This is a genomic window from Streptomyces sp. NPDC006430 (assembly GCF_040612395.1).
Lineage (GTDB): Bacteria > Actinomycetota > Actinomycetes > Streptomycetales > Streptomycetaceae > Streptomyces.
The window spans coordinates 1-110,417 of sequence record NZ_JBEXQA010000006.1; the positions used below are offsets into that span (position 1 = coordinate 1).

Annotated in this window: 106 protein-coding genes, 1 other RNA gene and 7 pseudogenes (1 of these 114 running past the window's edge); 57 read left to right on the plus strand and 57 right to left on the minus strand. The window is 70.3% G+C overall.

The genetic code is table 11. From position 1 onward, the window contains the following. The first annotated feature begins 146 nt into the window (after positions 1-146). On the plus strand, positions 147-833 hold the full coding sequence (locus tag ABZZ20_RS11290; RefSeq protein ID WP_356869155.1) for an HAD-IA family hydrolase: 687 nt from the start codon (positions 147-149) through the stop codon (positions 831-833). Between the two features lie 7 nt (positions 834-840). Next, positions 841-1,520: pseudogene (locus ABZZ20_RS11295) on the plus strand (transposase); the annotation flags it as partial. A gap of 79 nt (positions 1,521-1,599) precedes the next feature. Here the strand turns inward: ABZZ20_RS11295 and ABZZ20_RS11300 are convergent. Continuing rightward, positions 1,600-2,025 (minus strand): hypothetical protein, encoded by a 426-nt coding sequence (locus ABZZ20_RS11300; protein WP_356869156.1) that lies wholly within the window; start codon positions 2,023-2,025, stop codon positions 1,600-1,602. A gap of 107 nt (positions 2,026-2,132) precedes the next feature. On the opposite strand from ABZZ20_RS11300, the gene ABZZ20_RS11305 reads away from it, so the two are divergent. Further along, on the plus strand, positions 2,133-2,591 hold the full coding sequence (locus ABZZ20_RS11305; RefSeq protein ID WP_356869428.1) for an SRPBCC domain-containing protein: 459 nt from the start codon (positions 2,133-2,135) through the stop codon (positions 2,589-2,591). A 178-nt stretch (positions 2,592-2,769) separates the two neighbouring features. Here the strand turns inward: ABZZ20_RS11305 and ABZZ20_RS11310 are convergent, their stop codons facing one another. Beyond that, the gene (locus tag ABZZ20_RS11310; RefSeq protein ID WP_356869157.1) at positions 2,770-3,669 is read right to left on the minus strand and encodes a GNAT family N-acetyltransferase; all 900 of its coding nucleotides are present in this window, start codon (positions 3,667-3,669) and stop codon (positions 2,770-2,772) included. Positions 3,670-4,119: 450 nt separating this feature from the next. Beyond that, positions 4,120-5,049, minus strand: a complete 930-nt coding sequence (locus tag ABZZ20_RS11315) for a phosphatidylinositol-specific phospholipase C (RefSeq protein ID WP_356869158.1) — start codon at positions 5,047-5,049, stop codon at positions 4,120-4,122. Positions 5,050-5,328: 279 nt separating this feature from the next. On the opposite strand from ABZZ20_RS11315, the gene ABZZ20_RS11320 reads away from it, so the two are divergent. Further along, a complete protein-coding gene (locus ABZZ20_RS11320) occupies positions 5,329-7,683 on the plus strand; it encodes a helix-turn-helix domain-containing protein (protein ID WP_356869159.1) in 2,355 nt (784 codons plus the stop codon). Between the two features lie 111 nt (positions 7,684-7,794). On the opposite strand, the gene ABZZ20_RS11325 is transcribed toward ABZZ20_RS11320, so the two are convergent. After that, complete coding sequence (locus ABZZ20_RS11325) at positions 7,795-8,802, minus strand: polyprenyl synthetase family protein (protein ID WP_356869160.1); 1,008 nt, start codon at positions 8,800-8,802, stop codon at positions 7,795-7,797. A gap of 405 nt (positions 8,803-9,207) precedes the next feature. On the opposite strand from ABZZ20_RS11325, the gene ABZZ20_RS11330 reads away from it, so the two are divergent. The 4 genes from ABZZ20_RS11330 (at position 9,208) to ABZZ20_RS11345 (ending at position 16,020) form a co-directional block, all read left to right on the plus strand. Beyond that, positions 9,208-10,782 carry a serine/threonine-protein kinase gene (locus ABZZ20_RS11330; protein ID WP_356869161.1) on the plus strand — a complete coding sequence of 525 codons (1,575 nt, stop codon included), beginning with the start codon at positions 9,208-9,210 and terminating at the stop codon, positions 10,780-10,782. Between the two features lie 37 nt (positions 10,783-10,819). Next, positions 10,820-12,463: a serine/threonine-protein kinase gene (locus ABZZ20_RS11335; RefSeq protein WP_356869162.1), complete on the plus strand. Its 1,644-nt coding sequence runs from the start codon at positions 10,820-10,822 to the stop codon at positions 12,461-12,463. A 221-nt stretch (positions 12,464-12,684) separates the two neighbouring features. Then, positions 12,685-14,817 carry an acyl-CoA dehydrogenase family protein gene (locus ABZZ20_RS11340; RefSeq protein ID WP_356869163.1) on the plus strand — a complete coding sequence of 711 codons (2,133 nt, stop codon included), beginning with the start codon at positions 12,685-12,687 and terminating at the stop codon, positions 14,815-14,817. A 15-nt stretch (positions 14,818-14,832) separates the two neighbouring features. After that, complete coding sequence (locus ABZZ20_RS11345) at positions 14,833-16,020, plus strand: lipid-transfer protein (RefSeq protein WP_356869164.1); 1,188 nt, start codon at positions 14,833-14,835, stop codon at positions 16,018-16,020. A 215-nt stretch (positions 16,021-16,235) separates the two neighbouring features. Here ABZZ20_RS11345 and ABZZ20_RS11350 read toward each other — a convergent pair whose 3' ends face one another. Beyond that, entirely contained in the window at positions 16,236-16,595 is a 360-nt protein-coding gene (locus ABZZ20_RS11350) for a DNA-binding response regulator (RefSeq protein WP_356869429.1), read from the minus strand. Between the two features lie 416 nt (positions 16,596-17,011). Here ABZZ20_RS11350 and ABZZ20_RS11355 point away from each other — a divergent pair, with 416 nt between their 5' ends. The 3 genes from ABZZ20_RS11355 to ABZZ20_RS11365 are packed head-to-tail and all read left to right on the plus strand — an operon-like array spanning position 17,012 to position 19,933. Then, positions 17,012-17,866, plus strand: coding sequence for a MaoC/PaaZ C-terminal domain-containing protein (locus ABZZ20_RS11355; RefSeq protein WP_356869165.1), 855 nt, complete (start codon positions 17,012-17,014; stop codon positions 17,864-17,866). A 31-nt stretch (positions 17,867-17,897) separates the two neighbouring features. Further along, on the plus strand, positions 17,898-18,977 hold the full coding sequence (locus tag ABZZ20_RS11360) for a Zn-dependent alcohol dehydrogenase (protein ID WP_356869166.1): 1,080 nt from the start codon (positions 17,898-17,900) through the stop codon (positions 18,975-18,977). A 14-nt stretch (positions 18,978-18,991) separates the two neighbouring features. Further along, a complete protein-coding gene (locus ABZZ20_RS11365; RefSeq protein WP_356869167.1) occupies positions 18,992-19,933 on the plus strand; it encodes a 3-oxoacyl-ACP reductase in 942 nt (313 codons plus the stop codon). Positions 19,934-20,031: 98 nt separating this feature from the next. Here the strand turns inward: ABZZ20_RS11365 and ABZZ20_RS11370 are convergent, their stop codons facing one another. Beyond that, positions 20,032-22,137, minus strand: a complete 2,106-nt coding sequence (locus tag ABZZ20_RS11370; protein WP_356869168.1) for an MMPL family transporter — start codon at positions 22,135-22,137, stop codon at positions 20,032-20,034. 101 nt (positions 22,138-22,238) lie between these two features. On the opposite strand from ABZZ20_RS11370, the gene ABZZ20_RS11375 reads away from it, so the two are divergent. Then, positions 22,239-22,742 carry a MarR family transcriptional regulator gene (locus ABZZ20_RS11375; RefSeq protein WP_356869169.1) on the plus strand — a complete coding sequence of 168 codons (504 nt, stop codon included), beginning with the start codon at positions 22,239-22,241 and terminating at the stop codon, positions 22,740-22,742. A 56-nt stretch (positions 22,743-22,798) separates the two neighbouring features. On the opposite strand, the gene ABZZ20_RS11380 is transcribed toward ABZZ20_RS11375, so the two are convergent. Continuing rightward, positions 22,799-23,290, minus strand: coding sequence for a DUF427 domain-containing protein (locus ABZZ20_RS11380; protein WP_356869170.1), 492 nt, complete (start codon positions 23,288-23,290; stop codon positions 22,799-22,801). Positions 23,291-23,614: 324 nt separating this feature from the next. On the opposite strand from ABZZ20_RS11380, the gene ABZZ20_RS11385 reads away from it, so the two are divergent. After that, the gene (locus tag ABZZ20_RS11385; protein WP_356869171.1) at positions 23,615-24,787 is read left to right on the plus strand and encodes an ROK family transcriptional regulator; all 1,173 of its coding nucleotides are present in this window, start codon (positions 23,615-23,617) and stop codon (positions 24,785-24,787) included. Positions 24,788-24,790: 3 nt separating this feature from the next. Here ABZZ20_RS11385 and ABZZ20_RS11390 read toward each other — a convergent pair whose 3' ends face one another. After that, positions 24,791-25,879 (minus strand): hypothetical protein, encoded by a 1,089-nt coding sequence (locus ABZZ20_RS11390; protein ID WP_356869172.1) that lies wholly within the window; start codon positions 25,877-25,879, stop codon positions 24,791-24,793. A 243-nt stretch (positions 25,880-26,122) separates the two neighbouring features. Between ABZZ20_RS11390 and ABZZ20_RS11395 the strand changes: the two genes are divergently transcribed. The 3 genes from ABZZ20_RS11395 to ABZZ20_RS11405 are packed head-to-tail and all read left to right on the plus strand — an operon-like array spanning position 26,123 to position 29,135. Further along, positions 26,123-26,980 carry a Nif3-like dinuclear metal center hexameric protein gene (locus ABZZ20_RS11395; protein WP_356869173.1) on the plus strand — a complete coding sequence of 286 codons (858 nt, stop codon included), beginning with the start codon at positions 26,123-26,125 and terminating at the stop codon, positions 26,978-26,980. Next, entirely contained in the window at positions 26,977-27,720 is a 744-nt protein-coding gene (locus ABZZ20_RS11400; RefSeq protein ID WP_356869430.1) for a C4-type zinc ribbon domain-containing protein, read from the plus strand. Before ABZZ20_RS11395 ends, ABZZ20_RS11400 begins: the two co-directional genes overlap by 4 nt. After that, the gene (locus ABZZ20_RS11405) at positions 27,720-29,135 is read left to right on the plus strand and encodes a bifunctional RNase H/acid phosphatase (protein ID WP_356869174.1); all 1,416 of its coding nucleotides are present in this window, start codon (positions 27,720-27,722) and stop codon (positions 29,133-29,135) included. Before ABZZ20_RS11400 ends, ABZZ20_RS11405 begins: the two co-directional genes overlap by 1 nt. An 83-nt stretch (positions 29,136-29,218) precedes the next feature. On the opposite strand, the gene rnpB is transcribed toward ABZZ20_RS11405, so the two are convergent. Next, positions 29,219-29,627, minus strand: an RNA gene (gene rnpB / locus ABZZ20_RS11410) — RNase P RNA component class A. A 78-nt stretch (positions 29,628-29,705) separates the two neighbouring features. On the opposite strand from rnpB, the pseudogene ABZZ20_RS11415 reads away from it, so the two are divergent. After that, positions 29,706-30,044: pseudogene (locus ABZZ20_RS11415) on the plus strand (MerR family transcriptional regulator); the annotation flags it as partial. 29 nt (positions 30,045-30,073) lie between these two features. Here ABZZ20_RS11415 and ABZZ20_RS11420 read toward each other — a convergent pair. Then, entirely contained in the window at positions 30,074-31,516 is a 1,443-nt protein-coding gene (locus ABZZ20_RS11420; RefSeq protein WP_356869175.1) for an RNB domain-containing ribonuclease, read from the minus strand. Between the two features lie 102 nt (positions 31,517-31,618). Here ABZZ20_RS11420 and yaaA point away from each other — a divergent pair, with 102 nt between their 5' ends. Continuing rightward, positions 31,619-32,419 carry a peroxide stress protein YaaA gene (gene yaaA, locus ABZZ20_RS11425; RefSeq protein ID WP_356869176.1) on the plus strand — a complete coding sequence of 267 codons (801 nt, stop codon included), beginning with the start codon at positions 31,619-31,621 and terminating at the stop codon, positions 32,417-32,419. A 149-nt stretch (positions 32,420-32,568) separates the two neighbouring features. On the opposite strand, the gene ABZZ20_RS11430 is transcribed toward yaaA, so the two are convergent. From ABZZ20_RS11430 to ABZZ20_RS11440, 3 genes are all read right to left on the minus strand, one after another. Continuing rightward, entirely contained in the window at positions 32,569-33,318 is a 750-nt protein-coding gene (locus ABZZ20_RS11430; RefSeq protein ID WP_356869177.1) for a bifunctional DNA primase/polymerase, read from the minus strand. Positions 33,319-33,503: 185 nt separating this feature from the next. Beyond that, the gene (locus ABZZ20_RS11435) at positions 33,504-33,632 is read right to left on the minus strand and encodes a hypothetical protein (protein ID WP_356869178.1); all 129 of its coding nucleotides are present in this window, start codon (positions 33,630-33,632) and stop codon (positions 33,504-33,506) included. Next, a complete protein-coding gene (locus ABZZ20_RS11440; RefSeq protein ID WP_356869179.1) occupies positions 33,629-33,778 on the minus strand; it encodes a hypothetical protein in 150 nt (49 codons plus the stop codon). Before ABZZ20_RS11440 ends, ABZZ20_RS11435 begins: the two co-directional genes overlap by 4 nt. Before the next feature lie 132 nt (positions 33,779-33,910). On the opposite strand from ABZZ20_RS11440, the gene ddaH reads away from it, so the two are divergent. Continuing rightward, the gene (ddaH, locus tag ABZZ20_RS11445) at positions 33,911-34,720 is read left to right on the plus strand and encodes a dimethylargininase (protein ID WP_356869180.1); all 810 of its coding nucleotides are present in this window, start codon (positions 33,911-33,913) and stop codon (positions 34,718-34,720) included. 4 nt (positions 34,721-34,724) lie between these two features. On the opposite strand, the gene ABZZ20_RS11450 is transcribed toward ddaH, so the two are convergent. Both ABZZ20_RS11450 and ABZZ20_RS11455 read right to left on the minus strand, forming a co-directional pair. Then, positions 34,725-35,738: a small ribosomal subunit Rsm22 family protein gene (locus ABZZ20_RS11450; RefSeq protein WP_356869181.1), complete on the minus strand. Its 1,014-nt coding sequence runs from the start codon at positions 35,736-35,738 to the stop codon at positions 34,725-34,727. A gap of 166 nt (positions 35,739-35,904) precedes the next feature. Beyond that, on the minus strand, positions 35,905-37,206 hold the full coding sequence (locus ABZZ20_RS11455) for a Bcr/CflA family multidrug efflux MFS transporter (RefSeq protein ID WP_356869182.1): 1,302 nt from the start codon (positions 37,204-37,206) through the stop codon (positions 35,905-35,907). Between the two features lie 108 nt (positions 37,207-37,314). On the opposite strand from ABZZ20_RS11455, the gene ABZZ20_RS11460 reads away from it, so the two are divergent. The 3 genes from ABZZ20_RS11460 to ABZZ20_RS11470 all read left to right on the plus strand — a co-directional run bounded on the left by ABZZ20_RS11460 (position 37,315) and on the right by ABZZ20_RS11470 (position 39,644). Beyond that, the gene (locus tag ABZZ20_RS11460) at positions 37,315-38,076 is read left to right on the plus strand and encodes an SDR family oxidoreductase (protein ID WP_356869183.1); all 762 of its coding nucleotides are present in this window, start codon (positions 37,315-37,317) and stop codon (positions 38,074-38,076) included. Positions 38,077-38,140: 64 nt separating this feature from the next. Continuing rightward, on the plus strand, positions 38,141-39,001 hold the full coding sequence (locus tag ABZZ20_RS11465; protein WP_356869184.1) for a PhzF family phenazine biosynthesis isomerase: 861 nt from the start codon (positions 38,141-38,143) through the stop codon (positions 38,999-39,001). Positions 39,002-39,083: 82 nt separating this feature from the next. After that, positions 39,084-39,644: a GNAT family N-acetyltransferase gene (locus ABZZ20_RS11470; RefSeq protein ID WP_356869185.1), complete on the plus strand. Its 561-nt coding sequence runs from the start codon at positions 39,084-39,086 to the stop codon at positions 39,642-39,644. A gap of 77 nt (positions 39,645-39,721) precedes the next feature. Here the strand turns inward: ABZZ20_RS11470 and efeU are convergent, their stop codons facing one another. The 3 genes from efeU to efeO are packed head-to-tail and all read right to left on the minus strand — an operon-like array spanning position 39,722 to position 43,114. After that, a complete protein-coding gene (efeU, locus tag ABZZ20_RS11475; RefSeq protein ID WP_356869186.1) occupies positions 39,722-40,594 on the minus strand; it encodes an iron uptake transporter permease EfeU in 873 nt (290 codons plus the stop codon). A 27-nt stretch (positions 40,595-40,621) separates the two neighbouring features. Beyond that, a complete protein-coding gene (gene efeB / locus ABZZ20_RS11480) occupies positions 40,622-41,944 on the minus strand; it encodes an iron uptake transporter deferrochelatase/peroxidase subunit (RefSeq protein ID WP_356869187.1) in 1,323 nt (440 codons plus the stop codon). Between the two features lie 21 nt (positions 41,945-41,965). Further along, complete coding sequence (efeO, locus tag ABZZ20_RS11485; RefSeq protein WP_356869188.1) at positions 41,966-43,114, minus strand: iron uptake system protein EfeO; 1,149 nt, start codon at positions 43,112-43,114, stop codon at positions 41,966-41,968. Positions 43,115-43,546: 432 nt separating this feature from the next. Here efeO and ABZZ20_RS11490 point away from each other — a divergent pair, with 432 nt between their 5' ends. Beyond that, positions 43,547-44,218, plus strand: a complete 672-nt coding sequence (locus ABZZ20_RS11490) for a PhzF family phenazine biosynthesis protein (RefSeq protein WP_356869189.1) — start codon at positions 43,547-43,549, stop codon at positions 44,216-44,218. A gap of 18 nt (positions 44,219-44,236) precedes the next feature. Here the strand turns inward: ABZZ20_RS11490 and ABZZ20_RS11495 are convergent, their stop codons facing one another. Beyond that, positions 44,237-44,884, minus strand: a complete 648-nt coding sequence (locus tag ABZZ20_RS11495) for a biliverdin-producing heme oxygenase (protein WP_356869190.1) — start codon at positions 44,882-44,884, stop codon at positions 44,237-44,239. A gap of 141 nt (positions 44,885-45,025) precedes the next feature. After that, complete coding sequence (map, locus tag ABZZ20_RS11500) at positions 45,026-45,883, minus strand: type I methionyl aminopeptidase (RefSeq protein ID WP_356869191.1); 858 nt, start codon at positions 45,881-45,883, stop codon at positions 45,026-45,028. Between the two features lie 72 nt (positions 45,884-45,955). On the opposite strand from map, the gene ABZZ20_RS11505 reads away from it, so the two are divergent. Further along, positions 45,956-46,195, plus strand: a complete 240-nt coding sequence (locus tag ABZZ20_RS11505) for a hypothetical protein (RefSeq protein ID WP_356869192.1) — start codon at positions 45,956-45,958, stop codon at positions 46,193-46,195. Positions 46,196-46,201: 6 nt separating this feature from the next. Here ABZZ20_RS11505 and ABZZ20_RS11510 read toward each other — a convergent pair whose 3' ends face one another. Then, positions 46,202-46,807, minus strand: a complete 606-nt coding sequence (locus ABZZ20_RS11510; RefSeq protein ID WP_356869193.1) for a hypothetical protein — start codon at positions 46,805-46,807, stop codon at positions 46,202-46,204. A gap of 166 nt (positions 46,808-46,973) precedes the next feature. Between ABZZ20_RS11510 and npdG the strand changes: the two genes are divergently transcribed. After that, a complete protein-coding gene (gene npdG, locus ABZZ20_RS11515) occupies positions 46,974-47,678 on the plus strand; it encodes an NADPH-dependent F420 reductase (RefSeq protein WP_356869194.1) in 705 nt (234 codons plus the stop codon). A 54-nt stretch (positions 47,679-47,732) separates the two neighbouring features. Here npdG and ABZZ20_RS11520 read toward each other — a convergent pair whose 3' ends face one another. Continuing rightward, the gene (locus ABZZ20_RS11520) at positions 47,733-49,805 is read right to left on the minus strand and encodes a TerD family protein (protein ID WP_356869195.1); all 2,073 of its coding nucleotides are present in this window, start codon (positions 49,803-49,805) and stop codon (positions 47,733-47,735) included. 250 nt (positions 49,806-50,055) lie between these two features. On the opposite strand from ABZZ20_RS11520, the gene ABZZ20_RS11525 reads away from it, so the two are divergent. Beyond that, complete coding sequence (locus ABZZ20_RS11525; RefSeq protein ID WP_356869196.1) at positions 50,056-50,241, plus strand: hypothetical protein; 186 nt, start codon at positions 50,056-50,058, stop codon at positions 50,239-50,241. Positions 50,242-50,255: 14 nt separating this feature from the next. Here ABZZ20_RS11525 and ABZZ20_RS11530 read toward each other — a convergent pair whose 3' ends face one another. Further along, positions 50,256-51,056, minus strand: coding sequence for a site-2 protease family protein (locus ABZZ20_RS11530; RefSeq protein WP_356869197.1), 801 nt, complete (start codon positions 51,054-51,056; stop codon positions 50,256-50,258). A 47-nt stretch (positions 51,057-51,103) separates the two neighbouring features. Between ABZZ20_RS11530 and ABZZ20_RS11535 the strand changes: the two genes are divergently transcribed. After that, positions 51,104-54,595, plus strand: coding sequence for a BTAD domain-containing putative transcriptional regulator (locus ABZZ20_RS11535; protein WP_356869198.1), 3,492 nt, complete (start codon positions 51,104-51,106; stop codon positions 54,593-54,595). A gap of 62 nt (positions 54,596-54,657) precedes the next feature. On the opposite strand, the gene ABZZ20_RS11540 is transcribed toward ABZZ20_RS11535, so the two are convergent. The 3 genes from ABZZ20_RS11540 to panB form a co-directional block, all read right to left on the minus strand. Further along, complete coding sequence (locus tag ABZZ20_RS11540) at positions 54,658-55,521, minus strand: ABC transporter permease (RefSeq protein WP_356869199.1); 864 nt, start codon at positions 55,519-55,521, stop codon at positions 54,658-54,660. After that, the gene (locus ABZZ20_RS11545; protein ID WP_356869200.1) at positions 55,518-56,558 is read right to left on the minus strand and encodes an ATP-binding cassette domain-containing protein; all 1,041 of its coding nucleotides are present in this window, start codon (positions 56,556-56,558) and stop codon (positions 55,518-55,520) included. Before ABZZ20_RS11545 ends, ABZZ20_RS11540 begins: the two co-directional genes overlap by 4 nt. A 141-nt stretch (positions 56,559-56,699) precedes the next feature. Continuing rightward, entirely contained in the window at positions 56,700-57,560 is an 861-nt protein-coding gene (gene panB / locus ABZZ20_RS11550; protein ID WP_356869201.1) for a 3-methyl-2-oxobutanoate hydroxymethyltransferase, read from the minus strand. A 350-nt stretch (positions 57,561-57,910) separates the two neighbouring features. Here panB and ABZZ20_RS11555 point away from each other — a divergent pair, with 350 nt between their 5' ends. Further along, positions 57,911-58,933 carry an endonuclease/exonuclease/phosphatase family protein gene (locus ABZZ20_RS11555; RefSeq protein ID WP_356869202.1) on the plus strand — a complete coding sequence of 341 codons (1,023 nt, stop codon included), beginning with the start codon at positions 57,911-57,913 and terminating at the stop codon, positions 58,931-58,933. 84 nt (positions 58,934-59,017) lie between these two features. Here ABZZ20_RS11555 and ABZZ20_RS11560 read toward each other — a convergent pair whose 3' ends face one another. The 5 genes from ABZZ20_RS11560 to ABZZ20_RS11580 form a co-directional block, all read right to left on the minus strand. Next, positions 59,018-60,772, minus strand: coding sequence for an NAD+ synthase (locus ABZZ20_RS11560; RefSeq protein ID WP_356869203.1), 1,755 nt, complete (start codon positions 60,770-60,772; stop codon positions 59,018-59,020). A gap of 86 nt (positions 60,773-60,858) precedes the next feature. Next, positions 60,859-62,103 carry a DUF4190 domain-containing protein gene (locus ABZZ20_RS11565; protein ID WP_356869204.1) on the minus strand — a complete coding sequence of 415 codons (1,245 nt, stop codon included), beginning with the start codon at positions 62,101-62,103 and terminating at the stop codon, positions 60,859-60,861. A gap of 175 nt (positions 62,104-62,278) precedes the next feature. Beyond that, the gene (locus ABZZ20_RS11570; protein WP_356869205.1) at positions 62,279-62,827 is read right to left on the minus strand and encodes a hypothetical protein; all 549 of its coding nucleotides are present in this window, start codon (positions 62,825-62,827) and stop codon (positions 62,279-62,281) included. A 61-nt stretch (positions 62,828-62,888) separates the two neighbouring features. Further along, a complete protein-coding gene (locus ABZZ20_RS11575; protein WP_356869206.1) occupies positions 62,889-63,008 on the minus strand; it encodes a helix-turn-helix domain-containing protein in 120 nt (39 codons plus the stop codon). A 168-nt stretch (positions 63,009-63,176) separates the two neighbouring features. After that, on the minus strand, positions 63,177-63,710 hold the full coding sequence (locus ABZZ20_RS11580) for a hypothetical protein (RefSeq protein ID WP_356869207.1): 534 nt from the start codon (positions 63,708-63,710) through the stop codon (positions 63,177-63,179). Positions 63,711-63,761: 51 nt separating this feature from the next. On the opposite strand from ABZZ20_RS11580, the gene ABZZ20_RS11585 reads away from it, so the two are divergent. Then, positions 63,762-63,950 carry a hypothetical protein gene (locus tag ABZZ20_RS11585; RefSeq protein WP_356869208.1) on the plus strand — a complete coding sequence of 63 codons (189 nt, stop codon included), beginning with the start codon at positions 63,762-63,764 and terminating at the stop codon, positions 63,948-63,950. 46 nt (positions 63,951-63,996) lie between these two features. Here ABZZ20_RS11585 and ABZZ20_RS11590 read toward each other — a convergent pair whose 3' ends face one another. The 4 genes from ABZZ20_RS11590 to ABZZ20_RS11605 all read right to left on the minus strand — a co-directional run bounded on the left by ABZZ20_RS11590 (position 63,997) and on the right by ABZZ20_RS11605 (position 66,359). Further along, the gene (locus ABZZ20_RS11590; RefSeq protein ID WP_356869209.1) at positions 63,997-64,416 is read right to left on the minus strand and encodes a CBS domain-containing protein; all 420 of its coding nucleotides are present in this window, start codon (positions 64,414-64,416) and stop codon (positions 63,997-63,999) included. 124 nt (positions 64,417-64,540) lie between these two features. After that, the gene (locus ABZZ20_RS11595) at positions 64,541-65,209 is read right to left on the minus strand and encodes a DUF305 domain-containing protein (protein ID WP_356869210.1); all 669 of its coding nucleotides are present in this window, start codon (positions 65,207-65,209) and stop codon (positions 64,541-64,543) included. Further along, a complete protein-coding gene (locus tag ABZZ20_RS11600) occupies positions 65,206-65,859 on the minus strand; it encodes a DUF3105 domain-containing protein (protein WP_356869211.1) in 654 nt (217 codons plus the stop codon). Before ABZZ20_RS11600 ends, ABZZ20_RS11595 begins: the two co-directional genes overlap by 4 nt. Positions 65,860-65,930: 71 nt before the next feature. Further along, a complete protein-coding gene (locus ABZZ20_RS11605) occupies positions 65,931-66,359 on the minus strand; it encodes a hypothetical protein (RefSeq protein ID WP_356869212.1) in 429 nt (142 codons plus the stop codon). Between the two features lie 174 nt (positions 66,360-66,533). Between ABZZ20_RS11605 and ABZZ20_RS11610 the strand changes: the two genes are divergently transcribed. After that, complete coding sequence (locus ABZZ20_RS11610) at positions 66,534-67,895, plus strand: glutamine synthetase family protein (RefSeq protein WP_356869213.1); 1,362 nt, start codon at positions 66,534-66,536, stop codon at positions 67,893-67,895. A 69-nt stretch (positions 67,896-67,964) separates the two neighbouring features. On the opposite strand, the gene ABZZ20_RS11615 is transcribed toward ABZZ20_RS11610, so the two are convergent. Then, a complete protein-coding gene (locus ABZZ20_RS11615) occupies positions 67,965-68,513 on the minus strand; it encodes a hypothetical protein (RefSeq protein ID WP_356869214.1) in 549 nt (182 codons plus the stop codon). 123 nt (positions 68,514-68,636) lie between these two features. Here ABZZ20_RS11615 and ABZZ20_RS11620 point away from each other — a divergent pair, with 123 nt between their 5' ends. The 3 genes from ABZZ20_RS11620 to ABZZ20_RS11630 all read left to right on the plus strand — a co-directional run bounded on the left by ABZZ20_RS11620 (position 68,637) and on the right by ABZZ20_RS11630 (position 71,173). Beyond that, positions 68,637-69,671, plus strand: coding sequence for an IS3 family transposase (locus ABZZ20_RS11620; protein ID WP_356869215.1), 1,035 nt, complete (start codon positions 68,637-68,639; stop codon positions 69,669-69,671). A gap of 199 nt (positions 69,672-69,870) precedes the next feature. Beyond that, the gene (locus ABZZ20_RS11625) at positions 69,871-70,941 is read left to right on the plus strand and encodes an IS110 family transposase (protein ID WP_356869216.1); all 1,071 of its coding nucleotides are present in this window, start codon (positions 69,871-69,873) and stop codon (positions 70,939-70,941) included. Between the two features lie 22 nt (positions 70,942-70,963). Beyond that, positions 70,964-71,173 carry an integrase core domain-containing protein gene (locus ABZZ20_RS11630; protein ID WP_266390321.1) on the plus strand — a complete coding sequence of 70 codons (210 nt, stop codon included), beginning with the start codon at positions 70,964-70,966 and terminating at the stop codon, positions 71,171-71,173. 18 nt (positions 71,174-71,191) lie between these two features. Here the strand turns inward: ABZZ20_RS11630 and ABZZ20_RS11635 are convergent, their stop codons facing one another. From ABZZ20_RS11635 to ABZZ20_RS11645, 3 genes are read right to left on the minus strand one after another with little or no spacing between them, the layout of a single operon-like run. Further along, positions 71,192-71,620: a hypothetical protein gene (locus ABZZ20_RS11635; RefSeq protein ID WP_356869217.1), complete on the minus strand. Its 429-nt coding sequence runs from the start codon at positions 71,618-71,620 to the stop codon at positions 71,192-71,194. A gap of 19 nt (positions 71,621-71,639) precedes the next feature. After that, a complete protein-coding gene (locus tag ABZZ20_RS11640; protein WP_356869218.1) occupies positions 71,640-72,089 on the minus strand; it encodes a hypothetical protein in 450 nt (149 codons plus the stop codon). 8 nt (positions 72,090-72,097) lie between these two features. Beyond that, positions 72,098-72,286: a hypothetical protein gene (locus ABZZ20_RS11645; protein WP_356869219.1), complete on the minus strand. Its 189-nt coding sequence runs from the start codon at positions 72,284-72,286 to the stop codon at positions 72,098-72,100. 104 nt (positions 72,287-72,390) lie between these two features. Between ABZZ20_RS11645 and ABZZ20_RS11650 the strand changes: the two genes are divergently transcribed. Continuing rightward, positions 72,391-73,482, plus strand: coding sequence for an IS630 family transposase (locus ABZZ20_RS11650; protein WP_356869220.1), 1,092 nt, complete (start codon positions 72,391-72,393; stop codon positions 73,480-73,482). Between the two features lie 24 nt (positions 73,483-73,506). On the opposite strand, the gene ABZZ20_RS11655 is transcribed toward ABZZ20_RS11650, so the two are convergent. Beyond that, entirely contained in the window at positions 73,507-74,742 is a 1,236-nt protein-coding gene (locus ABZZ20_RS11655) for an IS701 family transposase (RefSeq protein WP_356869431.1), read from the minus strand. Between the two features lie 161 nt (positions 74,743-74,903). Here ABZZ20_RS11655 and ABZZ20_RS11660 point away from each other — a divergent pair, with 161 nt between their 5' ends. Then, positions 74,904-75,272 carry a hypothetical protein gene (locus ABZZ20_RS11660; protein WP_356869221.1) on the plus strand — a complete coding sequence of 123 codons (369 nt, stop codon included), beginning with the start codon at positions 74,904-74,906 and terminating at the stop codon, positions 75,270-75,272. Positions 75,273-76,065: 793 nt separating this feature from the next. On the opposite strand, the gene ABZZ20_RS11665 is transcribed toward ABZZ20_RS11660, so the two are convergent. From ABZZ20_RS11665 to ABZZ20_RS11675, 3 genes and pseudogenes are all read right to left on the minus strand, one after another. Further along, positions 76,066-76,266: a hypothetical protein gene (locus ABZZ20_RS11665; RefSeq protein WP_356869222.1), complete on the minus strand. Its 201-nt coding sequence runs from the start codon at positions 76,264-76,266 to the stop codon at positions 76,066-76,068. Between the two features lie 29 nt (positions 76,267-76,295). Continuing rightward, positions 76,296-76,546 (minus strand): annotated as a pseudogene (locus tag ABZZ20_RS11670) (hypothetical protein). Positions 76,547-76,682: 136 nt separating this feature from the next. Further along, a pseudogene (locus ABZZ20_RS11675) lies at positions 76,683-77,126 on the minus strand (cell division protein FtsK); the annotation flags it as partial. 197 nt (positions 77,127-77,323) lie between these two features. On the opposite strand from ABZZ20_RS11675, the gene ABZZ20_RS11680 reads away from it, so the two are divergent. The 10 genes from ABZZ20_RS11680 (at position 77,324) to ABZZ20_RS11725 (ending at position 85,284) form a co-directional block, all read left to right on the plus strand. Beyond that, positions 77,324-77,929: an IS3 family transposase gene (locus ABZZ20_RS11680; RefSeq protein ID WP_356869223.1), complete on the plus strand. Its 606-nt coding sequence runs from the start codon at positions 77,324-77,326 to the stop codon at positions 77,927-77,929. 34 nt (positions 77,930-77,963) lie between these two features. Beyond that, positions 77,964-78,212 (plus strand): integrase core domain-containing protein, encoded by a 249-nt coding sequence (locus tag ABZZ20_RS11685; RefSeq protein WP_356869224.1) that lies wholly within the window; start codon positions 77,964-77,966, stop codon positions 78,210-78,212. A gap of 32 nt (positions 78,213-78,244) precedes the next feature. Further along, positions 78,245-78,463 (plus strand): hypothetical protein, encoded by a 219-nt coding sequence (locus ABZZ20_RS11690; protein ID WP_356869225.1) that lies wholly within the window; start codon positions 78,245-78,247, stop codon positions 78,461-78,463. 432 nt (positions 78,464-78,895) lie between these two features. Beyond that, a complete protein-coding gene (locus tag ABZZ20_RS11695; RefSeq protein WP_356869226.1) occupies positions 78,896-79,939 on the plus strand; it encodes a putative dsRNA-binding protein in 1,044 nt (347 codons plus the stop codon). A gap of 31 nt (positions 79,940-79,970) precedes the next feature. After that, a complete protein-coding gene (locus tag ABZZ20_RS11700) occupies positions 79,971-80,510 on the plus strand; it encodes a winged helix-turn-helix domain-containing protein (RefSeq protein WP_356869227.1) in 540 nt (179 codons plus the stop codon). Beyond that, on the plus strand, positions 80,507-81,037 hold the full coding sequence (locus tag ABZZ20_RS11705) for a transposase (protein WP_356869432.1): 531 nt from the start codon (positions 80,507-80,509) through the stop codon (positions 81,035-81,037). The genes ABZZ20_RS11700 and ABZZ20_RS11705 overlap by 4 nt, the downstream gene beginning before the upstream one ends. Positions 81,038-81,134: 97 nt before the next feature. Beyond that, complete coding sequence (locus ABZZ20_RS11710; protein ID WP_356869228.1) at positions 81,135-82,796, plus strand: ATP-binding protein; 1,662 nt, start codon at positions 81,135-81,137, stop codon at positions 82,794-82,796. Continuing rightward, positions 82,793-84,001, plus strand: a complete 1,209-nt coding sequence (locus ABZZ20_RS11715) for a response regulator (protein ID WP_356869229.1) — start codon at positions 82,793-82,795, stop codon at positions 83,999-84,001. Before ABZZ20_RS11710 ends, ABZZ20_RS11715 begins: the two co-directional genes overlap by 4 nt. Positions 84,002-84,179: 178 nt before the next feature. Continuing rightward, positions 84,180-84,296 carry a glutamine synthetase gene (locus ABZZ20_RS11720; protein WP_356869230.1) on the plus strand — a complete coding sequence of 39 codons (117 nt, stop codon included), beginning with the start codon at positions 84,180-84,182 and terminating at the stop codon, positions 84,294-84,296. A 208-nt stretch (positions 84,297-84,504) separates the two neighbouring features. Beyond that, a complete protein-coding gene (locus tag ABZZ20_RS11725) occupies positions 84,505-85,284 on the plus strand; it encodes a class I SAM-dependent methyltransferase (RefSeq protein ID WP_356869231.1) in 780 nt (259 codons plus the stop codon). 115 nt (positions 85,285-85,399) lie between these two features. Here the strand turns inward: ABZZ20_RS11725 and ABZZ20_RS11730 are convergent, their stop codons facing one another. Further along, on the minus strand, positions 85,400-85,597 hold the full coding sequence (locus ABZZ20_RS11730; RefSeq protein ID WP_356869232.1) for a hypothetical protein: 198 nt from the start codon (positions 85,595-85,597) through the stop codon (positions 85,400-85,402). 175 nt (positions 85,598-85,772) lie between these two features. Here ABZZ20_RS11730 and ABZZ20_RS11735 point away from each other — a divergent pair, with 175 nt between their 5' ends. Beyond that, complete coding sequence (locus ABZZ20_RS11735) at positions 85,773-87,152, plus strand: hypothetical protein (protein WP_356869233.1); 1,380 nt, start codon at positions 85,773-85,775, stop codon at positions 87,150-87,152. Between the two features lie 9 nt (positions 87,153-87,161). On the opposite strand, the gene ABZZ20_RS11740 is transcribed toward ABZZ20_RS11735, so the two are convergent. The 4 genes from ABZZ20_RS11740 to ABZZ20_RS11755 all read right to left on the minus strand — a co-directional run bounded on the left by ABZZ20_RS11740 (position 87,162) and on the right by ABZZ20_RS11755 (position 90,093). Then, positions 87,162-87,485: a hypothetical protein gene (locus tag ABZZ20_RS11740; RefSeq protein ID WP_356869234.1), complete on the minus strand. Its 324-nt coding sequence runs from the start codon at positions 87,483-87,485 to the stop codon at positions 87,162-87,164. An 8-nt stretch (positions 87,486-87,493) separates the two neighbouring features. Beyond that, a protein-coding gene (locus ABZZ20_RS11745) for an IS5 family transposase (RefSeq protein ID WP_356869433.1) occupies positions 87,494-88,305 on the minus strand; the annotation gives its coding sequence in 2 pieces (ribosomal slippage) (positions 87,494-87,981 and positions 87,981-88,305; 813 coding nt in all). Positions 88,306-88,573: 268 nt separating this feature from the next. After that, complete coding sequence (gene bla / locus ABZZ20_RS11750; protein ID WP_356869235.1) at positions 88,574-89,497, minus strand: class A beta-lactamase; 924 nt, start codon at positions 89,495-89,497, stop codon at positions 88,574-88,576. Between the two features lie 275 nt (positions 89,498-89,772). After that, positions 89,773-90,093, minus strand: a complete 321-nt coding sequence (locus ABZZ20_RS11755) for a hypothetical protein (RefSeq protein ID WP_356869236.1) — start codon at positions 90,091-90,093, stop codon at positions 89,773-89,775. Here ABZZ20_RS11755 and ABZZ20_RS11760 point away from each other — a divergent pair. Continuing rightward, complete coding sequence (locus ABZZ20_RS11760) at positions 90,092-90,400, plus strand: hypothetical protein (protein ID WP_356869237.1); 309 nt, start codon at positions 90,092-90,094, stop codon at positions 90,398-90,400. The genes ABZZ20_RS11755 and ABZZ20_RS11760 overlap by 2 nt on opposite strands. A gap of 95 nt (positions 90,401-90,495) precedes the next feature. On the opposite strand, the gene ABZZ20_RS11765 is transcribed toward ABZZ20_RS11760, so the two are convergent. Continuing rightward, positions 90,496-91,002, minus strand: a complete 507-nt coding sequence (locus tag ABZZ20_RS11765) for a hypothetical protein (RefSeq protein ID WP_356869238.1) — start codon at positions 91,000-91,002, stop codon at positions 90,496-90,498. Between the two features lie 222 nt (positions 91,003-91,224). On the opposite strand from ABZZ20_RS11765, the gene ABZZ20_RS11770 reads away from it, so the two are divergent. The 3 genes and pseudogenes from ABZZ20_RS11770 to ABZZ20_RS11780 form a co-directional block, all read left to right on the plus strand. Further along, entirely contained in the window at positions 91,225-91,407 is a 183-nt protein-coding gene (locus ABZZ20_RS11770; protein ID WP_356869239.1) for a hypothetical protein, read from the plus strand. Positions 91,408-91,434: 27 nt separating this feature from the next. Next, a pseudogene (locus ABZZ20_RS11775) lies at positions 91,435-91,560 on the plus strand (RNA-binding protein); the annotation flags it as partial. Between the two features lie 30 nt (positions 91,561-91,590). Beyond that, a pseudogene (locus tag ABZZ20_RS11780) lies at positions 91,591-91,965 on the plus strand (DUF6624 domain-containing protein); the annotation flags it as partial. A gap of 100 nt (positions 91,966-92,065) precedes the next feature. Here ABZZ20_RS11780 and ABZZ20_RS11785 read toward each other — a convergent pair. Next, positions 92,066-94,156: a PIG-L family deacetylase gene (locus tag ABZZ20_RS11785; protein WP_356869240.1), complete on the minus strand. Its 2,091-nt coding sequence runs from the start codon at positions 94,154-94,156 to the stop codon at positions 92,066-92,068. A gap of 259 nt (positions 94,157-94,415) precedes the next feature. After that, positions 94,416-96,797 (minus strand): PIG-L family deacetylase, encoded by a 2,382-nt coding sequence (locus ABZZ20_RS11790; RefSeq protein WP_356869241.1) that lies wholly within the window; start codon positions 96,795-96,797, stop codon positions 94,416-94,418. Between the two features lie 555 nt (positions 96,798-97,352). On the opposite strand from ABZZ20_RS11790, the gene ABZZ20_RS11795 reads away from it, so the two are divergent. Continuing rightward, entirely contained in the window at positions 97,353-100,340 is a 2,988-nt protein-coding gene (locus tag ABZZ20_RS11795; RefSeq protein ID WP_356869242.1) for a bifunctional [glutamine synthetase] adenylyltransferase/[glutamine synthetase]-adenylyl-L-tyrosine phosphorylase, read from the plus strand. A 50-nt stretch (positions 100,341-100,390) separates the two neighbouring features. Here the strand turns inward: ABZZ20_RS11795 and ABZZ20_RS11800 are convergent, their stop codons facing one another. Next, a complete protein-coding gene (locus tag ABZZ20_RS11800; RefSeq protein ID WP_356869243.1) occupies positions 100,391-101,131 on the minus strand; it encodes a CAP domain-containing protein in 741 nt (246 codons plus the stop codon). A 529-nt stretch (positions 101,132-101,660) separates the two neighbouring features. Further along, positions 101,661-102,791, minus strand: a complete 1,131-nt coding sequence (locus ABZZ20_RS11805; RefSeq protein ID WP_356869244.1) for a hypothetical protein — start codon at positions 102,789-102,791, stop codon at positions 101,661-101,663. A 107-nt stretch (positions 102,792-102,898) separates the two neighbouring features. Between ABZZ20_RS11805 and ABZZ20_RS11810 the strand changes: the two are divergent. Next, positions 102,899-103,006, plus strand: a pseudogene (locus tag ABZZ20_RS11810) (chloramphenicol phosphotransferase); the annotation flags it as partial. 15 nt (positions 103,007-103,021) lie between these two features. On the opposite strand, the gene ABZZ20_RS11815 reads toward ABZZ20_RS11810, so the two are convergent. Further along, complete coding sequence (locus ABZZ20_RS11815) at positions 103,022-103,891, minus strand: helix-turn-helix domain-containing protein (RefSeq protein WP_356869245.1); 870 nt, start codon at positions 103,889-103,891, stop codon at positions 103,022-103,024. Between the two features lie 370 nt (positions 103,892-104,261). Here ABZZ20_RS11815 and ABZZ20_RS11820 point away from each other — a divergent pair, with 370 nt between their 5' ends. From ABZZ20_RS11820 to ABZZ20_RS11835, 4 genes are all read left to right on the plus strand, one after another. Further along, positions 104,262-105,110: a helix-turn-helix transcriptional regulator gene (locus tag ABZZ20_RS11820; RefSeq protein WP_356869246.1), complete on the plus strand. Its 849-nt coding sequence runs from the start codon at positions 104,262-104,264 to the stop codon at positions 105,108-105,110. Then, complete coding sequence (locus ABZZ20_RS11825; RefSeq protein ID WP_356869247.1) at positions 105,107-105,367, plus strand: DUF397 domain-containing protein; 261 nt, start codon at positions 105,107-105,109, stop codon at positions 105,365-105,367. Before ABZZ20_RS11820 ends, ABZZ20_RS11825 begins: the two co-directional genes overlap by 4 nt. Positions 105,368-105,490: 123 nt before the next feature. After that, on the plus strand, positions 105,491-105,763 hold the full coding sequence (locus ABZZ20_RS11830) for a hypothetical protein (RefSeq protein WP_356869248.1): 273 nt from the start codon (positions 105,491-105,493) through the stop codon (positions 105,761-105,763). Next, positions 105,757-105,960, plus strand: a complete 204-nt coding sequence (locus ABZZ20_RS11835) for a hypothetical protein (RefSeq protein ID WP_356869249.1) — start codon at positions 105,757-105,759, stop codon at positions 105,958-105,960. The genes ABZZ20_RS11830 and ABZZ20_RS11835 overlap by 7 nt, the downstream gene beginning before the upstream one ends. A 12-nt stretch (positions 105,961-105,972) precedes the next feature. Here ABZZ20_RS11835 and ABZZ20_RS11840 read toward each other — a convergent pair whose 3' ends face one another. From ABZZ20_RS11840 to ABZZ20_RS11850, 3 genes are all read right to left on the minus strand, one after another. Then, complete coding sequence (locus ABZZ20_RS11840) at positions 105,973-106,908, minus strand: phosphatase PAP2 family protein (RefSeq protein ID WP_356869434.1); 936 nt, start codon at positions 106,906-106,908, stop codon at positions 105,973-105,975. Positions 106,909-106,981: 73 nt separating this feature from the next. Next, a complete protein-coding gene (locus ABZZ20_RS11845) occupies positions 106,982-108,040 on the minus strand; it encodes a LacI family DNA-binding transcriptional regulator (protein ID WP_356869250.1) in 1,059 nt (352 codons plus the stop codon). A gap of 26 nt (positions 108,041-108,066) precedes the next feature. Further along, entirely contained in the window at positions 108,067-109,872 is a 1,806-nt protein-coding gene (locus tag ABZZ20_RS11850; protein WP_356869251.1) for a glycoside hydrolase family 13 protein, read from the minus strand. A gap of 222 nt (positions 109,873-110,094) precedes the next feature. Between ABZZ20_RS11850 and ABZZ20_RS11855 the strand changes: the two genes are divergently transcribed. Further along, positions 110,095-110,417, plus strand: the 5' end (the start) of a protein-coding gene (locus ABZZ20_RS11855; protein ID WP_356869252.1) for an extracellular solute-binding protein. It continues 952 nt past the right edge of the window; the window shows 323 of its 1,275 coding nt (coding positions 1-323); the start codon lies at positions 110,095-110,097; its stop codon lies off the right edge, out of view.

Sequence of the window (110,417 nt, forward strand, 5' to 3'; positions counted from 1 at the left end):
CACCCGCAGTCCTCTCAATCCTCCATGCCCAGGTCCTCGCCCTGACCGACGAGCCCAACAAGATCAAGACGACATGTTAATGATCTGCAAGCCCTAAGACTTGTCCCGCAAACTGCCTGCTCAGGGCCTGATGGCATGATCGAAGCGTGATCAGTGAACCCGGCCAGTCTGGTGTGATGAGGTATGTCCTGTTTGATGTCGATGGCACGTTGATCGACGCGGTGGACAATCAGCGCCTTGTTTGGCGAACGTGGGCAGAGCGATACGGACTGGACCCCGATGAGGTCTACCGGGTGGCACTGCGGACGAGGCCGATGGAGACCTTTGCGCAGGTTGCTCCGGACCAGGACCCGGGGGAGTGCCTTGCCGCACTGCACGAGCTGGAGGACGAGGACGTCCGCTTCGGCGCTTATGCCGCCTTCGGCGGAGCCTCGGAGCTGCTGAGTGCTCTGCAGCCCGGGTCCTGGGCACTGGTGACTTCGAACTATGAGCACCGGGTGCGGGGACGCTTCGCACGGACGGGCTTGCCAGTCCCCGAGGTCCTCGTGGATGCGGCCGCCGTGGCGGAAGGCAAGCCGTCGCCGGTGCCGTATCTGCAGGCAGCCGCGCGACTTGGTGCCAAACCGGAGGATTGTCTGGTCATCGAAGACGCCCCTTCCGGGGTGGAGTCCGGGCTCCGTGCCGGGATGACGGTGTGGGGTGTCAACGCCCCTGCGGCGGTGGACGGCGTGCATCGTCACTTCGGCAGCCTGCGCGAAGCGGTCCGCGACGTCCTTGCCTTCGCGTCCGGACCCCGCCCTCACGGGCTGGAGGGATCAGCCGCGGTGAAATGATCTCGACGTGGCTGGTGTGATCACGGCGTCAGAGCCGTCTTGGATAGTCCCGTTCTCCGGGCTGAGCCCGCGCCAGTTCATGAAACTGGTGACGGCGCTGCGTCGCGAGGGGGCCGACGCCACCCGCCGGGGCAGGCCGTGGAGCCTGCCGCTGGCAGACAGGACACTGCTGGTCACGGCGTACTGGCGCACAAACTTGACGATGCGCCAGCTCGCCCCGCTGTTCGGCATCTCCAAGTCCGCTGCCGACCGCATCACCGACCACCTCGGTCCGCTCCTGGCGCTTCAGCCTCGGCGCCGCTTCGCGAGAGACGCCGTGCTCATCGTGGACGGCACCCTGGTACCCACCCGCGACCACACGATCGCCGAGCAGTCCAAGAACTACAGGTACTCCACCAACCACCAGGTGGTCATCGACGCCGATACCCGCCGGGTCGTCGTGGTCGGCCGGCCTCTACCGGGCAACGCAACGACTGCAGGGCGTGGGAGCAATCCGGCGCCAAAGCCGCTGTCGGGAAGACGATGACAATCGCCGATGGCGGCTATCCGGGCACCGGGCTCGTCATGCCCCACCGCCGCCGCAAGGGCGAGGAACTCCCCGACTGGAAGCAGGAGCACAACCACTCGCACAAGCAGGTCCGCGCCCGCGTCGAGCACACTTTCGCCCGAATGAAGACCTGGAAGATCCACCTCGCCGGATAAACGAACGGGTTCCACAGCGGCCGACCCATCCAGCTCGATTCGAAGATCTTCTGCGGGACAAGTCTTAGTCCTCGAAAGGGACAAACCTGGCAAGCGAAGCCCAGTCCAGGGGACGCACGATCGTGGCCAGGTGGGCGAAGGGATCCTGCGTAGCCGTTTGGAACCACATCACCGAGAGCTCCGTGTGCCCAAACTCTGCAATGTCCTCGGGCTTCCACCATGACGTCAGTCGAGCATGAACCGCCTCTCGCGGCAGCCACTCCTCGACCCGCCCCTCCGCATCGGCCCGGAGCTTGCCGAGATCGTGCACATACAAATGCGGCGTCGCTGCCATCGCCTTTTCGATGCCCACCAGACGAAGGCGACGGTGTAGGTGCGGCGTCCCTTCGAGCATGCCTTCACGGTCGTCACTTATCGTGAGCGCACGAAGCTCCGCGTGCACTGGTCCCACCTGATAGCTGCGCAACTCGTCATGGCTCATCTGGATCACGGGCCAGAGGGTAGGCGTGTCCGACAAACGGACCAAACGACTTTCGATGCACGCCCTAGGATGGATGCGGTGGTCGATCTCGATGCCTTCGGTTGGAGAGGGTCGTGATGACGCGCGATGGCGGGCTGAGACTGCACATGCGGCGTGTTCTCGACGCGCCGCGCCCGGTTGTGTTCCGAGCCTTGACCGAATCACAGGAACTGGTCAAGTGGTGGGGCCCTGACGGGTTCGCCACCCCGAGTGTGGAAAGCGATCTTCGGCCAGGAGGCGGTTATCGGATCGCGATGCAGCCTCCGGAAGGCGATCTGTTCTACCTGGTGGGGGAATTCCTTGAGGTCGAGCCTCCGGAACGGCTGTCCTACACCTTCCGGTGGGAGGATCCCGACCCCGAGGACCAGGAGACGACGGTGACACTGTCCCTTCGCGATATCGGCGGTACCTCGGCTGATCTGGTCCTAGCCCAGGGCGACTTCGCCACTGAGCGGCGCCGTGCTCTTCACGAGGAAGGCTGGACCCAGAGTCTCAACAAGCTGGAGAAGCTGATGTCGTCGCATGTGTCGGCCTAATACTCCAGCTGTAGATCGTGTGATCTTGCTGGTGGGGCCTGAATGGGAACGGGCGCGGTCATCGTTGATCATCGTCGGTGTGTGGACTGACGACGAGGTCGGCCGGCATGCCGCCGGGCACTGGCAAGCGGTCCGGGCCTGCCCTCGGACCGGACCGCTCACCGCGTGCTACTCCTCGCTAGGCCGCTTGGCCCGCCGGGTGGAAGTTGATGCGTTCACGGATGACGGGGAAACCAGCCTTGGCGAAGTTCGCGGCCATGGGGAAGTTGGCCTGGTCCGTCGCTCCGCTGATGAACTCCGCGCCCAGCTCGACGAGGAGGTGGGTGCACTCCGCGAGGAGGTCGTAGGCGTAGCCACGACCGCGCTGTTCCGGGATGACTCCGATGAAGCCGATGGTCGGGCCGGAGGGGTTGTGGGCCGGGATGTGGATGCCGGCCAGGTTGCCCTCCGGCGTGTGTGCGGTCTGCCACCATTCCCGTGGGGAGGGGCACCAGTGGAAGAAGTCGAGTTCCTCCTGGGCGGCCTGGTCGAGGCCGCCCTCCTCGATGGCCCTGAGCGCGTGGGTGTCCAGGGTGGCGGAGTGGATGCGGCGCAACGCGTCGAAGAACACGGTGTCGTCGGGTTCGGCGCTGAAGCGCAGGCGTCCGGGTCGCTCGGGCAGACCTCGCTCCGGGGTCCAGCGGTACAGGAAGCGTTCCACCAGGAGCTCGTACCCTGCGGCTCGTGCGGCGGCGAAGCGCGCCTCGGCGCTGGCGCGCAGGTCGGTCTCTTCCCGCCAGCCGCTGGGTAGGTTGATCTCGAGTTCGACTTGCCAGGGAGCGGAGCGCAGGAGTTCGGCCCCGGCCTCCTCCTCGCCCTCGGCCACGTCGAACCAGTTGATGTTGACGGGCTCCGAGTCGTCGGGGCCGCCCCACCACGCGCCGCGTGCGACGACCTCGCCGTCGCGCAGGGCGACGCGCTTCCAGTCGGGGCGGAACTGGGTACGCCGATGGCCTTCACGGGCGCCCAGGGGGTCGGGGAGCGCGTCGAAGAGATGGGCGTCGCTCGCGGAGAGCGCGCGGATGACCGGATCGGTCATGGAATCCTCCGGGATACAGGCTGCTTGGAGCGCTCCCGGTCAGAACTGACGAACCACGCCGGGATAGCGGAAGAGGGAGCGCTGGAAAGGTGTGAACTGCACGGCACTCGCCTCCTTCCGTCCGTCTCAGGGCGTGAAGCCACAAAGTACGTGATCTTCTGTGGGTCCGTCCACGGATTTTCGCGCCCCATGAAGGAGGGGTTCGCGGGACGTTGCAGAGCGGCGGTCAGCGATGAGCTGGTCATCGTCGATGACGATCTCCCACCGACCTTCCTGCTGGCTGAGTTCGGCAACGTGTCGCAGACCCGGGGCCCGTGCGGTGAGCTGGTGCAACGAACTCCACCCGGGCCCCCGTCCTGAGCGTGGACAACCCCCGCCTGTTGGAGAACACCGCGCGCAAACTCGCTCACGCCCAGCGCGTCATGGCCCGCTGCTTCGCCAAAGGCGCCTTTAGATGAAGTTCTTTTCTATCAAAAGGCGCACGGCGTCTGGATACAAGTCGGGGAAGTCCATCGGAACGATTCCCAAGTGGGTTCTTTCCTGCTTGCGGTCGTCGAGATACTTTATGACGGCCGGCATAATTGCCTCCGCGTTTCGCTGAGGCACCCTTCCGCCGGAGTAGCTCGTGAAGTTCACGTACATCTTGTCGGATTGCTGATTCCGCCAGGCGTCGTCAAAATGCCTGTATATGAAGCCGGTCTTTTCGGCATGCCAGGCCAAACTCCATTTGTCCTGCGTCTTGAAATACGTGTTCTCGCCGCTGGACCAATCGAGTATGCCCCACGTGTTTTCGAAGTCTGCCGCTACGACAACCTTCCCGCGAACTTGTCCCAATTTTGGCCAGGACGGGGCGGTCCAGAGCATACTCCTGTAGCCCATGTTGTCCAGGTAGTAATTGAACCGACGCTTGAACTCCACAGCGTCGAGCGCCTGCCCGCCTTCGCCTTCATTCTTCACCCGCATGATGACTGTCTCTTTGGGGTACTGCCGGAAGAAGTTTCGGCAGGCGTTCAGGACGTCCTGAAACCGGTGTTTCTGGTACCAGGAGCCGTGGTAGATCCCAAACTCATTGGGAGCTCCCTGTAGTCCATTGCAGCGGATGTCGAGGAATCGGATCCCGCGTTCAAGCTGCTCGGGAACACCCCAATTCTGAGTCTGCGCCCAAATCGTTCCGTTGTTGGGGTCGGTGCACCAAGAGTCATGGGTCCCGGGTATCGTCAGGTGGTTGAGCCACGTGCTGTCGCTGAGCCGGCTCATCCACGACGAAGGGTTGTAAGAGCCGCTCCCCGCATGGGCAGTTGACGGCAGGACGAGAGAGGCTGCGGACGCCGCGCCGACGCCTACTCCCCATTTCAAAACGTCACGGCGGGTGGGGCTCATGCTTGTTCTCCAAACCATTGCGAAACAATGCGGATAAGGGCGGCATCCACCAAGAAAGCCACCGCTTCAGGACTGCACCGGTGTCGAAGGAGACCGACGAGGCGAGGGAGCGCGGGGTCGGAGCGTGTCGGGCGGCTCCGGCCCGGCGTCCGAGGTGCCCAGCCAACCCGGTGGGACAGGGAGCGGACCAGGAAGTGGCACCGGCAGAAGTAGCGTTGGCATACTTCCGCCGGGAGGTCCGCCATCTGGGGGGACCACGCTGGCCAGGGGATTTCAGCCATGCCCAACGGGGGGTTCGCCGCGCGCCTGCACGCTCTGCGGACGGGTGCAGGGCTCAGCCAGGAGGAACTGGCACAGGCCGCAGGGGTGAGCGTGCGGGCCCTGTCGGACATGGAACGCGGACGCTCCCGGGGACCACAGCGCCGCACCGTCCAGGCCCTGGCCACCGCCCTGGGACTGGACACCGCCGGCGCCCGGGAACTGGAACATGCCGCCGCCCTGGGCCGCCCCCGCCCCCGTCCCCGCCCCGCAGCCGGGCCCACCAGCCCGCCGGCCGGCCGCCCAGGGACACCGGCCGCCCCGCACCACACGCTCGGACTGCCACGTGATCTCAGCGACTTCACCGCCCGCGGCCCCGCCCTGGACCGGCTCCGCACCCTGGCCGAACACGTCGATCCCGCCCACCCACTCGTCGCGGTGGTCTGCGGACAGCCCGGCCTGGGCAAGACCGCCTTCGCCGTGCACGCCGCCCACGCCCTCGCCCCCCACTTCCCGCACGGCCAGTACGCAATCGACCTGCGCGGCATGGACTTACGGCCAACCCTGCCGCGCGACGCGCTCGCCCGGCTGCTGCGCGCCCTCGGCGTTGCCGACAGCGCCATCCCCACCACCACCGACGACCGCAGCGGGCTGTTGCGCTCCGTACTGCGCGACCGCCAAGTCCTGCTCCTCCTGGACAATGCCGCAGACGAGGACCAGGTCCGCCCCCTGCTGCCCGGCCACGGCCCCTCGCTCACCCTCGTCACCAGCCGCAGCACCCTGGCCGGCCTCGAATCAGTCCACCGCACCGAACTGGCCCTGCTGCGCCGCGAGGAAGCAGTCGAACTCCTCACCCGCGTCATCGGCCCCGAGCGGGTCCACCGGGAGAGCCAGGCCGCCCGCGACCTCGCGGACCTGTGCGGGCACCTCCCCCTGGCCGTCCGCATTGCCGCACAACGCCTCGCCTCCCGGCCCGGTGAACACCTCACCAAACTCGTCACCCAGCTCGCCGAAAACACGACGCGCCTGGACACCCTGCAAGCCGGCTCACTGCAAGTCCGGGCCGCCTTCGCCCTGTCCTACCGGCAACTGCTCCCGCCAGCCCGCACCCTCTTCCGCCGCGCCTCGCTCGCCGCCGGCCCCGACTTCAGTCCTCAGAGCGTCGCGCTGCTGGCCGGCCTGCCCCTGCGCCAGGCAGTCAGGTGCGCACAGGACCTCACCGACGCCGGACTGCTCCAGCCCCACCCCACCGCCGACCGCTACAGCTTCCACGACCTACTCCGCCTCTTCGCCGCCGAACAACTGGCCGAAGAGGATGAGTCTGCGCACATCGCAGCCGCCCAGAACCGGGCCGACCTGTGGACACTGCGCCGCGCGACCGCCGCCGCACGGCTCTTCGACACCGAACCCCACCCGGGCAGCACCCCCGACGGCGACCCCGACCCCGCCACCGCGCCCGCCGACCACGACCAGGCCCGGACCTGGCTGGAGGCCGAGCGGGCCCAGTGGCTCGCGGCCCTGGGCCGCGCCCAAGCCTGTGGCCTGCACCAGCAGGTCATCGACACCGCCGAAGCGATGCACTGGTTCTCCGACCGCACCCCGCACTGGGAACTGTGGGCGCAGGTCTTCCAGTGGGCCGTCAGCTCCGCACGCGCCCTGGGCAGCAAACGCGACGAGGCCATCCACCTCAACTACCTGGCCTGGGCCTACAGCATGTGCCTCTACGACCACACCGCCGCCCTGACCACCGCACAGGCCGCCCTGGCCGCAGCGCGCGAAAGCGGCGACCAGCTGCAGGTCGGCTGGGCCCTGGGCTACGCGGCCGGAGCACTCCACCGGCTCGGACGAACCGAAGAGTCCATCACCCGACTCCGAGAAGCAGCAGACCACCTCAACAAGCAGACCTGCCCACAAAGCCGCCTCGCCGAACTCACCACCCTCAACACCCTCGGCCAACACCTGCGCCACACCGGCCGCGCGCAAGAAGCCCTGGCCATTCACCGACGCAGCGAAGCCGTCTGCCGCGCTGGTATTCCCGGAAAGCCACCGGAACTGATCGGCCTCTACCTGGCAGTAACCCGCCAGCACATCGGCAACGACCTCGCAGCTCTGTGCCGGTGGAGCGAGGCCGAACACCCCCTGCGCTACGCGCTCACCCACTTCGAGGCAGCACGGATGCCGGCCTGGAGCGAACCAGCACGCCTCGATCTCGGCATCGTCCTGCGCCACCTCACCCGGCACCACGAAGCCCACGCGACCCTGACCACCGCCCACGACGCGCTGGTTCGGCTGAATAGCCCCCGCCAGATCGAAGCCGCCGACGAACTCCGTCAACTCCACTTGGCGTTTGGCGTTGCTGGTCACCCGACCGGCTGAGGGGGGAAGGTCCGTGCCCTGGGGGTACGACCCGTTCCCGTGACGGATCTCCGGCGCAGGATGCGAATGGCACCGGTGATCATCGCGTGTCGTGCGGACGAATGAAGATCATTAGGAAGTGGCCGCCGGGACGAGGTGCGGTTGGAGGAGCATCTGCGCCGCGTGGTCCACGAGGTGCCGCAGCACCGGCAGGTATTGTTCGTCGCCGCCGAGGATCCCGAGCAGGCGGTGGGCCTCGTCCCGGAAGGTGTCGAGGTCGGTGCGGTACTGCCGGAGCACGCCCGGGGCGAGGAGGAGCTCGGTGAGTTCGGAGCGGGCCCGCTCGGAATGCCGTGCTGCGGCGTGCCGTTCCAGGACGTCTTCCCGGCTCTGCACGGTGGGTGCGTCATCGAGGGCACAGGTGAGCAGATAGGTGACCGTCCCGTTGAGGAGGTCTTCGTTGCGGCCGGACAGGATGTCTTCCTGGTCGTTGAATATCTGCCACAGGATGCCGAATACGTAGCCGAACTCCCGCCACAGCTCTACTCTTTCGTCACTCGCGCCCGACAATATCGCCGCCATGGCAGTGATCATTGAGAAGGGTCCGCCGGATTTCCCGCGGTAGGCCGCGATCACCGAGTTTCGGGTGGCGCCGTCGACGTTCGCGTCGATGTCGCACAGCTGGCCCTCGGCGCCCACCACACAGCCGGTCGCGATCTCGGCCGTCAGGTGGACGCGGACCGCCGCCGGCACCGGGAGCGACCGGATGATCTGGATCGGCAGGACCGTGCCGCTGATGAACGAGGCCATCAGTCCTTCGTTCTGGCCGAGGCTGCTGGAGGTGGTCGTGCCGTGTCCGTCGGCCAGGTCGTCGAGGTAGCACGCGGAGGTCCACCACAGCACGTGCACGGCGGACAGTGGGACGGCGGGTCCGAGGTCCCCCGTCTCGGCCGCGTGCACCAACAGCGGCAGTACCGACAGGGGATGCCTCAGTTTCTGATGCCGCAGGAGTTTGCCGACCGCGTTCCTGGCGGCGCTCCCGCCCGAAACGGGGCCGAGGCGCACGAGAGCGGCGTCTATTTCTGCCTCGATCTCCAAGGATACTCTGTGGTGCAGGTCCAGGTACGTCGCGCAATTCACGGGGCATTTCCTTCCTGAAGTGAATTGGGGTCGGCGTTAACGCCCCAGATTGGATCATTTGGTATCGGGGGGAGCTAGAGCGATTTCGGGACGTGGCTGGTTTTGGCCCATGCCGGTTCGGTGCGGGGTCCGCCGCAATTCGAACCGCACCGTCTTTGCGGTGGCCACTTGGCGACCAACTCGCAGCTGAGCGGGCAGCGTTCCGTCGGATACGCTCGCCCGCAAGCCGAGGCGCTCGCCCGGGAGCCGTCGGTGCCGATCGCTCGCGTAACGGAGGAACGTGATGGACGCCATCCAGGACCTGACGGACGCGCGGTGGCGCAAGGCCTCGTACAGCACAGACAGCGGTGGCGACCGCATCACCGCATTCGTGCGCGGTCTCTGAGGCGGGCGGCGGGGGGGGGAATGCGTCATCTCACGGGGGAGAACGCGGAAGCAGCCGGGCCCTACCGGCTGTTCGCCGAGCTCGGGCAGGGCGGTATGGGCCGCGTGCTGCTCGGGTCCGGGCCGGACGGCCGGCTGGTCGCGGTCAAGCAGGTGCACGCCGAGTTCGCCGAGGAGCCCGGCTTCCGGGCCCGGTTCCGGCGGGAGGTGACGGCCTCGCGGACGGTCTCCGGGGCGTGCACCGCGCCGGTCGTGGACGCCGACCCGGAAGCCGAAACGCCTTGGCTGGCCTCCGTGTTCGTGCCGGGACCCACGCTGAGCGGGGCCCTGGACGAGGTCGGGCCGCTGCCCGAGACCGCCGTGCGGCGGCTGGCCGCGGGGCTCGCGACCGCGCTGGCGGACATCCACGGGGCCGGGCTGGTTCACCGCGACCTGAAGCCCTCCAACGTGCTGCTCGCCGAGGACGGCGTACGCGTCATCGACTTCGGTATCGCCCGTGCGGTGGAGGGCGGCACCCGGATCACCCACACCGGGTCGCTCATCGGCTCGCCCTCGTACATGGCGCCCGAGCAGGTGGGCGGGGGCACGGTCACCGCGGCGGCCGACGTGTTCGCCCTCGGGTCCACCCTGGTCACGGCCTGCACCGGGCGACCGCCGTTCGCCGCCGAGTCCGTACCGCGGCTGCTGCACGAGATCGTGCACGCCGAGCCCGACCTGACCGGCGTACCCCCTTCCCTGCGCGGGATCATCGCGCCCTGCCTGGCCAAGGACCCGGCCCTGCGGCCGACCCCGCGGGAGCTGCTGAGCATGGTCGGGGCCCTGGAGCCGACGGCCCGGCCGTGGCCGGGGGCGGTGGCGGCGCGGACCGCGGCCCAGCGGGCCGAGGCCGAGGCCCTGGCGGCGCGGCTGCCGGCCGTCCCGGCGACGGCGGTCACAGAGGTCACGGGGGTCACCGTCGGCAACCCGGCCGCGCGCCGCAGCCGGTGGCGGAGGCCGCTGATCGGGGTGACGGTCGCGGCCGTGCTGGGCACCCTCGGGTTCGCAGTCGGGCGGCCGTACGTCGAGGACGCGTACCGCTCCCTCGGGTGGGGGACCCTATTCCTGTCGCAGGTTGAGGACCGCTACCAGGCGAAGGCGCTGACCTGCGGGGACATCGGGGGCGAGATGCAAGTGCCCGTCGGGTTCGTGGCGCGGGGCGGGGAAGGGATCGCCCAGCGCAACGGGACCTGGGCCGATCTCGGCAACCTCTGCGAGTGGAGCTCCACGAACGGGGGCGAGGGGCTGGTCTCCGTACGCTGGTACGTCTACCCCACCGGGCAGGGCAAGGGCACGGGCGCCGAGCAGGCCCACCGCGCGTACGAGCAGATCGCGACCCGTGCCGGGACGCGGCGCGAGCCCGGGCTGGGCTTCGGGGAGGAGGGCGTCTGGGAGACCCCGGTCGCGGACGCCCCCGCCAACTGCCTGCTGTCAGTGCGGGATGTGAACCTACGGGTGGACGTGACGGTGCAGGGCTCCCGCTATGGGCCGGGGAGCCGCTGCGAGTCCCTGGCGAAGCAGTTCGCCCGGTCCGCCCTGCGGGTGGTCCCGAAGCGATGACGGATGACGGGGGCGATGGCGGGGCGATGGGGGAGAGATGAGAGAGCTCAGAGCGACCGACCCGGTCGCGGTCGGGCCGTACCGGCTGCTGGCGGAGATCGGGCGGGGCGGGATGGGTCGGGTGCTGCTCGGGGCCGGGCCCGACGGGCGGCTGGTGGCGGTCAAACACGTGCACGCCCGATTCGCCGCCGACGAGGAGTTCCGGGCCCGGTTCCGGCGCGAGGTGGCTGCCTCCCGGAAGGTGTCCGGGGCTTTCACCGCGGCCGTGACGGGCGCCGACCCGGAGGCTGAAACACCCTGGTTGGCCTCGGTGTTCGTCTCCGGTCCCGCGCTCGGTGCGGTGGTCGACGCGGCCGGTCCGCTGCCGGAGGAGTCCGTACGCCGCCTGGCGGCGGGGCTGGCCACGGCGCTGGTGGAGATCCACCGGGCCGGGCTGGTGCACCGTGACCTCAAGCCCGACAACGTGCTCCTCGCCGAGGACGGCGTACGGGTCATCGACTTCGGCATCGCGCGGGCGGCGGAGGGCGTGGGCGGGGACGCCGCCGAGCTGACGCAGAGCGGGGTGGTCGTCGGCTCGCCCGCGTTCATGTCGCCCGAACAGGCCGAGGGCAAGGAACTGACCCCGGCCAGCGATGTGTTCTCGCTGGGATCGGTGCTGGTGCTGGCCGCCACCGGGCGCGGCCCGTTCGCGGCGGGGAGCACCCTCCAGACGCTGTACGACTTGGTCCACACCGAGCCCGAGCTGTCGGCCGTACCGGCGGGGCTGCGGACGGTGGTGGCGGCCTGCCTGGCCAAGGACCCGCTCGCCCGGCCGACGCCGGAGGGCATCCTGGAGCTGCTCGGGACGGTGACCCCGGCCGCCGACAACGGGAGCCGGCCGTGGCCGGCGGCCGTGCACGCGATGATCGCGGCCCAGCAGGCCGAGGTGGACCGAGTGCTGGGTGCCCCGGAGCGCACCGTGCTGGACCTGCCCCCGGCCGCTGCGGGAGCCGTCGGATCCGCGGGAGCCCCGGCCTCCGCGGCGACCGCGGGGGCCGGCGGGCACGTGCCGACCGTCCCGACCGCCGTGGCCACCGTCGCGGCCCCTGCCGGTGATCCGCAGCGGCGCAGGAGCCTCCGTGCGCTGGTGGTCGCGGCAGCGGTGGTGGTGGCGGGCCTGGCCGGCGTAGCCGCGTACGCCCTGTTGCCCGACGGAGGCGGGGACGACGGCGCCACGCAGGGGGACAAGTACGCGAACATGGTGACCTGCCCGGAGGCGGCCGACCACCTGCCGCTCCCGGTGCGGGAGCTCCACGAGAAGGACGACCGCCTCACCGAGGGCTCGGACACCTCCTCGACGCTCTGCACCTGGCAAGCGACCGGGGAGCCCACCCATCACGCGCTCGTGTCCTGGACGTTGTACCGCAGTGCCGAGCCGCCCGCGCCCCCGAACGGCGCGGACCTGGCGCACGCGGGCTTCGCCGAATCCGCGAAGAAGACCGACTCGACCCCTGGTCCCGGACCGGCCGACGAGGCGGCCTGGGGGACCGCCTATGACGACGGGTCCGGCTGCCGGCTGGGCGTGCGCGACGGGAACCTGGAGGTGTGGGTGGTGCTCGCCGGGCGCCACCACCCGGCGGACACCTGCAAGACGGAGGCCATGAAGATCGCGCGGGCCGCGCTGGGCATGATGCCCCGCTGACGCCCGCTGACGCCCGCTGACGCCCGCTGACGCCCGCTGACGCCCGCTGACGCCCGCTGACGCCCGCTGACGCCCGCTGACCCCCGCCGATCCGCCGGCTACGGGGCCGGTGGGCCGGCGTGCAGGATCCGCTCCGTGATCGGCGTGATCGGTGTGCGAGTACCGCGCTCGGATCGCATCTGACCTTCCGTCAGAATGAAACGTGTTCTAATCTGCCGCGCATGGGCATCGGAATCACGCACGAACAGCGCGAGTTGGCCGAGGCGGTGCGCGGCTGGGTCGCGCGGGCCGTGCCTCCCGAGGAGGTCCGCAAGCTGCTCGACACCCCGCCGCGGACCGGGGCGCGGCCCGCCTACTGGGACGCCATGGCCGCGCAGGGGCTGCTCCAGCCCCACCTGGAGGGCGGGACCCTGCTCGACCTCGCCGTCGTGGTCGAGGAGGCCGCGCGGGCCGCGCTGCCCGGGGCGTACCTGCCGAGCGCGCTGGCCTCCGTACTGCTGGAGCGGGCCGGTGCCGAGCCGCTCGCGGGCCGCCTCGGCGCGGTCGCGCTCGGGCCGGGGACCCTGACCGCCGTCGCCGTCGAGGGCGGCGGGCACCTGCTCGACGGGACCGCACCCCCCGTGCTCGGCGCCGGTGATGCCGACCTCGTCCTGCTCGCCGCCGAGGCCGCGCACGGGACGTGCTGGTTCGCCGTGGACGCCGCCGCGCTGGACGTCCGTACCTACGAGAGCGCGGACCCGACCCGCCCCACCGCCGAGGTACGGGCCCGCGCGGTCGTCGTACCGGCCGACCGTCTCCTCGCGCTCGACACGGCCCTGGTCCGGGACCTGGCCTGCGCCCTGTTCGCCGCGGACGCCTGCGGCACCGCCGCCTGGGCGCTGCACACCGCCGCCGAGTACGCGAAGGTCCGCGAGCAGTTCGGCCGGCCCGTCGGACAGTTCCAGGGGGTCAAGCACCTGTGCGCCGACATGCTGGTGCGCCTCGAACAGGCCCGGGCCCTGGCCTGGGACGCCGCCCGGGTGATGGACGAGCCCGCACCGGTGCGCTCGCTCGTGACCGCACTCGCCGCCGGGAGCGCGCTCGACGCCGCCTACTCCTGCGCCAAGGACTGCATCCAGGTCCTCGGCGGGATCGGCTTCACCTGGGAGCACGACGCCCACATCTACCTACGGCGCGCGGTCGTCGCCCGGCAACTGCTCGGCGCCGGCGACGGGCACCGGCTACGGGCGGTGCGGCTCGCGGCCGGGGGCGCACGGCGGGAGCTGAGCCTCGAACTCCCGGCGCAGGCCGAGACGTACCGGGCGAAGGCCCGTGCCGCCATCGAGGACGCGCGCGGCCTGGCCCCGGCCGCGGCCCGCCGGATCCTCGCGCCCACGGGGTACGCGGCCCCCCACCTGCCGCCACCGTACGGACTGGGCGCCGGCCCCGTCGAGCAGCTGGTCGTCCAGCAGGAACTGGCGGCGGCCGGGGTCAAGGTCGCCGACCTCGGCATCGCCACCTGGGTCGTGCCCTCGCTGATCGCCTACGGGACCGACGCCCAGCGGGAACGTCACCTACTGGCGACCCTGCGCGGGGACGTCACCTGGTGCCAGCTCTTCTCCGAGCCGGGGGCGGGCTCGGACCTGGCCTCGCTGCGGACCAGGGCGGAGCGGACGGCGGACGGCTCCTGGAAGGTCAACGGGCAGAAGGTGTGGACGAGTTCCGCACACACCGCCGACTTCGGAATCCTGCTGGCCCGCACCGACCCGGCCGCCCCCAAGCACCAGGGCCTCGGGTACTTCCTGGTCGACATGAAGAACAGTCCCGGCATCGACGTCCGTCCACTCAAGGAGATCACCGGCGAGGCCCTCTTCAACGAGGTCTGGTTCGACGACGTCCTCCTGCCGGCGGACGCGCTCGTCGGCGCGGCCGACGGCGGCTGGCAGGTCGCCCGCAACACCCTCGGCAACGAGCGGGTCCACATGGCCGACCAGATGACCTTCACCTCCGGCCTCGAAGCCCTGATCGCCCGCTCGGCCGAACTCGACGGTGCGTACCGGGCGCGGATCGGGGCGCTCGCCGCCGAGGCGCACGCCCTGGCCTGCATCGGGCTGCGCACCACGCTCCAACAGGTGTCGGGGCTGGAGCCGGGCGCCGGCGCCTCCGTGCGCAAGCTCGTCCAGACCCCGCACCAGCAGCGGACCGCCGAGCTCGCGCTCGAACTGCTGGGTCCGGCGGGCGCGGTGCGCGAGGGGGCGGGGGAGCGGGCGGTGCACGGGATGCTCATGTCCCGCTGCCTGACCATCGCCGGGGGCACCACGCAGGTCCAGCTCAACGTCGTCGCCGAGCGGATTCTCGGCCTCCCGAGGGACTGAAGGGACAGCAGGGACATGAAGTCGTACATCGTGGGCGTCGGCATGACGAAGTTCGAGAAGCCGGAGTCGAGGGACTGGCAGTACTGGGACATGGCGAAGGAGGCCGGGACCGAGGCGCTGGCGGACGCGGGCATCGGCTACGAGCTGGTCGAGCAGGTGCCGGTCGGCTACTGCTTCCAGGCCTCCACGGCCGGCCAGCGGGCCGCGTACGAGCTGGGCCTGAGCGGGGTCCCGGTCTACAACGTGAACAACAACTGCGCGACGGGCTCGACGGCGCTGATGATGGCGCGGCAGTTCGTGGAGGGCGGGTCGAGCGACTGCGTGCTGGCCCTGGGCTTCGAGAAGATGAAGAAGGGCGCGCTGGGCGGCGGGGCCGACGGGGGCGACTTCAAGACCTCACCGGTCGCCCGGCACTACGGGATCATGGCCGCCGGGCACGGCTTCGAGATGTCGCCGCCCACCGCGCAGATCTTCGGGAACGCGGCGCGCGAGCACATGGAGCGCTACGGGACCACGGCCGCGCAGCTGGCGGCGGTGGGGGCGAAGAACCACCGGCATTCGGCGAACAATCCGAACGCGCAGTTCCAGGACGTGTACACGGTGGACGAGGTCCTGGCGGCGAAGCCGATCCATGCGCCGCTGACGAAGTTGCAGTGCTCGCCGACGTCCGACGGGGCGGCGGCGGCGGTGGTGGTCTCGGAGCGCTTCGTGGTGCGGCACGGGCTGCACGACAGGGCGGTGGAGATCGTCGCCCAGGCCATGACCACGGACACCGAGGCCTCGTTCTCCTCCGGCTCGTGCATCGACGTGGTCGGCAAGCCGATGACGGCGGCAGCCGCCCACCAGGTCTTCTCCGCGTCCGGGACGAGCATCGAGGACGTGGACGTCATCGAGCTGCACGACTGCTTCTCGATCAACGAACTGCTGACGTACGAGGCGTTGGGGATGTGTGCGGACGGCGCCGCCGGGAAGCTGGTGGAGAGCGGGGCGACGACGTACGGGGGGCGGTGGGTGGTCAACCCCTCGGGAGGCCTGATCTCGAAGGGGCACCCGCTGGGAGCCACCGGGCTCGCGCAGGCGGCGGAGCTGGTCTGGCAGCTCCGCGGTGAGGCCGCCGCGCGGCAGGTGCCGGGAGCCAGGACCGGGCTCGCCCACAACATCGGCCTGGGCGGCGCGGCCGTCGTCACCCTGCTGAGGCGCTGACCGTTCGGGTCTCCGGCTGCGGCGCCGTGGCGCAAGGGCCCCCGGCTGCGCCGGGCCTTCGGAGGCTCCGCCGCCAGCCCCCACGCCCCAAACGCCGGCGGGGCTGGATCGTGGCGCGCGGCGCCGCCCTCGCGGGGTCCGGGGTGCCCCGGGAAACGGAGAAAGGGCGCGGCCGGGAACGGCTCCGCGCAGCGGCGAGGTGCACGCCCGGAGGGCTACGGCGCTCCGAGTGCGGGGTCGATGACCGTTTCGCCCCGGGAGGCGCGGCGGATGGAATCCGCCAGGTCCTCCAGCGGACCGTCCCGCAGGACCAGGCCCGCCGCGCCCGCGGCCAGGGCGGCGTCGCGCAGCCCCGGGTGCGCCGACCCGGTCAGGACCAGCACCCGGCATTCCGGATCGTCCGCCAGCAGTGTCGCCACCGACGCGAGCTCCTCCACCAGCGCCACCGCCGGGCGGGCCAGTGTCGAGGCCACCACCTCGATGTCCGGTTGGAGGCCCAGCCGTAGGGCCAGTGCAGCGTCCGGCGGGAACAGCAGGACCTGCAAGGACCTGGCGGGGCGGTGGTTCACCGACATTTCGTCCACCCCGCCAGCCTAAGGGCTGTCCCCTCATCCCTGGTGGATCAGCGCACGGCGTCAGATGCGGTGCACCGCAAGGTGGAGGGGCACCCCCGTACCGGGCGTATTCGGAGGTTCCGGCAACGCGGCGAGGTGCCGTAGCTGTCGTGGTGCGCCCGCCGGGGATTACGGGACAGCCCTGAGGACGGCGGCCTCCGAGCGGCCGGCAACACGCACCGGCCAAGGTCATCCTGACGCGAAGTCAGGAGTCTTCCCAACTAATGGGACGTGCGTTATACATGCCTCACCGGTTCTAGAACGCGTTCTAGAACCGGTCCCGCATACGACCTCGGTGCGGCCGACGGTGCGGACGGCCGCGCCGAGGTCTTCCACGCAGTGGAACGAGCACGTCGAGAAAAGGAGCAGCATCCTCAATGCCGATCGATGCCGCCAAGGCCCTCGCCGCGGACCCCCGCCAGGCAGACATCGCCTGGGACCACAAGGACATCCAGCTCTACCACCTCGGCCTCGGTGCGGGTGCCCCCGCCACCGATCCCGACGAGCTGCGCTACACCCTGGAGTCCAAGCTCCACGTACTCCCCAGCTTCGCCACCGTCGCCGGTGCCGGCATGGCCATGCTGGGCGGCCTCTCCGCGCCCGGGATCGACGTGAACCTGGCCGCCGTCCTGCACGGCGGTCACTCCATCGAACTGCACCGGCCGATCCCGACCAAGGGCCGCGCCACCTCCAGCTCCAAGGTCGCCGCCGTCTACGACAAGGGCAAGGCGGCCGTCATCGTCCTGCGCTCTGCGGTCGCGGACGCCGACGGGCCGCTGTGGACCAGCGACGCGCAGATCTTCGTACGGGGGGAAGGCGGCTTCGGCGGCGACCGCGGGCCGTCCGCCCGGTCCGAGGCGCCCGGGCGGGAGCCGGATCGCGTCGAGGAGCGGCACATCCGCGAGGAACAGGCGCTCCTGTACCGGCTCTCCGGTGACTGGAACCCCCTGCATGCCGACCCAGAGTTCGCCAAGGCGGCCGGCTTCGACCGGCCGATCCTGCACGGCCTGTGTTCGTACGGGATGACCCTCAAGGCCGTCGTCGACACGGCCCTGGGCGGGGACGTGTCGCGGGTCCGCGCCTACCGCACGCGCTTCGCCGGGATCGTCTTCCCGGGCGAGACCCTGCGGATCCGGATGTGGCAGGAGCCCGGCCGGGTCCAGGTCTCCGTGACCGCCGTCGAACGGGACGACGCGCCGGTCCTCGCCGACACCGTCGTCGAACACGCGTAGTCCACGTAGCCCAGAGCCAAGGAGCCGCACCGTGCGCGCAGCACTGCAGAGCGAGATAGGGCAGGACAAGCTAGAGGTCGTCGAGGACATGGAGACCGTGGGCTTCGGCCCCGGCAAGGTGAGGATCCGCATCAGGGCCACCGGCCTGTGCCACTCGGACCTCTCCGCGATGAGCGGCGTGCTGCCGCAGCCGGCCCCCTTCATCCCCGGACACGAGGGCGCGGGCGAGATCGTCGACGTCGGTGACGGGGTCACCAGCCACCGGATCGGTGACCGGGTCCTCGTCTGCTGGCTCCCGCCGTGCGGGCACTGCCCCGCCTGCAAGCGGGGTCAGGGCCACCTGTGCCTGGAGGCCTTCGGAAACGTGGCCACCCCCAACTTCCGCCGCACGACCGGCGGGGACGTCTTCGGCTTCGCCGGCACCGGCACCTTCGCGGAGGAGATGGTGGTGCCCGCCGCGTGCGCCGTCCCCATCCCCGACGACCTGCCGTACGACATCGCCGCACTGATCGGCTGCGGAGTGACCACCGGGCTCGGCGCGGCCATCAACACCGCTGAGGTGGAGGCCGGGTCCTCGGTCGCGGTCATCGGCTGCGGCGGCGTCGGCATCTCGGTCATCCAGGGCGCGAAGGTGCAGGGCGCGGCGCAGATCGTCGCGGTGGACCCGGTGGGCTCGCGGCGCGAGGCGGCGCTGAGGTTCGGGGCGACCGAGGCGGTCGCGCCGGACGCCTTCGCCGACGCCAAGAACCGGATCACGGCGGGCGAGGGCTTCGACTACGTCTTCGAGGTCGTCGGCAAGTCCGCGACCACGCACACCGCGTACGAGATGACCCGGCGCGGCGGCTCCGTCGTCGTGGTCGGCGCGGGCGCCCTCGACGACAACTACTCGATCAACATGTTCTCGCTGTTCTTCGACGAGAAGAAGATCCTGCCGTCGATGTACGGGGGCGGGGACGTGCTCCGCTCGTACGAGCGCACCATCGCGCTGTGGCGGGCGGGCCGGGTGGACCTGGCGGGCCTGATCACGCACCGGGTGCAGCTCGGCGAGATCAACGACGCCCTCGACCAGATGCGCACGGGCGTGGCCCTGCGCACCTGCATCGAACTCTGAGAGGAATCCGCCAGATGTCACTCCCACTTGAGGGACTGTCCGCCGTCGTCACCGGCGCCGGCCGCGGGCTCGGCCGCGCCGAGGCGATCGAGCTCGCCCGGCTCGGCGCGAGCGTGGTCGTCAACGACTTCGGCCAGAGCGGACGGGACGGCTCCGGAGAGGCCTCGGCCGCTCCCGCGGAGGAGGTGGCCGCAGAGATCCGTGCCGCGGGCGGGCAGGCGGTGGCGCACCTCGGCGACGTGGCCGATTTCGAGCAGGCGCGCGAGCTGGTCGAGCTGGCGGTGAACAGCTTCGGGAAGCTCGACGTCCTGGTCAACAACGCGGGCATCCTGCGCGACCGGATGGTCTTCTCCATGTCGGAGGCGGAGTGGGACTCGGTCATCCGGGTCCACCTCAAGGGTCACTTCAACACCACGCACTTCGCCTCCGTGCACTGGCGCGAGCGGTCGAAGGCAGCGGGCGGCCCGGTCTACGGCCGGATCGTCAACACCTCCTCCGAAGCCTTCCTCGGTGGCTCGGCCGGTCAGCCGAACTACGCGGCGGCCAAGGGCGGCATCGTGGGCCTGACGACCTCGACCGCCCTGGCCCTCGCAAAGTACGGGGTCACGGCCAACGCCATCTGCCCGCGGGCGCGGACCCGGATGACGGAGGACGTCTTCGCGGGCTTCCAGGTGCCGGAGGAGGGCAAGCTCGACCCGCTGGCCCCCGAGCACGTCTCCCCGCTGGTCGGCTACCTCGCCTCGCCGGCCTCGGCGAAGGTCAACGGGCAGCTGTTCGTCGTGCACGGCGGGATCGTGGTCGTGATGGAACGCCCGAAGGTGGCGGCGAAGTTCGACACGAGCAAGGAGGCGTTCTCCTACGAGGAGCTGGACGAACTCCTCACCCCGCACTACGACTCCCGCCCGGCGAACGAGACGTTCGCGGCGGCGGAGGTGCTGGGCCTCAAGCACGCCTGACCCGCGATGTGGCCCTGTCGTCAACGTGGCGTTGCCGCCGGACGGGACGTTGACGACAGGCCCGACGGCACCGGCCCGACGGCACCGGCCCGAAGGCCTCAGGTGACGGGGCGGCTGCGGTCCCGGGGCGCAGCCGCCCCTTGCCGTGCCAGCTTGCTGGGCCACCAGGCGCGCGGCCCGATGTCCAGCACCAGGGCGGGGACGAGCAGGGACCGGACGAGGAGGGTGTCCAGGAGGACGCCGAAGGCGACGATGAAGGCGATCTGCGCGAGGAAGGCGAGCGGGATGACGATCAGCGCGGCGAAGGTCGCGGCCAGTACCACGCCCGCCGAGGTGATCACTCCGCCCGTCGCCGTCAGCCCGCGCAGGACGCCCTCCCGGGGGCCGTGCAGCAAGGACTCCTCGCGCACCCGCGACATGAGGAAGATGTTGTAGTCCACGCCCAGGGCGACGAGGAAGACGAACCCGTACAGCGGCACGGATGCGTCGGTGCCGGTGAATCCGAAGGCGTGCCGGAAGACCAGCGCGGCGACTCCCAGCGTGGCCAGGTAGTTCAACGCCACCGTCGCCACCAGCAGCAGGGGGATGGGGAACGAGCGCAGGAGCAGGACGAGGATGGCCAGGATGATCGCCAGTACGACGGGCACGATCAGGTTCCGGTCCTGCTGTGCGGTCCGCTGGGTGTCGTACTGCTGGGCGGTGTAGCCGCCCACCAGGGCTCCTGCCTCCGGTACCGCGTGCACCGCGGTGCGCAGCCGTCCGACCGTCTCCTTCGCGGCGTCGCTGTCCGCGGCGTCTTCGAGGGTCGCATCGATCCGCACCCGCCCGGTGCCCGGTGCGGCCCCGGGCGCCGGCCCTCCGCGCAGGGTGGCCGAGGTCACCCCCTCCGTCCCTTCCGCAGCGGTCTTCACCGCTTCGGCCGCGGCTGCGTTGGTCACGATGACGGCCGGGTTGCCCGATCCGCCAGGGAAGTGCTCGCTCAGGGTCTGCTGGGCCGTCACGGACCGCGCTTCGTTGACGAAGATCTCGTCCAGCGGTACGCCCTTGGCGGACAGCAGGGACGAGAAGCCGGCCAGGAGGGCGAGCAGCAGGGCTGCGGACACCCACACGCGCCGCGGTGAACGGTCCACGAGGGCGGCGATGCGCCGCCAGATCTCGTGCCCGCCGGAGGCGCCCCGGGTGGGCTTCGGCCGGGCCGGCCAGTAGGCGGACCGGCCGAGCAGGACGAGCACGCCGGGCAGGAACGTCAGCGTGCTGAGCACGGCGCACACGATCCCGATGGCTCCCACCGGCCCCAGGGCGCGGTTGTTCGTCAGATCGCTGGCGAGCAGCGCGAGAAGGGCGAGCGCGACGGTCGCGGCGCTCGCGGTGATCGCGCCGAAGGACCGCCGCAGGGCCGCGCGGGCTGCGGCGAACCTGTCGTCCCGGTCGGCCACCTCCTCGCGGAAGCGGGCGGCGTACAGGAGGGCGTAGTCGGTGGCGGCGCCGATCACCAGGATCGAGAGGATGCCCTGCACCTGTCCGTCGACCCGCACGATGTCGTGCCGGGCCAGGACGTAGACGACGGCGCATGCCAGCGCCAGCGAGAACACGGCGCCGAGAATGATCACGAACGGCAGCAGGACACTGCGGTAGACGGCCAGGAGGATCACGAGTACGGCACCGAGCGCCACCCCCAGCAGGAGGCCGTCGATTCCGCCGAAGGCTTCCTTCAAGTCGGCCTGGGTGGCCGCCGGTCCCGTGAGCTGCGCGGTCGTGCCCGGTACGGAATCGGTCGCGGTGCGGATGCGGTCCAACGTCGTGGCGAGGTCGTCCCCGAGGTCCGGTTCCAGCTGGACGACGCCTTGTAGCGCCCTGCCGTCCCGGGAGGGAAGGGCGGGCGAGGGTGCGCCCACCACCCCCGGCATCCCTTGGAGGCCGGCCAGTGCGCGGGTGGCCGACTCCTGCTGCCCGGGCGTGAGGGGACCCCGGTCTGCGGTCCAGACCGCGATGGCGGGGAGGGCCTGCGACTGGCGCAACGCCTCCTGCTCGGCGGCCACTTCCGTGGCCTCGGCGCTCCGCGGCAGGAACGCCGCCTGGTCGTTCGTGGAGACCTCACCCAACTTCCCCGCGTAGGGGCCGAGCGCGCCGCCGACCGCGAGCCAGACGACGACGAGGACGACGGGCAACAGCCATCGGACGCGTCGGTGTGCGGTGATGCCCATTGCTTCCCCAATTCCGCTCTGTGTCACGGCTACGACCCCGGCTCCGGCATGTCGCTCAACGATAAAGTATCTCAACGATCGAGAGATATTATCCTTGAGGCATGGCCGGCACGAAGGAAGACCCGCACGCAGCTCCGCCCCAGGACCCCACGGACCTCCAGGCCTTCGCCGTGTTGCTGCGCCGGATGAACAACGAGTTCAACCGCATGGCCCACGAGTTCGCCCAGGCGCACGGCCTGCACCCCACGGACGTCCAAGCACTGATCGCCCTCCTGGACAACGGCAGCGACGGCTCCGGCCAGCCGATGACGCCCGGGCGCTTGGGGGAGCAGCTCAACCTCACCTCGGGTGCGGTCACGGCCTGCCTGGACCGCCTCGAACGAGCCGGCCACGTACGCCGGACCCGGGCCCCGGACGACCGGCGCGTGGTGCACTTGCAGTACGCGCCCGCGGGCCGCGAGGTCGCCCGTGACTACTTCATGCCGCTGGCCCGCACCACCGACGCCGTCCGGGCCGAGTTCAGTGCGGGCGAACTGTCCGTCGTCGTCAGGTTCCTGACGTCCATGAACGAGCGGCTCACCCTGCTGCGCAGTGCCCGCGACTGACCGGGCGGCTCCCGGAACCGCCGCAGGGCCCGGCGCGCACGCCCCGTACCCCGCAGTCACCAGCCGCGCGTTCCCGGCGGGCCCTTGAAGGGGCCTTCGATCTCCCCGGTGATCCACCCTCCGTAGAAGTCGCCCGGCTGGGGGACCACGGACTCTCCGTCGACGGAGCACGAGGTGACACGGCTCGGGTAGAAGGCCAGGCACCGCGCGATCGCGGAGTAGGCGGGGGAGGGGCTCTCGTAGCTCCAGCCGATGTCGGCCCGCCGCGCCTGCGGATCGGGCGGACTGAAGTCCCAGTACGTCGCCACGCCCTTCCACTCGCACCACGTGCGCGTGCCCGAGGGGGTGAGCAGGTCGCTGCGCGTGTCGTCCCGCGGGATGTAGAACACCGGGGGATGGCTCGTCTCCAGGACCCGCAGGCACCTGCGCGAATCCGCGACGGGCACGCCGTCGACGAGCACGACGACGTGCCGGTCGTCGCGCTCGACGCGCGGCGGGCGCGGATAGTCCCAGACCGATTCGACGGGACGTCGGCCGGCCGTGTTCACGGCCGTACCGCCCGCACTGTCGGCGCCATGTTCATCACCTTCGTCGTCTTCGCCACCCGGACCACGGAAGCGGCCCGGACACTCCCGCGGGAGAGCTCTCGCCCACTCTTCCGCGCGAAGGCCCTGAACGGATGCTCCTCGCAGGACCTGCCCGGCGCGGGGTCGGCCGGGACGGCGCAGGTCAGCGCAGGTCAGCGCTCGTCAGCGCTCGTCAGTCGTCCTCCAACTCCAGGGCTCGTCACTCTGAATACCACGGCAGACGTCGCCCCCTCCCGGGGCTGCGCGGATCCTCCGCCGTGGTCCCGGTTGCGTGAGAATGGCCTGATGACCAGCAGTGACGAGGGCGCGGAGCAGCCCTGGACCCCCCAGCGGCAGCGGAGTGCCAACGAGCGGCTGCTGTGGGACCGGCTGCGGGCCGGCGGAGCCGCCTCGCGGGCGCAACTCGCCCGGGAGACCGGGCTGTCCAAGCCCACGGTCTCCAGCGCGCTCGCCGCCCTCGAACAGGCCGGCCTGGTACGGAAGGTCGGTACGCACGCGCCCGAGCGGGGCCGGATCGCCGTGCTGTACGCCCCCGATCCGACGGCCGGCTACGCCCTCGGGGTCGACATCGGCCGCAGCTGGCTGCGCGTGGCGCTGGCCGACCTCGACGGTACGGTCGTGGCCCGCTCCGGCGTGCGCAACGGGGCCCGCACCGCGAACAGCATGGCCGATCTCGCCGTGTCCGCCGCCCGCGGGCTCGTCGCCGACTCCGGACTGGACCCGCGCAAGGTCACCCGGGCCGTGGTCGGCACGCCCGGCGTCTACGACGAGGACACGCGCAGGGTGCGGTACGCCCAGCACCTGCCCGGCTGGGGCCGCCCGGGACTGCTCGACCGGATCCGCGACGGGCTCGGGCTGCCGGTCGCCGTGCAGAACGACGCCAATCTCGCCGCGCTCGGCGAGTACACGTACGGCGTCGGCGCAGGCAGCAGGCTCTTCGTCTACCTCATGATCGGGACCGGCCTCGGCATGGGCATTGTCAGCGAGGGCCGGCTGTTCACCGGAGCGCACGGCGGGGCCGGTGAGATCGGCTTCCTGCCGTGGGCGGGCCGCCGCGAGCCCGAGCCCGACAGCATGGAGGACGCCGTCTCGGCGGAAGCGGTGGTCCAGGAGGCCCGCGCCCACGGGATGACCGGCCCGCTCAGCGCCAAGGACGTCTTCGACGCCGCCCGGGCCGGGGACCCGGCCGCAGCCCGGGCCGTCGAGCTGGAGGGCGAACGCCTCGCCCACACCGTCGCGGCGGTCTCCGCCGTCCTCGACCCGGACCTCGTCGTCCTCGGCGGCGGCGTCGGCCACAGCGCCGACCTACTGCTGCGCACCGTCCGGCAGACGTTGCGCACCCTCACGCCGCTGCGGCCGAAGGTGGTGCCCAGCGGCCTGGGGGAGGACGCGGTCCTGCTGGGCGCCGTGGCAACGGCCCTGGATGCGGCCCGCGACCTGGCCTTCGAAGGCCGCTGACCCCTACAGCGGTGCCTGCTGGAGCGGCACCGGGCGGGGCGCGGTCGTCGCCGGGTCCAGCCGGACCGGCGGCGGCGGGGACGCCGGCAGGGTCAGGCTCGCGATCCCGCAGGGGACCTCGGCAGTGGTGTACGGGAGGTGCAGGCGGCCCTGCGGGCTCCACAACCCGGTGCCGAGCCAGCCAGCTGGCGCGCCGAGGCGGAAGACGCGCCGCTCGGCGGGGCGCCACAGGCCGAGGCTCGCCCCGCCCCCACCGGGCGTGCCCCCGGGGTCCTCGAACCGCAGCGCGACCCCGCAGGTCTCCGGCATCAGGGCTTGCCCCGGCTGGACCGCGAACGGGACGGCCGTCACCCCGCGCAGGGACTCCGGGAACCGCACGGGAAGGCAGCTGCCGAGCACCCCCCAGCCCAGACGGTGTTCGCCCGGGGCGTTCGAGCGGATCAGCAGCAGCCCGCTGTCGGGGTCGGCCAGCAGCAGCCGGTCGTCGCTGCCGTCGGCGATCTGGAGCAGCGGGGAGACCTCGCCGCCGCGGCCCAGGTCCACCGCCACGGCCTTGGTCGTGCCGTCCAGTTCGCAGTCCAGGGACAGCATCCGGCCGGCCCGGTCCAGCCAGACGCCGCCCGAGCACCGCCCTGGGACGGTGGCCACCTGCCCGAAGGCGCCCCCGGTCACCTGCCAGACCGTGGTCCCGGCCGCCGAGGCGGCCAGCGCGAACGCGCCGTGTCCGTCCGGGGACGGGGGCAGCAGGGACACCCGTACGTGGTCGCCCCCGGGCGCCAGCGAGCCCAGCGGGAGTTCCCCGGTCCGCGGCCCGGCCACGGCGCCACCCGTCGGGTACAGCAGGGCGAAGGCGTGCCGCTCGGCGACCCGCCGGTGGATCAGTACCCGCCCGTCGGCCAGGGGCAGGACCTCGCTGTCGGCCTCCTCGGGCTGCGCGAGGGGCAGCGGCACCGCGTACGGCTCGGGCCCGGCCAGGGTCCAGCGCTCCGGGTAACGGGCCTCGCCGTCCCCGGCCAGTCGGGCCGCGTACGACCCGTCCGCTGCGATGGTGAGGGGGGCCGTCGTCGTGATCTCGATGGCACAGACAGTCATCCGTGCGTCACCTCCGGTGAGGAAGCTAGTTTTCGCACTTCCAGCCGAACAGCACGACCACCCCCGCTTCACACATACGGGTGTCCGGCCGGCGGTTCTGTTGTGAGGGAGGGGACGATTGTGCTGTCCGTTGCCGGCCGGGTGGGGTGCGTGGAGTCCGGTCGGGGTCACCCCTTTGACCGGGGGGTCGTACCTGATCCCGTACGGACTCTGCCGCTCCCGTACGGACGGTAGCCTTGGCCTGTGCCCCGTCTCTTTGAAGTCATCGCCGCGCTGGACGCTCTCTGGCCCCCCTCGCGGGCCGAGGAGTGGGACGCCGTCGGAACCGTCTGCGGCGATCCCGACGCCGAAGTCTCCCGGGTCCTGTTCGCCGTGGACCCCGTGCAGGAGATCGTCGACGAGGCCGTGAAGCTGGGCGCCGACCTGGTCGTCACCCACCACCCCCTCTACCTGCGCGGCACCACGACCGTCGAGGCCGGCACCTTCAAGGGCCGCGTCGTGCACACGCTGATCAAGAACGACATCGCGCTGCACGTCGCCCACACCAATGCCGACACCGCCGACCCCGGCGTCTCGGACGCCCTCGCCGGAGCCCTTGACCTGCGGATCACCGGCCCGCTGATCCCCGATCCGAGCGACCCCGAGGGCCGCCGCGGTCTCGGTCGCATCTGCGAGCTGGACCGCCCCGAGACCCTGCGCGAGTTCACCGCCCGCGCCGCCGCCCGGCTGCCGCAGACCGCACAGGGCATCCGGGTCGCCGGCGACCCGGAGGCGGTCATCCGTACCGTCGCCGTCAGCGGCGGCTCCGGCGACAGCAACTTCGCGGCGGTCCGCGCCGCCGGCGTGGACGCGTACCTCACCGCCGACCTGCGTCACCACCCGGTGTCCGAGGCCCGCGAGCAGAGCCCGCTCGCCCTTGTCGACGCCGCCCACTGGGCCACCGAGTGGCCCTGGTGCGAGCAGGCCGCCGCGCAGCTCGACGCCCTCTCCGAGCGCCACGGCTGGGGTCTACGCACCCACGTCTCGCGCACGGTCACCGACCCGTGGACGGCGCACGCGCCGTCCGTCACACCCCCTTCTATCTCTGGAGCCCCCAACTGAACGCCGAGCCCGCCGACCAGATCCGACTTCTCGACGTCCAGGCCCTGGACGTCCGGCTGTCTCAGCTCGCCCACAAGCGCAAGTCGCTGCCGGAGCACACCGAGGTCGACTCCCTGACCAAGGACCTGACGCAGCAGCGCGACCTGCTCGTGGCGGCCCAGACGCAGGCGAGCGACGCCGCCCGCGAGCAGACCAAGGCGGAGCAGGACGTCGACCAGGTGCGCCAGCGCGCGGCCCGCGACCAGCAGCGGCTCGACTCCGGCGTGGGCATCTCGGCCCGCGACCTGGCGAACCTGCAGAGCGAGGTCGTCTCCCTCGCCAAGCGCCAGGCCGACCTGGAGGACGTCGTCCTCGAAGTCATGGAGCGCCTGGAGGGCGCCCAGGAGCGCGTCACCGAACTCACCAGGCGGGTCTCGGCCCTCGAAGCCGAGCTGACCGACGCCACCGCCCGCCGCGACGCGGCCACCGGTGAGCTCGACGCCGAGGCGGCGAAGATCGCCAAGGACCGCGAGGTCATCGTCGCGTCCATGCCGGCCGACCTGATGGCCCTGTACGAGAAGATCCGCGTCAAGCAGGGCGGCGTCGGCGCCGCCCGCCTGTACCAGCGCCGCTGTGAGGGCTGCCGCCTGGAGCTCGACATGGCCGAGGTCAACGAGATCAAGGCCGCGGCCCGCGACCAGGTCGTGCGCCACGACAACTGCGGTCGCATCCTGGTCCGTACGGCCGACTCGGGCATCTGATGCAGAGGCATGTCCGGTTCGTCGTAGAGGCGGACGGCGGCTCCCGGGGCAACCCGGGGCCCGCCGGCTACGGCGCGGTCGTCCTCGATCCGGCGACGGGCGAGACGCTGGCCGAGCGAGCGGAGTACATCGGCGTCGCGACGAACAACGTGGCCGAGTACAAAGGCCTCATCGCGGGACTGAAGGCCGCCCGCGCACTGTCCCCGGACGCCGTGGTCCAGGTCCGCATGGACTCCAAGCTGGTCGTCGAGCAGATGTCGGGCCGCTGGAAGATCAAGCACCCGGACATGAAGCCCCTCGCGGCGGAGGCGGCGACGATCCTGCCCCGCTCGCAGGTGACGTACGAATGGATCCCGCGCGAGCGGAACAAGCACGCGGACCGGCTCGCCAACGAGGCGATGGACGCGGGCAAGCGCGGCAAGCAGTGGGAGCCCTCGGCCTCCTCGGCGGCCCTGGACTCCTCGGCGGCACGCGCCCTGGCCACCGCGCCCCCGGCGGGCCCGCCCGGAGACGCCGCGGCCGGAGCCGCGGCCGTCCGCGCCGCCATGGCCGCCGGCGGGGGTACGGGGACCGGCCCGGCCGAGGCCGCGACCAGGCGCTCCGGCTCCGCCGGAGCGGGCGGCGCCGGCACCCTGTTCGGCGAAGCCGTGGCGCTCGCGCCCGGCCGGGCCCCGGTCGCCGCGGGGCGCGTCCCGGCCCCCGCGGCCGACACGGGTTCGGCCCGCAGCCTCGCCGACGGCGCCGCCACGGCCACCGCCCCTGCGGGCGGCACCGGCTGGGGCCCCGACCTGGGGACCCCGGCGACCTTCGTGCTGCTGCGCCACGGCGAGACCGCCCTCACCCCGCAGAAGCGCTTCTCCGGAAGCGGCGGCAGCGACCCCGAACTGTCCCCGGCCGGCCGCCGCCAAGCGTCCGCCGTGGCCGAGGCGCTGGCCGCGCGCGGCACCGTCCAGACGATCGTCAGCTCCCCGCTGCGGCGCTGCCGGGACACCGCCCGGGTGGTCGCGGACCGCCTCGGGTTGGAGGTCATCATCGAACAGGGCCTGCGCGAGGTGGACTTCGGCGCCTGGGAGGGCCTGACCTTCGCCGAGGTGCAGGAACGCTTCCCGGACGACCTCCAGGCCTGGCTGGACTCCCCGAAGGCGGCTCCCACGGGCGGTGGAGAGAGCTTCGCCGCCGCCACCCGCCGGATCTCGGCCACCCGCGACCGGCTGCTGGCCGCGCACGCGGGACGAACGGTGCTGCTGGTCACGCACGTGACCCCGGTCAAGATCCTGGTGCGCCTCGCACTGGGCGCTCCGCCGGAGTCGCTGTTCCGCATGGAGCTCTCCGCGGCCTCGCTCTCCGCGGTGGCCTACTACGCGGACGGCAACGCCTCGGTCCGACTGCTGAACGACACCGCGCACCTGCGCTGACCGGCGCCGCAGCCCCCGTCGGGGGGCCGGCAGCCGGGCCACGAAGAAGAGCGGGCTCCCGAACTGGTCGGGAGCCCGCTCGGCAGACGAGCCGGCCTGTACGCCGGGTTCTGTCGCCCGGCGACCTCGCGGTCGCCGGGGAGACGGCCATCCATCTAGGACCGGCGTTGCCGCCGGCCTCGTGCGGTCTACCCGCGAACTCGGGCGGGCAGCCCTCAAGCGTTCGCGCAGGGCGGCCGTCCGAAGACGACCGACCCCTCTTGACCTTGCTCCAGGTGGGGTTTACCTAGCCGCCTGGGTCACCCCAGGCGCTGGTGGTCTCTTACACCACCGTTTCACCCTTACCGAGGGCCGAAGCCCCCGGCGGTCTGTTTTCTGTGGCACTGTCCCGCGGGTCACCCCGGGTGGGCGTTACCCACCACCCTGCCCTGTGGAGCCCGGACGTTCCTCGGCGGGACCCGAAGGTCCCGACGCGGCCGTCCGGCCGACTCGTCTGCCGTGGCGACCATGTTACCGGCTGTGCCGTCACGGCTTGACCTTGCCGCAGCGGCAGGGTTTCTACTGGCGGGCATGCGCATCGGAGAAATCGCCGCCCTGGTCGGGGTCACCACCCGGGCCGTCCGGCACTACCACCACGTCGGCCTGCTCCCGGAACCGGAGCGGCGCCCCAACGGTTACCGGGCCTACAGCATCCGCGATGCCGTCCTGCTGGCCCGGGTGCGCCGGCTCACCGAGCTCGGGCTCGGCCTGGACGAAGTGCGTGACGTCCTCGCCGACGACGCCGGGCGCGACCTGGCCGACGTACTCGAAGAGCTCGACGCCGACCTGGCCCGCCAGGAGGACTCGATCCGGGAGCGCCGGCAGCGGCTCGCGGCACTGCGGACCGCGCCGCCCGGTGCGGACGGCCCGCGGGTTGGCTCGTGGGGTTCGTGGGTCCTTCACGCCGGGGCGAACCGCACCTTCGCCCGGCCCGGGTCCGCCTCCGTCAGCCGGACCCGGATGCGGTCGCCCAGCGGCAGCGGCCCGGACGGCGACTCGACGCGGCCGACCACCGCCGGTTCCTCTAGGTGGACCGTGCCCACCAGCGGCGCGTGGTCATCGACGTCGATCACGGTGGCGTCGAAGGCCTCGCCGACGTGGTCCTTCATCAGGGCCGCCTCGACGAGGTCCACGCACTCCCGCTCGGCCGCGTTGGCCAGCTTGGTCCCGCCCGCCATCCGCTGCGGGAGCGCGTCCAGCGCGGACAGCGCCCACGGCGGGGGCTCGGCCCCCGCCACCGCCGCCACGCACAGCTCGCCGGCGTACCGGTCCACGAGGCGGCGCAGCGGCGCGGTGCAGTGCGTGTACGGGGCGGCCACCGCGGCGTGCAGGACGGGGTCCGGGACCGTGCCGCCGGTGAACACCGTGTAGCCCGCGCCGCGCAGCAGGGCCGTGCACTCCTGGAGGAACGCGGCGTGGGACGGCAGGTGCGGGTCGAGGGAGCGCACGAGTTCGGCGTACGGCACGTGGTGCGGCCAGTCGATCCGCAGTGCCCCGGCCGTACGCCGGAGCCGGCCGACCGCCCCGTCGGGGGCGTGGGGGAGGGTGCGCAGGATGCCGGCTCCGGCGGCGAGCATCAGTTCGGCGGCGGCCATGCCGGTCATCAGCGAGATCTGGGCGTTCCAGCCGTCCACCGGCAGGGGGGCCCGGTAGGCGAGGGCGTACGAGCCGTCGTGCGCGACGATTTCTTGCTCGGGCACGTTCAACGAGACGCCGCCGCGCTCCTGCTCCAGGGTCTCGCGCAGCCGGCCGATGTCCTTGAGGAGGGCGAGGGACTCCTCGGCGGTCCCGGAGTCGATGGCCTGCTGGGCGCCTTCGTAGTCGAGCTTGGCCCGGCTGCGGACGAGGGCCCGGCGCACCTCGGTGGTCTCCACCCGGCCGGCGGAGTCCAGGTCGAACCGCCACAGCAGGGCCGGGCAGGTCTGCCCGGGCAGCAGGCTGGCCGGCCCTTCGGAGAGCAAGGCCGGATGCAGGGGGACCTTGGCGTCGGGGAAGTAGAGGGTGGCGACCCGGTGGTGGGCCTCGGCGTCGAGGGCCCCGCCCGGGGTGACGAAGGCGGCGACGTCCGCGATGGCGTAGTGCACGCGGTAGCCGCCGCGTGTGCGCCGCGCCAGGTGCAGGGCCTGGTCCAGGTCGCGGGAGGCCGGCGGGTCGATGGTGAACAGGGGGAGGTCGGTGGCGTCGAGGTCCGGGAGCCGTGGTTCCCGGACCGCCCGTTCGGCCTCGGCGAGCACCGCGGCCGGGAACTCCGTGGGCGCGCCCAGCCTCGTCCGCAGGTCACGCAGCGCGGCCCGCAGGTCAGCCCCGTCTGCGCCGGTCATGTGCATAGGACGGCGTGGCATGGATCGAGCGTATGGCGGGCGGCGCCGGGGGGCGCGGCGAGCCGTCTACCCTGGCTCGGGGGCCGCACCCCCTGCGCCGCGTCGTACTGAAGGAGAACCACCGTGCTCGTGCTGCTGCCGCCGTCCGAAGGAAAGGCCGCCGGCGGCTCCGGCGTACCCCTGGAGCCGCGGACGCTGTCGCTGCCGGGACTGGCCGGTGCGCGGGCCGCGGTGCTGGAGGAACTGGTCGAGCTCTGCGCGGCGGACGAGCTGAAGGCCCGCGAGGTGCTGGGCCTGAGCGAGGGGCTGCGGGGCGAGGTGGCGAAGAACGCCGGGCTGCGCTCCGCGGCGGCCCGTCCGGCGGGCGAGGTCTACACCGGCGTGCTGTACGACGCGCTGGGCCTGGCGGACCTTCCGGCGGCGGCCCGGGCCCGGGCGGAGCAGTCGCTCCTGGTGTTCTCCGGCCTGTGGGGCGCGGTGCGGGTGACCGACCGGATCCCCTCGTACCGCTGCTCGATGGGCGTGAAGCTACCGGGGCTGGGGGCACTGGGGACGTACTGGCGGGAGCCGATGGCCGCGGTGATGCCGCAGGCCGCGGGCGACGGGCTGGTGCTGGACCTGCGGTCCTCCGCCTACGCCTCGGCGTGGAAGCCGAAGGACGAGGTGGCCGGACGCACGGCGACGGTGCGGGTGCTGCACGCGCAGACGGTGGACGGCGTGGAGAAGCGGTCGGTGGTGAGCCACTTCAACAAGGCGACGAAGGGGCGACTGGTCCGGGACCTGTTGCTGGCGGGGGCCGTGCCGGGGACCCCGGGAGAACTGGTCACGGCGCTGCGCGAGCTGGGCTACACGGTCGAGGTCGAGGCGCCGACGAAGCCGGCGAAGGCCTGGTCCCTCGACGTGGTGGTCACCCAGATCCGCTGACCCCTCGGCCGTAGGGGGAGCGCCGTAGGGGAGCGGCGGAGGTCCTCCGCGGCGCGGGCGGCCCAGGGACCCCGGTGCCGCCCGCTGCACGGACTTCGCCCCGCCCCCGACTCCGCCCGAGGAGGCGGGACCACGGGGACCGGGGAGGCTCAGCGGCCCAGGGGCCAGGCCACCGTCGCCGGGGTGTCGTGCGAAGCGCCCGCGTACTCGGCGCAGGCGTCCGTCAGGGTTTCCAGGAGCGTGAGCGGGTCGGGGAGCGGGTGTTCCATGCCCCGGACCCAGCTGACCGCCAGATCACCCGGCAGGGCGGCCGGCGGCACCAGGACGTAGCTCCCGCGGCAGTGCCACCGCAGGCCAGGGTGCTCGTCCATCGTCTCCGGGTGGCAGTCCAGCTCGCACGGCCACCACTCGTCCTCGTCCTCGGGAGTGCCCCGGGTCGCCGTGAAGAAGAGCATCCGGGCCTGGTCGCCCGTGCCGCCCGATTCCGCGACCGGGCCGACCTCCACGCCTGCTGCCAGCAGGCGGGCCAGCGCGCTCGCCCCGGCCTCGAACGGGACGTCCAGCACGTCGTGGACCATGCCCGTCGCGGTGATGAAGTTCGCCTGGGGCTGGCTGCGCGTCCAGCGTTCGATCTGCGTGCGGTCGGTCGTCGACTGCGTCTGCCAGGCGAAGGAGAGGGGGTGCCGCGCGGGAGTGGGACAGCCGATCCGGTCGCACGAACACCGGTATCCGGCGGGATGGGCGGCGGGGGCGATCGGGAGGCCGGCTGCGGCGACGGCCAGCACGAGGGCCTCGCGTACGAGGGCTGGGTCTTCGGGGTCGGGTTTCGGCCGCCTGCGCAGCCATTGGGAAATCCTGCTCTGCTCGCCGCGTTTGACGCGGCCGGACTCAGACCCCATCTATCCCCTCACCTCACCGTTGCCCCGGCAGACCCTCACATGGTCCCACCATCCTGCGGTCCGGATGACCGCGCTCCCCTAGCCGGGGGTGGGCCGCGGGAGGGAGCCACGCGGGACGCCGCAGGCCGAAAACCATCACATACCATGCACATTCGGCCAATTGTTCTTGGCTGGCCGGTGTCCGGTCAGTTGCCGGTGACCTTCGCCACCCCGCCCAGTTCCCCGCCCGACACGCCGCCCAGTACCCGATCCACCAGCGCGTCCGTGTACGCGTGCGTCAGCGGTGCCGTCATGAGCAGCCATCGGTACGTCACCGGCCCGAGCGCATCTCCACCACCAGGCGTAGATCCGCGTCCTGCGCGAGCTGTCCGGCCTCCTGCGCCGCCCGCAACCGTGCGCCGGGAGCGGTCGCTGCGGCGGGCGGGGTCGGGGCCTTCCCGCCGGAGGTTGTGCTGTTCATCCTGACGAATTATCGACGCGAGACGTCTCGTCTCCGTGTCTTTCCGTAAACCACCCCATCAGTTCACTGCGCGATCTCCCCCCGAGGAGAGACGATTCTCTCCACATCTCCGTGAGTCGTGAGGAGCCTTCTTTGCGCAGAGACGCCACACCCCGGCGCTACCTGATGTGCCCACCCGCACACTTCAAGGTCACGTACTCCATCAACCCGTGGATGGATCCCACGAAACCGGTGGACCTGCCCCTCGCACACGCCCAGTGGGAGGACCTCCGGGACCGCTACCGCTCCCTCGGCCACACCGTCGAGACGCTCGTACCGGACCCCGAGCTGCCCGACATGGTCTTCGCGGCGAACGGCGCCCTCGTCGTCGACGGCCGGGTCCTCGGAGCCCGGTTCGCCCACCCCGAACGCGCCGCCGAGGCGGAGATCCACCTCAACTGGTTCCGCTCCCGCGGCTTCGAGGACGTCCACGAGCCGTCCCACGTCAACGAGGGCGAGGGCGACTTCGCCGTCACCGACACCTACATCCTGGCCGGCCGGGGCTTCCGCTCCAGCCCGCTCTCGCACGACGAGGCCCAGGAGTTCTTCGGTCGGCCGGTCATCGGCCTCGACCTGGTGGACCCGCGCTACTACCACCTCGACACGGCGCTGTGCGTGCTGGACGGCGACGAGGTCATGTACTACCCGCCGGCCTTCTCGCCCGGCAGCCGGGCCGTGCTGGAGCGGCTGTTCCCGGACGCGCTCATCGCCCAGGCCGAGGACGCGGCGGCCCTGGGTCTGAACGCGGTCTCGGACGGTCGCCACGTCCTGCTCCCGCAGGCCGCGACCGGGCTGCTCGCCCCGCTGCGGGAGCGGGGCTTCGAGCCGATCCCGATGGACCTGGGGGAGCTGCTCAAGGGCGGCGGCAGCGTGAAGTGCTGCACCCAGGAGCTGCGGACGTAGCGGGCTACGGCGAAGTCGGCGGCCACTCCTGGCCCCAGTCGGCGTCCCGCGCCGCCTTGTAGAGGTCACCGTGGCGCTTGGTCACGGTGGCCCGGGTCAGGCCCTCGCCTTCCGGACCGCACAGGTCCAGCAGGACGAGCCCCTTCCGGATCTGCGGCCTCCGTGTGATCCGGGAAGGGGCCGGCTCCGCCGGGAAGCGGGTCGCGGCCACGTAGCTGAACTTCTCGTCCTCGTACGGGAGGGAACCGCCCTTGACCTGCCGGTGCAGGGAGGACCGGCTGACCCGCGCCGAGAAGTGGCACCAGTCCTGTCCGACCTCGATCGGGCAGGTGCCGTCGTGCGGGCAGGGGGCGGCGACCCGCAGCCCTGCCGCGATTAGCTGGTCGCGGGCCTCGCGGATGCGCAGGTACCCCTCGGGCGTGCCCGGCTCGATCAGTACCACGGCCTGCCCGGCGCGGGCCGCCTCGGCGACCACGGCCTGCCGGGCCTGCGGGGTCAGTTCGCCCAGGACGTACGACACGGTCACGAGCTCCGCCTCGGGCAGGACCAGCCCGGCTCCGATGACGGCCCGGCGCCACTCGGCGGCGCGCAGCACCTGCGAGCCGGACGACGCGGCGAGCTCCTTGCCGAGGGCCAACGCCGGCTCCGCCCAGTCCAGGACCGTGGTGTCGCGCGGGCCTTCCCAGATGGCGTCCACCGCCCAGGTCGCCGCACCGGTACCGCCGCCCACGTCCACGTGGGAGCCCGGGGCCCACTGCGGCGCGGCCTCGGCGAGGGCGTACAGCGCGGCCCGTACGGCCTCGAAGGTGGCGGGCATCCGGTAGGCCGCGTACGCCGCCACGTCGGAGCGGTCGCGCAGGACGGGCGCGTCGGTGGGGGTGCGGCCACGGTAATTGGCGATCAGCCGCTCGACGGCGGCCGTGGCCTGCTTCGGCGGGAGCCCGTCGAGCAGCCCGCCCAGCGCGGACCGGAGGGTATCGGCGGTGGTGGGGACGGAGGCGGAAGCGGAGGCGTTCACCTGCGAAGTTTACGGCGCCCGGGGCGACCGGATCGCCCGGGGCGCCGGGCCTCCGCGCCGGGCCTCCGCGCCGGGCCTCCGCGCCGGGCCTCCGCGCCGGCGCCCGCCGTCCGGCTGGTGCGCCATCTGGCTGGTACGCCGTCCGGCTGGTGCGTCGTCGTCCGGCTCAGACGGCGGGCTCCCGGTTCTGCCACGGCCGGCACATGCCGAACAGGCAGCCCACGGCCAGCAGCGAGCACACCAGCTGCACCACCGCCATCGGCACCGCCGTGCCCTCGCCCGCGATCCCGACCAGGGGTGAGGCGACCGCCCCGACCAGGAACGAGGAGGTGCCCAGGAGGGCCGAGGCCGATCCGGCCGCGTGCGGGGTGCGCATCAACGCCAGCGCGTTGGTGTTCGGCAGGACCATGCCCATCGCCGACATCAGTACGAACAGGGCGGCGGCGATCGGGACCAGTCCGATCTCTCCGAGCATCCCGCTCGACAGCAGCAGCAGTGCCACCGACGCCAGGGTGATGACCGCGAGCCCGGCCGCCAGCACCTTGTCAAGGCGGACCCGGCCGACCAGCAGCTTGCCGTTGACCTGCCCCGCGGAGATCAGGCCGACGGAATTGAGGCCGAACAGCAGGCTGAAGGTCTGCGGCGAAGCCCCGTAGATCTCCTGCACGACGAAGGGTGATGCGGAGATGTACGAGAAGAGCGTGGCGAAGGCGAAACCGCCGGCCAGCGTGTAGCCGGCGAAGACCCGGTCGGCGAGCAGTCCGCGCATGGTCCGCAGCGCCGTGCGCACGCCGCCGGTCTGCCGCTTCTCGGGCGGCAGGGTCTCGCCGAGGCTGCGCCAGACGACGAGGGTGAGCACGGCGCCGACGCCGGTGAGGACGACGAACACCCCGCGCCAGTCGGAGAAGCGGAGCACCTGGCCGCCGATGAGCGGGGCGATGATCGGGGCCACTCCGGAGATGAGCATGAGTGTGGAGAAGAACCGGGCCATCTCGACCCCGTCGTACAGATCGCGTACGACGGCCCGCGCGATGACGATCGCAGCCGCCCCGGCCAGGCCCTGGAGCAGCCGGAAGCCGATCAGTAGTTCGGCGGTCGGTGCGAGGGCGCAGATCGCGGTGGCGAGGACGTAGACGACCATGCCGATCAGCAGGGGCCGGCGGCGGCCCCACTTGTCGCTCATCGGGCCGATGACGAGCTGGCCCAGTGCCATGCCGGCGAGGCAGGCGGTGAGGGTGAGTTGGATGGTGGCGGCCGGGCTGTTCAGGGCATCGGTGACCTCCGGCAGGGCCGGCAGGTACATGTCCATGGACAGGGGCGGGAGGGCGCTGAGCCCGCCGAGTATGAAGGTGACGAGCAGTCCGGTGCGGCGGGCGGACTTCAGTGGGACGGAAGCGGTGTGGGGTACGGAGGGCGTCTCGGGTGACGGCTCGTGCGAGGGGGCCGTCGCGGGGCCTCTCTCCGACATGCGGAACTCCAGTCTTTGCATCGTCTTTTCACACCCCCGACCGACCCATGCTCTCAGCTGTCGGAACGTCCGTGGACAGATGCGACATGTGACGTACCCTGCGGCCCCATGAACGCACGTGGGAAGAAGATCGCCGTTGTCACCGGGGCGGGCTCCGGCATCGGTCGCTCCGTCGCCCTGACCCTGGCCGCCGCCGGCTGGTCGGTGGCCGTGGCCGGCCGTCGCCCCGAACCACTGGAAGGGACCGCGCGGGCAGCCGGCGCCGACGCGGACGTGCTGTGCGTCCGGGCGGACGTGAGCGATCCGGACGACGTCGCCGCCCTCTTCGCCACGGTGCACGAGCACCACGGGCGCCTAGACCTCCTCTTCAACAACGCGGGAACCTTCGGCCCGAGCGGGGTCCCGCTGGAAGACCTCACCCACGAGGCCTGGCGCGCGGTGGTGGACGTCAATCTGACCGGGGCCTTCCTGTGTGCGCAGGCGGCCTTCCGGCAGATGAAGGCACAGGACCCGCAGGGCGGCCGGATCATCAACAACGGCTCGATCTCCGCACACGTGCCGAGGCCGCACTCGATCGCCTACACCGCGACCAAGCACGCGATGACGGGCCTGACGAAGTCGCTCTCCCTGGACGGGCGGCCGTACCGGATCGCCTGCGGGCAGATCGACATCGGCAACGCGGCCACCGAGATGACCGAACGGATGCAGACCGGAACCCTCCAGGCCAACGGGCAGCTCGCGGTGGAGCCGGTGATGGACGCGGCGGACGTGGCGCGCACGGTCCTGCACATGGCGGAGCTGCCGTTGGAGGCGAACGTGCAGTTCGCCACGGTGATGGCGACGGCCATGCCCTACATCGGACGCGGCTGATCCCCTCCCGACAGTCTGGTGGAGGCCCGGGAATGCCCTGCTGCGGGCCAGAGTTGAGGCGATCATGACGACTGAAGTGCTGCGTTACACGGCGTTCTCCGCCGACCCCGCTGGCGGCAACCCCGCCGGGGTCGTGCTCGACGCGAGCGGTCTGGACGACGCCCGGATGCTGGAGATCGCGGCCGAGCTGGGATACAGCGAGACGGCCTTCCTGACCTCCCCGCCCGAGGGCCTGGCCGGGGAGCCCGGCCGGGCCTTCACCCTCCGGTTCTTCAGCCCGAAGGCGGAGGTGTCCTTCTGCGGGCACGCCACCGTGGCCGCCTCGGTGGCCCTGGCGGAGCGGATCGGTGCGGGCCCACTCGTCTTCGCGACCCCGGCGGGCACGGTCCCGGTCTCGGTGACCGCGGAGGGAACGGGCCTGCGCGCCGTGCTGACCAGCGTCGAGCCGCACGTCGAGGACGTCGCCCCGGCCGATCTGGCCGAGGCACTGGCGGCCCTGGACTGGCCGGCGGCCGACCTGGACCCGGACCTCCCGCCCAAGATCGCCTACGCCGGAGCCCGGCACCTGGTGCTCGGCGCCGGCACCCGCGCCCGGCTCGCGGCCCTGGAGTACGACTTCGACCGGCTGGAGGCGCTGATGCGGCGCCTGGACCTGACCACCGTCCAGCTGGTGCACCGGGCGGGCGCCGGACTGTTCGACGTCCGCAACCCGTTCCCGGTCGGCGGCGTCGTGGAGGACGCCGCCACCGGAGCCGCGGCAGCCGCCTTCGGCGCGTACGCCCGGGAACTGGGCCTGGCCCCGCAGGAATCGGTGCTCACCCTCCGCCAGGGCGAGGACATGGGCCGCCCCGGCGTCCTGACTGTGGAGCTGCGGGCCGGCGATCCGCGGGTGCGCGTGGGTGGCCGCGCGGTGCGGATCGGATGACCCGCGGCCTGCCCGCGGCGGGCCCGGCCCGGGCCCGCGCGGTGAGACGCATCGGCCCGCAGAACGCTCAGGAGGCCCGCAGATGACGACGGTACTGACCTGTGAAGAGGCCGAACTCCCGGCCGAGCTCGCCGCGCAGGTCGCGGCCCTGGAGGCAGCTGCCTGGCCCGGCGCCCGCGCCGGACACGACCCCGCACTCGCTCCCAGGGTGATGCTGCTGCTGGACGGGGCGGGGACGGTGGTCGCCTCACTGGCGGTGCTGCACAAACCGGTCCGGCACGCGGGGCGCACGTACCGCGCGGCCGGGCTCAGCGCGGTGGTGACCCGGGACGCGGAGCGGGGCCGGGGCCACGGCGGCCGTCTGGTGGCGGCGGCCCGTGCGGCGCTGGCCGCCGACCCGGCCGTGGACCTCGTCCTGTTCAGCTGCGACCGGCCGCTCGTCCCGTTCTACGAGGCGGCCGGCTTCACCCGGCTGCCGGGCGCCGTACTGGTCGGTGGGACGCCCGAGGAGCCGCTGGCCACGGACGCGCCCGGGTTCGACAAGGAGGTCCTGGCGGACTTCCCGGGTGCGGACGTGGACGCCGCGGCGTTCACGGGAGCACGGATCGCCCTGTACCCGGGCCTCATCGACCGCCTCTGGTGACGCCGGCGCGGCCCGGACGTGCGAAGGGGGCCCGGATCGGGATGATCCGGGCCCCCTTCGCGTAGGTCCGCTGCGGCTCAGGAGCCGCTCTTGGCCTCCGCGGAGACGCTCGCCGCCGGGGCCGCCGGAGCCGAGGGGTTCGCCGTACGCCCGAACCTGTGCACGCCGAGGAAGAGGAGCAGCGTCGGGACCAGGTACAGCAGCCACACCGCGACCTGGAGCCAGGTCGGGTCCGGCTGGAAGTTGAACGTGCCCTTCAGCAGGGTCCCGTACCAGCTGTCCGGCGGGATCGCCGCGCTGACGTCGAACGCCCTGTTCGCGAGGCCGGGCAGGAACTCGGCCTCCTGGAGGTCGTGGACCCCGTACGCGAGCACGCCCGCGGCGACCACGACCAGCATCCCGCCGGTCCAGGTGAAGAACTTGGACAGGTTGATCTGGAGCGCGCCGCGGTAGAAGAGCCAGCCCAGCACGATCGACGAACCGATGCCCAGCAGGACCCCCACCAGCGGGCCCGCGCCGTTACCGGCCGCGTGGACCGACCGCCACACGAACAGCGAGGTCTCCAGGCCCTCCCGGCCGACGGCCAGGAACGCCGTCGTCACCAGAGCACCCGTGCCCATCGCGAGCGCCGCGTCGAGCTTGCCGTGCAGCTCGGACTTCAGGTGCCGCGCGGTGCGCTTCATCCAGAAGACCATCCAGGTCACCAGGCCCACCGAGATGATCGACAGGCTGCCGCCGATCGCCTCCTGCGCCTGGAACGTCAGCTCCGAGGTGCCGAATTCGAGCGCCGCCCCGAAGGCCAGGCTGACCGCGACCGCGAGGCCCACGCCGAGCCACAGCGGCCCCAGCCTGTCCTTGTTCTTCGTCTTCACCAGGTACGCGACGAGGATGCAGACGACCAGACTGGCCTCCAGCCCCTCGCGCAGACCGATCAGATAATTGCTGAACACGTCAGTCCCTCTTCTCGTCCCGCGGAACTACGCGAACAGCGCCCGGCCCCACCAGTCGTCCTTGTCGCGGACGCCCGGCGGGACGGCGAAGACGGCCGAACCCACGTGCTGGATGTACTCGTTGAGGCCGTCGTTCTTGGACAGGTTGCGCTGGATCGGAATGAAGCCCTTGCGGACGTCCCGCTGGTAGGCGAGGAAGAACAGGCCCGCGTCGAGCCGGCCCAGTCCGTCCGTGCCGTCGGTGAAGGAGTAACCGCGGCGCAGGATCGTCGCACCGCTGTTGGAGTCCGGGTGCGCGAGACGGACGTGCGCCTCGGGCTTCATCGCCTTCAGGAACGGTTCGTCGCGCTCCTTGGACTTGCCGACCGGCGCGCCCTCGGCCTTGTCCCTACCGAAGATGTCCTCCTGCTCCTGGAGCGGAGTGCGGTCCCAGGTCTCGATGTGCATGCGGATCCGGCGGGCGACCAGGTACGAGCCGTCGGCCATCCACGCCGAGCCGTCCTTGGCCTCGTCGGAGACCCACACGTGCTTGTCGAGGGCTGCGGTGTCGGTGCCGGAGACGTTCCGGGTGCCGTCCTTGAAGCCCATCATGTTGCGCGGGGTCTGCTCGTCCGGGGTCGTGGACGAGGTCTTGCCGAAGCCGAGCTGCGACCAGCGCACCGCCGTCTTGCCGAAGCCGATCCGGGCGAGCTGGCGGATCGCGTGCACCGCGACCTGCGGGTCGTCCGCGCAGGCCTGCACGCAGATGTCGCCGCCGCTCTTGGCCGGGTCCAGGTTGTCGCCGGGGAACAGCTCCAGGTCGACCAGCGCCTCGGGGCGCTTGCCCTCCAGGCCGAAGCGGTCCTTGGCGAACAGGGAAGCGCCGAAGCCGATGGTCAGCGTCAGGCGGGACGGCTTGAGGCCGAGCGCTTCGCCGGTGTCGTCCGGCGGGGCTTCGGGGAGACCGCCGACCGCGCCCTCGCCGACCGGGAGCCCGGCCGTCATGCGCTCGGCGGCCCGCGTCCAGTCCTTGAGGAGCTGGACGAGCTCCGCCCGGTCCTTCGTCTTCACGTCGAACGCGGCGAAGTGCAGCCGGTCCTGGACGGCGGAGGCGATGCCGGCCTGGTGCTTGCCGTGGAAGGGCACCGCGGAGCCGCTGAGCGCGGCCGGAACGGGGTCCGTGACGTGGGTGAGCGCGGCGACCGTGCCGCCCGCCGCAGCGGCGCCGAGCGCGAGCCCGGCACCACCCCAGCCGAGCACGGAGCGGCGCGACGGGCCGCCCGCGGTGTCGCCGACAGCGGCGGAGCCGGTGGACTCGGAGGGCCCGGTGGGCTCGGCGGGCTCGCCGGTGGCGCTGGTGACTTCAGACATCTCGATTACCCCTGATACGCGTTACTTGACGGTGGCGGCGGCAAGCTTGGACAGCGGCTCCCCGAGGGCGCTGACCGCGTCCGAGAGCTCCTTGCGCTGGTCCTTGCCGACCGTCTCGTACGACACGAACTCGTAGGTGTTCTTGTCGGCGCGGTACTTGTCGAGCAGCGTGTTCATCGCCGCGAACTGCTTGTCCAGCTCGGCGGCCAGGGCCGGGTCGTTCTTCGCGGCGACCGGCTTGAGCAGCTCGTACGCCTTCTGCGCGCCCTCGACGTTGGCCTTGAAGTCGACCAGGTCGGTGTGGCTGTAGCGCTCTTCCTCGCCGGTGACCTTGCCGCTGGCGACCTCGTCCAGCAGCTCCTTGGCGCCGTTGGCCATCGAGGTGGGGCTGATCTCCGCCGTGCCGATCTTCTTCTGCCAGTCGGTGATGTCGGTCATCAGCTGGTCGGCGAGCTTCTTCTCCTCGTCGCCGATCTTGTTGTCGGCCCAGAGGGCCTTCTCCAGGCGGTGCCAGCCGGTCCAGTCCTTGGCCGGGTCCTGGCCGGCCTCCAGGCCGTCCTCGCGGACGTCGATCTTCGGGTCGATGTCGCCGAAGGACTCGGCGACCGGCTCGGTGCGCTCCCAGCCGATGCGCGAGGTGGCGTACGCCTTCTTGGCGGCCTCGATGTCGCCGGCCTTGACCGCGTCCACGAAGGCCTTGGTCGTGGGCAGGGTCTCGTCGGCCTGCGCCTGCACGTACTTGCGGTACTCGGCGACCGCGGCGTCCAGCTCGGGGCTGCGCTTCTCGCTGCCGCCGTTGCCCGTGGCCGTGACCTTCTGACGTATGCCGTCGCCCTTCATGCCGGGCTTGCAGGCGATCTCGTACGATCCGGCCTTCATCTCCGCGGTGATGGAGGCCTTGGTGCCGGCGCCGATGTTCTCGCGCTCGGCGACGATGCGGCCGTCCGGGAAGAGGACGTAGACCTCGGTGACCTTGGAGCCCTTGTTCTCGACCTCGATGGTCACCTTGCCCGCCGGGAAATCGGTCTTGGAGACCTCGCAGGCGGTGTCCGTGGCGGCCACCTTGATCGCCCCGTTGCCCGCGTCGCTCTTCTCGGCGCAGCCGGTGACGGCGGTGAGCGCAGCCACGGCGGCGGCCGCGGTGATGACGGTGAGGCGGGCGGGGCGCATACGAGCTCCTGGCATCTGGCGTTTCGACAAGCAGCTGCCCCGATCAGGAGGGCAGCCGGTGAGGCGGACCTAACTTAACCGAGGCTTACCTGACCAACGCTCGCGCGTCCAGTGATTCGGCACACACCGCACGCTGCCGGACACGGCCCCGTCACGGCACCTTCACGGTCACGCCAAGGGAAGGTCAAGGGAGGGTCAAGTTGAACTTTCTCTTCCGCAGGGCGGAATCGCCGCTTCCCATGAGGGGGGCGCGACCGGAGCCCCGGTACGCAGATGCGTCAGCACTTCCACGGAGGCCGGTGGACCTGGCCGAGCCCGGCGGCCCGGGGAAGCGCGGCGCGGCGCGGGGCCGGATCCGGGCCGGCCGCGCGGTCATCGGTCGCCCGTCGATCCGTACGACTCCCTCGGTCTGAACCGTGCTTCAATTTTCGCGTGAACGATCTCGATGTACTCAAGGTGTTCTGCGCGGGCGACGGGCGGTACGGCAACCTGCTCGGCGTCGTACGCGACGGCCGGACCTGTCCGGACGACGCGTCGCGGCAGGCGCTCGCGGCCGAACTCGGTTACAGCGAGACGGTGTTCGTCGACGACCCTGAGCGCGGGGTCGTCGACATCCGCACGCCCGGTACGCGGATGTCCTTCGCGGGCCATCCGCTGGTCGGGGTTGCCTGGCTGCTGGACATCGAGGAGCTCCAGCCGCCGGCCGGTTCCGTATGGGCCCGTGACGACGGGGAGTTCACCTGGATCACGGCCCTCCCCGAGTGGGTCGAGGGCAAGCGCACCGAGCAGTACGCGAGCCCCGCCGAGGTCGAGGCGCTACCGGCCCCGCCGCCGGGCGAGGGCTGGCTGTACGCCTGGGCCTGGGAGGACGAGGCAGCGGGTCGCATCCGCGCCCGTGGCTTCCCCCGCCGCCCCGACGGGATCATCGCCGAGGACGAGGCCACCGGCTCGGCCGCGATACTGCTGACCGCCGAGCTGAACCGTGCCCTGAACATCACCCAGGGAGCGGGTTCCCAGATCCTCACCGCCCCCGGCCCGGACGGCACCGTGGAGATCGGCGGCCGGGTCCGCTTCGCCACCCTGCCCCGGGCGCGAACCGAGTAGGCGCTCAGGCTCAGGCGCTCAGGCGCTCAGGGGGAACGCCTCGCCGAGCTCGCGGAAGACGGCGCCGTTGTGGTCGAAGGCGCGCTTGCACTCGTCGATGATGCGCTGCTTCTCCAGGTCGTCCGCGCAGATCGCGTCCAGCAGTTCGCGGTACCTCCGTTTGAAAGCGGCGGGGTTGGAGATGTCCGCGAACACGTAGAACCGCACGCCGTCGCCCTTGCGCGCGAAGCCCCACGTCCGCTCCGCCTTGTCGCGGATGATCTGGCCCCCGGAGAGGTCGCCCAGGTAGCGGGTGTAGTGGTGGGCGACGTACCCGCCGGGCCAGGTCGCCGCGCACTGCGCCACGCGCCCCGCGTAGGCCTCGGTCGCGGGCAGTGCCACCAGGGTCTCGCGCCAGGAGGGGCCGCGCAGGTGCGCCAGGTCGCGTTCGAGCTCGGCGACGCGCATCAGCTCGGGCCGTATGAACGGGCCCGCCACCGGGTCGTCCTGAAGGGACCGGGCCGCGTCCTCCAGGGCCCGGTACACGAACCACAGCTGCTCGGTGTAGCGGGTGTACGCGTCCACCCCGAGCCGGCCTTGGAGCAGATCGCTCATGAACGTCGAGGTTTCGGCCTCGGTGTGCTGCTCGTGCGATGCGAGACGGATGGCCGTGGAGAAGGCGTCCAAGACAATCCTCCGGAGACGGGACGAGAAGGCGGGCGCGACGGCACGGCCGCCACGCCCGATCCTCGTACTTAGGCTTACCTAAGTCAATGTCTTCCCGACGCATTGTCGGTAAAACACTCCCGGGGGAAGTCCTCCGAGCTGCTACGGCAGGGTGAGGATCTCGGCTCCCGTGTCCGTCACGACCAGTGTGTGCTCGAACTGCGCGGTCCGCTTGCGGTCCTTCGTGACGACGGTCCAGCCGTCCGCCCACATGTCGTACTCGTGCGTGCCCAGGGTCAGCATCGGCTCGATCGTGAAGGTCATCCCGGGCTCGATCACCGTCGTCGCGTGCGGGCTGTCGTAGTGCGGGATGATCAGGCCGGAGTGGAAGGACGAGTTGATGCCGTGCCCGGTGAAGTCCCGGACCACGCCGTACCCGAAGCGCTTGGCGTACGACTCGATGACCCGGCCGATGACGTTGATCTGGCGGCCCGGCTTGACGGCCTTGACGGCCCGGTTCAGGGCCTCGCGGGTGCGCTCCACCAGCAGCCGCGACTCCTCGTCCACGTCCCCGCACAGGTACGTGGCGTTGTTGTCGCCGTGCACGCCGCCGATGTACGCGGTGACGTCGAGGTTCACGATGTCGCCGTCACGCAGGACGGTGGAGTCCGGGATGCCGTGGCAGATGACCTCGTTCACCGAGGAGCACAGGGACTTCGGGAAGCCCCGGTAACCCAGCGTCGACGGGTAGGCGCCGTGATCGCACATGTATTCGTGCGCGACTCGGTCCAGTTCGTCGGTGGTCACCCCCGGGGCGATCAGCTTGGCGGCCGCTTCCATCGCCTGGGCGGCGATCCGGCCGGCGATGCGCATGGCCTCGATGGTCTCGGCCGACTGCACCTCCGGTCCGGTGTACGGCGTGGGCGCGGGCTTGCCCACGTACTCGGGCCGGCGGATGTTTCCGGGAACGGAACGGACGGGAGAGAGCTCGCCTGGTACGAGCAGCGACTGGCCAGACATGCAAGCGAGTGTATCCAGCGGGGATGGGGCAGCATGGCGGCAGAGAGCGGTATCGAGAGGAGCCCGAGGACGATGGCCCTGTTCAAGAAGCGCCAGGTGGGCAAACCCGGCGAATGGTACTACTGCCTGGTGCACCAGAAGGTCGAGGAAGGCCCGGAGTGCCCGGCGAAGGATCGTTTCGGACCGTACTCCACGCCCGAGGAGGCCGCCCACGCCATGGAGACCGCGCAGGAGCGCAACCTCGAATGGCAGAACGACCCCAAGTGGAACGACAAGTCCCGCGAAGAGGACGAGGGCACGGCCACGCCCTAGCAGGGCCTACCAACGGCTGGGCGGCGGCCGGGTCAGTTGGTCGGCCAGCCGTGCCAGCCGGTCCCGCAGCCGCTGTGGCCCGCGCTGCACCGGCACGCCGTTCTCCCCGGCCGCCGCGCTGACCAGGTGCTGAACGGTGTCCAGGTCCAGCTCGCCGGTCCCCTCGCGCACGGACAGGGCGTCGTGCGCCAGCGCGCCGAGTTCCGGGTCCCCGCCGTCCAGGGAGAGCACGGTCGCGCCCGCACGGCGGGCGTCATGGACCCGCTCCAGCAGCCCCGCGCCGGGCTGCTCCGGGGCCACCACCAGCACGGTGTGCCCGCGCCGGGCGGCCTCCAACCGGCCCAGCCCCACCGAGAGGTGCGGCGGTTCCCCGGGCAGGACGCGGTGACGCACGAGCGTGGGCGCCAACTCCGGCAGCCCGGACCAGGCGGCCTCGTCCACCAGATGGGCGGCCAGGTGCCAGGGCTCGTACTGCTCCGTCCCCACCAGCAGCAGATTCCCGCCGGCCGGTACGACGGAGCGCCGCAGCGACCCGGCGAAGCGGCGCGCGGCGCCCGGCCACTGCGTACCGGCGAGCACCTCGCGCAGCAGCGCGACCCTCACGGCGTCCATGCCGGCATCCTGCCGCAGGGCAGGGACGCTACGGGCGCGGTTCCCGCCGCTTCACCCGTCTTGCCCCCTCCCTCGCCCTTCTCCGGCCGTCCTCGCTCTTCTCCACCGGCCCGCGATGCGCCCGTGCCCGTTCGACTCCACGGATCCCGGCACTACCCTCGCCCCCATGACCTCCACAGACAGCACTCAGAAGCCCCCCGCCAAGGACCCGCGGGACCTGCCGGACGTTTCCGGCCTCGTCGTAGGCGTCCTCGGCGGTACCGGTGACCAGGGCCGGGGCCTGGCCTACCGGCTCGCGCGGGCCGGCCAGAAGGTGATCATCGGCTCCCGCGCCGCCGACCGCGCGCAGAGCGCCGCCGACGAACTGGGCCTCGGCGTGGAGGGCGCGGACAATGCCGAGTGCGCGCGCCGCAGCGACATCGTGATCGTCGCGGTGCCGTGGGAGGGCCACGCCAAGACCCTCGAAGCCCTGCGCGAGGACCTCGTGGGCAAGCTCGTCGTGGACTGCGTCAACCCGCTGGGCTTCGACAAGCAGGGTGCGTACGCCCTCCAGGTCGAAGAGGGCAGCGCGGCCCAACAGGCCGCGGCCCTGCTCCCGGACTCCCGGGTGACGGCGGCCTTCCACCACCTCTCGGCCGTCCTGCTCCAGGACGAGTCCATCGAGGAGATCGACACGGACGTGATGGTCCTGGGCGAATCCCGCGCCGACACCGACATCGTCCAGGCACTGGCCGCCCGTATCCCGGGCATGCGCGGCGTCTTCGCAGGCCGGCTGCGCAACGCCCACCAGGTCGAAGCCCTGGTGGCCAACCTCATTTCCACGAACCGCCGTTACAAGGTCCACGCGGGCCTGCGCCTCACGGACGTCTGATCCCGCCGATCCCGCCACCGCTGCGCCCGACGGCCGCCGGGCGCAGCGGCCCCGTCAGCTCCGACGGCCGGTGCGCGCCTCGACGGAGCCGAGGTGGGCCACCACCCCGTGGTAGAAGCGGTCCACGGCCTCGTCGACGCTGCGGATGAAACCGGACTCCGTGTTGCCACGGGTGTTGCCCATGCCCTTGATCAGCGACAGACGGAACCCGGTGAGCGGCGCGCCGCCCCTGGGCAGCAGGTCGCCCGGCTCGGGGCGCAGCCGCTCCAAGGTGCCGCGCGGGCCGTTCTCGCCCTCGACGAGGCTCTCCACGTGCAGGTCGGCGGGCGCCTCGGCCAGTAGCCGTACCAGCCGCTTCGCCGTGGCCAGCGGGTACGAGCCCTCCGGCGCCGGTACGTCGACCGACGTGCGCACCTTCCCCGTCCGCAGATCGGCGGTCACGGCGATGACGCTACTCGTCCCGTCGATGCGCAGTTCCGCGCCGAGCCGTCCCTCCAGACACAGCTTCTCGGCCGCTGCGGTGCGACGCTCCTGCGGATCGCTGCCGCGCCGGACGCGCTGCACGGGGAGCGCCTTCTGCCCGAGCTCCCCGCCCAGGCGCAGGCAGACCTGGCGGACCAGGCGCTCCCAACTCTCGACGACGTCGACGGCGCGTGCGTCGCCGGGGGCGAGGGTCTCGTCCTCGATCCCCTTGCGTACGGGCACCCAGGCGGGCCCCATGTTCTGGAACCCGTGGCAGCCCGACTGCTCGTGCTGGAGGTACTCCAGGAGCTCCTGGAGCAGCCAGGCGTGCGCGGCGTTGCCCACGCCCTCGTGGCGGATCAGCATCTGGGCCTGATGGGCCACGTCGGCCCAGGACAGGTGCCAGAGGCCGACCTTGTGCTTGCGACGCCCGTCGATCTTGATGTCCACCATGGCGGTGCCTTCGAGGGCGACGTCATTGGAGAGCGTGATCACGGCCTCGTAGCCGCGGCGCGCGGCGATGTCCATGTACTGCTGCACCTGCTCGGCCCTGAGCGGGTTGCCGTTCGTCTTCGTCTCGACCAGCGCCGTCCAGAGCTTCCCGGCGCGCTCGACCCGGATCACACCGTCCGGACGCCGCGGGGTGTCTCCGTGCGGCAGGGACACCTCGGTGAAGGTCTGCATCCGTCCGGCGGGGGCGCCGAAGGCCGCCGTCAGGCGGCGGCCGAACTCCGGCACCTGCGCCATGACGGACAGCAGTACGGAGGTGGCGCGCACCTCCCGCTCCTTGTCGCTCTTCAGCGTCGGTACGGGGAACAACCGGGCCTGGCGCCAGGAGTCGTTCTCGGCGAGTGACTTCTTGGCCACCTTGGGCAGCGTGACCTTCTTCCTGGTCGTGCGCGGACTCCGGCCGCGGGTCTGGGCGGGCACGGCGGCGGGGTCCCCGACGTGCGGGGCGGGGGGCTCCGCGGGGGCGGGCGCGTCCTGCCCGGCCTCCGGCGCCGGAACGCCGCCGGCCGCCTCCTCGACGGCGCGGCCCGCCTGCGTCCCGTCCGTCCCGTCCGTCGTGGCCGGCGCGTCCGTGCCGTCCGTGCCGGCGGTTCCGCCCGCCTCCTCGGTCTCCTCCACCACGGCGATGCCGAAGTCGGTGGCCAGGCCAGCGAGGCCGGTCTCGTAGCCCTGCCCGACCGCACGGAACTTCCACTCCTCACCGCGCCGGTACAGCTCGCCGAAGATGAACGCCGTCTCCACGTCCGCGTCGTGGATGGAGAACCCGACCAGGGGTTCGCCGGACCCGTCCGAGACGGTCATCCGCAGGTCTTCCAGGTCGCCGAAGCGGGCGCCGCCGTACTGGCTGGCGGCCACCACGATGCGGGCTACCCCTTCCGGGACGGCGGTGAGGTCCACGCTGATGCGGTCCTCGTCGCCGCTTTCGGTCGGCGTCTTGCCGAGCAGTTGCACGCTTCCGTCGGCGGCGGCCGGGTTGTTGTAGAAGTAGAAGTCGTTCTCGCTGCGGACCTTCCCGTTCTCGTCCACGAGGAGGACCGAGACGTCGGCGTCGCCGGCCCCCGAGGCGCTGCTCCAGCTCAGGCTCACGACGACCGCCCCGGCGTCCTCGCCGAGGGCGGTCAGGCTGACGTTCGCGCCCTTTGAGATCTCCTGCATGCCCATCCCCCCAGTCGCCCGGCTTCGTCCGTGTCGGACCGAGCAGGCCGGGCTGTCGTTCGCGTCGTTCCCGTCGCGCGCAAGGCGCGGCGCGTCCCCGGTGAACCGTAGTGGCGCGCTGCGCGCAACTTCAGGCGAAGAGGGAAAAGGGTGGAGGCAGGGTGCGGGGCGGCTTTACGGCGGCACTGCGGGGCATGGGGGACACTGGAGGGGCTCGACCCCGTTCCGTGTTGCCGAGGAGCTGTTCCCCATGCCCCGCCTTGCCGTGTTCGCCATCGTCGTCTGCGTCCTGTCCGTGGCGGCGGCCGTGGTCGCCTTCGTGGAGGGCAGCTTCCTGGGCATCGTGTGGGTGCTGCTGGCCGGCCTGACGTCCAACATGGCCTGGTTCTACCTGCGCAAGGCGAAGATGCAGAAGGCGACGCGCTCGGCGGGCTAGCCAGCGCGGACGGCTTAAGGCCGGGGGGCCGTGCAGTAGCCGTTCGTGTCCTGCCAGAAGCGGTAGAGGTCGCGGCCGCAGTAGGTCTCCAGGTCGGACACGCCCAAGGCGGACAGCAGACCGCGCACCACGTCGAAGAAGGACTGGTTCACCTCCGGGACCCACAGCAGTGCGAACACGGCGATCAGTCCGAACGGCGCCAGCGGCGCCACCTCGCGGCGGATCCGGTACGGGAGCCAGGGTTCGATGATCCCGTAGCCGTCCAGGCCCGGCACCGGCAGGAAGTTCAAGATCGCTGCCGAGACCTGGAGCAGCGCGAGGAAGGCGAGCGCGAAGCGGAACGCCATCGGCACGCCGTCGAGGGCGTTCAGCCAGAACGGCGCCGTGCAGACGACCGCGAAGGCCACGTTGGTCAGCGGGCCCGCCGCCGAGATGAGGCTGTGCTTCCAGCGGCCCTGGATGCGGTCGCGCTCGATGTAGACGGCGCCGCCGGGGAGGCCCAGTCCGCCCATGATCACGAAAATCACCGGCAGGATGATGCTGAGCAGCGCATGGGTGTACTTGAGCGGGTTCAGCGTCAGGTAGCCCTTGGCCCCGACCGTGAGGTCGCCGCTGTGCAGGGCCGTGCGGGCGTGCGCGTACTCGTGCAGGCAGAGCGAGACGATCCATGCCGACGTCACGAACAGGAACACGGCCAGCCCGGCGCTCGTCGAGTAGTCCGTCCACACCGCCCACCCCGTGACCGCCATGATGGCGGCGATGCCGAGGAACACGGAACTGATCTGCCGCTCGCTGCGGACGTCCTGATGACCCATGCGGCGAAACCTACCCGGGCACGGCCCCAAATGGAGTAGGGGGGTGGATGCTGGCCAGGGACAATGGGCCGGTGCGCTATGCGATTCTCGGCACTGCCCAGGCCATCCACGACGACGGGACTCCCGTCGCCGTCGGCGGTGCGCGCCTACGGGCGCTGCTGACCGCGCTCGCGCTGCGCCCCGGGCGGGCGGTGCCGCCCGACCTGCTCGTGGCCGAGGTGTGGGACGGCGACCGGCCGGCGGACGCGCCGGCCGCGCTCCAGGCGCTGGTGGCCCGGCTGCGGCGGGCGCTCGGGCATGCGGCGGTGCGCTCGACTCAGGGCGGGTACCTGCTGGTCGCCGACCGCGAGGACATCGACCTGTACCGCTTCGAGCGCCTTGCGCGGGACGGTGCCGCGGCGCCGGACCCGGCAGAGGCGGCCGCCCTGTACGACGAGGCCCTGGCGCTGTGGCGCGGCCCGGCGCTGGCGGACCTGCCCGTCCCGGCGGCCGAATCCGCGCGCTGGGAGGCCGTACGTCTGGACGCGCGCCGAGGGCGGCTCGGCGCGGCCCTCGCCCTGGGCCAGGCGGAGCGGGCCCTGCCGGAGCTGACCGCCCTGTGCGGGGAACAGCCCCTGGACGAGCCGCTCCAGGTCCTGCGCCTGCGGGCGCTGCGGGACGCGGGCCGGCCGGCAGAGGCGCTGGCCGCCTACGAGTCGGTCCGACGGGACCTCGCCGCCCGCCTGGGCACGGACCCGGGCCCCGCCCTGCGCGCCCTGCACGCGGAACTCCTGGACCAGCCCCCGACCCCGATCCCGTCCCCGCCCTCCGGAAGTCCCGCCGCCCGGCCCGCCCCCCAGCCCGGCGCCGCCCGGGCCGGGGCGGCGCCGGCACATCCGGGCCCGGACCGGCAGGGCGACGGCGCGGCCGGGGCGACCCCGCAGGGCCACCCCGCCGACCCCGCCGACCCCGCACCCCGCAGCCAGGGGAACCTGCGGGCGCGGCTGACCACCTTCGTCGGCCGGGAGGGCGACATCCGGGCCATCGGTGAGGACCTGGCGCGGGCCCGGCTGGTCACCCTGCTCGGCCCCGGCGGTGCCGGTAAGACGCGGCTGTCCCAGGAGGCCGCCGAATCACATGCCGCCGCGCACGCCGGGGCACACGCCGGGGCACACGCCGCAGCGGGCTGGTCCGACGGAGTGTGGTTCGTGGAGCTGGCTCCCGTGGACGATCCCGACGACGTCGCCGAGGCCGTGCTCTCCGCGCTCGGCGCACGGGAGACCAAGCTGCGCGGCGCCTCCGCCGAGGAGCTGCGGGCGCTGACCGACCGGGCCGGCGACGACCCGCTCGAACGGCTGGCCGAGCACTGCGCCCGGCGGCAGCTCCTGATCATCCTCGACAACTGCGAGCACGTCGTCGAAGCCGCCGCCGTACTCGCCGAGCGGCTCCTCACGCGCTGTCCCGGCGTCCGGGTCCTGGCCACCAGCCGCGAACCCCTGGGCGTGCCGGGCGAGTTGCTGCGCCCGGTGGAGCCACTGCCCGACGCCGTCGCGCTCCGCCTGCTCGGTGACCGTGGCGCCGCCGCGCGGCCCGGGTTCCGCACCGACGACGACCCCGAGGCCGCCGCCGAGATCTGCCGCCGCCTCGACGGGCTGCCGTTGGCCATCGAGCTGGCCGCGGCCCGGTTGCGGCTGCTCACCCCGCGCCAGATCGCCGACCGGCTCGACGACCGGTTCCGGCTGCTGACCGGTGGCGCGCGTACCGTGCTGCCCCGCCAACAGACCCTGCGCGCCGTCGTCGACTGGTCCTGGGACCTGCTCGACGCACCCGAGCGAGCGGTCCTGCGTCGCCTCTCCGTCTTCGCCGGCGGCTGCGACCTGGCCGCCGCGGAAGCGGTCTGCGCCGACCCCGGCACCCCCGGCACCCCCGGGGCCTCCGACACCCTCGATCTCCTCGGTTCCCTCGTCGACAAGTCCCTCGTCATCTCCGCCCCCGGACCCGACGGTTCCGGCATGCGCTACCGGCTCCTGGAGACCGTGGCGGAGTACGCGGGCGAGCGGCTCTCCGAAGTCCCCGGCGACCGCGCGGCCACCGAACGCCGCCACCTCGTCCACTACCGGGAACTCGCCCGCACCACCGAGCCGTTGCTGCGCGGACACCGCCAGCGCGAGGCGGTGGAACGCTTCTCGACCGAATACGAGAACCTGCGCACCGGGCTGCGCCGCGCCGTGGCCGGCCGGGAGATCGACGAGGTGCTCTGCCTGATCCATTCCCTCGCCTGGTACTGGCAGATGCACGACCTGCGCGCCGAGAGCCGGCACTGGTCGAACGCCGCCGGCGCACTCATCCCCGACCCCTTCCGCGCGCCCGTCGTCCCTGCCGAGCCCGTGTACGGGCGGCTCGTGGACACGCCGCCGCCGTACGGCGGCGAACTGCTCACCGAGGCCCACCGCGGCATCCGGCTGCTCCAGCTCTCCGTACGTGACCAGAGCAACGAGAGCTGGAACACTCCGGAGGTCCGGGCCCAGCTCCAGGGGGTCGTCGCCGCCTACCGGCCCGGCCTGCCGCAGACCTGCCGGACCCCCGGCGGGCTGTGGATCTACGCCGTCATGATCGCGGGGAATCCTGGCCTGCTCCGGGAGGCCGTGGACGCCACGGTCGAGGGCGCCCGGAAGCTGGACTACCGCTGGGAGCTGGCCTCGGCCCTCCAGCTACGGGCCAACGTGCTGGCCAACCGCGCCGACTGGGCCGCCGGAGCGGTGGGCGACGCCGAGGAGAGCTTGGCCCTCTTCACCTCGCTGGGCGACGACTGGGGGTGCGCGGAAGCCCTTTCCGCGCGCGCCGAATCCCGCGAGAAGCGGGGCGAGTACGCGCTGGCCGCCGCGGACTTCCGGTCCGCGATCGAGCACGCCGAGCGGCTCGGCGCGCCGTCCCAGGTCGCGGTCCTGCGCGTCCGGATGGCCGGAGCCCTCATCGAGAACGGAGCGCGGGCCGAGGCGGAGGCCCTGCTCACCGAAGTCCTGGAAACCTCCCAGAACTTCGGCAACGAGGCCATGCCGGCTGCCCGGATCTTCCTCGCCGGCTGCTACGGCCGTACCGGCCGCATCGCCGAGGCCCGCAGCCAGCTCCAGTTGCTGCGCGAGGAGTTCGCCCTCGGTGCGTTCGCCATCTTTGACTCCTTCCTGCTCGGCACGATGGCCTGGCTGGAGAACAGGGAGGGCAAGTACACGGAGGCGCTCGGCCTGCTCCGGCAGGCCATGGGCACGGCCACGGACCCGCTCGCCCGGATGGTCGCCCCGCAGATGCCCGCCGTGTACCTGATGACGGCGGCCCTCTCTCACGTCAGCATCGGCGGTCCACAGGGTGCGTACGACGCCGCCCGGCTGCTCGGCGCGTACCGGGCCCTGTTGCCGCCCCAGCACTTCCCGGTCAGCACGGAACGCGAGGACGCCGCCCGGGCGGAGGAGTTGACGCGGGCGGCGCTCGGCGACGCCGCGTTCGAGGCCGGGTACGCCGAAGGCGGCGGCCTCACCCTGGAGGAGGCCACCGCCCTCATCTGACCCGGCCCCCCGTGCGGGGCCCGTCCGGGACGCGATCCGGGAGCGGACCGACCGACCCCGGGTCAGGTCTTCTGGCGGAACTTGCGGACCGCGAGCGGCATGGTGACCGCCGTGATGGCGAGCGACCAGAGCAAGGTGATCGTCACCGAGTGGCCGACCGCGCCGCCGTTGATCAGGCCGCGGGCCGCGTCGGCCAGGTTGGACAGCGGGTTGTAGTCCGTGAAGGTCTGGAGCCAGCCGGGCATGGTCGACGGCGGGGCGAAGATCGAGCTGCCGAACTGCAGCGGCATCAGGACCAGCATCGCCATGCCCTGCACGGCCTGAGGGGTCTTCATAGTGAGACCGAGCAGGATGAAGATCCACATCAGCGAGGCGCCGAACACGGCCGACAGCCCGACGGAGAGGAACAGGTCCACCACGGAGGTCTTGATCGACAGGCCGAGCGTGAAGCCCACTGCGAGCAGGATCGCGATGGCGACCATCATCCGGCCGAGCTCGACGACGATCTTGGCGAGCAGGACGGACGACCGGGCGATCGGCATGGACCGGAAGCGGTCCATCACGCCCTTCTTGAAATCGTCGTTGACTCCGGTGCCGACGCCCATGGCGATGTTCATGCCCATCATGGCCATCAGGCCCGGTACGACGTAGTTGACGTAGGCCTCCTGATTGCCCTTGCCGGAGATCGCCCCGCCGAAGACGAACACGAACAGCAGCGTGAAGATGATCGGCATGAACAGGACGTCGAACATCGACTCGGGGTCCTGCTTGATCTGCAGGGTGTTGCGGCGCACCAGTGCGCCGATGTGCCGCAGGTTGGCCCGCAGGCCGATCCGACCCTCGCCGGCCGGCGCGGTGGCCGCTGCCGGGGTGGCCACGGTGGCCGCGGCGGAGGTGGTGGGCTTCGTCGTGGTTCCGGTGCTCATGCCGCGACCTCCTCGGTCTTCTTGGTCTTCTTGGTCTCGGCGGAGGGGGAGCCCTCGGCCGAGGTCGGCCGGTGGCCGGTGATGGCCAGGAACACCTCGTCCAGGCTGGGCAGGTACGTGCCGAGGTCGGCGATCGCGTACCCACGGGCGGCCAGCAGGCCGACCACCGCGGTCAGTTGCTCGTCGCTCAGGATCGGTACCAGCAGCACGCCCTCGTCCGGTACGGCCTGCGAACCGGCCACGCCGTCGAGTCCTGCCTCCGCCAGTGCGCGGGCCATGCCCGGCAGGTCGGACGCGGCGACGGGCCGGACCTTCAGGGTCCGGCCACCGACCCGCGCCTTCAGTTCATCGACCTTGCCGTGGGCGATGACCTTGCCCTTGTCGATGACCGTCAGCTCGTTCGCGAGCTGCTCGGCCTCCTCCATGTACTGGGTGGTGAGCAGCACGGTGGCCCCCTCGGCGACCATCCGCTGCACCTCGTCCCACACCTCGTTGCGGGTGCGCGGGTCGAGGCCGGTGGTCGGCTCGTCCAGGTAGAGCACGGCCGGGCGGCCGATCATGGAGGCGGCCAGGTCGAGCCGGCGGCGCATGCCGCCGGAGTAGTGCATCGCGGCCTTCTTGGCGGCCTCGGTGAGCGAGAACCGCTCCAGCAGCTCGTCGGCGCGAGACCGGGCGTCCTTGCGGGACAGGTCGAGCAGCCGGCCGATCATGTAGAGGTTCTCCCAGCCGGAGAGCTTCTCGTCGACCGAGGCGTACTGGCCGGTCAGCCCTATGGTGCGGCGCAGCTGCCGCGGCTGGCGCACCACGTCGTAGCCCGCCACGGTCGCGGTTCCGGCGTCGGGGACGATCAGGGTGGACAGGCAGCGCACGAGGGTGGTCTTGCCGGCGCCGTTGGGGCCGAGGACTCCGAGTACCGTGCCCTCGCGCACGTCCAGGTCGACACCGTCCAGGGCCTTGGTCTCGCCGTAGTGCTTGACCAGTCCCCGCACCTCTACGGCGTGCGGGCCGTTCAGGGGATTCTTGTCGTTTCGCGTCATGTCCACATGGGAACACCCGCCACCGACGGAGCACCGACAGGCCACCGACAGCCCACCGACAGGCGGGCGGGACGCGGTCGCCGCAACGGCGACGGCCCGCCGACCAGGGGTCGGCGGGCCGTCGGTTCGGTCGGCGAGCGATCAGTGGAAGGCGTGCTCGGCCTGCGGGAACGTTCCGCCGACCACGTCCTCGGCGAACGCCTTCGCCGCGTCGCCCATGGTCGCGCGGAGGTTCGCGTACTGCTTGACGAACTTCGGCATCTTCCCGCCGGTCAGGCCCATCATGTCGGTCCACACCAGCACCTGCGCGTCGCACTCCGCGCCCGCGCCGATGCCGACCGTCGGGATGTGCAGCGACCGGGTGACCTCGGCGGCCAGCTCGGCCGGAACCAGCTCCAGCACCACCGCGAAGGCGCCCGCGTCCTGCGCCGCCTTGGCATCGCGCAGCAGTTGGTGCGCGGCCTCGTCGCCGCGCCCCTGCACCCGGTAGCCCATGGCGTTGACGGACTGCGGGGTCAGGCCCAGGTGGGACATGACGGGGATGCCGGACTGCACGATCAGCTCGGTCTGGTGCAGCGAGCGCTCGCCGCCCTCCAGCTTCACGGCTCCCACACCGGCCTCCTTGACCAGGCGGGTCGCACTGCGCAGCGCCTGAACGGCGCCTTCCTGGTACGAGCCGAACGGCAGGTCGCCGACGACCAGGGCCCGGCTGGTGCCCCGTACGACGGCCGCCGACAGCAGGGTCATCTCGTCCATCGTCACGGGGACGGTGTTCTCGTAGCCGAGGTGACAGTTGCCCATCGAGTCGCCGACGAGGATGACCGGGATGCCGGCCTCGTCGAAGACGGACGCGGTCATCGCGTCGTAGGCGGTGAGCATGGGCCACTTCTCGCCGCGCTCCTTGGCGAGGGTGAGGTCGCGGACGGTGATGCGCCGGGTGCCCGTGCCTCCGTACAGCGTGGGGGAGGCGGCCTCGCGGGCAGGCGAAACGGCATGCGTCATTGCAACTGCTCCTTGATGTCATCTCGAGGCGCCCTTACGGCGTCCCCGGACTCACCCACCATGGTGGCACCTGCCCGGGCCCGGGGAAAGTGGCGCGAAGATCGGTGCGTCACACTCCTGGCCCACACGAGGTCCCCTCATGCCCCCCTCTTGGCCCCCTCATGGTCCCCTCTCGGCACGTTCGGCGCGCGCGAGACCCAATGTGCGCGTTTCGTGACAAGCGGAACCTCGGCCGCACGGCCGTTCGTCCTCCCGGACGTACGGCCGCAAAGGCGGCACGGAAGGCTTCGTCGATCGCCTAGGGTCAAGGTGCGGGGACGGAGCGCAAGCACGGCAGCGAGGGCAGTGGCATGGCACAGGCGTACATGACGGAGACGGGGAACGGCGGCTCGGAGCCCGAGCCCTCCGGATCCCGCCTCCGGCGCCGGATGGCCGAACTCCGCCGCGACCGGGGCATCTGGCGGCGCGGGATCGTGACCGCCGCCCTGGCCGCGCTGATCTCACTGATCATGATCTTCCACGCGGAGCTGCCGAACGACGTGGGCAACCTCGGCAGCCTCACCGAGACCTTCCTGCCCTGGTTGGGCCTGGCCGTCCCGCTCCTGCTCGCCGCCGCCGTGGTCCGCAAGTCCGCCACCGCGCTGATCGCGATACTGCTCACGGCCGTCGTCTGGGTGAACCTCTTCGGCGGCCTGATCACCGACAAGTCCGGCTCCGGCGGCAACCTGGTGGTCACCGCCCACAACGTCGACGCCGACAACCCGGACCCCCGCGGCACCGCCGCGTCGGTCGCGAAGTCGGGGGCCGACGTCCTGGCCCTGACCGAGCTCAAGGGCAGCGTCGTCCCCGTCTATGAACAGGTGCTGGCGGGCACGTACAAGTACCACGCGGTCGAGGGCACGGTCGGCGTGTGGAGCAAGTACCCGCTGAGCTCCAGCCAGCCCGTCGACATCAAGATGGGCTGGACCCGCGCCATGCGCACCACCGTGGACACCCGGCAGGGCCGGGTCGCCGTCTTCGTCGCCCACCTGCCCTCCGTCCGGGTCAAGCTCAACGCCGGATTCACCGCCAACCAGCGCGACAGCAGCGCGGGCGCACTGGGCGCCGCGCTCGCCGCAGAACCGCTGAAGAAGGTCATCCTGCTCGGCGACCTCAACGGAACCATGAACGACCGTTCCCTGTCCGAGGTCACCTCGCAGATGCGCTCCACCCAGGGCGCCGCAGGCGACGGCTTCGGCTTCAGCTGGCCGGCCCAGTTCCCGATGGCCCGGATCGACCAGATCATGGTGCGCGGGATCAGGCCGGAGGCCTCCTGGACCCTCCCGCGCACCGGCAGCGACCACCTGCCGATCGCGGCCCGGCTGAAGGTGTAGCCGGGGCAGCTCGTGGCCGAGAAGGGCTGCTAGAAACCGCCCCGTGCGGCGGGGCCCCTTCCGCTCCGAAGCCGAGCGCAGCGGTTACGCGTGCTCCCGCCAGCCGTTCGTGATGGGCAGCCGGCGGTCCTTGCCGAAGCCCTTCGCGGAGATCTTCGTGCCCGGCGGGTACTGGCGGCGCTTGTACTCCGCGGTGTCCACCATCCGCAGGGTCCGTGCGACCAGCTCGCGGTCGAAGCCGGCCGCGACGATCGCCTCGATGCCCAGGTCCCGGTCCACGTACATCGCCAGGATCGCGTCCAGCACCGGGTAGTCCGGCAGCGAGTCCGTGTCCACCTGCCCCGGGCGCAGCTCGGCGCTCGGCGGCTTCACGATGGAGTTCTCGGGGATCGGCGGGGTTTCGCCGCGCTCGACCGCGGCCCGGTTGCGGTACTGCGCGAGCCGGAAGACGTCCGTCTTGTAGACGTCCTTGATCGGACCGTACGCGCCCACCGAGTCGCCGTACAGGGTGGAGTAACCGACGGCCAGCTCCGACTTGTTGCCGGGAGCCAGCACGATGTGGCCCTCCTGGTTCGACACGGCCATCAGCATGGTGCCGCGCAGCCGGGACTGGAGGTTCTCCTCGGCCAGGCCGGTCAGCCCCAGCGAGCCCATGTAGGCGTCGAACATCGGCTCGATCGGCACGGTCCGGAAGTTCAGTCCGGTCCGCTCGGCCAGGTCGGCCGCGTCGCCCTTCGAGTGCTCCGAGGAGTACTTCGAGGGCATCGAGATGCCGTACACGTTCTGCGCGCCGATCGCGTCGCAGGCGATCGCGGCGACGAGCGCGGAGTCGATGCCGCCGGAGAGGCCGATCAGGACGGAGCGGAACCCGTTCTTCTTGACGTACGCGCGCAGGCCCACGACCAGCGCGTCGTAGATCTCCTCGTCGTCGTCGAGGCGGTCGGCGTAGCCACCGGTGACGACCGGTTCGTACGGCTCCACCGGCTCCTCGGACAGGACCACTCGGTCGATGCGCAGCCCGTCGTCGACCACGCCCTCGGGGGCGTCGGCGAGGGCGGCGGGCAGGTCGAGGTCGACGAGGACGCATCCCTCGGAGAACTGCGGGGCGCGGGCGATGACCTCGCCGCTGCCGTCGACGACGATCGAGTCCCCGTCGAAGACCAGCTCGTCCTGGCCGCCGATCATCGCCAGGTAGGCGAGGGTGCAGCCGGCCTCCTGGGCCCGCTTCCGGACCAGTTCGAGGCGGAGGTCGTCCTTGTTGCGCTCGTACGGGGAGGCGTTGACGGAGATCAGCAGCCCGGCGCCGGCGGAGCGGGTGGCCGGGACCCGGCCGCCGTCCTGCCAGAGGTCCTCGCAGATGGCGAGGGCCACGTCGATGCCGCGCACCCGGATCACCGGCTGGGTGTTGCCGGGGACGAAGTACCGGAACTCGTCGAACACGCCGTAGTTGGGGAGGTGGTGCTTGGCGAACCGGAGGACCACCTTCCCGCCGTGCAGCACGGCCGCCGCGTTCTCCGGGGACCCGGCGGGGCGGCCCAGCCGCGGGGTGGCCTTCTCGGTGCGGTCGAGGTACCCGACGATGACCGGCAGTTCGCCGAGGCCCTCGGCCGCCAGTCGCTGCGCGAGCTCGCGCAGCGCCGTGCGGGAGGCGTCGACGAAGGACGCGCGCAGCGCGAGGTCCTCGACGGGGTACCCGGTCAGCATCATCTCCGGGAAGGCCACCAGGTGGGCGCCCTGCTCGGCGGAGTGCCGGGTCCAGTGGACGACCGAGTCGGCGTTGGCGGCGATGTTGCCGACGTGCGAGTCGATCTGATTCAGAGCGAGACGAAGTTGAGGCACGGGGCCCAGTGTAATCGTCTTTCTGACGCGATGTCCTGGGCTCCGTGCCTCGGGTTTCCCGCGACGCGGCGTTCGCAGGCCTCCGGTCAGCCGATCGAGCCGCTGAACTTCGCGTTCGGCAGCTGGATTCCGGGGGAGATGTCGGCGGTGAGGTGCTCGGTGCCCTCGGGGACCTCGTACGCCATGACGCCGCTGGCGGACTCGCCCGGCAGGATGTCACCCTTGATCATCTTCGGTACGTCGCCGTCGAAGGCCAGCTTGGCGGTCATCCCCTTGTCGTCGCGGACGTTGGGCATCGCGTAGATGACGTTGTGGGTCTCGCTCGAATTGTTGGTGATGGTGAGCGTGAGCTCCACCGCGTTGCCCACCTGGCTGTACTTGTTCTTCGTCACGTACTTCTTCGGCACCGAGAGGGTGACCTTGATGCCGTTCGGGTACGTGTACGTCTCGCCGAACGGCAGCGGGGTCGTCATGCCGGGGACCTGGGTGGGCGAGGGTGAGGGCCTCGGGGGCCTCGGGGGCGTCGGGGTGACGGGATCGAGGTCGTCCTCGGGGTCCCACTCGCCGTCGAGCCGGTGCTGGACGCTCTTGTCGACGATGAGGCCGGTGAGGACGAGACCACCGGCCGAGGCGCCGAGGCCGAGCACGGCGAGGGCGGTGCCCACGATGGCCATCGTCTTGCGGCCGGCGCCCGCGGAGGCGCGCACGAGGGCGCCGATGCCGATGCCGATGCCGACCACGGCGAAGATGCCGCCCGCCCAGAAGAGGAACGGCGTGAGGCCGATGAGGACGCCGGCGATGCCGAGTACGAGGGCCGCGACGGCCAGACCGTTGGTGCGCGGGGCGGGCGTGCCCCACGGGTTGCCGGCGGCGGAGCCGTAGCCGGCGTGGGCACCCCAGGGGTTGACGGGCGGTACGGGCCCGCCGGGGGCTCCCGGGGCGCCGGGGGCGCCGTACGAGGGGGTCGGGGGCGCCGGAGCGGGCGGCGCGAAGCCCGGGGCGGGCTGCGCTGCGGGCGCCGACTCGGGCGCGGATGGGGGCGCGGGCTCGGGCTGAGCGGCGGACCGCGGCTCGGGTGCGAGCGGCGACGCGAGGGTCGGCGCGGGCGTCGTCGGCTCGGGCGTTGCCGGCTCGGGCGTTGCCGCGGGCGTCGGCTCCGGGGCCGGGGCCTTCTGGAGCGAGAGTGGCTGCGTCTGCTGGGGCGTCTGCTGGGGCGTCTGTTCCGGCTCGGAGGGAGCCGAGGATGCGGGGGACGCATCCGGTATGGGCTGGCCCGCGGGCTCCGTCGGCGGACCGGACGGGCTGTTGGACGGGTTCGGAGGCGTGCTCATGCCTGGCGGAAGTCCTTAAGGGGGGTGGTCTACGCAATGATCACCAAGCCTGCCATGTGCCCCGGAACGCTCCAAGGGGGTTTGGCCCCCAGCCTGCGGGACGCTGTTGGTACAGCGTCCCGCAGGCCGGGGCTGCCAGCCGCCCTGGGCTAACGCTGGTAGCCCAGCACCGTCATCATCCCGGCCTCCGCGTGGTACACGTTTTGACCTCCGCCTTCCCGCGCTGAAGTACGGGGATTCTCCGCCTGTGGGTGGCCCTGTTGTGTTGGGGCTGCCCGCTTCGGGTGGGTTCCTGGTTCTTCCCCACCGGGGTGGGGGTTGTGCGCGCTGCCGGGCTACTGCCCGGTCTTACGTGCGCTCCGCAGGCGTTTTCCTTGATCAGCGTCACCGACGTGGGAGCAGAGGGCAGGTCGCGGGTCCACTTCACCCGCACATCCCCGATCTTCGGCAGGCGCAGCCGGCCGTCCTCGGTGATCGACCAGCGGTCCGACTTCGTGAAGCGCGCGGACTGCCGGTTGTCCTTGCGGGATTTGAAACGCGGCGGCTGGACCTTCGGCCCCCTGTGCAGCCCGGTCTTGGAGTCCTCATGCGCCTTCCACGCGGCATCCAGGTCCCGAAGGGTCTGCTGGAGGACACCGACCGGCGCATCGGACAGGAACGCCCGCTGCTCGGTCTTCTTTGCGGCGGTGACCAGCGTTTTGGCCAGGTCGGCGTTCTTCGGCACCGCTGGTACGGGCCCTGCGCGATGCGCTCCTTCGGGTTCCCGAGGAGCTTGTTCGCCGCTTTCACGGGCTTGATCTGTGCGAGCGCGTCGTTCCAGACCACGCGTCGGTACCCGACCCCCGGGCGGCGCTGGAGCGCTGACCGGGGGTCGGGTAGACGCGGTACTGGTAACGAAGCTGCATGTTCGCGACACTAATACAGTTGGGTTATGGCCGAGTACGGGAACATTTGTACTGGTAGGTACTGCATCTTTCTCATGGGGTCGCGCGAGCAGATGGGCGCCGTCTGCTGCCGCCCTCAGGCCGTGCGCACGGGTGCGCGGGCACGCGGGGGCGGCAGCGGGCCCGTCGTTATACGCGCAGTACCGCCAGCCGGCAGAGGAGTTCGCGGGGCGAGGGCGGATCCGGCCCGCCGGACCGGCCCGGCACGCGGGCCGCGCCCCCGAGCGGCGCGGCATCGCGGATGCCGGCCGGTCCGGCGCCCAGGATCAGCAGGGTGAGCCCACCGAGCACGGCGAGGCACACCGACAGGGGGTCCCATCCGGAGCCGGGCAGCGGGGCCTCGGCGGCGGGCGCCCGTTCGGCCGCCGCGTGCGTCCTGCCGGTCGCTGCGGCGGCCGGTGCGGCACCGCGCCCGTCGGTACGCATGTCGACGTGGTCGTCTTCGTGCCCGTGGGTTCGCCCGTCGGTGCGCCCCTCAGTGTGGTCTGCCGCCCGCCCGACCGGTGCAACGGCAGCGACCGGGGCCGCGTCCTCCACGGTGTGGGAGTGACTCGGATGGCCCAGGGTGTGCATGGTGACGATGCCCAGGAGCAGCGCAGCGAGCAGCAGCAGCCGGGGCCACCGGGCGGCTCGCGGGGCGGTGCGCAGGGCAGGGCGCGTCATGGGCGAAACCCTACCCCGGGTGGGTATCCGATCGTAGGACCGGGGTCCGTCGTGTTGAGGAGCCCTGCACCGGCTCGGCCAGCGGGGCTGGCCGACCGGTTCGGTGCCCGCTTCGAGGTCGCCGAACCGGCCGGGCACCTGGTCGTGCTGGACCGCCCGGGCCGGATGGCGCGGGCGGTCCAGGACGCCGCCGCCCAGTCACAGGGGCCGGGGGCGACGCCGGGGCCGGGGCCGGAATAGCCGCCGGAATAGCCGCCGGGGCCAGCCACCGGGGTGGCGGGCCGGGTCAGTGCCTCGCGTAGACCTTCTCGACGAAGCCCGCGAGCTGTTCCTCGGAGAGGTGCTGGGCCAGGTCGGCCTCGCTGATCATGCCGACCAGCTTCTTGTTCCGGATCACCGGGAGCCGCTTGATCTGGTGGCTTTCCATCTCGTCCAGCACGTCGGAGACGTCGGCGCCCGCGTCGATCCAGCGCGGGGTTCCCTGGGCCATTTCGCCGCACGTCATCTCGGCCGGGTTCAGACCCTGGGCCACGCAGTTCACGACGATGTCGCGGTCGGTGATGATGCCGCACAGTCGCTCACTGGCATCGCTGATGGGCAGGGCGCCCACATTGAGGCTGTTCATCAGCTGAGCGGCCTTGGTCAGGGTCTCGGTAGCGGGGATCCACTGGGCCCCGGGGTGCATGATGTCTCCCGCGGTGGTCATGTCTAACCTCCTGAGCACGCCGTTGCGGCCGGGCGCGGACGCGCCCGCCTCGACGCCCTCGGGGAGGCCGCTGGGGGAAGGGCCCAACGAGGACGCCCTCCCCCCACCGTACGGGCGGGTCCCGTCACCCGCGCGGCGCAGCCCCGCGCTGTTTCAGCATGTCCGCCATGAGGGTGAGTTCCGACTCCTGAGCCTCGACCATGCCCTGGGCCAGCGCCCGCTCCGCGGGGGTCCCGCACTGCGTCGCACAGCCCCGGGCCATCGCGACGCCGCCCTTGTGGTGGTCGGTCATCAGCTGGAGGTAGAGCACCTCCGCGTCCCGCCCCTCGGCGGCGCCGAGCTGTGCGAGCTCCTCCTTGGTGGCCATGCCCGGCATCAGCGCGCCGGGTTTGGTGGTGGCGCCGCCCATGTCGTGCCCGGAGTGGCCGTCGTGCCCGGTGCTCCCCATCCAGGACATCGGCTGCTCGTCGGCCACCACCTTCGGCAGCCCCCACAGGTCCAGCCAGCCCAGCAACATGCCCCGCTGGTTCGCCTGGGTGTTGGCGATGTCGTACGCGAGCCCGCGGACGGGCTCGTCCCGGGTGCGGTCGCGCACGATGAAGGACATCTCCACCGCCTGTTGGTGGTGCACGGCCATGTCCCGGGCGAAACCCGCGTCCGGCGAGTACAGGCCCGGCGCGCGGGCCGGCGCACCTGCTCCTTCACTGCCGCTCGCGGCGGCGACCGTGGCCGCCACCGCGAACGCCAGGGCGAGCAGGACGGCGGTACCGGACGCCCAGTACGTACGGTTCACTTCTCGGCCAGCCCGTTGGTGCAGGCCGCGCCCGGCTCGGGGGTCTGCGGGCCCTGCACGTACTTGGTGAAGAACTGCGCGACCCGGGGGTCGTCCGCCTTGTCCACCGTGAGCTGCTTGCCCCAGGCGCTGAGCACGATGGCGCCCGCCTGCTCCTTGACGGGGCTCATCAGCGTGTACGGGGTCTTGGCCACCGTCCCGGCGAGCTTGTCGAGGTCGCCCCGGGCAGCCTTCTCGTTGTACGTCACCCAGACCGCGCCGTGCTCCAGGGAGTGGACGGCGTTCACCTCGGGGACGGGGTTCTTGTAGACGTCGCCGTTGCAGTTCATCCAGCGGGGGCTGTGATCGCCGCCGACCGGCGGGTTCATCGGGTACTTCACCGGGGTCTCGACGTGGTTGCGGCCCAGCGTCTTGACGTCCCAGGTCTGCTCGCCGGTCACAGGGGCCTTGCGGGCCGCCGCCTCGGCGTCCTTCTTGTCCTTCTGGTCGATCATCACCCACGCGCCGAAGCCGACGAGTCCGGTGACGACCGCGGCCGAGGCCGTGATCGCGACGGCCTTGTTGCGCCGGTCGCGGGAGCGCTCGGCGCGGCGCATCTCGGCTATGCGCGCCTGGCGGGAGGTGGTGTCGGAGGGTGTCCTGCTGACCATGTGCCCTGGTTCCTTCTGCTGAGGGGGTGGAGGGATGGATCCGGTGGAGCGCGGTACGGCGCCCGGACCGGTCAGGTCCGCAGCACTTGGAGGGCATGGAGGTCGGGGGCGCGCGCGAGGGCCCCGTGCGGCCGGGCGGGCGCGCCGCCGGCGGCCTGGGCGACGGGATCCGGGAGGGAACCCGCCACGGGCACGGCGGGCGGCGGCGCGGGCATGACGCCGGGCGTCACGTGCGAGAAGGGGGAACAGCCGGGCAGCTCGTCGTGCGACACGCAGACGGCACGGGCTCCCTGCGGGTACCCGTGTCCGTATGCAGCAGCGGCGGCAGCGGTGGCGGTGGTGGCGGACGCGCCTGTAGCGGTGGTCGCGGCGTGCGGTTCACCCGGCCGTACGCACAGGAACAGCGCCGCGACCAGCACAGAGAGGGCGATCGTGATGACGGCACGCCGAGGGAAGTGACGCCCGGTGCGCCCGTGCCGCGTGTGCTCCCAGCCCCCCATGGGCGCAGATGGTAATGCTCATGACGGTCCCGAGGTCAGTGCGGGGGTGCCACGACCTTTCGGGGGTGCGTAATGTGGCCGAAACCGCGGCTGGCGATACTGGGCCCGCCCGACTGTGCCCCCCGCCCTCGGGGGAGGTGGTGCACAGGCCGTCTGAACTGCGAGGATGAAGGCATGGACAAGCAGCAGGAATTCGTCCTCCGGACGCTCGAGGAGCGCGACATCCGCTTCGTGCGCCTGTGGTTCACCGACGTACTGGGCTTCCTCAAGTCCGTCGCGGTCGCCCCCGCCGAGCTGGAGCAGGCCTTCGACGAGGGCATCGGCTTCGACGGCTCGGCCATCGAGGGCTTCGCGCGGGTCTACGAGTCCGACATGATCGCGAAGCCGGACCCGAGCACGTTCCAGATACTGCCGTGGCGCGCCGAGGCGCCCGGGACCGCCCGGATGTTCTGCGACATCCTCATGCCGGACGGGTCGCCGTCCTTCGCGGACCCGCGTTTCGTGCTCAAGCGCATCCTGGCCAAGACCTCGGACCTGGGCTTCACCTTCTACACCCACCCGGAGATCGAGTTCTTCCTGCTGAAGGACAAGCCGCTGGACGGCACCCGCCCGGTGCCGGCCGACAACTCCGGGTATTTCGACCACACTCCGCAGAACGTGGGCATGGACTTCCGCCGTCAGGCGATCACCATGCTCGAATCCATGGGCATCTCCGTGGAGTTCAGCCACCACGAGGGCGCCCCGGGCCAGCAGGAGATCGACCTGCGCTACGCGGACGCGCTCTCCACGGCCGACAACATCATGACCTTCCGCCTGGTGATGAAGCAGGTCGCACTCGAACAGGGCGTCCAGGCCACCTTCATGCCGAAGCCGTTCTCGGAGTACCCCGGTTCCGGCATGCACACCCACCTCTCCCTCTTCGAGGGCGACCGCAACGCCTTCTACGAGTCGGGCGCCGAGTACCAGCTCTCCAAGGTCGGCCGCTCCTTCATCGCGGGCCTCCTGCGCCACGCGGCGGAGACGGCCGCGGTCACCAACCAGTGGGTCAACTCCTACAAGCGCATCTGGGGCGGCTCCTCCCGCACGGCAGGCTCGGGCGGCGAGGCACCCTCGTACATCTGCTGGGGCCACAACAACCGCTCGGCCCTGATCCGCGTCCCCATGTACAAGCCGGGCAAGACGGGGTCCTCCCGCGTCGAGGTCCGCTCGATCGACTCCGGCGCCAACCCGTACCTCACCTACGCCGTGCTCCTGGCAGCCGGCCTCAAGGGCATCGAGGAGGGCTACGAACTCCCGGCGGGCGCCGACGACGACGTCTGGGCCCTCTCCGACGCGGAACGCCGTGCGATGGGCATCGAACCCCTCCCGCAGAACCTCGGCGAGGCCATCGCCCTGATGGAACGCAGCGAACTGGTCGCCGAAACCCTCGGCGAGCACGTCTTCGACTTCTTCCTGCGCAACAAGAAGCAGGAGTGGGAGGAATATCGCTCGGAGGTCACGGCCTTCGAACTCCGCAAGAACCTCCCGGTGCTGTAACCGCAGGTCAGAGCCCCTTCGGGGCATGCACGACGGCCGACGGCACTCAGCCGCCGGCCCGGACCCGTCTCACCCCTCCCGGGCCGTCTGTGGGCCGTCAGTCGCCGGACCGGCGGCTCGGTAGACCTCATCCACGGCCCGCAGGGTGCGCTCGTGGCTGCTCGGCATCAGGTGCGTGTACACCCGGAGCGTGAACCCGGGGTCGCCGTGTCCGAGGTACGTGCTGAGCGCCTTGATGTTCTCCCCGGAGTCCAGCAGCACGGACGCGTAGAAGTGCCGCAGCGCGTGCATACCGTGCTCGCGCGAGGCCTGGTGGCGCTCGCCCGGTCGCGGCTCCGGGATGACGCCGGCCTGCACGAGGGCGAACTTCCACACCCGGGTGTTGAAGTCGGTGCGCCGCACCGCGCCCCCGCCCGGCAGGGAGAACAGCAGCCGCTTGGTGACGAGCGGCCCATCCGGCTTCAGCCAGGGAAGCGTCACGTCCACCGGGGGGAACTCCTCGCGGTGCTCCCGCAGCACCTGACCGATGCGGCGGGGGAGCGGCACATCCCGTTCCTTCTCCCGCTTGGGCGGACCGAAGACGAGGTGCCCATTTGCCACCTTCACCTGATTGGCCACCCGGAGCCATTCACCACGGAAGTCGTCAGGATCGTCGGGCAGACCAAAGATTGAGCTGCACCCAGTTTCATGGAGTCCCTGATGCCAGGGTTACGATCCTGGCGAAGGAGAACCACCAGCACCATGGCAGCACCGCGTAAATACCCGGACGAACTGCGCGAGCGCGCGATCCGCGAGGTCCGTACCACCGGCCGCCCGATCGCGCACGTCGCGAAGGACCTTGGCATCCACAAGGAAGCTCTGCGCGGCTGGGTCCGGCAGGCCGAGGCCGATCGTGGCGAGCGGGACGACCGGCTCACCACTGCCGAGCTTGACGAGTTGAAGCAACTCCGCAGGCAAGTAGCGGAGTTGAGGCGAGCGAACGAGATCCTGAAAGCCGCCTCGGTGTTTTGCCCAGGAGATCGACCGTCCCCGGACGAGGCCGAGCAGGTGATCGACCACCTGCGTGGACACGGCCTCGGGGTCGATCCCATCTGCCGGGTGCTGGAGCTGTCGCCGTCGACGTACTTTGCCCGCAAGAAGCGTCCGAAGTCGGCCCGCCGGCTCCGGGACGAGCAACTGATGCCGCTTATTGAGGAGGTCCACGCGGAATCGGGCGGCACCTACGGTGCCCGCCGGATCGCACGGGCCCTGGGGCGCAAAGGTGTGGTGGTGGCCCGCTGCACCGTCGAGAGGCTGATGGCCGAGCTGGGCCTGGAGGGCGTCATCCGTGGCCGGCGGCGCCGGACCACGGTTGCGGAGCGGTCGGCGCCGCGTCCGCCGGACCTGGTCGACCGCGACTTCACGGCCTCACGGCCGGATCAGCTGTGGGTGGCGGACATGACGTATGTCCGCACCTGGTCCGGGTGGGCGTATGTGGCGTTCGTCCTGGACGTGTACTCGCGGATGATCGTCGGCTGGCAGGTCGCGAACCACATGCGGACCGAACTTCCGCTGGATGCTCTGGAGATGGCGTTGTGGAGGCGCGGGATCAAGAAGGACTCAGGCTTGATACATCACAGCGACCGCGGATCGCAATACGTATCAATTCGGTATACCGACCGGCTCGCCGACATCGGCGCCTCCGCGTCGGTCGGCTCGGTCGCGGACTCGTATGACTGTCGGTCTTCTCGCACCGGATCCCGCAAGGATCGGGTAGCCCCGGCCGAGGCGGTCTGACTCTTGCTTACGACTGACCCCACGGGTGTCCTGGCGTTGATCTGTCGACCGCCCGGCCGGGCACGCAGCAAGCGCTGCCGCCGGACGGATGTGACCTGATAAGAGCCTGGAGCCGACTCACCAAAGCGTCCCCGTGACAGTCCTGTCCGTCCGACCGGCGACAGCGTGACCTCCCACGCTACCGGCCGGAAGGAACATCGTGCAGACCATCGAGCAGCCTAGGTCCGGGCATGTCGTGATCGGTGTCGACACGCACAAGCACGTCCACGTCGCGGCGGTGATGGACACGATCGGCGGGATCCTGGCCACCTTGACCATTCCCACCGACGCCGGTGGTTTCCAGCAACTGCTGGACTGGGCGGCCCCGTTCGGCCGAGTCCTGGCGTTCGGGATCGAGGGCACCGGTTCCTACGGCGCCACACTGACATCGTTTCTCCGCAGGAACGGCCACAAGGTGGTCGAGGCAGGCCGGCCGGACAGGCGTCTTCGACGGATGAACGGCAAGTCCGACACCCTGGACGCCGAGAACGCCGCCCGCGCCGTGCTCGCCGGGTTCGCGACCGCCATACCGAAGAGCGCCGACGGCGAAGCGGAGATGATCCGCCGGCTCAAGGTGGCGCACGACCAGGCTGTTGAACAGCGCGCCGCGGCAATGGTCACGATGAAGGCGATGCTGGTCCACGCCCCGGACACCCTGCGCCGGGAGACCGTGGGAAAGACACAGATCACACTGGTGCGGCAGCTGGCAGCCTTGCGTCCTCGCCGCCTGGAAGGACCCGAGGACGCACTGCGTCACACGCTGCGGACGCTCGCCAAGCGGTGGCAGTACCTCGACGCCGAGGCCAAAGAACTGACGAAGATGATCGGCGACCTGGTCAAGCGGGCCGCTCCACAGCTGCTCGAGCCGTTCGGCATTGGGGTGGACACCGCCGCAGAAATCCTCGTCGTCGCCGGCGACAACCCCGAGCGGATCAAGTCCGAAGCCGCTCTCGCCAAGCTCGCGGGCATCGCTCCCGTGCCCACCGGCTCCGGCATGACCAGCGGCAGGCATCGCATCAACCACGGCGGCCACCGACAGCTGAACGCCGCGATCTACCGCACCGTCATCGTCCGGATGCAATTCCATCAGCCCACGATCGACTACGTCGCCCGCCGCACCACCGAAGGAAAGACGAAACGCGAGATCATCCGCTGCCTCAAACGCTACGTCATCCGCGAGGTCTACCACCTTCTCCGACCCGCCCCACAGACACGCCAAACAGCCAGTTGACAACTATAGGAGCGTCAACGCGATGGCCGAGGCGCTGAACGGAACCTTCAAGGCCGAGCTGATCGAGATGCAGGGACCCTGGAAGGACGTCGACCAGGTCGAACGGGCGATCTTCCAGTGGATCACCTGGTACAACGAAGAACGTCTCCACTCCGCGCTCGACTACGTGCCGCCGGCCGAGTACGAGGAAGCCTTCTGGCGGAGCCAGGAGCAAACCCCGCAGTCCGCCTGAACCAATCAAGATCGGACTCTACGAAACTCGGGGCAGCTCATCCGGGTGGTCCAGCGCGCGGGCGCCGTCGAGGTCGATGAGGCGGCGGGCGGCTTCGTTGGCGAGCGTTGCGGCGTCGCCGCCCACGGGGTCGTCGTCGGTGAGGGCGATGCGGTCCAGGAGGGCGGCCTTGCGGAGCCAGAATTCCCGGACGTGGACACCGTGGAGGCAGTCCCGGGCCCCGCGGGCGGTGCAGCCAATCTCGCTGATGATGCTCGGGGCTTTGGCGTATGCGGTTTCGGGGGCCGGCCACCGAGTCATCGCCTGCTCGGCAGTGACGTAGAGGCGCACGCGGTCGCCATCGCGGGCGGGGTACTGGCGGACGGGTCCCGTCGCGAATGCCTCGGACAGGGCTTTGGTGATCTCGGGGGCTTCGGGCTTGGTGCAGATGACCCGGATCTCGAACACGGGCTTCTCCTTCTGGGCTTCAGCCGTGGAAGTGGTTGCGCTTGAAGACGGCCCGGCGGATGTTTACGACCGTCCCGTCCTTGCCGCGGTCGTGGTCGCCGAGGACCTGGGTGGCGATGAAGCCGCCGAAGATGACGGCAGCCAGGATGATGAGCTGCTGGATGAGCGCGGCGACCGCGGCGATGAACGTGGTCAGGAGCATCAGCCCACCGCAGGCCGCGGCGAAGCCGATGCCGCCGAGGGCGATGTTGACCGCGAGCGGGTTGATGGCGCGACGTTCCCGGACGGGCTCGGGGGCCTTCGTCGGGTTGATGGTGTAGCCGGTGATGATGCGGCCGTCGGGCAGCTGGATCGTCTGGATGTCCGGGACGACGAGGGGCTGCTGAGCGGCTGCCGGCGTCGGGACGGGCGGCGCCAGGGGAACCGGGTAGTGGATCTCGGTCTCCCGACAGGTGGGGTCGTGGTTCACGGTGCCTCCTACAGGTTGGGGATGGCGTTGATGACGGCCTGGGCGAGCTGGTTGATGGGGGTGGCGGCGCCGGTGGAGGCGAGGAAGAAGCCGAACATCACGGCGATGAAGGTGCTGCCGTATCCGAGCGTTCGGGAGCGCAGGAGGAAGAAGAGAACGAGTCCGAAGATGGCGACGAGGGAGAGGGTGATGGCCAACGCGCATCTCCTTGCTTGGCTTGTGGTTGTGGGTGCGCAGGGGGTTGGTGGCTGACTTTCTAGTGTCCTGAGTCTTTATTTCGCTTTAGAAGTAGGCTGGGCTCATGGCGCGTATGGGTCGGCCGACGGTCGAGGTGGTTCTGACGGATGAGGAGCGAGAGACGTTGCTGCGCTGGTCGCGGCGGGCAACGTCCTCGCAGGCTCTGGCTTTGAGGTGCCGGATCGTGCTCGCGTGCGCTGATGGCGCCTCGAACACCGCAGCGGGAACGGAGCTTGGGGTCCACCCGGTCACGGTGGCCAAGTGGCGCAAGCGGTTCGCGGCCGACCGGCTCCAGGGTCTGTCCGACGAGCCGCGGCCCGGTCCACCGCGCACCGTGAGCGACGAGAAGGTCGAGGAGGTGGTCGTGCGAACCCTGGAGAGCGCTCCGAAGAACGCCACTCACTGGTCGACACGCGAAATGGCCGCGGCCAGCGGCCTGAGTCAGTCCACCGTCTCGCGGATCTGGCGGACCTTCGGCCTCAAACCGCACCTGGTGGACACCTTCAAGCTGTCCAAGGATCCGCAGTTCATCGAGAAGGTCCGCGATGTCGTGGGCCTGTATCTGGACCCGCCCGAGCGGGCCATCGTCCTCTGCGTGGACGAGAAGTCGCAGATCCAGGCACTGGACCGGTCGGCGCCGGTGCTGCCGATGATGCCGGGCATGCCCGAGCGCCGTACCCACGACTACCTGCGCGGCGGCGTGACGACCCTGTTCGCTGCCCTGAACGCGGCCACCGGCGAGGTCATCAGCTCGCTTCACCGCCGACACCGCGCGGTGGAGTTCAAGAAGTTCCTGGCCAAGCTGGACAAGGAGGTCCCTGACCATCTCGACGTCCACCTGATCTGCGACAACTACGCCACCCACAAGACGCCCGCGATCCAGAAGTGGCTGCTGGCCCATCCCCGGTTCCACATGCATTTCACCCCGACCAGTTCGTCCTGGCTTAACCAAGTGGAGCGCTGGTTCGCGCTGCTGACGGACAAGCAGATACGGCGTGGCGTCCACCGGAACGTTCAAGCCCTGGAGAAGGACATCCGAGCCTGGATCGCCGACTGGAACGACAACCCGAGGCCCTTCGTCTGGACGAAGACCGCTGACGAGATCTTCGAACGCCTCACCGGATATCTGAACCGAATCAAAGACTCAGGACACTAGTACTCCAGCCGTAGATCGTGATCTTCATCCTTGGGTGGCTTGTCGCCGGAAGTGGCTGGCCTGGGATCGTGCCTGGTGGCGGCGTCGCCAGTCGGACCAGCCGAGCCGGTGGACGATGTCGTGGGCGGGTTGGGTGACGAGCGCGATGAACAGGCGCTGGATCTCGTTGCAAGTGAGCGGTATCAGGGTGTCGGGTGCGGGGTGGTGGGCATGTTCGTCCGCGCGGACGACGGCGAGGAAGGCGTGCGCGAGCATGGCGAGGGTGACCCAGCGGGACCAGGACGTGTAGCGGCGGACCTGGTGCTCGTCCAGTGCGGCCAGGCCCTTGCCGGACTGGAAGAACTCCTCCACTCGCCACCTTGATCCAGCGACTCGCACCAGCTCGGCGAGCGGCACCGGTTCGGGCGAGTGGCAGCGGTAGTAGGCGAGTTCGCCGCTGCTGCGGTTTCGACGGATCAGCAGGTGGCGGCTGCCGGGTCGGGGGTCGGCGAGGTCGATGACAGCCCAGTCGTAGTAGCGGTGGCCCTTCGCCCCGGCCCCTGCGGAGAGCTTCTGCCAGGCCCGCTTGGGCACCTTCTTGGCCAGGGCGTCCGCGCGGAACTTCCCGGCACCGGTGGTGGCTTCATGCGAGCACGCGACCGCGAGGACGTAGCCGGTGCCGCGTTCCTCCAGTGAGGTTCGCAGCTTGGGGTTGCCGCCGTAGACCTCGTCGCCCGCAACCCATGCGACCCGATGGCCGGCATCCAGGAACCGGGCGACCATACGGGCGGCCAGTTCCGGCTTGGTGGCGAAGGACGCCTCCTCCGCGAGGCCCGCGGCACGGCAGCGGTCGGCATCCGAGGACCAGGAGCGCGGAACGTACAGTTCCCGGTCCACCGCGGCGTGCCCGCGCCGACCCGCGTAGACCAGGTAGACAGCAACCTGGGCGTTCTCGATCCTGCCGGCAGTGCCGGTGTACTGACGCTGGACTCCGACGGTGTCCACGCCCTTCTTCACGTCGCCGGTCTCATCGACCACCAGCACCGCCCGGTCATCGTGCAGGTGCTCCACCACGTAGCCACGCATGTCGTGGCGTACCTGGTCGGCGTCCCACTTGGCCCGGCCGAGCAGGTGCTGCATGCCGTCCGGGGTGGCTTCCCCCGCCCACTCGGCGATGGTCCAGCAGTTCTTGCGCGGCAGGTCTGCCAGTAGGCCGAGTACCAACTGCCGCACCCGCCGTCGGGGTTCGACCCGCGCGAACCGTCCCGCGATGCGGCCCATCAGGCCCTCGAACGACTCCTGCCAGCGGGCAGGGTCTACGCTGTGACCTGCGGCTACTGTGTGATCATCTGTCTTCACGTACCGATGATCAACCCGTACCCGTCTCCGCAGCGGCCCTACGGCCAGATCACGAACTATGGCTGAGTGCCAGGAGGACTGCGATGGCGATGCCCCCGTGGTGGCACGATCTCCTGGCGGTCAGCGACGAGTTGGTCATCGTCGATGACGATCTCCCACCGACCTTCCTGCTGGCTAAATTCGGCGAGGTGTTCGCCGCCCACGCATCCGAACTGACACACGATCATCGCAGGCGAGTGCTGAATCTTCTCGAGCAGGTGCTGACGGACGGCACCGAGAAAGATCAGGCACTGGTCGCCACCGGCTTCCTCGAGGCACTGCTCAACGCCTGGGACGAGGGGTTCGAGCTGCGGACGGTCTGGGATGACCTCGGCCCAGAGTCCCAGGCGCACTGCCTGGCCTGGAACAAGTTCGCAGGCGTCGACTCGCCGGATTGGATGCGTCTCCGTTGACCCGCCGGGTCTGACCTCGGACAGTGGAGTGATCTGTCCGAGGTCAGAACAATATCGTTGCGTCCACCCGCCTCCGGGGCTGCCCGCGGGCGAGATCACGATCTACGGCTGGAGTACTAGTGAGTACCGGCTGACGAGCCGAATGCCGCTGACCAGGGAAGATGCGCCCAATGGAGCTCGGCTGCCCGTGTCTCCGCTTGCTTCCTTTACCTGCGACCTTTGAGTGTTTGGTAGGTGCGGTCGCCTGCCAGGTGCGGCATGATGATCACTAACTTGATTGGTCCCGCCGCAAGTTGGGCGGTGGAAGAGGGGGCATGAGAATGCGCGGGAGAGTGTTCGGGCGAGTAGCGGCGGTTCTGGCAGTGCTCTGCGCCAGCCTTGTTGTGACCACACCGGCGCATGCGGCGGGTAACGGCTGCAGCGGGAACCTGATAGAGACGATGCGTCTGACGACACCTGGGACGCTGACGGTTGCTGGCTACTACTACCTGTATTACGACGCAAGTACGGGTGTGAACTGCGGCGCCGTAGTAGCAACGGCCGCTGGTGGCTATGGCGTTCCTAAGCGGATGATCGCCGAAATCCAGACCTGTCTCACTGGTCCAGGAGAATCGTGCAACTCCGTCGGCGAAACGGACCGAGACGATGGTCAGTACAGGTACCAAGCGGGCCCTGTAAGTGTCCGGGCCGACGGCTTGTGCATCGCGATCACGGGAGATATCCAGTACAACGGTGTCTGGTCTGAGGTGTCCACACACGCCTTCCACTGCGGCTAAGTGCCGACCGCACCCGGTCAAGGCCTCCGCCTGCTGCGGCGGGCGTCCTCGCGGGCCTGGGCCTCCTCGCGGATGCGGTCGATCTCGTTCTCGATGGCCTTGATGGACTTGCCGCGCTGCTGGCGGCGGACGGCCTTGGTGCCGAGGTAGAGGACCCGGGCGAGTTCGCCGAGGCTGTGCGGGTCCTTGTCGGTGAACGCGTACTTTTCGCGAGCCATGACGTTGTGCTCCCTTGGGATGTCGGGGTTCAGCGGGTGCCGGTGCGGTGGACGTGGACGGCGCGGTTGTAGATCCAGCGGCCGACGCGGATGCGCTTGCCGGTGGCTGGCAGCGGCGGCAGGCCTTGCCGCGCTTGGGCCGGCCCTTGCGGTCGGTCCGGGCGAGGTAGCCGAAGCCGCGGCACTTGAGGCAGTTTCCGAGCGGTGAGGCCACGCAGGTTGCGATGTAGCTGAGCGTGAGCAGCAGGATGAGAGTGCTAGCGGTGAGGAAGAGGGTCAAGGGCCTCCCCGGCCGGTTTCAGGGCGTGTGGGAGTAGGCCCGCTAGGGGCTAGCGGGCTGATCAGGTGGCATATGGGGCGCTAGCGGTGCCGCTAGACCTAGCGGGGTGTGCTGCTAGGCCTAGCGGCGCTCTGTGTTAGCCCGCGTCCCGCTTGCCGTCACGCTCCGCAATTGCTGCGGCGATCCGGGCGCGCTCGATGCCGCGCCGGTTGGCACCCTTGCCCTCGTCGGTCTTGCCCCAGACCTGTCCGGTGGGGATGCCGTGGGGCTTCAGGGCGGCGGCCAGACCCTCGGGGTCCCAGCCGCCATAGACGTCCGGTCGCAGCTCGGCGAGACGCGAGACGACGATCTCGGACCAGACCTTGGGCTCCTTGGCCGGGACGACGGCGAGGATGTCGGCGAGCAGGTCGTACGCGGACCGCTGGTTGTGCTCGGGTTCCTGGCCGAGGGCGTGGCCGCTGAGGGTGCCAGCGGTCTCACGGGCGGCGCGGGCTCGGTTGCCGATGGCTTCGGCGGTGGGGGCGTCCGCGTAGACGGAGGAGACGATGCGGGCGTCCGCTCCCTCTCCGACGACGTAGTGTGGGTCTCGCGGGCTCGCAGGGTCGGCGAGACCGGTACCGGCCAGATGGTGGAGAACGAGGAACTGGCCCGGTTGCGGCGGGAGAACGCCCAGCTGCGGAAGGACAACAAGGAGCTGGTCATGGAGCGTGATGTCCTCAAACGCTGCATGGTCATCTGGGTGAAGTAGCTGCGGCGGACCCGGCGGCTGTCGTCGGGGTGATCAGCGACCAGAAGACCGAGTGCAACATTCCGTATCGCGTCTCGTGCCGTGCTCTGGGAGTGTCGGAGGCGTGGTTCTACAAGTGGCGCCGACGCCCTTGTCGGCCGACGAAACGCGAGGTCAGACGGGCCGAGCTGGCAGAGAGGATTCGTCACTTCTTCGACCGTTCCGGCAGTGCGTACGGCTCGCCGAGGATCACGCTGGATCTGTGGGAGGAGGGCTGGCAGGTGTCGCAGAACACCGTTGCGGACATCACGGCCGAGCTCGGCCTTCAGGGCCGCAGACCGCCCCGCCGACGCAGGTCTCTGACACGGCAGGGCAAACGGAAAGCCGCCCCTGACCTGGTGCCTCGCGGGTTCGACGCCATCGCACCCGACGTGCTGTGGTGGGGCGACATGACCGAGATCGACACCGGCGAGGGCAAGCTCTACCTCGCCTCCGTCCACGACGCGTTCTCCCGCCGGGCGCTCGGCTACGCCATGGGACCTCGGCACGACACCGCGCTGGTCAGCGCCGCGCTGCAGATGGCGATCGCCACCCGGGGTTGCGAGGTGGATGGCGTGATCTTTCATTCGGACCGCGGCTCGGAATACAACCAGTGAGGCGTTCCAGCAGCTCTGCGGCCGGTGGGGTGTCGTGCAGTCGATGGGGCGTGTGGGGTCGGCGCTGGACAACGCCGCCGCTGAGTCGTTCCACTCTGTGCTCAAGGTCGAGTACGTACACCGGCACCGCTTCGGCACCCGGGCCGAGGCGAGGCTGAAGATCACAAACTTCTACAACACCAGGCGGCGCCACAGCGCGGCCGGCGGACACCCGCCCGTCACGTTCGAGAACACCATCCGAGAAGCACGCGACCACACCGGTCACCAGGACCAGGCTGCATAACCAAGGTCTCTACGAAACAGGGGATTGACACCTTGGAGCCTTGCTCCGAACGCCGCTCGCGCCCCCTCAGCTGCACCCAGCTGATTCTCCGCTCCCTCATCCGCCGCGTCGTCATCGCTTGGCGCGAACCCAGCATCCTCGTGGCCGAATGCGTAGGCGTCGAGACCCTCCGCGAAGCTGGAGTCAAAGTTGTTGAGCTTTCGAACCTTGCTGCGGAGGCTCGTGCTGTGAACGCCCACTTGCTCCATTGACCCGGAAAGCCAACTACGCGACGTCCGTCCGCTGTCCCACCGAGGTGAAGCCTCCCAGGCGCTTCTCTTTTCTCGGAAGTCGATCCGGCGCGACCCAACTCGCCATACAATAGCGTGTCTTGACTGGTAATCAGCGTCAGGGGCGAGATGGCCACACCTACCTTCGGCGATGGACTTAAGCAGGCTCTGCAAGGCGTTCCGGAGCGCCTCATGGAGCAACGGGTCCGTGACGCCGCTCCTGCCCTGCACCACTTGCGGACCCTAGGTTTGACCTCCCCACGACCGGGTCTGCTTAACGCTGTAGCGATTTCCCTAACACATGCCTCTTATCATCAAGAAAGCGGTAACACTTCGCCCGAGTTGACAAGGGTGGCAATTCATGCCCTGAATCGCCTTGGGGGAGCCTTTCTGCAGAAGGCATCTGCTGCAGAGGTGTACCACAACACCGAATCCACCTCATCCGGCAAGGTGAGTAAAAATGTCGGCGAGATCCTTTCATCCTTCTCAGTATGGGCGGCCGAGCAAGAGTGGGTCCGCAACTCGGCGGCCTTGAGCGCAGGCCTGGACTCACAACAGCTACCACCGAAAGTCTCGGGTGACCTCGTCCGTCAGCTCCTGGGCGCGCTATGTCTCGAAAATGAAGAGAATCTTGCCGCTCGGCTACTACGCGACCTTTTCGAATCGGTGAGACGTAATCAAGAGTGCGGTATCGCCGACGCGAAAACGACACTTCAGGAATATTTGGGCGGTCGAGAAGCTGCCTTGTATGAATACGAGCAGGGAGGTCCGGATCACGCCACAGTGTTCCGTGCCGTCGTGACTGACTCTAAAGGTAGGAAGGGAACGGGTGACGGAAGGAGTAAAAAGGCAGCGGCCCAGCATGCCGCATTGGATTTCCTTCAACGTCACGCCGATCCCGCTCTTTTCAGGCCTGTTAATCGAAGCGCACGAAGGCTACCCGCACTGGAGATTCCAGGTCTGGAATCGCACAATCGGACAGTGCGACGTGTGCAGGAGCTCTTCTCGCTGCCTGTGACTGCGCGTCCGCTTATTTGCCAAGCGCTGGTTCATGCATCCTGGGCATACGAGAACCGATCAGCTATTGCAAAATGCGGCCAACAGGACCATCAGGTTCTAGCTCATGTCGGCTCTTGGGTGCTGATCTACGAGCACTACCTCGCTGTTGCCCGACATGCTGTGGCAAACCCCTCGGAACATCCAGTGTTCGCAACGCTTCCCGACCGCATCTACGACACTGCCTTCTATGAGACCGGCCTCCCGTCTGCCTTACTCCTTGGAGTCGGACAGAAGGCGAAGGGCGTGCCTGAGGAGGTGGGGTCCAACACGTTTCAAGCATTGATCGGTGCCGTTGCTGCGACAACTGGATTTACTGGGAGCCTAGCCGGCAGGTGGCCGAAGGAATGGAGTCAGGTGTGGCAGCTACTGAGGTTGAACTCGTGGTGTCGTAGGGGCTGACGGCTCGTCGCCCGTGCGGTATCACCGGGGCATGCGGTATCCACAAGGGGGCGGGCTGACCGCCGAACGTCAGCAGTTTCGCGAGGGGTTACGGCTTCAGGCGGCCGAGCAGTTCGCTCGGGGTGAGGCCAGTGCGGTGATCGCGAAGGACCTGCGGGTAAGTGTCCGGTCGGTGCAGCGGTGGCGGCGGGCATGGGACGAGGGCGGTCCGCGGGCTCTGCGGTCGCAGGGGCCGGCATCGCTGCCGAGGCTGAGCGAGAAGCAGTTCGCGCAGCTGGAGGCGGAGCTGGCCAAGGGACCTGCAGCGCATGGCTGGGAGGACCAGCGGTGGACCCTGGCGCGGGTCAAGACGGTGATCGGCCGGCGCTTCCACCTGACCTACACGATCCAGGGCGTTCGGAAACTGCTGGTCCGCAACGGCTGGTCCTGCCAGGTCCCGGCCCGACGCGCGATGGAGCGGGACGACGCCGCGGTGGCCGGATGGGTCAAGGAGGTCTGGCCCTGCGCGGAAGACTCGCGGCGGCCCGTGGAGCCTGGCTCGTCTTCGAGGACGAAGCCGGATTCTCCATGACGCCGCCGCAGGCCAAGACCTGGTCACAGCGCGGCCGGACCCCGGTGGTGAGGGTCCGTGGCCGCTCCCGCAGACGGATATCCATCGCGGCGCTGACCTGCTTCAAACCCGGCCACCGGTCCCGGCTGATCTACCGGCCGCGACGGGACGACGGCCAGCGCGACGGGCGCAAGAGCTTCTCCTGGCGCGACTACCGAGACCTGCTGATAGCAGCACACCAGCAGCTCGGCGGCCCGATCGTGCTCATCTGGGACAACCTCAACGTCCACAAAGCCTCCGACCTGCGGCAATGGGCGGCAGACCGCGAGTGGCTGACCATCTACTACCTCCCGCCCTACGCGCCCGACCTCAACCCCGTCGAAGGGATCTGGTCCCTCCTGCGACGCGGCTGGCTGTCCAACGTCGCCTTCTCCACCCCCGAACACCTCGTCCAGCGCATCCGGCGGGGCCTACGGCACATCCAGTACCGCGGTCACCTCATAGACGGATGCCTCGCCGAGACCGGCCTGACCATCAGACCCGCCTGAGCAACCATGTGACATCACGAGTTCAACCTCAGTAATTGCCCCTATTGGTCGGCGACCTCTAGATCCCACGTCTCGACTTCAGCAAGCCGCAAGCGCCATGAAACTTCGCACGGATTTTACGTATGGGATGTCAGGTCCAGATCATGCTCGTAAGTATGCGGCTACCCTGATTCTCAAGAGTCCTGCTTTGGGTCTCGAAATGGCGGTAAATGGCACCGGTGAAGCCGGTAAGACGCCAGCCAAGCATGCAGCTTGCCAGGTAGTGCTCGATATTTTGGAGCGTTTGGCTGATGAGTCCAGCGCGCGTGATTTCGATCCTTCAATAACGCGGGAGTACGCGCTCGCCAGGTTCCTCCTGACCCAGCAAGCGTTTCTGCTGGATACTGCACCCGTGCCGGCGCCAAGGTGGATCGACCTTCAGCTCTTCGGGTTCCACCTCGCTTCAGACGCCTCTGCGTTGGTCGCCTGGGCTGCTGCGGTCGATAAGCTACTGGAATTGAAGGTGAACCTTCGAGTTGAAAGCTACTTGTGGGTCGCATTCAGAAATGTCATCGAATCGTCGGCCGATCCGCAGCACACTCTCGACACAGTTCTGTCTCGATCGATGGATCTGCTGGAACAGGCTCAGGATCCGGAGGAATTGGAGCCTCAACTCCTTCATCGCCTAGTGCATCTTTGTGATTTGCATCGATGTCTTGGGGTACAGGATTCAGATGTAGACCTGCCCGAGCTCATACGCGACTGGCAGCTCCTTTATCGAGGAAGACTGACGGTTAATACACCGTCCCCCGATGTGCGACTTTCGGGCCGCCAGAGAGCGATCCTGGATGCGGCTCTTTCAACAGTCGCTGCTGCTAGGGGAGCAGTCCTGGTGGAGATCGTTGGCAGTCACCCTATGCGGCTACGGTTTCAATCAAGCGTTCCGCTTCCCCAAGCCTTCACCAGAGAAATCTGTGCCCTGTGGTCTCGCGTCAGTCGGACAGCCACCCTCGAAGCCACCGAGTGCGGCATTGACGTATCCGTTTCCGTGCTGAGGACGTCAACAGGGCGGGGCCCAATTGTGCAAGCCGTCGAGGCGGCGCTGCAACCCGCAGCCCAGCCGTATCGCGCTGCTGTCGCCGACCTGCTCCACGACCTTAAGAATCAGTTGGTTGCCGCACGCAGTGCTGCCTCGCAGCCAGCTGAAGGCCGGACCGCCCGTCTCCAGCAACAGCTCACTGCCAGTCGGCACTTAGATGAGGCTCACTCGCTTGCACAGCGAGTGAGAGCTGCATCTTCGCTGCTCGAGCCCGCAGGGAACGAAAGTGTCGACCTCGGACGTTTCTTGCGTCAGTACGCCAGACGTATGCTCGATCGGCTTCCCGGCACCATATCGCTTTCGATTCCCGACGCAAGCACCTCAGTTCGCGTCGCGCTCAGCGAACGGTCTGTAACTGCAGTTCTCGACAACCTAGTCGGGAACTCAATTGAAGCCCTCAGTCGCGGTGGCGCTATCACACTGGCATGGACAGCGGACGAGTATGAAGCCGTCGTTGAAATTGCAGATAACGGCCCTGGGCTTCCTTCGCAGGTCGCTGCCGCCCTTGCCGACGGGCAGCGAATCCAAAGCACCAAGCCGGGCGGAAATGGGCTTGGTCTACTCAGCGTGCGGTCTCTGCTGGCCAGAGCCGGCGGGCAACTCAGCCTCGCTAGCACGCAGGTCGGAACCGCATGGCTAGTGACCTTGCCAATCGCTACTAACGCATCGGAGCCTGAGTGATTCAGCATCTCAGTGGTGCTCACATCCTGGTCGCCGATGACCAGAATGACGTGGCACGCACCCTATGTCGGCCATTGCAGAAAGCTGGTGCGCGATTGCATTTCGCCGCCGATGGTCGCACTGCACTAGAGGAGATCTCATCTCGCCCTCTTGATTTGATCCTCATCGACATGAAGATGCCGCCTAATGAGTGGGGTGGTCTATGGCTGTTGAAGCAGCTTCAGGAAGGGGGGTGGCGTCTGCCGAGTCTGGTGCTTTCCGGTGAGGGGTCGAAAAAGCAAGTGGTCGAGGCATTGCGGCTGGGGGCCATCGACTGGATTGATAAGGATGATGCGGGAGAAGAGCTGCTAGAGCGATGTGTAAAGGTGCTCGCGGACCGCCTCGCCCAAGCGCTTGCCGTCGCTGCGGGGGACCTTCCAACCCCTTTGGCCTACCGAATTGCTCGATACGAGCGGACGGCCGATCTCGAAAAGAAAACTGCAGAAGGACTCCATGCATTGGAGTCGATATTTCGATTTGCGGCCTTGCTCGGGTTGAGCACTACCTCACCCGCGCCGCTCGCCGGTATCACGCCTGTGCGCCTCGCGTCACCAAGCATGGGCACCTGGTTCGATATTTGTGCGGCCATAGCCAAATTGTCGGGAGCGGGTAGTGATTTTACCCGAATGATGTCCTGGCTGGTTCCGGGTCGATCTGAGCACCAGTCGGTGCAAGAGTTTATTTCCGTGCGGAACAATCTCGCTCATGGTCGGGGTACCCCGACGGCAGAACAATCTGCGGAGCTCGACTTTCTGCTGCGTCGATTCGCGCATCGAGCAGCATCGTCATGGCGCGCAGATATGGTTGTTCCAACTTCCATGACCTACGACGGCAACGTGTACAGCGTTGATGTCCTCAGCCTCAGAGGTACAGGGAAGCCAATCCCAACCTCTATAAGGGTCCAGAAGGCAGTAATTACCGGTCAGGTATTTCTCATTCCGCACGGATCTGAACCTCTTCCGTTGGCCCCGTGGATACTCGCACACACAGGATCGGGTTCCGACTCTGTCCGATGCCTTCACTTCGATGGTGTGCAACGCGGCAAGTCGAGTGCGACCTCTGCTGCACCGTTCAGATTCTCGACGTCGGACGAGGAATTGGACGCCCCGTCGGTTAGTCACCCTCAGGCGACAGCGCATGCACTGGCCGAGTGGGCCACACCTTGATGAAGCACCGTGCTGTGCCGGGCACAGGGTCGCTCGGGCAGGGGGCTTGCTGTGGAGTAAGCCGGGCTCAGCCATCTTGTGGCTGGGCCGTCTGCGGGCCGTCGGCGGGCGACCCGCGATAGCCCACACCGCCGAACGTCGACCACTGTCAAGGTGGTCTCAGCAGTTCCGATAGCGGTTGGCCGAAGTCATCAGGACGCAGCCTCAGTTCCTGCGCAACAAGAAGCAGGAGTGGGAGGAGTACCGCTCGGAGGTCACGGCCTTCGAACTCCGCAAGAACCTCCCGGTGCTGTAAGGGCAGGTCAGAGCCCCTACGGGCCGCGCACGACACTCCGGGCCGGTGGTCACTGACCACCGGCCCGGAGCCGTCTCATTCCCCCTGGGCCGCCTGCGGGCGGCCAGGGCAGCCGCGGATGCCTCCTCGTCACCGGCCTGCAGCCGCACCAACAGGTGCCGTTCCATAGGGCCTGCCCGGCGGAACGTGTGAGTACTAGGGTGCGACGATGGAACTGGAACGCTTAACCGCCGAGCCCGAGAGCTTCGCCCAGCCTGCAGATCGGGACCGGGTGAATGACTACGACAGCTTCGCCGAGGCGTACTCGGCGGAGAACGAGAACAGCCTCGTGAACGCGTACTACGAGCGGCCCGCGATGATGGCCCTCGCCGGTGACGTGGCCGGCCGTCGGATCCTGGACGCCGGCTGCGGCTCGGGTCCCCTGACCGCCGCACTCCGCGACCGCGGTGCCGTCGTCACCGGCATCGACGCCAGCGCCGGGATGCTGGCGTTGGCGAGGCGGCGGCTGGGTGACGACGTGGCCCTGCACGTGGTCGACCTGAGCGACCGTTTGCCGTTCGCCGACGGTGCGTTCGACGACGTGGTCGCGTCGCTGGTGCTGCACTACCTGGAGGACTGGGGGCCGACGCTGGCCGAGTTTCGGCGCGTGCTCAGGCCCGGTGGGCGGCTGATCGCATCGGTTGACCACCCTTTCGTGGCCTACACGATCCAGGATCCTCGGCCCGACTACTTTGCGACCACCAGCTATACCTTCGACTGGACGTTCAACGGGCAGTCCGTCCCGATGAGGTTCTGGCGCAGGCCGTTGCACGCGATGACCGCTGCCTTCACCACCGCCGGCTTCCGTGTCTCCGTGATCAGCGAGCCGCAGCCCGCCCCGGCCGCCCGTGAACTGTTCCCCGACGGCTTCCCTGACCTTTCGACCAAAACCTGCTTCCTGTTCTTCGTCGTCGAGGTACCGCCGTCGGCCACCGGCTCGGACGAGTAGCGGGAAGACGTAGGGGCGTTGGCTGAACCTCGTGGCCCAACGGGCACGCTCCACCGCTCAGGGCGGTAGTCGGTCCGGACGGCCGGTCCGGACGGCGGTCGCGGGAACGGTCGGGTCAAGGAACGGATTCTCCGCTGTACTGTCCGCCGACACAGGTCCACAAGCCGGAACTGGAGTTGTACTCCACGCTTCCGCCACCGGTCGTGCACTTCTGCCCGTCGACGCCGGGTGCGGCGGCCTGTGCGACAGGGCCCATGGCGCCGAGAACGGCCAGTATCACGGCGGCGGTGAACCCGAGAAGTCGTATGCGCATGGGGGGCTCCTGTAAGAAGACCGATATGCCATGACCAGCGTCACCCCGCACCATGTCCGGGGCGCCTCCTGTTACTCCAATCGGGTGACGGGTGCGCCCCCGCGTTAACGCGGTGAGGGCCCCCGGGGCGCGCTCTGCGGGAGCGTTCACCGCGTGCAGGCAGCAGGCTGAAGGCATGGAGAACATGCCCGCGGTATCCGTGGGTGCACCGGACCGCATCGGCTTGCGGAATGTCATGATCAACGGCAAGCCCTTGGGGAAGGTGTGGTCCCCCAGGGAACTGCAAAGGCTCCTGCAACGCGCCGGTTTGGGATTCGAACACGACATCCGTTGGCTCGGCGGAGACAGCACGGTCTGGCCGGACCGCCCGTGGCGGCGACGAACGACCGGCGCCTTGGTGACAGTGGGCCTCCTGGTGACCGCCGGTGTGCTCATCAAGATCGGCCTGGCGGACATCTTCAATGCCCTGACCTACGCCGGCAGGATCGCCGGAACGACCTTCCTGCTCTTGGCCCTGGTGGTGGCGGTTGCCGCAGTAGCCACTCTCGACTATTGGCGCAAGCGGAAGGTGAAATACTCCGGGCCGGTCATTCTGTTCGGCGTCCTGATTTCCCTTGGCGTCAGTTCGCTGTTGCTCATCGTGCAGATCGTCGGCGGGCTGTACACCCATTACCTGCCGCTTTGGGTGGCCCTTGTCCTCTGGTCCTCATGGGCCCTGTGGATGCTGGTCCGCCGCCGGGCGTGGAGGGGAATGCGCCATCCCAGACGCATCGCGATCGGGGCGGCTGTCCCCGCCCTCATCGCCGTCGCCAACCTGACGTACTCACAGGTCTACGTGCCCTACGTGGTGTCTCCGCTGGTGGAGAGTGCGGCGGAATTCAGGACGCCAAGTTTGAACCGGGAAGGGACGAAGATGTACCTGCCGGTCCATTTGTCCGTGAAGAACTCCGGCCAGGTTCCGGTCTACGTCCTCGGTAGCATCTACTGGGTCCGCGGCGAGTCTGAGGGGATGCAGGACAGGCTGATCGACTCTCAGGAGTTCGTCACGCCGCCGGGCCGGGTGTTGAATCCCGGAGAAGAGTTTGCGCAGGACGCTGTAGTCGAGATGGAAAATCCCGGCAAGTCCACCTTCAGGTCAGTCAGTGTCGTGACCGAACTCTATTTGATCAGAAAAGACAGAATGACGATGACTTCCGATTACGAGCGTTCCCGGGAGTGGGCCGGAACGCTCAGGAAGGACGGCAGGGACAAAGATCCTCAGGGGCCGCCCGGCGAATATTACAGATATCAAGCCGAGATCTCGAACAGCGATGAGATCCTCAACGTGACCCGAGGGCGGCAACGCGTGACGCTATGGTGGGTGTATCGCCCTGAATATCCGTACATCTACGTGGATGTGGCACCCCCGGGCGAAAGGAAAGCCTTTGACGCCGGGACGGCCGCCCTCAACGCAGATGCCATTCAACGGTACGGTCTGGCGCGGGTGCGAGGCTCGATGGCGCAGGCACCCTTCGCGGGACTCCTGGAGAAGGCTCAGGCCGAGCGCCCCACCTAAGAGGTCATCTCATTTGGCGGCTGCGTGTGGGGAATCCACGACAAGTTGAGCCATCTCGTGCAGGCGGTGCCAGTACTCAGGGGCGTCCGTTTCGCTGAGTGCAGGTATGACCCGGTCTAGGCGGTCGATGCAGCGAAGCAGAATGCTTCGGTTTCGCGCTTCGAGCTCGCCGCCGTTCTTGATCCAGATGAAAACACAGCCCGCGGTGTCCGAGTCCAGCATCACGAGGTCGAAGCCGGCTCGGTCCGCGCCACCCAATCCGGGAGGGAAGGGCAGTTTCATGAACTCTTGGTACAGGCGGGATACGGCCTCAAACGTAGTTTCTTCGCTCACACGGGCCATCATGGCGCAGCTTCCGCAACGCTTGGAGCCGTCATGAGTCTGCGGTAGCAGATGAGGGTGCAGGCGATGCTGGTGCAGGCGAGGAAGTGGTTGGCCTTGCGTTCGTAGCGTCGATGGAGTCGTCGGCAGCCGGCGAGCCAGGCCATGGTGCGTTCGATGGTCCACCGGTGTCGTCCGAGCCGTTGCGAGCTCTCGATTCCTTTGCGGGCGATGCGGTGTTGGATGCCTCGGCCGGAGAGCCATTGCCGCAGGTGGCGGTAGTCGTAGCCCTTGTCGGCGTGGAGCTTGCCGGGCTTGCGTCGGCGTCGGCCACGGCGTGACCGGATTGGAGGGATGCCCTGCACCAGCGGGATCAGTGCCTGGCTGTCGTGGAGGTTGGCGCCGGAGATCCCGGCAGAGATGGGCAGACCGGTCCGCTCGGTGATCAGATGGATCTTCGACCCGTACTTACCCCGGTCGACAGGATTCGGACCTGTCAGGTCCCCCTTTTCATCGCCCGCATGTTCACCGAGTCGATCGCACACCGCGACCAGTCCAGCTCACCCCGGGATCCGAGCTCGTCCAGGACCAGGCGGTGCAGCTTGGCCCACACCCTTGCCTTCGACCACTCGGCGAACCGGCGGTGAGCCGTGGCCCCGGACGGCCCGAACGATGCGGCGGGCAACTGCTGCCACGTGCACCCGGAGGTCACCACGAACACGATCGCGGCCAGCACCTCACGGTCACCATGCCGACGCCGGCCACCACCCTGCGGCCGCGAAGGAGCATCCGGCACCACCCGCTGGAACAACTCCCACAACTCATTCGGCATCAGCCGCTCAACGATTCCCGCCACGGTCCACAGCCTACGAGCCAATTGAGATGACGTCTAAGGACTGCGACCAGCACGGTTGCCTGTCCTGCCGTGATCACGATCGACATGGGCTTTTGGCCCTGCTCGACGGCCAGGTGAAGCTTGGTGGTGAACCCGCCGCGTGAACGGTCCGGTCCCCCGCATCACCGCGGCCGCCAAGCGGGCCGCCGGCCGGTGGTCGACCCCGACGGGCGGGGGCAACCGGCCCGGCCCGCGGCCGGAGGGCTCAGCGCAGGACGGCCTCGCCCAGCAGGCGAGCCGTGTCGGCGACGAGCTTGCTGTCGTTCGGCCCCTGCGGTGCCTGCGGCCTGGTCGTCAGGACCGCCATCACCACCGGCACACCGGCCGGACTCCAGACCACACCCACGTCGTTGGCGACGCCGTAGGCGCTGCCGCCGCCGGTCTTGTCGGCCAGGGTCCAGCCGGGCAGGCCCTCCTTGAACCGCTGGGTGTTGGTGGTGTTGGCGAGCAGCCAGTCGGTGAGCCGGTCCCTGTCCCTGCGGGGCAGTGCGTCGCCGAGCAGCAGCCGGGCGTAGGTTCCGCCAATGGCGTGCGGGCTGGTGGTGTCCTCGGTGCGCCAGGGTTCGGCGGAGTTCAGGGCCGGTTCCCAGCGGTCGAGCCGGGTGACGCGGTCGCCGAGGGACCGGGCGAAGCGGGTGATCGCGGTCGGCCCGCCCAGCTCGCGCAGGAGCAGGTTGCCCGCGAGGTTGTCGCTCTGGCTCACCGCTGCCGCGCACAGGGCCTCGACCGTCATCCCGTCGGCCACGTGCTCCTTGGTGACCGGGGCCCACTCGGCTGCCTCGACCTCGGCCTCGGTGTAGTGGATCCGGCGGGCCAGGAACTCCCCGTCACGGTCGAGGTCGCGCAGGACGGCCGCCGCGGCCAGCGGCTTGAACACCGAGCAGACCGGAAAGAGCTCCTCCGCCCGGTGGACCACCGTCCGGCCGGTGGCCAGGTTGCGGGCGTAGACGCCGACGCGGGCGCCGTGCTCGCGTTCCATGTCCCGCAGCCGGCGCAGGGTGCCCGGGTCCGCGCCCGGTCGGGTGTCCGCGGACGCCGGACCGGCAGCGCCGAGACCGAGGGCGGCCAGGCCCCCGGTAGCGAGAGTCAGGACCGTACGCCGGGACGGACGGCTTGCCACGCGCTTCACATCGTCTCCTCACCGTTGATCACCGCTACGGGAGGAAACACGCGAACCGCCTCAGGATGGTTGCACCCACCCACAACGCCGAGGACGGCCGCCTACCCCCCGGCCCGCTTGTTCACCTGCGTGGTCGCCGTCCCATACCGGGGCGTCGGCGGTTGGAAACCGGCCTGCGGCGTCCAGGGCGTCGGTGGCAGAATGCCGCGATGGAGTCGATCTTGCGGGCCGCCAGTGACCTGGTGGGTACCGAACTGTCCGGGCCGGTCGACCTGGGTGGCAGCTCACGCAGCACCGTGTTGCGTTGTGAGACGGTCGGCGGCGGCAGTGCGATCGTCAAGGCGTTCGGCAACGAGCCGGAGTCCCTTCGCTGTTTCACGGCCGAGGCCGCCGGGCTGTCGCTCGGGATCGCCGGTCCCGAGGTTCTGGGCGTGGACCCTGAGGTTCCGTTGCTGGTGATGGCGGATCTCGGGAACGCGCCCACCCTGGCGGACGTACTGCTCGGAAACGATCCGAACGTCGCCGAGAACGGGCTGCTGGCCTGGGCCCGTGGGCTCGGGGCGCTGGCCGCCGCATCGGTACACCGGCGCGCCGATCTCAGGCATGCGGCAGGCCACAGCGGTCTGGACGGTGGACGCGACGGTTCGTCTGCTGCCTCACATCGTGGAGGACGGTCCGCTCCACCGGACTCGGCGCCCGGCCCCGACGAGGCGCCAGGTTCTGAGGCATCGCTGGGAGACCGCGAGCGGGCTGGAGGAATTCCCGGCACTCGCGGAGACGATGCGGCTGCTGTTGCGCGAGGCGGCCGGAGGCTGGGAGGCGGCCCTGCTGCCGGAATATCCGGCTTTCGCGGACCGGGGCCGGCGACTCCTCTCAGGTACCGGCCAAGTCGATGCGGACGACTGCACCTGATGGCATGTCAGGACCAATCCACGGAGACCGGGTTGTGGTTCTGCCACCGGGGCGGCCCGCCGGGGGCAGTCCCCGCCCTCGCGCCCTCTACCGCCCTACCGGCGTATCGCGTGCATCTCCTGGAACAGCTCGAATTCGCCCTCTGGGGTGGCGCTGAAACCCTGCCAGTGGAAAGAGGTCGGCGTGACGTCGGTGAAGGTCCAACGTGAGGGCCTGCCCTCGGAATCCATGCCTTCCTGGATCATTCCACCGGCACCGTCGGGCCGGCCGACCTGGGCGAAATAGGAGGGGAGCTTCGGCGAGATCCACGTGATCCGCCAGAGTCCGGTCGTGACGTCGTACATGCGGACGGTGGTGCCGGGGAACCGGTCGTGGAACTCCGGGCAGAAGAGCACGTCCTGCACCGCGCGCCCGCCGAGCACCCAGCCGAAGCGCCACTCGCCCGCTGCGGTGCGCCACTGACCCCCAGCGGAGCGGTAGCGGTTGCTGATGTTCCACGTTCCGACCAGCCGGCCGTAGAGCATCATCGCCTCCGCATGGTCCGGATCCGGACCATCCGCAGAGAGCAGTTCCAGCATCGGGTCACGGGACGGCATCGTCATCAGGGGCTCAGACCTCCTCTTCGGGGACCGGCTCGGAACTTACGCAGGGCGTATCGGCACGGTCAACTCCCTTTAATGGTTGTTCCGTCTGAACTCTGAGGTCGTCAGTTCCAGGTCCGTCGGACTGCTCGTGGCTCGGGCGGCGAGAGGTCACTCGCGTGGGGGAGGCGGGTCCTCCCTGCTGATGACGCACGTCGTCGCGGTTCGGACCACGATCGAGTCATGTCGATCACGCCTTACTTGTGGGGGCCGTGGTTCATCGTCGGTGGTCTGGCCTTCGCGGGGGCCACCGCGCTGTATGTCCGCCAACGCGATGAGCGGCGCAAGATGCGCCTGTACGGGGCGGTGGGCGCGCTCGGTGCCCTGGTTCTGTCCGTGGCCTCGACGGCTACCGGGATCGGTTGAGAGCTGGCACGTAACTGCTGGTTGCGGGAGCGGTTCTGGCGCAGTGAGGAGATGCGCGCGGCGTTGGAGAACCCCGAGTTCACCGTGGACGACACGACGCTGGCGGTTCTGGAACGCTTCCGCCTCATCGCCGACCTCCGCCCAGCCGATTGACCATCCGTCTACCGCGCACCACGTCGTTAGGGTGACCGACTCGGCGAGATCATGGACCGGTACGGCTGGCCGACTGCAGAACTGGTCGGCGAGGAAGCCGCCCGCGCGGCATGGCTGATCGCCCAGCACGCTGACCGGCAGCTCGACGTCCAGCGGCGCGCCCTCCAACTGATGGAGCAGGCGGTGTCGGCAGGCTCGGCCAGTCCCCGCGAGCTGGCTTTTCTGCGCGACCGCATGCTGGTCAATGAAGGCCGCAAACAGGTCTATGGCACCCAGATCGCCGGCGTGAAGGACGGGTCGCCGATTCCGTGGCCCTGTGAAGAGCCCGAGTGCATGGACGAACTTCGTGCGGAAGTCGGCATCGAGCCCTTCGACGAGTACGTTGCCAAGTTCGCGATGACCTGACGACCACTCCCCAGTCTCGCCCCGTGGATCCCTGCCCAAGGCTCACCTGCCGTGGGGCAGTGATCCGCCGGACAGGCCCCAGCGACGGCAGGATCTCGGCTCAGGACGGGGGGACCGCCAGGTGCCAGGTGGTGCGGGTGGCTTGGGCGGGGTCCGGGGTGGCGGGTGGGGTGGTGGCGATGTGGAGCTGGGCATCCAGCCCCAGGACCGCCGTGGTCGTCGCGCCCGCCTGTTCGAGGACACCGGCCGGGGCGCCCGCGTAGAGCATCTTCGATTCCTTCCACGCCGGCGGGCCGCCGAGGCCCGTCGTGCTGACCGTGCCCGTGTCCGCGCGGCCTGACAGGAACCGGCCCGCGACGCCGACCGCGCCGTAGCCGGCCCGGCCGCCGGTCTCCGAGACGCTGGAGACCTGCGGTTTGCCGGAGTCCGCCGTGACCAGGGCCGTACGGACCGTTCCCGAGTCGGGGCGGCGGAAGTAGAGCCGGATGCCCGCGCCGTCCGGGGACGCCGAGAGGGGGACCGTGGTCGCCGGCAGGCCGGTCGGGAACGGCCCGGCGAGCGGGGCGCCCGGGGCGGGCTGGGTCCAGGCCAAGACGCTCTTGCTGGTGGTGACGTACACGTGGCGCCGTCCGGCGGCGTCGACCGCCGTCACCGGGTCGCTCTGCAGGTCCTCGCCGCCCAGGCCCTGCCAGGGGCCGAAGCTGCCGTCCGGCTGCTGTTCGCGGGCGCGCAGGGTGCGGCGCGCATCGCGGACGTAGACGGTCAGCCGGCCGTCCGGGGCCACGGTCGCCGACGGCGCGCTGATCGAGGAGGTGCCGTCCTCGTCGTTCGCTTCGGGGGTGCCGAGCGACTGCCACGCCCCGAACGGGCCGTCCGGCGCGGACTGCACGGCGTACACGATCTCGCGCCGGTAGCCCTCGGGGACGGCGCCGAAGTTCGTGCGGGTGGCGAGGACCGCGAGGCGGCCGTCGGGCAGGCGGGCCGTGCTCGCGCCGGGGTCGATGCCGGTGCCGGGAAGCAGGGCCGGGCCGGTCCAGCGGCCCGGGGCGCCCTGCCGGGTCCAGACGGCCATCTGGCCGTCCAGGGCCGCGAAGGCCCAGAGTCGGCCGGGGGTGCCCGCCGCCAGCCAGGACGTGCTGTCGGCGCGGGCGTAGCGCAGCGACTGGGCCCAGTGGCGTCCGGTGGGGCTGCCCGCCACCTTGCGGTCTCCGCAACCGGAGGGGCTGCCGCAGTAGTTGGCGTGGTCGAACCAGGCGTACGTCTTGAGGTAGCCGATCTTCGTCTCGGCGGTCTGCGGGTCCAGCGCGTGGGGGAGGGTGCCGTTGTGGTACCCGAGGTAGTTCTGCACCGAGAACCGCGGGCGGTCGGTGACCTGGGCGGCGTACGAGGCGGTGGCGGCCTGCACGAAGCGGGCGCCGTACAGGTGGTCCTGGTGGTCGGTGTACTTGCCGGTCTCGTGGTAGCGGCCCGGCGTCGGGTCCTGCATGCGTATCGTCGTCGGCTTGTACTGCGCCAGCAGCCCGGATATCGCCTGTATCACCTGGTCCTTGGTGTACGTGGGCGGCTGCTTGACCGGGGTGCCGGAGGCCAGCTGGGCGCCGAGCGCGGGTATCTTCCCGTTCCACAGGCCGCGCAGGCTCTCCGGGTTCTCGGCGGTGGGGTTGCGGGCCTCGCGCAGTTGCAGCCACACCAGGTTGACCTGCGGCCGGGCGATCAGGACGTCGAGCTCGGCGTGGCCGCCGCCCGCGGTGGGTATGACCGTGCGCTTCCACACGCTGGTGCGGTCGCCGGTGGCCATCTGGGCGTAGGCGGAGCGGATGCCGTTCTGCCGGGCCTCCGCGTAGTGGGAGCGGTCGGCGGGCTGCTCCGGGTCCCAGGCGCCGCCCCCGCGGGCCTCGTTGCGGCCGTCGGCTTCTCCGGAGGTCAGGTACACGGCCGTCAGCGGGGTGCCGGCCGTCAGTGACCGGCTGAGGTCCGGGTTCATGAAGAACAGGTCGTCGTCGGGATGGGCGACGACCTGGAGGACCGATCCGGCCGTGGTGCTCACCGGGAGCACGGCGGTCGGGTTCTTCTCCTGAATGGCCTCCGCCGAGGTCTGCTCGCCGGTGGCGACGGCGAGTACGCCGGTGGCGCCCACGGTGAGCACGGGGAGGAGCGCCGCGAGGAGGAAGCGGCGGCGGGCAATCGGCATCGGTCACGCCTTGGGGTCGTTCCGGGCGGGAAGAACCGCGAGCAGTCAGTTGGGTCGGTGCAGTCAGTGAGAGGCGAAAACGGGGAACTTGGTTCACCGATTCGCTCGACGACTCCGACTTTTCGGGAACGACCGGATGCGATCGTGCCGCGTGCAGATCCGATCCGGGCACGTGCCCCACACGCGCCCCGCCCGTGCCCCACACGCGCCCGCTTGCGCCCGCCCGCGCCCGCTTGCGCTCGGATTTACCCGGACCTGCTCAGCGTCCTGTGTTGCGCGGGCCGACCGGCAGCCAGGGCGTCAGGTACGCGTTCGCGTCGTCCGACGACGACGAGGAGGTCACGTACAGCCGCGCGTCGAGCCCCACCACTGCCAGGCTGACCGTGTTCTTGCCGGTCACCGTGGAGGACGGCGCCCCGACGAACATCAACGCCGACCGTGCCCAGGGCCGCCCCGAGCCGAGGTCCGAGCCCAGTTGGCCGCCCGCCGAGCGGCCGGCCAGCACATGCCCGCTCGCCGTCACCGAACCGAAGCCCTGGAGCCCGCCGAGGTCGGTCAGGTGGTTCACCTTCAGCCCGCCCTCACCCGTCACCAGAGCGGTCCGCACGTTGCCCGAGCCCGGCTTGCGGAACCACAGCCGCACCCCGCCCTCGCGCCCCTCCGCCGTCAGCGGGAGCGTGGTGTCCGGCAGCCCGGTGGGCGTGGCCGGCCCCAGGGGGCCGCCCGGCTTCGCCTGGGCCCAGCCCAGGACCGTCTTGGTGGTGGAGGCGAACACCATGCGACGCCCGGCGCCGTCCGTGGCGGTGACCGGGGTGCTGTGCAGGTCGGCGCCGCCGTAGCGCTCCCACGGCCCCCATCCGCCGTTCGCGAGCTGCACCCGCCCGCGCAGGGTGTACGCGCCGTCGCGCACGTACGTAGCCAACTGCCCGGTGCCGTCGACCGAGACGGCGGGGGCGCTGATGTCGGAGGTCCAGTTCTCGTCCGCGGTCTCGGGCGTGCCCAGCGACTGCCAGTCCCCGAACTCCTGCGCGCCCGCGCTCTTCTGGACGGCGTACACGACCTCGCGCCGGTAGTCGGCGGGCCGGGCGCCGAAGGAGGTGCGGGTGCCGAAGGCGGCGATCCGGCCGTCCGGCAGCGTGACCGTGGAGATGCCCTGGTCCATGCCGGTGCCGGGCAGCAGGCGCGGTCCGCTCCAACGGCCTATCAGACCGGTCCGGTGCCACACGGCGACCTGGCCGTCGAGCACCTTGAACGCCCACAGCCCGTGCTCCTTGTCGGACGTCAGCCAAGAGGTGCCGGTGCCGCGGGCGTAGTTGACGGTCGAGGTCCAGTTGTTGCCCTCCGGATGGTCCGCAACCTTGAGGTCGCCGCAACCGGCCTCGCTGCCACAATGGTTCTGCTTGTCGAGCCAGGCGTAGACGTCCAGGATGTCCAACTTCTCCTTGGCCTCGTTCGGGTCCAGGGCGCTGGGCAGGGAACCGTTGGAGTAGCCGACGTAGTTCTGCACCACGAAGTGCGGGCGCTCCTTGACGTCCTTCGCGTACGCGGCGAGGGCGGCCTGTACGAAGCGGGCGCCGTAGAAGTGGTCCTGGTGGTCGGTGTACCGCTTCGTGCCGGGGGACCGGCCGGGGGTCGGGTCCTGAGAGCGGATCGTGGTCGGTTTGTAGTGCTCCAGGATGCCGACGACGGACTGGACGACCTGGTCCTTCGAGTACGAGAACTTCTGCTTCACCGGCGTGCCGGAGGCGAGCACGGACTCCAGCCGCGCCACTTTGTTGTCCCACAGGCCGTGCAGGCTGTCGGGGGCGTTGTCGTAGACGCTGCCGGCCTCGCGCATCTGCAACCAGACGAGGTTGACCTCGGGCCGGGCGACGAGGACGTCGACTTCGGCGTGCCCGCCGCCCTTGGTCGCGACAGCGGTGCGCTTCCACGCGCTGCTGCGGTCACCTGTGGCCATCTTGGCGTAGGCGGCGCGGATGCCGTTCTGACGGGCCTCGGCGTAGGCCGGCTTGTTGGGCGGGGTGGTGGCCCGTTTGCCCTCGACGGCGTTGACGCCGTCGGCCTCGCCGGCCGTGAGGTAGACCGTGGTGACGGGGTGGCCGGCGGCTATGGAATACCGCAGGTCCGGGTTCATGAAGTACAGGTCGTCGTCGGGGTGGGCGACGATCTGCACCACGCGGCCGGGGTCGGGCGCGTTGGTGGGTACGGCGGAAGTGCCGGGTGCGGCGGGTGCGCCGGGTGCGGCCGTCTTGTGGTCGGCGGGGCGGGCGTTCGCCAGCCCGTCGAGTCCGTCGAGTCCGCCGAGCGCGTCGAGCACGTCGTTGCCGCGGAGTACGAGCATGCCGCAGGCGGCGGTGGCGGCGCAGAAGGCCACGGTCTTGACGAACCGGGCCCAGCGCCGCACGCCCGCCGCGTCGCGCCCCTGCGGGGAGGACCGGCGGCGGGTGCCCGTGTCTGCCGGGTCGGTGGTACGCCCACGCCGCACGGCCCCGTGGGCGCCGGATGCGGGGTCGTTGGCGTCGCCGGAACGCCGGGAGGCGCGGCCGACGGGGCGGGTGGCCGGCCCGTTCCCCCCGACGGTCGATGCCGTGGCGGCTCGGTCCCGGCCCTCGACGGGGCCACCGCCCTGCTGCTCGGGCACAGGTCCGGCGGACGGCGTGCCGGGTCCGGCGGACGGCGTGCGAGGTCCGGGCAACGTGGCTGCGCCGTCCCGGGGGTGGGCCGTACGGGACAGCCCGTTGGGCTCTTCGGGCCCGAACCGGTGCCCCTGCCCTGCGGCTCCGTCCTGCGGCGGCTGCGGGGGGATTCGACCCGGTCCGGCTTGCGGCGGCTGCGAGGGGTCCCAGTCGGGACTGCCCGCTCCCGGGCCGTGCGGCCATGGCTGCGGGGGGTCCCACGGCTGGCCGTTCGGTCGGGGGTGCGACGGAGGGCCGTCCGCTCCGTGGCGCCAAGGGCCCGGGGCGGGGCGTCCGTCGGGCATGTGGGTCCTTGGGGCGGCGGGACGGGACGGGGGCAGCGGGCCCCTGACAGCCCGGGGCCTCGGAAGAACACGTGGCTTCGGACTAAGTATTCAGATAATCCGATAATCCGCCTCATGGTACGCGCCGAGGCGCGCCGGCGAGTCGAACGCCTGCTCCGGCTAGGCTCCCCCCAGGCCGCTCGGGCAGTGGCGGCGACGCACACGGGAGGTGGCGGGATGACGGTTCCGGGACGCAGGAGCAGCACCTTCATCCGACTGCTGCGCAGCGGATTCACCGATCCCTCGGCCGCCGCCCGGCTGCTCGACTCCGACGCACTGGCCTCCGTACGCACCGATCCGGTGCTCCTCGACGCCCTTGGGGCCACCGCCGATCCCGATCTGGCCCTGCTCGGGCTCGTCCGGCTCGCCGAGGCGCAGAGCGACGACGAGCGGCCCGTACTCCTCGACACCCTCGTCAGCGCCAAGCCGCTGCGCGACCGCCTCCTGCGCGTACTCGGCGCGTCCGAGGCGCTCGCCGACCACCTCGCCCGCCACCCCCGCGACTGGCACGCCCTCGTCACGTACGAGGCCGCCGATCTGCACCCCGGCCTCGCCGAGTTCGAACGGGGGCTGGCCCGGGCCCACGACCCCATCGCGCTACGCGTGGCCTACCGCCGCTGCCTGCTCTCGATCGCAGCCCGCGACGTCTGCGGCACCATCGACCTCGCCCAGACCGCCGCCGAGCTCGCCGACCTCGCCACCGCCACCCTCCGGGCCGCCCTGCGCATCGCCTCCGCCGCCGCTCCCGAGGACGCCGCCCAGTGCCGGCTCGCCGTCATCGCCATGGGCAAGTGCGGCGGCAACGAACTCAATTACGTCTCCGACGTCGACGTCATCTTCGTGGGGGACGCCGCCAACGGGGCCGAAGAGGCCAAGGCACTCCAGGCCGCCACCCGTCTCGCCTCCCACCTCATGCGGATCTGCTCCGAGACCACCATCGAGGGCACCATCTGGCCCGTCGACGCGAACCTGCGCCCCGAGGGCCGCAACGGCCCCCTCGTCCGCACCCTCGCCTCGCACCTCGCCTACTACCAGCGTTGGGCCAAGACCTGGGAGTTCCAGGCCCTGCTCAAGGCGCGCGCCGTGGCCGGCGACCCGGAACTCGGCGCCCAGTACGTCGAGGCCATAACGCCCATGGTCTGGCAGGCCGCCGAACGCGAGAACTTCGTCGCCGACGTCCAGAAGATGCGCCGCCGCGTCGTCGACAACATTCCCGCGTCCCAGGTCGACCGCGAGCTCAAACTCGGCCCCGGCGGCCTGCGCGACGTCGAGTTCGCCGTCCAGCTGCTCCAGCTCGTCCACGGCCGCAGCGATGCCAGCCTGCGTTCCGGCACCACCCTCGACGCCCTGCACGCCCTCGCCGCCGGCGGCTACGTCGGGCGCGCCGACGCCGCCCAACTGGGCGACGCGTACCGCTTCCTGCGCGCCATGGAGCACCGCATCCAGCTGTACCGGCTGCGCCGCACCCACCTCGTCCCCGAGGACGAGGCCGACCTGCGCCGCCTCGGCCGCTCCCTCGGGCTGCGCACCGAACCCGTCGCCGAGCTCAACAAGGCCTGGCGCCGCCACGCCTCCGTGGTCCGGCGCCTGCACGAGAAGCTCTTCTACCGGCCGCTGCTCGACGCCGTCGCCCAGCTCGCCCCCGGCGAGACCCGGCTCTCCCCGCGCGCCGCGGGCCAGCGACTCGAAGCCCTCGGCTACGCGGACCCCGCCGCGGCCCTGCGCCACCTCGAAGCCCTGGCCTCCGGCGTCACCCGCAAGGCCGCCATCCAGCGCACCCTGCTTCCCGTGATGCTCGGCTGGTTCGCCGACTCCGCCGACCCGGACGCCGGACTCCTGAACTTCCGCAAGGTCTCCGACGCCCTCGGCAAGACCCCCTGGTACCTGCGCCTGCTGCGCGACGAGGGCGCCGCCGCCGAGAACCTGGCCCGCGTCCTGTCCGCCGGCCGCCTCGCCCCCGACCTGCTGATGCGCGCCCCCGAGGCGGTCGCCCTGCTCGGTGACCCCGAGGGGCTCCAGCCCCGTACACACGAGGCCCTGGAGCAGGAGGTGCTCGCCGCCGTCGGTCGCGCCGACAGCGCCGAAGCCGGCGTCGTCGCGGCCCGCGGGGTGCGCCGCCGCGAGCTGTTCCGTACCACTGCCGCCGACATCATCGGCTCGTACGGTACGGAGGAGCGCCCGGCCGAGGAGGACCCGGGAGCCCTGGTCGACCGGGTCGGCAACGCCGTGTCCGACCTCACCGCCGTCACCATCGCCGGGGCCCTGCGCGCCGCCGTCCGCAACCACTGGGGCGAGACCCTGCCCACCCGTTTCGCGGTCATCGGGGTCGGCCGCTTCGGCGGCCACGAGCTCGGCTACGGCTCCGACGCCGACGTCCTGTTCGTCCACGAACCCCGCGAGGGCGTGGACGAACAGGAGGCCGCGAAGGCCGCCCAGGCCGTCATCGCCGAAATGCGCCGGCTGCTCCAACTCCCCACCGCCGACCCGCCGCTGCTCATCGACGCCGACCTGCGCCCGGAAGGCCGCTCCGGCCCCCTCGTGCGCACGCTCCCGTCCTACGCCGCCTACTACCGGCGCTGGGCCCTGACCTGGGAGAGCCAGGCCCTGCTGCGCGCCGAACCGGTCGCCGGGGACATCGACCTCGGCCGCCGCTTCATCGACCTCGTCGACCCGCTGCGCTACCCGTCGGAGGGCCTCGGCGAGGAGGCCGTACGGGAGATCCGGCGGCTCAAGGCCCGGATGGAATCGGAGCGGCTGCCGCGCGGCGCCGACCCGACCCTGCACACCAAACTGGGCCGCGGCGGACTCAGCGACGTCGAGTGGACCGTCCAACTGATCCAGATGCGGCACGCCTGGTCCGAGCCCGGCCTGCGCACCACCCGGACCCGCGAGGCCCTGGCCGCCGCCCACGCGGCCGGGCTGATCCCGACGGAGGAGGCGCAGATCCTGGACGAGGCCTGGGTCCTCGCCACCCGCGTCCGCAACGCCGTGATGCTGGTCCGCGGCCGGGCCGGGGACACCTTCCCGACGGAAGCCCGCGAACTGGCCGCCGTCGGCCGCTACCTCGGATACGCCGAGGGCACGGTCGGGGAGATGCTCGACGACTACCGTCGCATCACCCGCCGTGCCCGGGCGGTGGTGGAGGACCTGTTCTACGGAGGCTGAACCGGGGCTGAGCCAGCTGAGCCGGAGGAACGGCCCCCGGCCCGGGTGCGTCAGCGCGCCGTGCCGAAGTCCTGGGTCCAGTAGTTGCCGGGCTGCGCCAGGCCGATGCCGATCTCCTTGAAGGAGCAGTTCAGGATGTTCTCCCGGTGCCCCTGGCTGTTCATCCAGCCCTCCATGACCTTCTCGGGAGTGCTGTAGCCGTAGGCGACGTTCTCGCCGTACGTGGTCCACGCGTACCCGGCGCGGGTGATGCGCGTGCCCGGGTCCGAGCCGTCGGAGCCGGTGTGGGACATGTTGCTGTGGGAGGCCATGTCCGCACTGTGGTCCTGTGCGGCCTTCGTGAGCTTCGCGTTGAGGGAGACGGCCGAGCATCCGGCGGCGGCGCGTTCCTGGTTGACGAGCGCGAGGACCGCGGCGACGGCACCGCTCGCCGGCGGGGCGGTGGTCGTCGACGGCTGGGGCGCCTGCGGCTTCTTAGTGGCGACCGGCGGCTGCGCCGGCTTCGGCTGCGCGGGCGGGGAGGTCCGGACGACCGGCTGCGCGGGCGCGGGCGCCGCGGGGCTGCTCGGCGGGCTGCTCGGGAGCGGGACATCCACGGGCGGCAGGGTGCTCGGAGCGGCTGTGGGCGCGTACTGCCACGGGCGCCGCTCGTGCTTGCTCGCGGTCCGCGTCCGGCCGTTGTCCTGCGTGTCGAAGCAGGCCATGGCGGCGGTGGGAACACCCACGATGGCGAGCGCCCCGACCCCGATGACTATTTTCTTGTAGGACGTCTTCTTCCGATGCTTCTGCATGCGTGACCTCATTCGGTGATCGCGAAGCTTCCGGCGCCCTAATCGCGGGGTGCCGGAGGAGTCGCCATTCTGAAAAGGCCTCCAATGGCCTGGCAAGTTTCTGTTTCCGACCCGGCCGAGGCATTCGAATCGCGGCTTGAAACGTGCCGGCGATCGTGCATGGTCACGATCAGATCACTACTGCAACCGTCTGATGGTTTCTCAGAAATGGCCGTGACCAGGGCGGTCGGCGGTGATTCCATCGGTACCGCCGATTCCGTTCCCGGCGGATAGGGGAATGTCAATTCCAAAAGGGACAAATGTCGAAATGTCGGCGGGTTAACGCTCCGTCAAGAAAGCCTTCGGTCGGCGAGTGCGCCGTGACGCATGTCACTCTTTCCCGCGCCCGATCATGGTGCATTCGGAGGCGGGAGCGACCCCGGCCCAATACGGTCATTCATGGACAGGGCCGCCGACGAAGCCCTTTGGCGCCGTCACCCCGGCCACGCGAACGCGTCGAACCGCGCCACGCGGCCGGTACGTCCTGCGTTCAGGTCCGGGAGACCGTCCCGCACCCTTCGTCGCCCTGGTGGAGGTCCTGGCTGCGGTCGTACGGGTCCTTGGCCGGCCCGCTGGGCGCGTCCCCCGGGACCAGGCCGTCGCTGGGGAAGGACGGGTGCAGGAATCCGTCGTAGACACCGCACGCCGAGTTGCCGATGTCGTTCGGGTAGTCGACCACCGCCACGGTGCCCGCGGTCACCGCGTACCGCTTCGGGTCGTCCAGGGCCACGGTGAGCTGTCGGCGGACGACGGTCCGAGTGACTTCGTCCGACCCCGCCTTCGCCCGCACCAGCGGGTACACGAAGGTGTAGTCGGCCTTGACCAGCACCTCGCCGGGCCGCTGCCCGGCCTCGAAGGTCATCCGTCCGCGCGTCTTGACCACATCGCCGACCAGCCGCACCTCGGCGGGGTCGAAGCGGGTGAACATCGACACCGGGTCCTGCTCCTTGCCGGGCGCCGCCATGGCCTTCACCAGCATTCCGTACACGCTGTCCTGCCGCGGTTCGAGCAGCTTCAGTGCCTCGTCGGGCCGACCGCCGCGCAGCGTGGCGGGATCCAGGTTGGACAGCACCAACAGCTGTTTGGTCAGCTTCAGCCCGTCCGCGACCTGCGCCGCGGTGAGCCCGCCGGAGGCCTGCGCCTCGGGCAGCTCGATGGCGCCTTCTCCCTCGGCCCACTGAACGGCCGGGGACCCGCGGAAGGGCTCCTTGAGGGTCGGACGGTCGGGAAACTGCTCGACCGGCGGCGCGGTCGGCCGTACGGACTCCGCCGCCAGTGGCTGCCGGCTCTTCGCGTCCTGCTCGGCTTCGCCCGTCAGCCGGTCGATGAGCAGCTCCGGCCGCAGGACTACGAGAGCCAGCCCGGCGATCAGCACGATCGCCAGCGCCGCCTTGAGCCGGCCGGGCCCGCTCCGGCCCTCCCTCTCCTGCCAGGCCGGGCCGGTCCGCCACCCGGGCGGCTCGTTCCGTACGGGCTCGGGCTTCCGCCGGAACCACTTCCTGCGGCCCCCGGCGGCCAGGGCCCGCTCGGCATCCTCCTGCCGCAGCCGCTCGGTCACCATCCGTGCCCGTGCGGACGGCTCCTTGGGCCCCTGCCCGGTCTCCTCCTCCGCCCGCTGCATGAACTCGGCCCATTCTTTGTCACTGACGGACGGCCGCTCGCCACTTGCTCCCACCGCTGCTGCCCCACCCCTTGACTGTCATGATCATTTGTGCCAGAGCATCTCACGCCGCTGCGGATGTGGTTCACGAGGGCGGGTTCTACGACCTGGAGGTGAACACGACGCACACCGAGTCCCTGGTGTGCGCGCGGACCATCGCCGTCCACGTCGGCTGACCGTCGGATCTGAGATCAGGCGGCTGCGGGTGCGGCTGTTGAACAGCCCGGGCAGTTGCCGGGGGTGAGGGAGCGGAACGCTACGCGGTCGCAGGTGTCGCAGATCTGGATCGGGTGAACTTCGCGGTCCCGGGGGGCGGGGACCGGAGACGGCGGGAAGTGCGGGAGGCGGGGCGGGAGCAGGGCTCGCAGGCGGTGGGTCAGCAGGGCCGCGGGGGAGTGGATCGTGCCCGCGGGGAGGCTGCCGGACAGGGCGGCGCTGACCGCGGCCCGAGGCACGCCGCGCTCCAGCCAGGCGGCTGCCGACGGGGCCAGGCGGGCCACGTCACGCTCCGAGAGGAGCAGTCGGGGGTCCCGCAGGCGTAGGCAGGCCAGCAGTTCCGCCGCCTGGCGGTGGGTTTCCGGGGCGGAGGCGGCTGACTCGGGCAGTGGCTCCGGGGTAGGGGCCGGGACCGTGGCCGCCGGTACGGGGTCCGGCTCCGGGCGGCGCTGCTTCGGCTTGGGGGGCTCCGGCGGAGGCCGGTCGCCGTCCGCTTCCGCCTGCAGGGCGGGCGGGTTGTTGTACGACACCGTGCGAGTGATGACGCGGCCCGACGGCATCCGCTCCTGGTATCGGCCCAGGTAGCCGTGCTGCTCCAGCTCGCGCAGGGCAGCAGCGATCCGCACCTCGCCCTCGGGGAAGCGTTCGGCGAGGGCCTTGATGGTCACCTTGGCGCCGGCCGGGAGGGACTGGATGTGCGTGGCCAGCCCGATCGCGGTGATGCTCAACTCGCGGTGCTGGGCGAGGTGGTTGCCGATCTTGACATACCGCGCCCGGTGGTCGCGGTTGATGTGTCGGATGCCCGACGAGGCGCGCACGGGCGCGCTAAGCTGCTGGTCAGCCATGGGGAAGGGGTTCACTTCCGCTGTGGTCAGGCCCTCGGTCGGGATGCCAGTCCCGGACGGGGGCCGAATGCGTTTATGGGGTTGTCGGGAGTCAGAGTGCCCGGTCAATTGTCGTATGTGCCAGCTCGGTTGGGGTGATTCACCCGACCGGGTGAGAGGGGGAGGGGGGAGGTTGGGAGAGGTCATTTCCCCCGGTTATTTGTCTTTAGGCGTCGAGCGGGACCGCTCATTGGCCCGCCGGGTCGTGAAAACCTCGATCCGGTGAGATCGCCGGGGCTGGTGCGAGGCGAAGCGGATTTCCTGATTCACGTAACTCGGCCCGGTCGTCCGTGCGTAGCCTGAAGGGCGTTGCGGGCCAACGGAGGTGGCAGTGAGTACAGAGGGCGCCGACGAGTCGAGCTGGGCACTTGATCCGGAGGACGAATCCGGGGCGGTCGTCGCGGTGGTGGGACGCCAGTTGAAAATGTGGCGGGAAGCGGCCGGATTCGACCGTTCCGCGTTCGCCGAACTGATGGGATATGGGTCGGACCTGACCTGCAAGATCGAGCGCGGCGCCCGCATTCCGCGTCCGGAGTTCCTGGACAAGGCGGACGAGATTCTCGGTGCGGCCGGGAAGATCGCCGCGATGAAGGCGGACGTCGAAAAGGCCCGATACCCCAAGAAGGTTCGGGATCTGGCCAAGTTGGAGTCCGAATCGGTTGAACTGGGCGCGTACGGGAACCACAACCTGCACGGACTTCTCCAGACGGAGGAGTACGCGCGTGCACTGTACGAGATCCGGCGGCCGGCCTTCTCACCGGACCAGGTGAAGCGGTATGTGGCTGCCCGGATGGCCCGTCAGGAGATTTTCCACCGCCAGCCGTCGCCCGCGCTCACCTTCGTCTTGGAGCAGGTCACGCTGGAGCGGCCGATCGGAGGGGCGGGTGTGCTGCGTGGGCAGTTGGAGCGCTTGGCTGAGGTCAGTGCACTCCGGAACGTCGAGATCCAAGTGATGCCGACCAAGTGTGAGGACCATGCTGGGATGGGCGGAGACATTCAGATCGTCAAGCTGGAGGATGGATCCGCACTGGCCTACTGCGAATCGCAAGTGGCAAGTCGTTTGATCACTGGCGCCAAGGAGATCCAGGTCCTGGAGCTTCGCTATGGGATCATCCGTTCCCAGGCTCTCAGTCCCCGGGAGTCGCGAGCCTTCATCGAGAAAGTGCTGGGAGAGACATGAGTAGCAACCCCTCGGATAGCGGCCTTTTCGCACTGACATGGGTCAAGAGCAGCTATAGCGCCAGCAACAGCAATGAGTGCGTTGAAGTCGCTTGGACCAAGAGCAGTTACAGCGTCAGCAGCAGCAACGAGTGCGTCGAGGTCGCCCACCTGACCGGTACGGTCCTCGTCCGCGACTCGAAGGTCCCCGACGGCGGTCGCCTCGCCCTCGCCCCCGCCGCCTGGGCCGGCTTCGTGGCTCACGCCGTGGCGCCGTAGCGGGGCCGCGTTCACAACGGGCGCCCCTCATTGGCGTGTGCATACTCGAAATGACCGAGGGGGCGTCGACGCATGCACCGAACGGTCACGCGGCGAACGCGATGGCATGCGGGGGCGGTGGTGGTGGCCCTGCTTCTCGTGGCGCCCCTGCTCGGTGGATGCGGGCACGGTCGGCAGGAGGCGTTGGACGCCGTGCACCTGGAGCCGCCCGACTGTGGCCCCGACATACGGAGCTTCGCGGTCGAAGAGGACTGGTGGCTGCTGGCCTGGGTGGAGGTCAGCCTCACTCTGCCGACCGGCTGTATGAACGACTACCTGCGGGCCCGGGGCGCCGATCCGGGGGCGCCTTGGCTCCGGTGGCCGAGCGTGGTGATGCGATCCAGGGCGAAGTGGTGATCAAGGCGACCGATCCGCCCTTCCAGCCGTCCGCCATGAAGCGTGTCAAGCTCGATCTGGACCCCTCAAGGGTCTATCCCCTCCACCGCTTCAGTACCCCGTACGGGTCCGAGTTCAAGCTGTTGCTGGACGAGCGGGGCGGCGGGACGACCGCCGTCTACATGGCGACCCTGGACGGCGGGCCCCGCGTGCTGTGACGGCGGGCGTCCCTACGCCCCGGTGCGGAACCGGTTCAGCAGGGCCGATGCCGGGTGCGGGCCCGCGTGCTCGGGCTCGCGCGGCAGGTGGTGGGGGAGCGATCCGAACCAGGACCGGGACACGGAGTAACCGAAGGCCAGGCAGAGCATGCCGCCCACCGCGTCCAGCCAGAAGTGGTTGGCGGTCGCCACGATGACGACGAGGGTCGCCGCCGGGTAGAGCAGGCCGAGGATCCTGGCCCAGGGGGCGGAGGCGACCGCGAAGATCGTCAGCCCGCACCAGAGCGACCACCCTATGTGCATGGAGGGCATGGCGGCGTACTGGTTGGACATGTGCTTGAGGTTGCCCGAGGCCATCGAACCCCAGGTGTGGTGGACCAGCACGGTGTCGACGAAGTGGCCGCCGTTCATCAGCCGGGGCGGCGCGAGCGGATACAGGTAGTAGCCGACGAGTGCCACACCGGTGGTGGCGAACAGCACCAGCCGGGTGGCGGCGTACCGCCCCGGATGGAAGCGGTAGATCCACACCAGGACGCCGATGGTCACGACGAAGTGCAGCGTGGCGTAGTAGTAGTTCATGCCCACGATCAGCCACGTCACCGAATTGACGGCGTGGTTGACGCTCTGCTCGACGGCGATGCCGACCCCGCGCTCGACGCGCCAGATCCAGTCGGCGTTCGCGAGGGCGGCCGTCTTCTGTTCGGGCACGGCATTGCGGATCAGCGAGTAGGTCCAGTAACTGACCCCGATGAGCAGGATCTCGAACCAGATCCGGGGCCGGCGCGGCGCGCGCAACCGGGAGAAGAGGGTGTGCTGCACCACCGGGCGCGTCTCGCTCTCGGTCACGTGGGGTGACGAGACGTCCGTCCTGGGGGTGCCCCCGGCGGCAGCTGGGGGAGTTTCCAGTGTCTTCACGCTCGCTTCACCCATGAGGAGAGAGTTTGCCAGATGCGTTCTCACCTTCGATCATCCCTCGGGAGGGTCTCCGGTGCAGCTCCTCAGCCTTGTGGACGACGGTCCCCTAATCCCCGGGCTCCCCCGGCCTCCGGCCGGAAGGTGCCCCCAGCTGCGGACCGGATGCGGTGGATCCGCGGACCACCAGCTCGGGCAGGAAAACGAACTCGCTGTGCGGGGCCGGCGTACCGCCGATCTCCTCCAGGAGCGTGCGCACCGCAGCCTGACCCATGGCCTGCACGGGCTGCCGGATGGTGGTCAACGGCGGATCGGTGAACGCTATGAGAGGGGAGTCGTCGAAGCCGACGACCGAGACGTCCTGCGGTACGCGCAGCCCCTGCTGCCGGGCTGCCCGGATCGCGCCGAGGGCCATCATGTCGCTCGCGCACACGATCGCGGTGCAGCCGCGCGCGATGAGCGCGGTGGCGGCGGCCTGCCCGCCCTCCAGTGTGTACAGGGAGTGCTGGATGAGCTCCTCGACCTCGGCCTCGTCGAGGCCGAGCCGCTGCTTCATCCCGAGCCGGAAGCCCTCGATCTTGCGCAGGACGGGCACGAACCGCTTGGGTCCGACCGCGAGGCCGATCCGGGTGTGGCCGAGTGCGGTCAGGTGGGTCACCGCGAGCTGCATCGCGGCCCGGTCGTCGGGGGAGACGAAGGGGGCCTGCACCTTGTCGGAGAATCCGTTGATGAGGACGTACGGGACACCTTGGCCGCGCAGTTGGTCGTAGCGGCCCATGTCGGCGGTGGTGTCCGCGTGCAGCCCGGAGACGAAGATGATCCCGGAGACGCCCCGGTCGACCAGCATCTCGGTGAGCTCGTCCTCGGTGGACCCGCCGGGCGTCTGCGTGGCCAGCACCGGGGTGTACCCCTGGCGGGTCAGCGCCTGGCCGATGACCTGGGCGAGCGCCGGAAAGATGGGGTTGTCCAGCTCCGGGGTTATCAGGCCGACGAGCCCCGCGCTGCGTTGGCGCAGTTTGACGGGGCGCTCGTAGCCGAGGACGTCGAGTGCGGCCAGCACAGACTCGCGGGTGCCTGCGGCCACACCGGGCTTGCCGTTGAGCACGCGGCTGACTGTGGCTTCGCTGACCCCCGCCTGGGCTGCGATGTCGGCTAGCCGTGCGGTCACGGGATTGGACTGTACCGGCTCCCACGTCACAAAGCCCACCAGGTGCAGGAATCGGGGGGAAGCAGGACGGTGCGGGCGGCCGTCTCGACCGGTGCGCTGGAGAGTACGGGACGTCCCGGCGAGGCGAGTTCAACCGGCTCGGAGCGGCTGTTGAGGGTGCAGGCGAAGCCGGGCCGGGTGAAGAGGAGGACGCCGTCGGGGGCGGGTAGCCAGGTCAGCGGGCCCGCGTCCGGGGAGCCGAGGCCGGGCAGTGCGCGCCGCAGCTCCAGGGCGGCCCGGTACAGCTCCAGGGTGGAGTGGGGGTCGCCGGTCTGGGCGGCGACGCTCAGACCGGCCCAGTTCCGGGGCTGGGGGAGCCAGCTGCCGGCCGGGCTGAAACCGTACGGGGGCTCCTCGCCGGACCACGGGAGCGGGATCCGGCAACCGTCGCGGAGTCCGTCCTGCCCCGCCGCATCCGTGCTCGTGCTCGTGTCTGTGCGGAGGTCCGCGGCCGTGCACGCGCCCTGGTCCGTGCCCGCGTCCGTGCGGAGGCCCGGGTCCGTGCCGGCGCCGGCGTCGGCTTCCGGCGCGGTACCGGCGCGCACGAGGCCCTCGGCCACGGCCCTCGCCCCGACCCCGGTCCCCCCGCCGCGGCGCCCGCGGCGGAACGCCGGGTCCTGGCGTACCTCGTCCGGCAGGTCCGCGACCTCGGGCAGGCCGAGCTCCTCGCCCTGGTAGAGGTACGCGGACCCGGGCAGGGCGAGCATCAGCAGTGCGGCGGCGCGGGCCCGGGCCAGGCCCTGGGCGCCGCCGCCGTAGCGGGTGACGTGCCGTACGACGTCGTGGTTGGAGAGCACCCAGGTGGTGGGGGCGCCGACCGAGGCGGTTGCGGCCAGTGACTCGTCGATGACGGTGCGCATCGCCGCGGCGTCCCACGGGCAGTTCAGGAAGCGGAAGTTGAAGGCCTGGTGCAGTTCGTCGGGCCGGACGTACAGGGCGAGCCGCTCCGAGGTCGGCGCCCAGGCCTCGGCGACGCCGATGCGCAGGCCCTCGTAGGAGTCGAGCAGCCGGCGCCAGGAGCGGTGGATCTCGTGGACCCCGTCCTGGTCGAAGAAGGGGAGCGGCTCGGTGCCGATCAGCGTGGCCTGGGCGCCCCGGCCGATGTCGGGCAGGCCCGGGGCCTTGACCATGCCGTGGGCGACGTCGACGCGGAAGCCGTCGACGCCGAGGTCGAGCCAGAAGCGCAGGACGGAGGCGAATTCCTCCGCGACCTCGGGGTGCTCCCAGTTCAGGTCGGGCTGTTCGGGGGCGAAGAGGTGCAGGTACCAGGCACCGTCCGGGGTCCGGGTCCAGGCGGGGCCGCCGAAGACGGACTCCCAGTCGTTGGGCGGATGCTCTCCGTGAGGGCCGCGGCCGGGCCGGAAGTGGTAGCGGGCCCGGGCGGCGGGGTCGGCCAGCGCCTGCTGGAACCAGACGTGCCGGTCGGAGGTGTGGTTGGGGACCACGTCCACGATGACCCGCAGGCCCAGCGCGTGGGCGGCCCGGACGAGCTCGTCGGCGTCGGAGATGTCCCCGAAGAGCGGGTCGACGGCGCGGTAGTCGGCGACGTCGTAGCCGCCGTCCGCCTGCGGGGAGACGTAGAAGGGGGTGAGCCACACGGCGTCGACCCCGAGCCGGGCCAGGTGCGGCAGGCGCGTGCGCACCCCGCGGAGGTCGCCGACGCCGTCGCCGTCGCTGTCCGCGAAGGACCTCACGTACACCTGGTAGATGACGGCATCGCGCCACCAGCCATCTCTTGCGGTGCTCTTGCTGGAAGCGCTTGCAACCCGGGGTGCGGTCAGCTCATGGGTCATATCGGGGTCAACGCGCGTACATGCCCCCTGGTTGCGGGCCTGGACACCCGAAGGTCGTTCGAACTAACAGCAAGCTGCGGCAACCGTCCGGACACACGGATGTAACGATCGGCCCGTCTTGCAGAAAATTGCCGCAAGCTCTTTCGGTCAGCTTTCAGGCTTGTTACGTTCCCTGCAACTCGGGACCGCGAGGGAGCGGCCGGGATCATCGAAGGAGTTCATATGCGGCGTGGCATAGCGGCCACCGCGCTGGTCGCGACCCTGGCGCTCGCGGCGACGGCTTGCGGCGGTGACACCAAGGACAGCGGTGGCGACACCAAGGCCGGCGGGGAGCTCTCCGGCACGGTCACGTGGTGGGACACCTCGAACGACACCGAGAAGGCCAGCTTCCAGAAGATCGCCGAGGCGTTCACCGCGAAGCACCCGAAGGTCACCGTCAAGTACGTCAACGTCCCGTACGGTGACGCGCAGAACAAGGTCAAGAACGCGTTCAGCAGCGGTTCCGAAGCCCCTGACGTGATCCGCGCCGACGTCGGCTGGGTCGC

Excerpts from the sequence above, each read along its gene's own strand:
- ABZZ20_RS11330 (WP_356869161.1), top strand. The coding sequence starts at position 9,208 with ATGCGTCATCTCACGGGGGAGAACGCGGAAGCAGCCGGGCCCTACCGG.
- ABZZ20_RS11800 (WP_356869243.1), bottom strand. The coding sequence starts at position 101,131 with ATGCAGAAGCATCGGAAGAAGACGTCCTACAAGAAAATAGTCATCGGG.
- ABZZ20_RS11575 (WP_356869206.1), bottom strand. The coding sequence starts at position 63,008 with ATGCAGCTTCGTTACCAGTACCGCGTCTACCCGACCCCCGGTCAGCGC.
- ABZZ20_RS11825 (WP_356869247.1), top strand. The coding sequence starts at position 105,107 with ATGAGTAGCAACCCCTCGGATAGCGGCCTTTTCGCACTGACATGGGTC.
- ABZZ20_RS11385 (WP_356869171.1), top strand. The coding sequence starts at position 23,615 with ATGACCAGCAGTGACGAGGGCGCGGAGCAGCCCTGGACCCCCCAGCGG.
- ABZZ20_RS11350 (WP_356869429.1), bottom strand. The coding sequence starts at position 16,595 with ATGTCGGTGAACCACCGCCCCGCCAGGTCCTTGCAGGTCCTGCTGTTC.
- efeO (WP_356869188.1), bottom strand. The coding sequence starts at position 43,114 with ATGCGCCCCGCCCGCCTCACCGTCATCACCGCGGCCGCCGCCGTGGCT.
- ABZZ20_RS11390 (WP_356869172.1), bottom strand. The coding sequence starts at position 25,879 with ATGACTGTCTGTGCCATCGAGATCACGACGACGGCCCCCCTCACCATC.
- ABZZ20_RS11505 (WP_356869192.1), top strand. The coding sequence starts at position 45,956 with ATGGCCCTGTTCAAGAAGCGCCAGGTGGGCAAACCCGGCGAATGGTAC.
- ABZZ20_RS11565 (WP_356869204.1), bottom strand. The coding sequence starts at position 62,103 with ATGAGCACGCCTCCGAACCCGTCCAACAGCCCGTCCGGTCCGCCGACG.
- panB (WP_356869201.1), bottom strand. The coding sequence starts at position 57,560 with ATGACGCATGCCGTTTCGCCTGCCCGCGAGGCCGCCTCCCCCACGCTG.
- ABZZ20_RS11620 (WP_356869215.1), top strand. The coding sequence starts at position 68,637 with ATGGCAGCACCGCGTAAATACCCGGACGAACTGCGCGAGCGCGCGATC.
- ABZZ20_RS11785 (WP_356869240.1), bottom strand. The coding sequence starts at position 94,156 with ATGCCGATTGCCCGCCGCCGCTTCCTCCTCGCGGCGCTCCTCCCCGTG.
- ABZZ20_RS11530 (WP_356869197.1), bottom strand. The coding sequence starts at position 51,056 with ATGGGTCATCAGGACGTCCGCAGCGAGCGGCAGATCAGTTCCGTGTTC.
- ABZZ20_RS11725 (WP_356869231.1), top strand. The coding sequence starts at position 84,505 with ATGGAACTGGAACGCTTAACCGCCGAGCCCGAGAGCTTCGCCCAGCCT.
- ABZZ20_RS11455 (WP_356869182.1), bottom strand. The coding sequence starts at position 37,206 with ATGTCGGAGAGAGGCCCCGCGACGGCCCCCTCGCACGAGCCGTCACCC.
- map (WP_356869191.1), bottom strand. The coding sequence starts at position 45,883 with ATGTCTGGCCAGTCGCTGCTCGTACCAGGCGAGCTCTCTCCCGTCCGT.
- ABZZ20_RS11355 (WP_356869165.1), top strand. The coding sequence starts at position 17,012 with ATGCCGATCGATGCCGCCAAGGCCCTCGCCGCGGACCCCCGCCAGGCA.
- ABZZ20_RS11805 (WP_356869244.1), bottom strand. The coding sequence starts at position 102,791 with ATGCAGCGGGCGGAGGAGGAGACCGGGCAGGGGCCCAAGGAGCCGTCC.
- ABZZ20_RS11650 (WP_356869220.1), top strand. The coding sequence starts at position 72,391 with ATGGCGCGTATGGGTCGGCCGACGGTCGAGGTGGTTCTGACGGATGAG.
- efeB (WP_356869187.1), bottom strand. The coding sequence starts at position 41,944 with ATGTCTGAAGTCACCAGCGCCACCGGCGAGCCCGCCGAGCCCACCGGG.
- ABZZ20_RS11765 (WP_356869238.1), bottom strand. The coding sequence starts at position 91,002 with ATGACGATGCCGTCCCGTGACCCGATGCTGGAACTGCTCTCTGCGGAT.
- ABZZ20_RS11610 (WP_356869213.1), top strand. The coding sequence starts at position 66,534 with ATGGACAAGCAGCAGGAATTCGTCCTCCGGACGCTCGAGGAGCGCGAC.
- ABZZ20_RS11770 (WP_356869239.1), top strand. The coding sequence starts at position 91,225 with ATGTCGATCACGCCTTACTTGTGGGGGCCGTGGTTCATCGTCGGTGGT.
- ABZZ20_RS11545 (WP_356869200.1), bottom strand. The coding sequence starts at position 56,558 with ATGACGCGAAACGACAAGAATCCCCTGAACGGCCCGCACGCCGTAGAG.
- ABZZ20_RS11405 (WP_356869174.1), top strand. The coding sequence starts at position 27,720 with ATGCAGAGGCATGTCCGGTTCGTCGTAGAGGCGGACGGCGGCTCCCGG.
- ABZZ20_RS11590 (WP_356869209.1), bottom strand. The coding sequence starts at position 64,416 with ATGACCACCGCGGGAGACATCATGCACCCCGGGGCCCAGTGGATCCCC.
- ABZZ20_RS11370 (WP_356869168.1), bottom strand. The coding sequence starts at position 22,137 with ATGGGCATCACCGCACACCGACGCGTCCGATGGCTGTTGCCCGTCGTC.
- ABZZ20_RS11730 (WP_356869232.1), bottom strand. The coding sequence starts at position 85,597 with ATGCGCATACGACTTCTCGGGTTCACCGCCGCCGTGATACTGGCCGTT.
- ABZZ20_RS11755 (WP_356869236.1), bottom strand. The coding sequence starts at position 90,093 with ATGCCTGAGATCGGCGCGCCGGTGTACCGATGCGGCGGCCAGCGCCCC.
- ABZZ20_RS11705 (WP_356869432.1), top strand. The coding sequence starts at position 80,507 with ATGACGCCGCCGCAGGCCAAGACCTGGTCACAGCGCGGCCGGACCCCG.
- ABZZ20_RS11320 (WP_356869159.1), top strand. The coding sequence starts at position 5,329 with ATGCCCAACGGGGGGTTCGCCGCGCGCCTGCACGCTCTGCGGACGGGT.
- ABZZ20_RS11345 (WP_356869164.1), top strand. The coding sequence starts at position 14,833 with ATGAAGTCGTACATCGTGGGCGTCGGCATGACGAAGTTCGAGAAGCCG.
- ABZZ20_RS11460 (WP_356869183.1), top strand. The coding sequence starts at position 37,315 with ATGAACGCACGTGGGAAGAAGATCGCCGTTGTCACCGGGGCGGGCTCC.
- ABZZ20_RS11540 (WP_356869199.1), bottom strand. The coding sequence starts at position 55,521 with ATGAGCACCGGAACCACGACGAAGCCCACCACCTCCGCCGCGGCCACC.
- ABZZ20_RS11850 (WP_356869251.1), bottom strand. The coding sequence starts at position 109,872 with ATGACCCATGAGCTGACCGCACCCCGGGTTGCAAGCGCTTCCAGCAAG.
- ABZZ20_RS11375 (WP_356869169.1), top strand. The coding sequence starts at position 22,239 with ATGGCCGGCACGAAGGAAGACCCGCACGCAGCTCCGCCCCAGGACCCC.
- ABZZ20_RS11525 (WP_356869196.1), top strand. The coding sequence starts at position 50,056 with ATGCCCCGCCTTGCCGTGTTCGCCATCGTCGTCTGCGTCCTGTCCGTG.
- ABZZ20_RS11430 (WP_356869177.1), bottom strand. The coding sequence starts at position 33,318 with ATGGGGTCTGAGTCCGGCCGCGTCAAACGCGGCGAGCAGAGCAGGATT.
- ABZZ20_RS11580 (WP_356869207.1), bottom strand. The coding sequence starts at position 63,710 with ATGACGCGCCCTGCCCTGCGCACCGCCCCGCGAGCCGCCCGGTGGCCC.
- ABZZ20_RS11795 (WP_356869242.1), top strand. The coding sequence starts at position 97,353 with ATGACGGTTCCGGGACGCAGGAGCAGCACCTTCATCCGACTGCTGCGC.
- npdG (WP_356869194.1), top strand. The coding sequence starts at position 46,974 with ATGACCTCCACAGACAGCACTCAGAAGCCCCCCGCCAAGGACCCGCGG.
- ABZZ20_RS11310 (WP_356869157.1), bottom strand. The coding sequence starts at position 3,669 with ATGACCGATCCGGTCATCCGCGCGCTCTCCGCGAGCGACGCCCATCTC.
- ABZZ20_RS11605 (WP_356869212.1), bottom strand. The coding sequence starts at position 66,359 with ATGGGGGGCTGGGAGCACACGCGGCACGGGCGCACCGGGCGTCACTTC.
- ABZZ20_RS11520 (WP_356869195.1), bottom strand. The coding sequence starts at position 49,805 with ATGCAGGAGATCTCAAAGGGCGCGAACGTCAGCCTGACCGCCCTCGGC.
- ABZZ20_RS11660 (WP_356869221.1), top strand. The coding sequence starts at position 74,904 with ATGGCGATGCCCCCGTGGTGGCACGATCTCCTGGCGGTCAGCGACGAG.
- ABZZ20_RS11420 (WP_356869175.1), bottom strand. The coding sequence starts at position 31,516 with ATGCCACGCCGTCCTATGCACATGACCGGCGCAGACGGGGCTGACCTG.
- ABZZ20_RS11600 (WP_356869211.1), bottom strand. The coding sequence starts at position 65,859 with ATGGTCAGCAGGACACCCTCCGACACCACCTCCCGCCAGGCGCGCATA.
- ABZZ20_RS11555 (WP_356869202.1), top strand. The coding sequence starts at position 57,911 with ATGGCACAGGCGTACATGACGGAGACGGGGAACGGCGGCTCGGAGCCC.
- ABZZ20_RS11665 (WP_356869222.1), bottom strand. The coding sequence starts at position 76,266 with ATGGCTCGCGAAAAGTACGCGTTCACCGACAAGGACCCGCACAGCCTC.
- ABZZ20_RS11630 (WP_266390321.1), top strand. The coding sequence starts at position 70,964 with ATGGCCGAGGCGCTGAACGGAACCTTCAAGGCCGAGCTGATCGAGATG.
- ABZZ20_RS11710 (WP_356869228.1), top strand. The coding sequence starts at position 81,135 with ATGAAACTTCGCACGGATTTTACGTATGGGATGTCAGGTCCAGATCAT.
- ABZZ20_RS11700 (WP_356869227.1), top strand. The coding sequence starts at position 79,971 with ATGCGGTATCCACAAGGGGGCGGGCTGACCGCCGAACGTCAGCAGTTT.
- ABZZ20_RS11760 (WP_356869237.1), top strand. The coding sequence starts at position 90,092 with ATGCGGCAGGCCACAGCGGTCTGGACGGTGGACGCGACGGTTCGTCTG.
- ABZZ20_RS11365 (WP_356869167.1), top strand. The coding sequence starts at position 18,992 with ATGTCACTCCCACTTGAGGGACTGTCCGCCGTCGTCACCGGCGCCGGC.
- ABZZ20_RS11470 (WP_356869185.1), top strand. The coding sequence starts at position 39,084 with ATGACGACGGTACTGACCTGTGAAGAGGCCGAACTCCCGGCCGAGCTC.
- ABZZ20_RS11305 (WP_356869428.1), top strand. The coding sequence starts at position 2,133 with ATGACGCGCGATGGCGGGCTGAGACTGCACATGCGGCGTGTTCTCGAC.
- ABZZ20_RS11510 (WP_356869193.1), bottom strand. The coding sequence starts at position 46,807 with ATGGACGCCGTGAGGGTCGCGCTGCTGCGCGAGGTGCTCGCCGGTACG.
- ABZZ20_RS11735 (WP_356869233.1), top strand. The coding sequence starts at position 85,773 with ATGGAGAACATGCCCGCGGTATCCGTGGGTGCACCGGACCGCATCGGC.
- ABZZ20_RS11535 (WP_356869198.1), top strand. The coding sequence starts at position 51,104 with ATGCTGGCCAGGGACAATGGGCCGGTGCGCTATGCGATTCTCGGCACT.
- ABZZ20_RS11465 (WP_356869184.1), top strand. The coding sequence starts at position 38,141 with ATGACGACTGAAGTGCTGCGTTACACGGCGTTCTCCGCCGACCCCGCT.
- ABZZ20_RS11655 (WP_356869431.1), bottom strand. The coding sequence starts at position 74,742 with ATGGGCCGCATCGCGGGACGGTTCGCGCGGGTCGAACCCCGACGGCGG.
- ABZZ20_RS11315 (WP_356869158.1), bottom strand. The coding sequence starts at position 5,049 with ATGAGCCCCACCCGCCGTGACGTTTTGAAATGGGGAGTAGGCGTCGGC.
- ABZZ20_RS11440 (WP_356869179.1), bottom strand. The coding sequence starts at position 33,778 with ATGAACAGCACAACCTCCGGCGGGAAGGCCCCGACCCCGCCCGCCGCA.
- ABZZ20_RS11815 (WP_356869245.1), bottom strand. The coding sequence starts at position 103,891 with ATGGCTGACCAGCAGCTTAGCGCGCCCGTGCGCGCCTCGTCGGGCATC.
- ABZZ20_RS11335 (WP_356869162.1), top strand. The coding sequence starts at position 10,820 with ATGAGAGAGCTCAGAGCGACCGACCCGGTCGCGGTCGGGCCGTACCGG.
- ABZZ20_RS11340 (WP_356869163.1), top strand. The coding sequence starts at position 12,685 with ATGGGCATCGGAATCACGCACGAACAGCGCGAGTTGGCCGAGGCGGTG.